General features: G+C 69.4%; 91 protein-coding genes and 10 pseudogenes (1 of these 101 running past the window's edge). 58 read left to right on the forward strand and 43 right to left on the reverse strand.

Features of this window, described 5'->3' with window-relative positions; translation table 11 throughout:
• The 5 genes in view from ABZ893_RS23490 to ABZ893_RS23510 are tightly spaced (at most 47 nt apart) and all read left to right on the forward strand, a layout consistent with a single transcriptional unit that may run on beyond the window.
• On the forward strand, positions 1 to 647 hold the 3' portion of the coding sequence (locus tag ABZ893_RS23490; RefSeq protein WP_361406981.1) for a dihydrodipicolinate synthase family protein. The gene continues 391 nt to the left of window position 1, outside the view; only the last 647 of its 1,038 coding nucleotides appear in the window; the start codon falls outside the window, past its left edge; it ends in the stop codon at positions 645 to 647.
• 4 nt (positions 648 to 651) lie between these two features.
• Complete coding sequence (locus ABZ893_RS23495) at positions 652 to 1,965, forward strand: aromatic ring-hydroxylating dioxygenase subunit alpha (protein WP_361406983.1); 1,314 nt, start codon at positions 652 to 654, stop codon at positions 1,963 to 1,965.
• Positions 1,965 to 2,483, forward strand: coding sequence for a 3-phenylpropionate/cinnamic acid dioxygenase subunit beta (locus tag ABZ893_RS23500; RefSeq protein ID WP_361406984.1), 519 nt, complete (start codon positions 1,965 to 1,967; stop codon positions 2,481 to 2,483). Before ABZ893_RS23495 ends, ABZ893_RS23500 begins: the two co-directional genes overlap by 1 nt.
• A gap of 47 nt (positions 2,484 to 2,530) precedes the next feature.
• Positions 2,531 to 2,809 carry a hypothetical protein gene (locus tag ABZ893_RS23505; protein WP_361406986.1) on the forward strand — a complete coding sequence of 93 codons (279 nt, stop codon included), beginning with the start codon at positions 2,531 to 2,533 and terminating at the stop codon, positions 2,807 to 2,809.
• The gene (locus tag ABZ893_RS23510; RefSeq protein WP_361406988.1) at positions 2,806 to 3,597 is read left to right on the forward strand and encodes an SDR family NAD(P)-dependent oxidoreductase; all 792 of its coding nucleotides are present in this window, start codon (positions 2,806 to 2,808) and stop codon (positions 3,595 to 3,597) included. Before ABZ893_RS23505 ends, ABZ893_RS23510 begins: the two co-directional genes overlap by 4 nt.
• A 64-nt stretch (positions 3,598 to 3,661) precedes the next feature.
• Here the strand turns inward: ABZ893_RS23510 and ABZ893_RS23515 are convergent, their stop codons facing one another.
• The 5 genes from ABZ893_RS23515 to ABZ893_RS23535 all read right to left on the reverse strand — a co-directional run bounded on the left by ABZ893_RS23515 (position 3,662) and on the right by ABZ893_RS23535 (position 10,471).
• The gene (locus ABZ893_RS23515) at positions 3,662 to 4,735 is read right to left on the reverse strand and encodes a LuxR C-terminal-related transcriptional regulator (RefSeq protein ID WP_361406990.1); all 1,074 of its coding nucleotides are present in this window, start codon (positions 4,733 to 4,735) and stop codon (positions 3,662 to 3,664) included.
• Between the two features lie 183 nt (positions 4,736 to 4,918).
• Positions 4,919 to 6,376, reverse strand: coding sequence for an aldehyde dehydrogenase family protein (locus ABZ893_RS23520; protein ID WP_361406992.1), 1,458 nt, complete (start codon positions 6,374 to 6,376; stop codon positions 4,919 to 4,921).
• Between the two features lie 73 nt (positions 6,377 to 6,449).
• A complete protein-coding gene (locus tag ABZ893_RS23525; RefSeq protein ID WP_361406993.1) occupies positions 6,450 to 7,913 on the reverse strand; it encodes an APC family permease in 1,464 nt (487 codons plus the stop codon).
• A 6-nt stretch (positions 7,914 to 7,919) separates the two neighbouring features.
• Positions 7,920 to 9,287 (reverse strand): aspartate aminotransferase family protein, encoded by a 1,368-nt coding sequence (locus ABZ893_RS23530; protein ID WP_361406995.1) that lies wholly within the window; start codon positions 9,285 to 9,287, stop codon positions 7,920 to 7,922.
• Positions 9,288 to 9,463: 176 nt separating this feature from the next.
• A complete protein-coding gene (locus ABZ893_RS23535; RefSeq protein ID WP_361406997.1) occupies positions 9,464 to 10,471 on the reverse strand; it encodes a LuxR C-terminal-related transcriptional regulator in 1,008 nt (335 codons plus the stop codon).
• Between the two features lie 234 nt (positions 10,472 to 10,705).
• On the opposite strand from ABZ893_RS23535, the gene ABZ893_RS23540 reads away from it, so the two are divergent.
• From ABZ893_RS23540 to ABZ893_RS23555, 4 genes are all read left to right on the forward strand, one after another.
• Positions 10,706 to 11,128, forward strand: coding sequence for a hypothetical protein (locus ABZ893_RS23540; RefSeq protein WP_361406999.1), 423 nt, complete (start codon positions 10,706 to 10,708; stop codon positions 11,126 to 11,128).
• Positions 11,129 to 11,232: 104 nt separating this feature from the next.
• The gene (locus ABZ893_RS23545) at positions 11,233 to 12,363 is read left to right on the forward strand and encodes a PLP-dependent cysteine synthase family protein (RefSeq protein ID WP_361407001.1); all 1,131 of its coding nucleotides are present in this window, start codon (positions 11,233 to 11,235) and stop codon (positions 12,361 to 12,363) included.
• Positions 12,360 to 13,598, forward strand: a complete 1,239-nt coding sequence (locus ABZ893_RS23550; RefSeq protein WP_361407003.1) for an MFS transporter — start codon at positions 12,360 to 12,362, stop codon at positions 13,596 to 13,598. The genes ABZ893_RS23545 and ABZ893_RS23550 overlap by 4 nt, the downstream gene beginning before the upstream one ends.
• Positions 13,599 to 13,709: 111 nt before the next feature.
• Positions 13,710 to 15,332, forward strand: a complete 1,623-nt coding sequence (locus ABZ893_RS23555; protein WP_361407005.1) for a phosphodiester glycosidase family protein — start codon at positions 13,710 to 13,712, stop codon at positions 15,330 to 15,332.
• A gap of 99 nt (positions 15,333 to 15,431) precedes the next feature.
• Here the strand turns inward: ABZ893_RS23555 and ABZ893_RS23560 are convergent, their stop codons facing one another.
• Together ABZ893_RS23560 and ABZ893_RS23565 are read right to left on the reverse strand one after the other, a co-directional pair.
• Entirely contained in the window at positions 15,432 to 17,387 is a 1,956-nt protein-coding gene (locus ABZ893_RS23560) for an APC family permease (protein ID WP_361407007.1), read from the reverse strand.
• A gap of 322 nt (positions 17,388 to 17,709) precedes the next feature.
• Positions 17,710 to 19,206, reverse strand: a complete 1,497-nt coding sequence (locus ABZ893_RS23565; RefSeq protein WP_361407009.1) for an NCS1 family nucleobase:cation symporter-1 — start codon at positions 19,204 to 19,206, stop codon at positions 17,710 to 17,712.
• Between the two features lie 455 nt (positions 19,207 to 19,661).
• Between ABZ893_RS23565 and ABZ893_RS23570 the strand changes: the two genes are divergently transcribed.
• From ABZ893_RS23570 to ABZ893_RS23585, 4 genes are all read left to right on the forward strand, one after another.
• Complete coding sequence (locus ABZ893_RS23570; protein ID WP_361407011.1) at positions 19,662 to 20,363, forward strand: GntR family transcriptional regulator; 702 nt, start codon at positions 19,662 to 19,664, stop codon at positions 20,361 to 20,363.
• Positions 20,364 to 20,441: 78 nt separating this feature from the next.
• A complete protein-coding gene (locus ABZ893_RS23575) occupies positions 20,442 to 21,299 on the forward strand; it encodes an SDR family oxidoreductase (RefSeq protein WP_361407013.1) in 858 nt (285 codons plus the stop codon).
• A gap of 1 nt (position 21,300) precedes the next feature.
• Positions 21,301 to 22,392: a winged helix DNA-binding domain-containing protein gene (locus ABZ893_RS23580; protein WP_361407015.1), complete on the forward strand. Its 1,092-nt coding sequence runs from the start codon at positions 21,301 to 21,303 to the stop codon at positions 22,390 to 22,392.
• Positions 22,393 to 22,760: 368 nt separating this feature from the next.
• On the forward strand, positions 22,761 to 24,746 hold the full coding sequence (locus ABZ893_RS23585) for a cellulase family glycosylhydrolase (protein WP_361407017.1): 1,986 nt from the start codon (positions 22,761 to 22,763) through the stop codon (positions 24,744 to 24,746).
• A gap of 69 nt (positions 24,747 to 24,815) precedes the next feature.
• Here the strand turns inward: ABZ893_RS23585 and ABZ893_RS23590 are convergent, their stop codons facing one another.
• Entirely contained in the window at positions 24,816 to 26,285 is a 1,470-nt protein-coding gene (locus tag ABZ893_RS23590; RefSeq protein WP_361407271.1) for an NCS1 family nucleobase:cation symporter-1, read from the reverse strand.
• A gap of 267 nt (positions 26,286 to 26,552) precedes the next feature.
• Positions 26,553 to 28,214, reverse strand: a complete 1,662-nt coding sequence (locus tag ABZ893_RS23595) for an amidase (RefSeq protein ID WP_361407019.1) — start codon at positions 28,212 to 28,214, stop codon at positions 26,553 to 26,555.
• 1,140 nt (positions 28,215 to 29,354) lie between these two features.
• On the opposite strand from ABZ893_RS23595, the gene ABZ893_RS23600 reads away from it, so the two are divergent.
• The 5 genes from ABZ893_RS23600 to ABZ893_RS23620 all read left to right on the forward strand — a co-directional run bounded on the left by ABZ893_RS23600 (position 29,355) and on the right by ABZ893_RS23620 (position 35,703).
• Positions 29,355 to 30,767 carry an APC family permease gene (locus tag ABZ893_RS23600; RefSeq protein ID WP_361407021.1) on the forward strand — a complete coding sequence of 471 codons (1,413 nt, stop codon included), beginning with the start codon at positions 29,355 to 29,357 and terminating at the stop codon, positions 30,765 to 30,767.
• On the forward strand, positions 30,758 to 31,867 hold the full coding sequence (locus tag ABZ893_RS23605) for a sugar phosphate isomerase/epimerase (RefSeq protein ID WP_361407023.1): 1,110 nt from the start codon (positions 30,758 to 30,760) through the stop codon (positions 31,865 to 31,867). The genes ABZ893_RS23600 and ABZ893_RS23605 overlap by 10 nt, the downstream gene beginning before the upstream one ends.
• Positions 31,864 to 32,901 (forward strand): sugar phosphate isomerase/epimerase family protein, encoded by a 1,038-nt coding sequence (locus ABZ893_RS23610; protein ID WP_361407025.1) that lies wholly within the window; start codon positions 31,864 to 31,866, stop codon positions 32,899 to 32,901. The genes ABZ893_RS23605 and ABZ893_RS23610 overlap by 4 nt, the downstream gene beginning before the upstream one ends.
• Before the next feature lie 82 nt (positions 32,902 to 32,983).
• Positions 32,984 to 34,414, forward strand: coding sequence for an FAD-binding oxidoreductase (locus ABZ893_RS23615; RefSeq protein WP_361407027.1), 1,431 nt, complete (start codon positions 32,984 to 32,986; stop codon positions 34,412 to 34,414).
• Positions 34,415 to 34,452: 38 nt separating this feature from the next.
• A complete protein-coding gene (locus ABZ893_RS23620; RefSeq protein WP_361407029.1) occupies positions 34,453 to 35,703 on the forward strand; it encodes a M24 family metallopeptidase in 1,251 nt (416 codons plus the stop codon).
• A 90-nt stretch (positions 35,704 to 35,793) separates the two neighbouring features.
• Here the strand turns inward: ABZ893_RS23620 and ABZ893_RS23625 are convergent, their stop codons facing one another.
• The 6 genes from ABZ893_RS23625 to ABZ893_RS23650 all read right to left on the reverse strand — a co-directional run bounded on the left by ABZ893_RS23625 (position 35,794) and on the right by ABZ893_RS23650 (position 42,060).
• Positions 35,794 to 36,969, reverse strand: a complete 1,176-nt coding sequence (locus ABZ893_RS23625; RefSeq protein WP_361407031.1) for a M20 family metallopeptidase — start codon at positions 36,967 to 36,969, stop codon at positions 35,794 to 35,796.
• The gene (locus ABZ893_RS23630; RefSeq protein WP_361407033.1) at positions 36,969 to 37,637 is read right to left on the reverse strand and encodes a DUF1028 domain-containing protein; all 669 of its coding nucleotides are present in this window, start codon (positions 37,635 to 37,637) and stop codon (positions 36,969 to 36,971) included. Before ABZ893_RS23630 ends, ABZ893_RS23625 begins: the two co-directional genes overlap by 1 nt.
• The gene (locus ABZ893_RS23635; RefSeq protein ID WP_361407035.1) at positions 37,634 to 38,101 is read right to left on the reverse strand and encodes a RidA family protein; all 468 of its coding nucleotides are present in this window, start codon (positions 38,099 to 38,101) and stop codon (positions 37,634 to 37,636) included. Before ABZ893_RS23635 ends, ABZ893_RS23630 begins: the two co-directional genes overlap by 4 nt.
• A gap of 27 nt (positions 38,102 to 38,128) precedes the next feature.
• Positions 38,129 to 39,415 (reverse strand): NAD(P)/FAD-dependent oxidoreductase, encoded by a 1,287-nt coding sequence (locus ABZ893_RS23640; RefSeq protein WP_361407037.1) that lies wholly within the window; start codon positions 39,413 to 39,415, stop codon positions 38,129 to 38,131.
• 223 nt (positions 39,416 to 39,638) lie between these two features.
• On the reverse strand, positions 39,639 to 40,571 hold the full coding sequence (locus tag ABZ893_RS23645; protein ID WP_361407039.1) for a LysR family transcriptional regulator: 933 nt from the start codon (positions 40,569 to 40,571) through the stop codon (positions 39,639 to 39,641).
• 37 nt (positions 40,572 to 40,608) lie between these two features.
• Entirely contained in the window at positions 40,609 to 42,060 is a 1,452-nt protein-coding gene (locus ABZ893_RS23650) for a cytosine permease (protein ID WP_361407041.1), read from the reverse strand.
• A 400-nt stretch (positions 42,061 to 42,460) separates the two neighbouring features.
• Here ABZ893_RS23650 and ABZ893_RS23655 point away from each other — a divergent pair, with 400 nt between their 5' ends.
• The 4 genes from ABZ893_RS23655 (at position 42,461) to ABZ893_RS23670 (ending at position 46,173) form a co-directional block, all read left to right on the forward strand.
• Positions 42,461 to 43,876 (forward strand): aspartate ammonia-lyase, encoded by a 1,416-nt coding sequence (locus tag ABZ893_RS23655; protein ID WP_361407043.1) that lies wholly within the window; start codon positions 42,461 to 42,463, stop codon positions 43,874 to 43,876.
• A 130-nt stretch (positions 43,877 to 44,006) separates the two neighbouring features.
• On the forward strand, positions 44,007 to 44,402 hold the full coding sequence (locus ABZ893_RS23660) for a hypothetical protein (protein ID WP_361407045.1): 396 nt from the start codon (positions 44,007 to 44,009) through the stop codon (positions 44,400 to 44,402).
• Between the two features lie 280 nt (positions 44,403 to 44,682).
• The gene (locus ABZ893_RS23665; protein ID WP_361407047.1) at positions 44,683 to 45,693 is read left to right on the forward strand and encodes an aldo/keto reductase; all 1,011 of its coding nucleotides are present in this window, start codon (positions 44,683 to 44,685) and stop codon (positions 45,691 to 45,693) included.
• A gap of 60 nt (positions 45,694 to 45,753) precedes the next feature.
• Complete coding sequence (locus ABZ893_RS23670) at positions 45,754 to 46,173, forward strand: SRPBCC family protein (RefSeq protein ID WP_361407049.1); 420 nt, start codon at positions 45,754 to 45,756, stop codon at positions 46,171 to 46,173.
• 123 nt (positions 46,174 to 46,296) lie between these two features.
• On the opposite strand, the gene ABZ893_RS23675 is transcribed toward ABZ893_RS23670, so the two are convergent.
• A complete protein-coding gene (locus ABZ893_RS23675; protein WP_361407051.1) occupies positions 46,297 to 47,628 on the reverse strand; it encodes an MFS transporter in 1,332 nt (443 codons plus the stop codon).
• Between the two features lie 48 nt (positions 47,629 to 47,676).
• Positions 47,677 to 48,450 carry an SDR family oxidoreductase gene (locus ABZ893_RS23680; RefSeq protein WP_361407053.1) on the reverse strand — a complete coding sequence of 258 codons (774 nt, stop codon included), beginning with the start codon at positions 48,448 to 48,450 and terminating at the stop codon, positions 47,677 to 47,679.
• A 237-nt stretch (positions 48,451 to 48,687) separates the two neighbouring features.
• On the opposite strand from ABZ893_RS23680, the gene ABZ893_RS23685 reads away from it, so the two are divergent.
• Positions 48,688 to 49,983 (forward strand): alpha-hydroxy acid oxidase, encoded by a 1,296-nt coding sequence (locus ABZ893_RS23685; RefSeq protein ID WP_361407055.1) that lies wholly within the window; start codon positions 48,688 to 48,690, stop codon positions 49,981 to 49,983.
• Positions 49,984 to 50,053: 70 nt separating this feature from the next.
• Here the strand turns inward: ABZ893_RS23685 and ABZ893_RS23690 are convergent, their stop codons facing one another.
• The gene (locus tag ABZ893_RS23690; RefSeq protein ID WP_361407057.1) at positions 50,054 to 51,490 is read right to left on the reverse strand and encodes an aldehyde dehydrogenase (NADP(+)); all 1,437 of its coding nucleotides are present in this window, start codon (positions 51,488 to 51,490) and stop codon (positions 50,054 to 50,056) included.
• Between the two features lie 163 nt (positions 51,491 to 51,653).
• On the opposite strand from ABZ893_RS23690, the gene ABZ893_RS23695 reads away from it, so the two are divergent.
• Positions 51,654 to 52,760, forward strand: coding sequence for an alcohol dehydrogenase catalytic domain-containing protein (locus ABZ893_RS23695; protein WP_361407059.1), 1,107 nt, complete (start codon positions 51,654 to 51,656; stop codon positions 52,758 to 52,760).
• Positions 52,761 to 52,771: 11 nt separating this feature from the next.
• Here ABZ893_RS23695 and ABZ893_RS23700 read toward each other — a convergent pair whose 3' ends face one another.
• Positions 52,772 to 53,545, reverse strand: coding sequence for an IclR family transcriptional regulator (locus tag ABZ893_RS23700; RefSeq protein WP_361407061.1), 774 nt, complete (start codon positions 53,543 to 53,545; stop codon positions 52,772 to 52,774).
• Positions 53,546 to 53,614: 69 nt separating this feature from the next.
• Between ABZ893_RS23700 and ABZ893_RS23705 the strand changes: the two genes are divergently transcribed.
• Positions 53,615 to 54,388, forward strand: a complete 774-nt coding sequence (locus tag ABZ893_RS23705; RefSeq protein ID WP_361407063.1) for a fumarylacetoacetate hydrolase family protein — start codon at positions 53,615 to 53,617, stop codon at positions 54,386 to 54,388.
• A gap of 121 nt (positions 54,389 to 54,509) precedes the next feature.
• On the opposite strand, the gene ABZ893_RS23710 is transcribed toward ABZ893_RS23705, so the two are convergent.
• Complete coding sequence (locus ABZ893_RS23710) at positions 54,510 to 55,976, reverse strand: sialidase family protein (RefSeq protein ID WP_361407065.1); 1,467 nt, start codon at positions 55,974 to 55,976, stop codon at positions 54,510 to 54,512.
• Between the two features lie 298 nt (positions 55,977 to 56,274).
• Positions 56,275 to 56,943: a DNA-binding response regulator gene (locus ABZ893_RS23715; RefSeq protein ID WP_361407067.1), complete on the reverse strand. Its 669-nt coding sequence runs from the start codon at positions 56,941 to 56,943 to the stop codon at positions 56,275 to 56,277.
• Between the two features lie 58 nt (positions 56,944 to 57,001).
• Here ABZ893_RS23715 and ABZ893_RS23720 point away from each other — a divergent pair, with 58 nt between their 5' ends.
• A complete protein-coding gene (locus tag ABZ893_RS23720; protein WP_361407069.1) occupies positions 57,002 to 57,850 on the forward strand; it encodes an oxidoreductase in 849 nt (282 codons plus the stop codon).
• Between the two features lie 32 nt (positions 57,851 to 57,882).
• Here the strand turns inward: ABZ893_RS23720 and ABZ893_RS23725 are convergent, their stop codons facing one another.
• Both ABZ893_RS23725 and ABZ893_RS23730 read right to left on the reverse strand, forming a co-directional pair.
• Positions 57,883 to 58,659 (reverse strand): class I SAM-dependent methyltransferase, encoded by a 777-nt coding sequence (locus ABZ893_RS23725; RefSeq protein WP_361407071.1) that lies wholly within the window; start codon positions 58,657 to 58,659, stop codon positions 57,883 to 57,885.
• Between the two features lie 89 nt (positions 58,660 to 58,748).
• A pseudogene (locus ABZ893_RS23730) lies at positions 58,749 to 59,567 on the reverse strand (alpha/beta fold hydrolase).
• Positions 59,568 to 59,726: 159 nt separating this feature from the next.
• Between ABZ893_RS23730 and ABZ893_RS23735 the strand changes: the two are divergent.
• A complete protein-coding gene (locus tag ABZ893_RS23735) occupies positions 59,727 to 60,272 on the forward strand; it encodes a VOC family protein (protein ID WP_361407073.1) in 546 nt (181 codons plus the stop codon).
• A gap of 121 nt (positions 60,273 to 60,393) precedes the next feature.
• Here the strand turns inward: ABZ893_RS23735 and ABZ893_RS23740 are convergent, their stop codons facing one another.
• The 3 genes and pseudogenes from ABZ893_RS23740 to ABZ893_RS23750 all read right to left on the reverse strand — a co-directional run bounded on the left by ABZ893_RS23740 (position 60,394) and on the right by ABZ893_RS23750 (position 63,006).
• On the reverse strand, positions 60,394 to 60,945 hold the full coding sequence (locus ABZ893_RS23740) for a heme-binding protein (protein ID WP_361407075.1): 552 nt from the start codon (positions 60,943 to 60,945) through the stop codon (positions 60,394 to 60,396).
• Positions 60,946 to 61,627: 682 nt separating this feature from the next.
• A pseudogene (locus ABZ893_RS23745) lies at positions 61,628 to 61,765 on the reverse strand (glycosyltransferase family 2 protein); the annotation flags it as partial.
• 458 nt (positions 61,766 to 62,223) lie between these two features.
• Positions 62,224 to 63,006: an SDR family oxidoreductase gene (locus ABZ893_RS23750; RefSeq protein WP_361407077.1), complete on the reverse strand. Its 783-nt coding sequence runs from the start codon at positions 63,004 to 63,006 to the stop codon at positions 62,224 to 62,226.
• A gap of 1,161 nt (positions 63,007 to 64,167) precedes the next feature.
• On the opposite strand from ABZ893_RS23750, the gene ABZ893_RS23755 reads away from it, so the two are divergent.
• Together ABZ893_RS23755 and ABZ893_RS23760 are read left to right on the forward strand one after the other, a co-directional pair.
• Positions 64,168 to 64,572 carry a hypothetical protein gene (locus ABZ893_RS23755; RefSeq protein ID WP_361407273.1) on the forward strand — a complete coding sequence of 135 codons (405 nt, stop codon included), beginning with the start codon at positions 64,168 to 64,170 and terminating at the stop codon, positions 64,570 to 64,572.
• 130 nt (positions 64,573 to 64,702) lie between these two features.
• On the forward strand, positions 64,703 to 69,085 hold the full coding sequence (locus ABZ893_RS23760) for an AAA family ATPase (protein ID WP_361407078.1): 4,383 nt from the start codon (positions 64,703 to 64,705) through the stop codon (positions 69,083 to 69,085).
• Between the two features lie 138 nt (positions 69,086 to 69,223).
• Here ABZ893_RS23760 and ABZ893_RS23765 read toward each other — a convergent pair.
• Positions 69,224 to 70,036, reverse strand: a pseudogene (locus tag ABZ893_RS23765) (NADP-dependent oxidoreductase); the annotation flags it as partial.
• Between the two features lie 5 nt (positions 70,037 to 70,041).
• Between ABZ893_RS23765 and ABZ893_RS23770 the strand changes: the two are divergent.
• Positions 70,042 to 70,590 (forward strand): annotated as a pseudogene (locus tag ABZ893_RS23770) (helix-turn-helix domain-containing protein); the annotation flags it as partial.
• Positions 70,591 to 71,077: 487 nt separating this feature from the next.
• Here the strand turns inward: ABZ893_RS23770 and ABZ893_RS23775 are convergent.
• The gene (locus ABZ893_RS23775) at positions 71,078 to 71,476 is read right to left on the reverse strand and encodes a cupin (protein WP_361407080.1); all 399 of its coding nucleotides are present in this window, start codon (positions 71,474 to 71,476) and stop codon (positions 71,078 to 71,080) included.
• Positions 71,473 to 72,920 (reverse strand): annotated as a pseudogene (locus ABZ893_RS23780) (MFS transporter). Before ABZ893_RS23780 ends, ABZ893_RS23775 begins: the two are co-directional and overlap by 4 nt.
• A 58-nt stretch (positions 72,921 to 72,978) precedes the next feature.
• Between ABZ893_RS23780 and ABZ893_RS23785 the strand changes: the two are divergent.
• On the forward strand, positions 72,979 to 73,647 hold the full coding sequence (locus tag ABZ893_RS23785) for a TetR/AcrR family transcriptional regulator (RefSeq protein ID WP_361407082.1): 669 nt from the start codon (positions 72,979 to 72,981) through the stop codon (positions 73,645 to 73,647).
• 391 nt (positions 73,648 to 74,038) lie between these two features.
• Here the strand turns inward: ABZ893_RS23785 and ABZ893_RS23790 are convergent, their stop codons facing one another.
• From ABZ893_RS23790 to ABZ893_RS23805, 4 genes are all read right to left on the reverse strand, one after another.
• Positions 74,039 to 74,536: a MarR family transcriptional regulator gene (locus ABZ893_RS23790; protein WP_361407084.1), complete on the reverse strand. Its 498-nt coding sequence runs from the start codon at positions 74,534 to 74,536 to the stop codon at positions 74,039 to 74,041.
• A gap of 136 nt (positions 74,537 to 74,672) precedes the next feature.
• Positions 74,673 to 75,761, reverse strand: a complete 1,089-nt coding sequence (locus ABZ893_RS23795) for an alkene reductase (RefSeq protein ID WP_361407086.1) — start codon at positions 75,759 to 75,761, stop codon at positions 74,673 to 74,675.
• 276 nt (positions 75,762 to 76,037) lie between these two features.
• Positions 76,038 to 77,315, reverse strand: coding sequence for an MFS transporter (locus ABZ893_RS23800; protein ID WP_361407088.1), 1,278 nt, complete (start codon positions 77,313 to 77,315; stop codon positions 76,038 to 76,040).
• Positions 77,316 to 77,487: 172 nt separating this feature from the next.
• Positions 77,488 to 79,815, reverse strand: coding sequence for a LuxR C-terminal-related transcriptional regulator (locus tag ABZ893_RS23805; RefSeq protein WP_361407089.1), 2,328 nt, complete (start codon positions 79,813 to 79,815; stop codon positions 77,488 to 77,490).
• A 280-nt stretch (positions 79,816 to 80,095) separates the two neighbouring features.
• Between ABZ893_RS23805 and ABZ893_RS23810 the strand changes: the two genes are divergently transcribed.
• Positions 80,096 to 80,950, forward strand: a complete 855-nt coding sequence (locus tag ABZ893_RS23810) for a hypothetical protein (RefSeq protein WP_361407091.1) — start codon at positions 80,096 to 80,098, stop codon at positions 80,948 to 80,950.
• 209 nt (positions 80,951 to 81,159) lie between these two features.
• On the opposite strand, the gene ABZ893_RS23815 is transcribed toward ABZ893_RS23810, so the two are convergent.
• The gene (locus ABZ893_RS23815; protein ID WP_361407092.1) at positions 81,160 to 81,915 is read right to left on the reverse strand and encodes an alpha/beta fold hydrolase; all 756 of its coding nucleotides are present in this window, start codon (positions 81,913 to 81,915) and stop codon (positions 81,160 to 81,162) included.
• A 627-nt stretch (positions 81,916 to 82,542) separates the two neighbouring features.
• Here ABZ893_RS23815 and ABZ893_RS23820 point away from each other — a divergent pair.
• The 4 genes and pseudogenes from ABZ893_RS23820 to ABZ893_RS23835 all read left to right on the forward strand — a co-directional run bounded on the left by ABZ893_RS23820 (position 82,543) and on the right by ABZ893_RS23835 (position 86,889).
• Positions 82,543 to 84,090 (forward strand): MAC/perforin domain-containing protein, encoded by a 1,548-nt coding sequence (locus ABZ893_RS23820; protein ID WP_361407094.1) that lies wholly within the window; start codon positions 82,543 to 82,545, stop codon positions 84,088 to 84,090.
• A 19-nt stretch (positions 84,091 to 84,109) separates the two neighbouring features.
• Complete coding sequence (locus ABZ893_RS23825) at positions 84,110 to 85,258, forward strand: glycosyltransferase family 4 protein (RefSeq protein WP_361407096.1); 1,149 nt, start codon at positions 84,110 to 84,112, stop codon at positions 85,256 to 85,258.
• 97 nt (positions 85,259 to 85,355) lie between these two features.
• Positions 85,356 to 86,072: pseudogene (locus tag ABZ893_RS23830) on the forward strand (MFS transporter); the annotation flags it as partial.
• A 178-nt stretch (positions 86,073 to 86,250) separates the two neighbouring features.
• Positions 86,251 to 86,889: a DUF6518 family protein gene (locus ABZ893_RS23835; protein WP_361407098.1), complete on the forward strand. Its 639-nt coding sequence runs from the start codon at positions 86,251 to 86,253 to the stop codon at positions 86,887 to 86,889.
• 34 nt (positions 86,890 to 86,923) lie between these two features.
• Here ABZ893_RS23835 and ABZ893_RS23840 read toward each other — a convergent pair.
• A pseudogene (locus ABZ893_RS23840) lies at positions 86,924 to 87,797 on the reverse strand (IS5 family transposase).
• Here ABZ893_RS23840 and ABZ893_RS23845 point away from each other — a divergent pair.
• Complete coding sequence (locus tag ABZ893_RS23845) at positions 87,768 to 88,115, forward strand: hypothetical protein (protein ID WP_361407281.1); 348 nt, start codon at positions 87,768 to 87,770, stop codon at positions 88,113 to 88,115. The pseudogene ABZ893_RS23840 and the gene ABZ893_RS23845 overlap by 30 nt on opposite strands.
• A 188-nt stretch (positions 88,116 to 88,303) precedes the next feature.
• On the opposite strand, the pseudogene ABZ893_RS23850 reads toward ABZ893_RS23845, so the two are convergent.
• Positions 88,304 to 89,276 (reverse strand): annotated as a pseudogene (locus ABZ893_RS23850) (SDR family NAD(P)-dependent oxidoreductase).
• A gap of 55 nt (positions 89,277 to 89,331) precedes the next feature.
• On the opposite strand from ABZ893_RS23850, the gene ABZ893_RS23855 reads away from it, so the two are divergent.
• The 3 genes and pseudogenes from ABZ893_RS23855 to ABZ893_RS23865 form a co-directional block, all read left to right on the forward strand.
• The gene (locus ABZ893_RS23855) at positions 89,332 to 89,748 is read left to right on the forward strand and encodes a MerR family transcriptional regulator (RefSeq protein WP_361407100.1); all 417 of its coding nucleotides are present in this window, start codon (positions 89,332 to 89,334) and stop codon (positions 89,746 to 89,748) included.
• A gap of 341 nt (positions 89,749 to 90,089) precedes the next feature.
• The gene (locus tag ABZ893_RS23860) at positions 90,090 to 90,941 is read left to right on the forward strand and encodes a putative RNA methyltransferase (RefSeq protein WP_361407101.1); all 852 of its coding nucleotides are present in this window, start codon (positions 90,090 to 90,092) and stop codon (positions 90,939 to 90,941) included.
• A pseudogene (locus tag ABZ893_RS23865) lies at positions 90,938 to 91,294 on the forward strand (transposase); the annotation flags it as partial. The gene ABZ893_RS23860 and the pseudogene ABZ893_RS23865, both read left to right, overlap by 4 nt.
• A 28-nt stretch (positions 91,295 to 91,322) precedes the next feature.
• On the opposite strand, the gene ABZ893_RS23870 reads toward ABZ893_RS23865, so the two are convergent.
• Together ABZ893_RS23870 and ABZ893_RS23875 are read right to left on the reverse strand one after the other, a co-directional pair.
• Entirely contained in the window at positions 91,323 to 92,891 is a 1,569-nt protein-coding gene (locus ABZ893_RS23870; protein ID WP_361407103.1) for an FAD-dependent monooxygenase, read from the reverse strand.
• 89 nt (positions 92,892 to 92,980) lie between these two features.
• Positions 92,981 to 93,442, reverse strand: a complete 462-nt coding sequence (locus ABZ893_RS23875; protein WP_361407105.1) for a hypothetical protein — start codon at positions 93,440 to 93,442, stop codon at positions 92,981 to 92,983.
• Positions 93,443 to 93,890: 448 nt separating this feature from the next.
• On the opposite strand from ABZ893_RS23875, the gene ABZ893_RS23880 reads away from it, so the two are divergent.
• The 3 genes and pseudogenes from ABZ893_RS23880 to ABZ893_RS23890 all read left to right on the forward strand — a co-directional run.
• The gene (locus ABZ893_RS23880) at positions 93,891 to 94,649 is read left to right on the forward strand and encodes an SDR family oxidoreductase (RefSeq protein WP_361407107.1); all 759 of its coding nucleotides are present in this window, start codon (positions 93,891 to 93,893) and stop codon (positions 94,647 to 94,649) included.
• An 81-nt stretch (positions 94,650 to 94,730) separates the two neighbouring features.
• Complete coding sequence (locus tag ABZ893_RS23885) at positions 94,731 to 95,468, forward strand: dienelactone hydrolase family protein (protein WP_361407108.1); 738 nt, start codon at positions 94,731 to 94,733, stop codon at positions 95,466 to 95,468.
• 59 nt (positions 95,469 to 95,527) lie between these two features.
• Positions 95,528 to 95,593, forward strand: a pseudogene (locus ABZ893_RS23890) (helix-turn-helix domain-containing protein); the annotation flags it as partial.
• A gap of 191 nt (positions 95,594 to 95,784) precedes the next feature.
• Here ABZ893_RS23890 and ABZ893_RS23895 read toward each other — a convergent pair.
• Positions 95,785 to 96,135 carry a nuclear transport factor 2 family protein gene (locus ABZ893_RS23895; RefSeq protein ID WP_361407110.1) on the reverse strand — a complete coding sequence of 117 codons (351 nt, stop codon included), beginning with the start codon at positions 96,133 to 96,135 and terminating at the stop codon, positions 95,785 to 95,787.
• Between the two features lie 119 nt (positions 96,136 to 96,254).
• On the opposite strand from ABZ893_RS23895, the gene ABZ893_RS23900 reads away from it, so the two are divergent.
• Complete coding sequence (locus tag ABZ893_RS23900) at positions 96,255 to 97,034, forward strand: helix-turn-helix transcriptional regulator (protein WP_361407112.1); 780 nt, start codon at positions 96,255 to 96,257, stop codon at positions 97,032 to 97,034.
• A 94-nt stretch (positions 97,035 to 97,128) separates the two neighbouring features.
• Here the strand turns inward: ABZ893_RS23900 and ABZ893_RS23905 are convergent, their stop codons facing one another.
• Positions 97,129 to 98,133 (reverse strand): MerR family transcriptional regulator, encoded by a 1,005-nt coding sequence (locus tag ABZ893_RS23905; protein ID WP_361407113.1) that lies wholly within the window; start codon positions 98,131 to 98,133, stop codon positions 97,129 to 97,131.
• Positions 98,134 to 98,138: 5 nt separating this feature from the next.
• Positions 98,139 to 98,810 (reverse strand): HEAT repeat domain-containing protein, encoded by a 672-nt coding sequence (locus ABZ893_RS23910; protein WP_361407115.1) that lies wholly within the window; start codon positions 98,808 to 98,810, stop codon positions 98,139 to 98,141.
• A gap of 818 nt (positions 98,811 to 99,628) precedes the next feature.
• Here ABZ893_RS23910 and ABZ893_RS23915 point away from each other — a divergent pair.
• From ABZ893_RS23915 to hypE, 14 genes are all read left to right on the forward strand, one after another.
• The gene (locus ABZ893_RS23915) at positions 99,629 to 101,425 is read left to right on the forward strand and encodes an enoyl-CoA hydratase-related protein (RefSeq protein WP_361407117.1); all 1,797 of its coding nucleotides are present in this window, start codon (positions 99,629 to 99,631) and stop codon (positions 101,423 to 101,425) included.
• 72 nt (positions 101,426 to 101,497) lie between these two features.
• Entirely contained in the window at positions 101,498 to 102,580 is a 1,083-nt protein-coding gene (locus tag ABZ893_RS23920) for a hydrogenase expression protein HypE (RefSeq protein WP_361407119.1), read from the forward strand.
• 87 nt (positions 102,581 to 102,667) lie between these two features.
• Positions 102,668 to 104,458 carry a nickel-dependent hydrogenase large subunit gene (locus ABZ893_RS23925; RefSeq protein ID WP_361407121.1) on the forward strand — a complete coding sequence of 597 codons (1,791 nt, stop codon included), beginning with the start codon at positions 102,668 to 102,670 and terminating at the stop codon, positions 104,456 to 104,458.
• Entirely contained in the window at positions 104,455 to 105,012 is a 558-nt protein-coding gene (locus ABZ893_RS23930; RefSeq protein ID WP_361407123.1) for a hypothetical protein, read from the forward strand. Before ABZ893_RS23925 ends, ABZ893_RS23930 begins: the two co-directional genes overlap by 4 nt.
• Positions 105,013 to 105,032: 20 nt before the next feature.
• Complete coding sequence (locus ABZ893_RS23935) at positions 105,033 to 105,668, forward strand: DUF5947 family protein (protein ID WP_361407125.1); 636 nt, start codon at positions 105,033 to 105,035, stop codon at positions 105,666 to 105,668.
• Positions 105,665 to 106,303 (forward strand): DUF6084 family protein, encoded by a 639-nt coding sequence (locus ABZ893_RS23940; RefSeq protein WP_361407127.1) that lies wholly within the window; start codon positions 105,665 to 105,667, stop codon positions 106,301 to 106,303. Before ABZ893_RS23935 ends, ABZ893_RS23940 begins: the two co-directional genes overlap by 4 nt.
• A complete protein-coding gene (locus tag ABZ893_RS23945) occupies positions 106,300 to 107,697 on the forward strand; it encodes a hypothetical protein (RefSeq protein WP_361407128.1) in 1,398 nt (465 codons plus the stop codon). Before ABZ893_RS23940 ends, ABZ893_RS23945 begins: the two co-directional genes overlap by 4 nt.
• Positions 107,694 to 108,224, forward strand: a complete 531-nt coding sequence (locus ABZ893_RS23950) for a hydrogenase maturation protease (RefSeq protein WP_361407130.1) — start codon at positions 107,694 to 107,696, stop codon at positions 108,222 to 108,224. The genes ABZ893_RS23945 and ABZ893_RS23950 overlap by 4 nt, the downstream gene beginning before the upstream one ends.
• A 336-nt stretch (positions 108,225 to 108,560) precedes the next feature.
• Entirely contained in the window at positions 108,561 to 108,956 is a 396-nt protein-coding gene (locus ABZ893_RS23955) for a hydrogenase maturation nickel metallochaperone HypA (protein ID WP_361407132.1), read from the forward strand.
• Between the two features lie 2 nt (positions 108,957 to 108,958).
• Positions 108,959 to 109,654 carry a hydrogenase nickel incorporation protein HypB gene (gene hypB / locus ABZ893_RS23960; RefSeq protein ID WP_361407134.1) on the forward strand — a complete coding sequence of 232 codons (696 nt, stop codon included), beginning with the start codon at positions 108,959 to 108,961 and terminating at the stop codon, positions 109,652 to 109,654.
• Positions 109,651 to 112,257 carry a carbamoyltransferase HypF gene (gene hypF / locus ABZ893_RS23965; protein WP_361407136.1) on the forward strand — a complete coding sequence of 869 codons (2,607 nt, stop codon included), beginning with the start codon at positions 109,651 to 109,653 and terminating at the stop codon, positions 112,255 to 112,257. The genes hypB and hypF overlap by 4 nt, the downstream gene beginning before the upstream one ends.
• 9 nt (positions 112,258 to 112,266) lie before the next feature.
• Positions 112,267 to 112,596, forward strand: a complete 330-nt coding sequence (locus tag ABZ893_RS23970; RefSeq protein WP_361407138.1) for a HypC/HybG/HupF family hydrogenase formation chaperone — start codon at positions 112,267 to 112,269, stop codon at positions 112,594 to 112,596.
• Complete coding sequence (gene hypD, locus ABZ893_RS23975) at positions 112,593 to 113,759, forward strand: hydrogenase formation protein HypD (RefSeq protein ID WP_361407140.1); 1,167 nt, start codon at positions 112,593 to 112,595, stop codon at positions 113,757 to 113,759. The genes ABZ893_RS23970 and hypD overlap by 4 nt, the downstream gene beginning before the upstream one ends.
• A gap of 64 nt (positions 113,760 to 113,823) precedes the next feature.
• Positions 113,824 to 114,864, forward strand: a complete 1,041-nt coding sequence (gene hypE, locus ABZ893_RS23980; protein WP_361407275.1) for a hydrogenase expression/formation protein HypE — start codon at positions 113,824 to 113,826, stop codon at positions 114,862 to 114,864.
• A 2-nt stretch (positions 114,865 to 114,866) separates the two neighbouring features.
• Here the strand turns inward: hypE and ABZ893_RS23985 are convergent, their stop codons facing one another.
• Positions 114,867 to 115,097, reverse strand: a complete 231-nt coding sequence (locus ABZ893_RS23985; protein WP_361407142.1) for a hypothetical protein — start codon at positions 115,095 to 115,097, stop codon at positions 114,867 to 114,869.
• Positions 115,081 to 115,338, reverse strand: a complete 258-nt coding sequence (locus ABZ893_RS23990) for a DUF6400 family protein (RefSeq protein WP_361407144.1) — start codon at positions 115,336 to 115,338, stop codon at positions 115,081 to 115,083. The genes ABZ893_RS23985 and ABZ893_RS23990 overlap by 17 nt, the downstream gene beginning before the upstream one ends.
• Positions 115,339 to 115,343 lie beyond the last annotated feature (5 nt).

Below are 115,343 nucleotides of genomic sequence, written 5' to 3' on the forward strand. Positions count from 1 at the left end.
TCGCCCCTGTGATGGAGCGCTTCTACCGCGACGTCGCCGAGGCCGTGCCCGAACTCGCCATCGTCGTCTACGACAACACCGCAGCCTTCCGCGGCATCATCCCGCGCCGCGTCTACAAGACCCTCCTGGAGCTGCCGCAGGTCGTCGCGGTCAAGTACGCGGGCGGTGCCTCCGTCGGCTTCCGCTACCACAACGACATGGCCCACACCGGCACCAGCTTCCCGCTGATGTCCATCGAGACGGACTGGTTCCCGGCCTGGGAGATGTACGGCGAGGAACTCGTCGGCATGGCCTGGTCCTCCACCACCGCCATGGGCCCCGGCCCCGTCCTCGAACTCCGTGACGCGCTCCAGCAGGGCCGTACCGACGACGCCCGCTGGCTCACCGAGCGGCTGCGCTGGGCCCACGAGCCCTTCCTCGTCGGCCAGGACTTCATGGAGTTCGCCAAGTACAACGTCCCGCTCGAGAAGATCCGGGTGAACGGCGCCGGCTACATCAACGTCGGCAAGTGCCGCCCGCCCTACACCGAGGACCTCGTCCCCGAGGAGCACGTCCGCACCACCGGCGAGCACGTCGAGCGCTACGCGCAGATCAAGGCCGAGGTCGAGAAGCGGTTCGGTCCGCGCAAGCCGAAGCACCAGGGATGACGTCATGACAACACAGGCAGAGCAGCCGCTGGATGCCTGGGTTGAGAAGACCCGGGCGGGGATCACCGCAGGCCGGTTCCCCGCCCGCGCCTTCAACGACCAGGCCGTGTACGACCTGGAGCAGGAGCGCCTGTTCTCCAGGACCTGGTGTTTCCTCGCCCACGAGAGCGAGATCCCCGAGCCGGGCGACTACGTCACCCGCGCCATCGGCAACAACAACCTCATCGTCGCCCGCGACGAGCACGGCGAGATCCACGCCAGCCTCAACATGTGCCGGCACCGCGGCAACGTGATGTGCAAGTCGGAGATGGGCAACTCGTCCCACTTCCGCTGCTCCTACCACGGGTGGACGTACAAGAACTCCGGTGAACTGATCGGCGTCCCCTACATGAAGGAGGGCTACGAAGGCCGCCTCAAGCGCAAGGACTGGGGCCTGGTCCGCGTCCGCGTCGACAGTTACGAGGGCCTGGTCTTCGGCACCCTTGACCCGGAGGCCCCCGAACTCGGGGACTACCTGGGCGACTTCCGCTTCTACCTCGACCTCTACCTCAAGCACGGCCTCGGCGGCGTCGAGGTGCACGGGCCGCCGGACCGCTGGCTCGCGGACACGGACTGGAAGATCTGCACCGAGAACTTCACGGGCGACGGCTACCACACACCCGTGGCCCACCAATGGGGCTTCAACCTCGGCTACTTCCCGTCGTCCGGATCCACCCACAGCCAGGGCTGGTCCGTCAGCATCCCCGGCAAGGGACACGGCATCGGCCTCGGCCACAGCCCCAACTTCCCGGCCTTCGGCGGCTTCCCCGACGAACTGGCCGAGGAGATGAAGCAGACGCTGACACCAGAGCAGGTCCAGGTCTTCGCCAAGACCCGCACGGCCGTCGGCTCCGTCTTCCCGAACCTGTCGTTCCTGATGCAGCCGTTCAGCCTCGTCCCGGGCGAACCGGGAGTCCGCTTCGTCACCATGCGGCTCTACCACCCGGTCGGCCCCGGCCGCATGGAGATGTACTCCTGGTGCCTGGTGCCCAAGAACGCCCCGGCCGAGTACAAGGCCGAGGCCTATCGCGCCTACACCCTCGCCTTCGGCCAGGCCGGCACCTTCGAGCAGGACGACTTCGAGAACTGGACCAAGGTCACCCGTGCGGCGGGCTCCACGATGGTCAAGGACCTCGACTTCCCCTACATCATGGGCATGGAGAGCCCCCGCGACCCGGACTTCGCCGGGCCGGGCCACGCCGTCACGCCCTACGTCAACGACACCGCCTTCCGGAACCTCTGGTCCCGCTGGGGCGACTATCTGGCCGGGGAGGCGTGATGGGCGACCCGTCGAAGGTGGACCGCGAAACCGCCCTGGACATACAGGAGTTCATGTACCGCGAGGCGCTCGCCCTCGACGAGCGGCGCTTCCGGGACTGGCTGGGAATGCTCACCGACGACATCGTCTACGAGGTGCCCGTCCGGGTCACCCGTGAGGCCCGGGCCGAATGGGAACTCGCCCCCACCTCACGCATCTTCGACGACGACCGCCAGACCCTGGAAGTGCGCGTACAGCGACTGGAGACGGACTTCTCCTGGGCCGAGCAGCCACCGTCCCGCACCCGGCACTACGTCACCAACGTCCTCGTCGACGCCACGGACGTGCTCGACGAGTACCTGGTGCACTCCAACTGCTTCATCTACCGCAGCCGCGGGGACAACCCCAACCCCAGCCTCTACTCCCTGTCCAGGAAGGACACCGTCCGCAGGGAAGCCGGCGGCTGGCGCCTTGCGCGCAGGTGGGCGGCGTTCGACCAGGCGCTGATCAACGCGCACAACCTGTCGATCTTCGTCTGACCGACGTCCCCCAGCCCGTGTGCAGAACGACAGATCAGGAGGCCAAGGTGGACACGCCGGCCCACGAGCCGTACATCGAGCGCCCGGACATCGGTTCCGAGGCCTGCTACCCAGAGGGGCCGGGCACCGACGGGCCGGTCATCATCGCGAACGAGTTCGCCGATGTGGTCATCCGCAAGGTGGAGACCAGGAACGGAATGCGCCTGGAGATCTGGTCCCCCAGGCGGGGCAGCCGCGTCCTCCTGGACGCCGTCGCCCTGGACTGCCTCAGTTTCCAGGAGCCCGGGTTCATCACCGAGATGCTCGCCAGGAGGCCCGCGCCATGAGCGGACGTATGGAGGGGATGAACGTCCTCGTCGTAGGAGGCGGCGCGGGCATCGGCAAGGGTGCCGCGCTCGCCTACCTCGACGAGGGCGCCTCGGTCACCGTCCTCGAACGCTCGCCCCGGCACGCCGAGGCGCTGACCGAGGAGACCCGGGGCCGGTCCTTGCGGGTGGTAGTCGGTGACGCGACCGCCGAACCCGTGCTGACCGAGGCCCTGGAGCAGGCCGTCGACAGCGCCGGGAAACTCGACCATCTCACGTGCTGCGTAGGGGTGTTCGACCACTACGCGTCGCTCCGCGAACTCACGGTGAAGGAACTCGTGGACGCGGCCGAGGAGATGTGGCGGGTCAACGTCCTGTCCACCCTCGTCGCCGTACGGACGGCCTGGCCGGCGCTCCACGAGGCGGGTGGCTCGGTGACGCTGACCCTGTCGGAGTCGGCGTTCCACCCGGTGGGCGGCGGCGTGCTGTACGGGAGTTCCAAGTGGGCCCTGCGGGGGGTCGTACAGCATCTGGCGGCCGACCTGGCGCCCGGAGTGCGGGTCAACGGCGTGGCTCCTGGCGGCACGACCGACACGGCGTTCTCGGGACTTGCGGCACTCGGGGAGAGCGAGTCGTCCGTCGGTACGGTCAGCGGGCGGGACCAGCGGATCGCCGCGGGCACCATGCTCCGCGTGACGCCCACCCCGGCCGACCACGCCGGCGCCTACGTCTACCTCGCGGACCCGAGGGCCTCGCGGGTGGTGACCGGGCTCGTCATCAACAGCGACGGCGGGCGCGCGCTGCGGTAGCGGGACACATGTGAAGGACGACCGGCGGCACCTGCCGCCGGTCGTCCTTCACATGCGTGTACGTCTATCGGGGCGCCGGCGCGTGGGCGGACGCCCAGATCAGCTGGATCAGCTCGGCGCGGTTGGCCACGTCCGTCTTCGCGTAGATGCGCTTGAGGTGCTGCTTGACCGTGTTCTCGGACACGAAGGCCCGCTCCGCGATCTGCTTCGTCGTCAGACCCTCGCTCACCAGCTGCGCGATGTCCCGCTCCCGGCGCGTCAGCACCTCCCAGTCCGGCAGCCGGTCCGCGGGCTGGTGCCCCGAACGCTCGAACAGCACGGTCGCCGCGGCAGCCGTGGAACCCGCAAGGCGGAACGTCTTGGCGATCACTTCCTTGCCGCCGGGTCCGGACACCGTCCTGGTCACCACCCGCCGGCCCTCACGCGTGAACTCCACGGAGGCGTCGATGATGGCCCTGGCCAGGCCGTCCGAGGTGGGCAGGCTGCCGTCAGGGCCCAGCGGGACGGGCCACTCGCGCCGGGCGGAACGGTTGAAGAACAGCACCCGGCCGCACAGATCCGTGATGATCACCGGGTAGTCGAGGCGGTCGAAGGTGTTCTCGATCAGGGCGGCGCGCTGGGCCGTCGCCTCGAAGCGCCGCGAACGCTCGATGGCGAGACCGACATGCTCGGCGACCGACTGCGCGGCGATCAGATCCGCGTCCGAGAACGGAGCCTGCGACGCGTCACGCGCGAAGTTGACCGTCCCGAAGAACGCCGACGTCGCCACCGGAGCGAGAAGCGAGTGCCGGTAGCTGGCGGCCCCCAGCGCCTGACGGGCACCGCACCTGTCCCACTGCCCACCCGGCACACGCGAAGAATCCAGCGCCGTCCGCCCCTCGATCACCCGGCTCAGGACCGGGTCATCGTCACGGCCGTACGCCTCGTACTCGTCCAGCAGGCCGCCCGAGGCCACTGCGTGCACGTCCAGGACGCGGCCGGAACCCTCTTCGAGCTGATACAGGCCGACGGCGCCGGCAGGGATCACGCTGCGGACATGGGTGAGGTAGGAGTCGACGACTTCGCTTCGGGTCAGCGCCGACTGCAGCGACAGGGCGAACCGCTCCGCGCCGCGTGGACTCTCGCTGATGGTGCTCATGGGGGCTCCCGACGGTTGAAGCACGGATGAGACGACGGGTGTTGGCTCGGCAATGGCCGAAGCCGGGCAGGTGGAGCGGCGCATAGCCACCCCACCTGCCCGGACGGGACCGGTCTGCTTACGGGTACGGATTACGGGTGCGGACTACTGGTGCGGACTACTGGTACGGGTCACCGGCAGGGCTCACTGGTACGGGTAGATCCGCCGCCCGTGGTTGACCGAGATCCACTGCTGGGTGGTGAGTTCGTCGATGGTGGACTGGCCGCCGAGCCGCCCGAGACCGGACTGCTTCTCGCCGCCGAACGGCACGATCGGCTCGTCGGCGATCGTGGAGTCGTTGACGTGCATCATGCCGGTGTCGATGCGCCGGGCGATCCGCACGCCGCGGGTCAGATCCCGGGTGTGGATCGCGCCGCTGAGGCCGAAGTCCGTGTCGTTGGCCATCTCGACCGCCTCGTCCTCGCTGTCGAACTCCAGGACAAGGACCACAGGGCCGAACAGTTCCACGCGGGCGATCTCGTCGGTGACGGAGACGTTGTCGAGGACGACGGGGGCCACGACGTTGCCCTCCGTCTTGCCGCGGACGAGAGCGCGGGCGCCGGCGGCCACCGCGGCGTCAACCCTTTCCTCCAGGCTGACGACCTCCCGGTGGTTGATGAGCGGCCCGACGATCGTCGCCGGGTCGGCCGGGTCACCCGTGGTCAGAGCGGCCACCTTCGCGGTGAACTTCTCCTTGAACTCGGCGGCGACGCTCGAGTGCACCAGGATCCGGTTGGCGGACATGCAGATCTGGCCCTGGTGGGTGAAGCGGCTGAACACCGCCGAGTCCACCGCGTAGTCGAGGTCGGCGTCCTCGCAGACGATGAACGCGCTGTTGCCGCCCAGTTCGAGGATGGCCTTCTTGAAGTGGCGGGCCGCCACCTCGCCCACGTGCCGGCCGACGGCGGTGGAGCCGGTGAACGCGAACGCGCGGGGGACCGGGTGCTCCAGGAAGTAGTCGCCGATCGCGGGGATCTCCGTGACGGTGACGTTGAGCAGCCCCGACGGCAGCCCCGCGTCCTGAAGGATCTTGGCGATGAGGGTGCCGCCGACGATCGGGGTCTCCTCGTGCGGCTTGAGCACCACACCGTTGCCGGTGGCCAGCGCCGGCGCCACGCACTTCATGCCCAGGAAGAACGGGAAGTTGAACGGGCTGATGACACCGACGACGCCGACCGGCTTGCGGTACACGAAGTTCTCCGTGTCTGGCACCGGCGAGGGCAGAATGCTTCCCTGCATCCGCAGCGGCAGCGTGGCCGCTTCCTTGAGTATGTCGATGACCAGGCCGATCTCGAACGCCGCCTTCAGCGCCGTACCACCGACCTCCTCGATGATGAGCGCGGTGATCTCCTCGGCCCGTTCCCCGACCGTGCGGGCGGCGGTTTCGAACACCGTCCGCTTGCCGTAGGCGTTGACCTGCTCCCATGCGCGCTGAGCGGTCTGCGCGGCGCGGTAGGCCTCGTCGATGTCGTCACGGGTGGCGAGCGTGAAGCTGCCGATGTTCCGGCCGTTGAACGGGTTCTGGTCGTGGAGCTCCTTCTCGCCGGAGCCGTCGCGCCACTTGCCCGCGATGTACTGCTTGGTCAGTGCGGCAGTGTTCATCGAAGTCGCCTTCTGTAGGTCGAGTGGAAGTACCTGCGGCCGAGCAGCCCTCGGCCGGGAAGAGGTGGGAGGTTCAGCCGTGGTCGGTGGTGGCCAGCGAAGCGGCCGGGCTAGGAGGGGTGGCGTCCGCCTCCTTGGTGCGCGACGGGAGGAGTACGCCGATGACGACGACGGCGGGCACGATCAACGGCAGATAGTTCGAGAAACCCGTGTCGGCGCCGACGAGCACGCCCCAGTTCTTGAGCGCGAGCACGATCGCCGTGACCATGCCGAGCCCGCCCAGGCCCGGCGCGATCAGCGTGCGCCACAGGCCGAGCCCCGTCTGACGCCGCCGGAAGAACGTGATGATCGCGACGCAGGTCCACGCCTGGAGCACGATCACACCGAGGGTGCCCAGACCGATCGTCCAGGAGAACAGCGCGGTGTACGGGTCGAGCCCCGCCACCGCGAAGAACCCGACGACGACCGCGCCCACGATGCTCTGGAACACGCCCGCGACATGCGGCGACTGGAACTTCGGGTGGGTACGGGCCAGGAGACTCGGGCCCCAGCCACGGCGGCTCAGCGTCAGCAGATAGCGGGCGATCGTGTTGTGGAAGGCCAGCAGCGCCGCGAAGAAGCTCGTGATCAGCAGGTACTGCATGATGTCGGTCCACACCGTGCCGACGTAGTGGGTGGAGAGCGTGAACACGAAGCCGTCGGGGCTCTGCTGCGCCACGCCCTTGACCTTGTCGGCGCCGTGCCCGATGACGAAGCACCAGATGGTGAACACCAGGAACACCGTGATGAGCAGTACGGCCGCGTAGGTCGCCCGGGGGATGGTCCGGTCCGGGTCGCTGGCCTCCTCGCTGTAGATCGCGGTGGCCTCGAACCCGATGAACGACGCGAACGCGAACATCAACGCGATGCCCACCGCGCCCTGCGTCACCGTGGACGGGCTGAAGCTCGTGAACGAGATGCCGTGCGCACCGCCCTGGCCGACGATCGCGAAGTCGACCACGAGAAGGACGATCACCTCGCACACCATCAGTACGCCGAGCACCTTGGCGGACAGGTCGATCTCGACGTACGCCAGCACACCCACCAGCACCATGGCGATGAACGCCCACACCGACCAGGGCAAATTCACCCCGAGCTGCTGGCTGAACACCACGTGGGCGAAGAACCCGAAGATCCCGTAGATGCCCACCTGCATGGCCACGTACGACACACTCGCCAGATACGCGGCACCACGGCCCATCCGGGCGCCCAGCGCCTCCTGGATGTAGGCGGCGAAGCCACCGCCGACGGTCACGTACCGGCTCATGGCCGCGTATCCGACGGAGAACAGCAGCAGTACGGCACCGACCCCCAGGTACGCGGCGGGCGCGCCGGCGCCGTTGCCCGCGCCGATGGCCGCCGGGCTTCCGCCGAGCGCGGCCGACAGCGGTGACGCCGCCGCCACGACGAAGAACACGATGCCGGTCGCACCCACGGCGTTGGCCCGCAGGCTGCCGGATCCGGTGGTGGCGGCGTTCTTTTCCGTGTGAGTGCCCATGGCTTCTCACTTCCTCGCGTTCACGGTGCCGTCGGTGTTGGTCCGCCGGAGCACCTCACCGATTGCGTCGACGCAGACGTCCAGCTCGTCCTCGGTGATGGTCAGCGGCGGCGACAGGATCAGCGCGGACCCGACCGAGGGCCGCACGATGGCGCCGTGCGTGGCACGGATCTCGGCGGCGATCGCGTCGACGGACTCCATGGGGGTCCGCTTCCTGCGGTCGGTCACCACCTCGACCGCCGCCATCAGACCGACGTTTCGCACCTCGCCGACCAGCGGCACGTCCAGCAGGGACTTGAGCCGGGTGGCCAGGAACTCGCCCATCTGCGCCGCCCGGTCCACCAGGCCCTCGCGCTCGATGATGTCCAGGTTGGCCAGGGCGACGGCGGCCCCGGCCGGATGCCCGGCGTACGTGTAGCCGATCGGGAAACCGTGGTCGCCACTGGAGATCCCCTGCGCGACCCGGTCGGTCATCAGCACGGCACCGACCGGGAAGTATCCGCTGGTGATGCCCTTGGCCGACACGATGATGTCGGGGCGCAGACCGTAGCGTTCGGCGGCGAAGTGGTGGCCGGCGCGGCCGTAACCGGTGACGACCTCGTCCAGGATCAGGAGGATGTCGTGCTCCCGCAGGATCGCCTCGACCCGCGGCCAGTAGTCGTCCGGCGGCACCAGCATTCCGCCCACACCCATGATCGGCTCGCCGACGAACGCCGCGATCTTCTCCGGCCCGATGCGCTCGATCGTCTCCAGGAGCTCCGCGATCAGGAAGTCGGTCGGGTCCTGGTCGCCGTACAGCTCCGAGTGGTAGGGCCACGGCGGCGTCAGGTGGGCGAAGCCGGCCGGCTGGGGGCCGAATCCGTGCCGGAGCCAGTCGAAGTCGGTGGCGGCTGTGGAGCCGTAGCCGACACCGTGGTAGCTGCTGCGGCGCGACAGGATCCACTGCTTCTCCGGGTGACCGGACTCGAAGTGGAACAGCCGGGCCATCTTCAGCGCGGACTCGATGCCCTCGGTGCCGCCGGCGGTCAGGTTGACCTTGGCGATGCCCTCGGGCGCCAGCTCGACCAGGCGCTTGGCCAGCCGGATCTGCGCCGGGTTGGAGAACTCCCAGAACGTGCAGAAGAACCCGAGGTCGGCCAGCTCCTTGCGGGCTACGTCGGCGAGTTCCGTACGGCCGTGCCCGACCAGGTTGGCCCACAGACCGCCACCGGTTCCGTCGATGTACTCACGGCCGGTCGAGTCCCAGATCCTGGCGCCCTTGCCCCGGGTGACGATCATCCGCTCGCCGGGGCCGGGGGCGCCGTGCGGATGGATCAGGAATTCGGCGTCGATGGCCGCGAGCTCCTCGGCGGCCCGGACGTCGGCAACAGTCATGGCTCCACTCCCGTACTCGGTGTAGGTCCCGGAGCGGGGCGATCGGCGGACGCGGGACCGATCCTCATCGGTGACCGCCGTCACGTTGCTCGGGTGATCCCGGAGCCTAGGCTCGGGCGAACGCGCCGGTCAGGACTCGTACGGGCGCTCTTGGCACCCCCCTCGAACGAGGGGGGTCAGTGCTCCTGGCCGGAGGCGAGGCGGGTCAGCTCCACGCGGGAGCGGACCTCGAGCTTGCGGTAGATCTCGCGCAGGTGGCCCTTGACGGTGTGCGTGCTCAGCACGAGGTGCTGCGCGATCTCACCGTCCCGGCAGCCGCGGGCGACCAGCGCCGCGACGTCGGCCTCGCGGGGCGTAAGCCGTTGCAGGAGCCATTCCGGCAGCCGCTCGCCGCCCTGCTCCGCGTGCAGGAAGGTGACGAGGGTGTCGCTGTCCTCCAGCGTCACCGATCGCTTGACCAGCGCACTCGCACCCTCGACCCCGCCGGCGCCGCGCGCGCGGTGCAGCGCCAGCTCCTCGTCCAGCGAGGGCTCGGCCGGGGAACGGCCCGCCAGGATCGCCGCCGCCGAGGGATTGACGTGCCGCTCGCCCTCCCGGAGATCGGTCACCACCATCGCCTCGCCGCACAGGTCGAGGGCGGCCGCGTACTGGTCCGCGCGCCGGGCGAGTGCGTCGGCCTTCCGCTGGGCGCGCAGCACGGCGCCGAGAAGATCGGCGAGGGCCTGGGCCTGCTCCAGCTGCTCGGCGTCGAATCCGGCCGACCCGTCCTCCCGGCCGAGGTTGAGGGTCGCGACCACCCGGTCGTCGGCCACCACCGGCGCGTAGACGAGGCTCGTCATCCGGTGCAGGGAGAACACTTCCTGGTAGATCACCAGGGACCGCCACTCGGCGGACGACATCATTGACAGGTTGTGCGTGACCACGCGGTGGTCGATGGCGAAGTTGAGCACGGGGTCGGCCCGCCGCGCGAACCGGTCGTACCGGGCCATGAAGTAGTCACTGACACCGCGCGCCGACGTCCGCCGCACCTCGTGCGTGTCCGGGTCGAGAAGGTCGAACCCGACACACACCGGACCGAAGAGGTCGTCGATGCCGGCATACAGACGACGCACGAGCTCGTCGAACGAACCCGCGCGCACCAGATCCCCCGCCAAGGCGATAGCGCCACGACTGTCGGCCATCATGCTTGTTTTCCCTCGAACCCGGCCACACCACGAGAAAGGGTCCCCTGCCCACTGAGCGTCGAATGTACCCCGGGGGACGAACGTCCGAATAGTGCCGGGATGCGGGTGGAAAGGGTGTGACTTGGTAAAACCTGGTTGCCAGGGGCTGCGGTGAGGGCGGCTGGTCAGCCCATCCTGGCGCCGACATATCGCCGCAGGTGTGACACACAGTCATTGATCGCATACGGTGCGCAGGTGATCGGAGTGCGCGAGGTGGCAGCGGGAGGGCAAAGGTGGGGCCGTGCGGCCCTGCTGCTCGGCCTGGTGCTGCTGGTCCTCGGCCATGTCGCGGGCATGGTGCACGCGAGCCCGGGCACCGGAGCCTCGTACTACGAGGTCACCGTCGCGCACTGCGCACACCACGGCCAAGTCGGTCCCCACCAAGTGGGGGAGTCGGCACCGGAGCACGATCACTCCGCCGACGGGCACGTGGACCACACCGTGGACCGACCGCGTGCCTCCACGGCCGACGCCCCGGTTCTGGTGGCGACCCCGGATCCTCTGGCGCCCACCGGCGCGGTGTTGTCCGATCCCGTTCCGGGCGACAGCACATCCGCTGCCGCTGACCCGCCCCTGCACGACTCGCTCCTCGATCTCCACTGCCTTCGACGGCAGTAGCCGCCCCCGCACACCTCTGCCTCAAGTCCGGCCCGTCCGGACGCAGTTGTGTGCCCGCGCGCCACCGAACCGTCGAAACCAGCGCCCTGAGGAGTCGTACCGTCATGCACGTCTTCCTGCCTGATCCGTCCCTCAAGCTCATCGCCCCGGAGGCGGCCCAGCGCCCGCACCGGCTCGTCGGCAACAGCCCGGTGCTGTGGGTCGACGCCCCCTTCGCCCCGCCGGGCCGGGGCTTCCACGCCAAGCTCGAAGGCGCCAACCCCGGAGGCATCAAGGACCGGCCCGGCCTGCACATGGTCCGGGAGGCTCGGAGGCGCGGCGAACTCGCGCCCGGTGCCCCCGTCGTCGAGTCGTCCAGCGGCACCCTCGGTCTCGGCCTCGCCCTCGCCGGACTGACCTACGGCCATCCGGTGACGATCGTGACCGACCCCGGCATGGAGCCGTCGATGATCCGCTTGCTCACCGCGTACGGCGCCCGTGTGGAGCAGGTCCGCACCCCGCACCCCGAAGGCGGCTGGCAGCAGGCGCGGCGCGACAGGGTCGTCGAAATCCTCGCCCGCACCCCCGGCGCCTACTGCCCGGACCAGTACCACAACCCCGACAACGTCGCTGCCTACCGGCCCCTCGCCACCGAGCTCATCGCTCAACTCGGCCATGTGGACGTGCTGGTGGCGGCCGTCGGCACAGGCGGACACTCGGCCGGCACCGCCCGCGTGCTGAGCCAGGCGTTTCCCGCGATGAGCCTCATCGGCGTCGACTCCACCGGATCCGCGATCTTCGGCCAGCCCGTCAGGCCCCGCCTGATGCGCGGCCTGGGCTCCAGCATCCACCCCTCGAACGTCGACTACGCCGCCTTCGACGAGGTCCACTGGGTCGCGCCCGCCGAAGCGGTGTGGGCCTGCCGCCAACTGGCACGACGGCACTACGCGTGCGGCGGCTGGAGCGTCGGGGCCGTCGCGCTCGTCGCTGGCTGGGCCGCCGGCGCCCACCCGGCAGGGACCCGTATCGCCGCGATCTTTCCCGACGGACCCCACCGCTACCTGGAGACCGTCTACAACGACGCCTGGTGCCGCGACCACGACCTCCTGACGAACGAGCCGCCCGGGCAGCCGGACGAGATCGATGAACCCGACAGCCGGGAGGTGGTCGCGTGGACGAGGTGCCGGGCGGTTCGTGATCCGCTCGGCCGCCCCGCACCGCGTGCTGCTGCACACACCGAGGCGGTGAACCGATGAGCGGACTCCGCGCCCAACTCGCCTCGTTCGACCGGCCCGTACGCCTCCTGATGGTCAATCAATTCGCCATCAATCTCGCCTTCTACATGCTGATGCCCTACCTCGCCGACCACCTCGCGCACGGGCTCGGGCTCGCGGCCTGGACGGTCGGCCTGGTCCTCGGCGTACGCAATCTGTCCCAGCAAGGCATGTTCCTCGTCGGCGGAACGCTCGCCGACCGGTACGGCTGCAAGCCCATGATCCTGGCCGGCTGCGCGCTGCGCACCGCCGCGTTCGGGCTGCTCGGCTTCGCCGACACCCTGCCCGCACTGCTGGCCGCGTCCGCCGCGACCGGGCTCGCCGGCGCCCTGTTCAACCCGGCCGTACGCGCCTACCTCGCCCAGGCAGTGGGTGAGGAGCGCCGGGTGGAGGCGTTCGCCACGTTCAACGTCTTCTACCAGGCGGGCATCCTCATCGGCCCGCTCGCCGGACTCGCCCTGCTGGCCTGGGACTTCGGCGCCGTGTGCGCCGTCGCCGCACTCATCTTCGGAGTGCTTGCCGTCCTCCAGGCCCGCGCACTGCCCGACCGGCCTCCCGTCGACCGAGGGGCCGAGCCCGCCTGGCGCGCGGTCGCCACCGACTGGCGGACCGTCGCGGCCAACCGGCCGTTCCTGTTGTTCGCCGCCGCGATGACCGGCTCGTACGTCCTCGCCTTCCAGGTCTACCTCGCGCTGCCGCTCCGCGCCCGCGAACTCTTCGGCGACCGGACCGGGTTGGTGACGGGCGCGGTCTTCGCGGTGTCGGCGCTCGCCGCACTGTCGGGACAGCTGAAGCTGACGGCCTGGGCGAAACGGACGATGACCGGGCCACGCGCCATCGCATGGGGACTCGCGGTGATGGCGGCGGCATTCCTGCCGCTGCTGCCCGGAACCGATGACGCCGTGGCCGGAGCCGGCGCCCTCATGGCCTGCGCCGCGCTCCTGGCCTGGGGAGGCGCACTGCTCTACCCGTTCGAGATGGACACCGTGGTCCGCCTGTCAGGGGACCGGCTCGTCGCCACGTACTACGGCGCCTACAACACGGCCTCCGGCATCGCGATCTCTCTCGGGAACCTGGCCGTGGGAGCGCTCTTCGACACCGGAGTGCGCTGGCTGCCGTGGGTCTCCCTGGCGGCGACCGGACTGGCGTGCGCGGGCATGGTGGCTTGGCTGCACCGGGCCGGGCATCTGGCACTGAGGCCGGTGGCGGTGTCGTAGGGAGCGCGCCACTCGGGTGGCCCCCCAGACGGATGGCGTACGCACGTCTTGACGGGTGGTCTCGACCACAAGCACCGTTACCGGTCAGGCATTTCGTCCTTTGGGGGGCTCGTGAGACGCAGACTTTCCGGTGCCGGCGCGGTGCTGGCCGTTCTTGCCACGGTGGGGGCCACGCCGGCTCCGGCCTCGTCGGCGCCGCGTACGGAACCGGTGGCCGCCGCCTCGTTGCCGCTCGGTCCCGCCGGGCTGGCCGAGACCCGGACCACCCGGCAGCTCCAGCCCGGTGTCACGCTCACGCGGATCGTGCGCGGAGCCGACGCCCCGGCGCTCGGCTGGACGGTCGAGGTCTCCATCCCGTCCGGTGCAACGTCCCCCGATCCCGACGCGCCACCGTCGGCGCTCAACGACAGCGCGAGTGCTGACCAACTCGTCGCCGACCTGCGCGCGGACGGATTCGAGGCCCGGGCCGAAAAGGTCACGACAGCCAGGACGGCCGACTTCGCGGGCGGCACACTCGGCTGGCGCGTAAGGGTCGGCCAGTACGACGCGCAGTCCGCCGCCAATACGGAGCGCACCCGGCTCCGGGCGGCGGGCTACACGGGTGCAGCTGTGTACCGCGGGTGGGACGGGGACGCCACGGACCAGGGCCCGTGGCGGGTCGACGTCCTCACCATCGACCCGGCGCGTTTCAAGGGCGCGCTGAAAGCGTCGTACGGGCCGGACCTGGAGAACCGGGAGAAGACCAGCGAACTCGCCGCCGCGGCCGGGGCGAACGCGGCCGTCAACGCCGGGTTCTTCGTCCTCGACCCGAAGGCCGGGGCGCCTGGCGATCCCGCCGGGGTCGGTGTCTACGACGGCCGGCTGCTGAGCGAACCGGTGAGCGGACGGCCCTCCCTGCTGGTCCGCGACGACGGCACCGGGACCGATATCACCCGGCTCACCTGGCAGGCCACGGTGAGCGGCCGCAACGCGTCGCTGCCGCTGGACGGGATCAATCGCGTCCCTGGTCTGATCAGGAACTGCGGCGGCACCGCCGACGACAAGCCCACCTCACTTCCGCTGCACGATGTGACCTGCACGGACGATGACGAACTCGTCGTCTTCACCCATGAGTTCGGCAAGGAGACGCCCAGCGGCGAGGGGATCGAGGCCGTGCTCGACCGTCGCGGCCGGGTGCTGTCGGTACGGTCACCACGCGGGGGAGCGCTGCCGGCGGGCGCCACTTCCGTACAGGCGACCGGTGACGAAGTCGCCCGGCTGAGCAAGCTGGCGAGCGTGGGCGCGCCACTGCGGATCCGTACCGTGCTGAAGGACGCGAACGGCGAGACGGTCTCTCCGTCGACCCGCACCAGCGTCCTGAACGGCGGTCCCGAACTCGTCCGGAAGGGGGCCGCGCACGTCACCGTGGCCGCCGACGGCATGGTGCAGCCCGGCAACCCGAGCTTCTACTACGGGTGGGTGCACAAACGGAACCCCCGCACACTGGCCGGTACCGACGCGGCCGGCCGCACCGTCCTCGTCACCGCCGACGGCCGCAGCACCGCCGCGCTCGGCCTGAGCATCCCCGAAAGCGCCGCCGTCGCCAGGGCACTCGGTCTGCGTGACGCGATCAACCTCGACGGCGGCGGATCCACGACGATGGTGACCGACGGCCAAGTGATCAACAGCCCCTCGGACGCCGCGGGTGAACGCCCGGTCGGAGACGCCCTGTTGATCCTCCCGACCCGCCCCTGACCCAGCCTGCCCAGAACTGACGTGACATACGAACGCACGCGGTGGTTGCCCGCCGCGTGCGTTCGTATGTCAGGTGCCTTCAGGCGTCTTGGCCTGGCGTCAGCCGGTGTGGACGCGGGGGCGGCGGTCGCGGTCCGGTTCGGCCTCGCGCAGGACCTCTCGGGTGACCGGGGCTACCTCGCCCTGGCCGAAGAGGAAGAAGCGCAGGAAGTTGGTGAAGGGGTTGCCCTCGGTCCACTCGAAGTAGATGTGGGGCGTGCGGTTCGTCATGTCCCGGACGTGCAGGAGGACGGCTGCCAGGGCGTTCGGGATGGACGCGGACTCGACCGTCAGGACCCGGTAGCGGTTGTGCAGCACTTCGCCCCGTACGGTCAGGCCCGCCTCGAAGTCGGAGGGGTCGGTGACCGTGACCTCGATGAAGACGAAATCCTCCAGCTCGGGCATGTCGTTGTCGGCCCGGATCTGCTCGATCTTGTCGCGGTACTCGGCCTTGTCGCGCGCGTCGGGCTCGTTGGCGATGAACCGGATCTTCCGGCTGGCCATGTCACGGATGAAACGTTCCGCCAGCGGATCGAGCGTCATGCTCGTCACGCGCAGCTCGAAGGCGCGGGCCAGTCGGGAGGCCAGCGAGACCAGGATGATGCCGACGATGAAGCAGGCACCGATCTTCACACCGTCCGGGCGCTCGATGACGTTCACGACGGTCGTGTAGAGGAACACGGCGGCGATGACGCCGAACCCGATGGTCCACTTGCGCTGACGGGCCTTGCGCGCGGCGATGGTCACCGCGATCGCGGCGGAGCTGATCAGGACCAGCACACCGGTCGCGTACGCACCGCCCTGCTTGTTCACGTCGGCGTCGAAGATCCAGGTGACGAGGAAGGCGACGAGGGTGAAGACGATGACCATGGGGCGGACGGCCCGGGCCCAGTGCGGGGCCATGCCGTAGCGGGGCAGGTAGCGCGGCATCAGGTTGAGCAGGCCGGCCATGGCGGAGGCGCCCGCGAACCACAGGATGCAGATGGTCGACACGTCGTAGACCGTGCCGAACGTCCCGCCCAGATACTCGTGGGCGAGGTAGGCGAGCGCACGGCCGTTGGCCTGGCCGCCGTTCTGGAACTCCTTGGCCGGGATCAGCACCGTGGTGATGAAGCTGGTGGTGATCAGGAACGCGCTCATGATGATGGCGGCGGTGGTCAGGAGCTTCTTCGCGTCACGGATACGGCCCGTCGGGCGTTCCTCCGTGTCGGTGGCGTCGCCCTGGACGTGGGGCATGACCGCGACGCCGGTCTCGAAGCCGGACAGGCCGAGCGCGAGCTTCGGGAAGACGAGCAGGGACACGCCGATCATGAGGAACACGTTGCCGTGCTGCGCGGTCAGGGCGCTGGTCCAGTCGGTGACCACGTGCCCGGCGGTGGCGACGTGCCACAGACCGACGATCACGACGACCACGTTGAGCGCGAGGTAGACGCCGACGAGGGCGACGGCGACGCCGATGGCCTCCAGGAAGCCCTTCAGGAACACCGCGCCGAGCAGCGCCAGCAGGAACAGCGTGATCACCATCTGGTGACCGTGGAGCGTGCTGTTCAGATGCGGGTTCTCCACGAGGTGGGTGGAGGCGTCGGCGGCGGAGAGCGTCATGGTGACCAGGAAGTCGGTCGCCGCGAAGCCGAGCAGGGTGAGGACGAAGAGCTTGCCCTTCCAGAAGGAGAGGAGCCGCTCCAGCATGGCGATGGAACCCTCGCCGTGCGGACTTTCCTCGGCGACCCGGCGGTAGACCGGCAGGGCGCCGGCCAGGGTGACTATGACGAGCACGATCGTCGCGATCGGCGACAGCAGGCCGGCGGCCAGGGCGGCGATGCCCGGCTGGTAGCCGAGGGTCGAGAAGTAGTCGACACCCGTCAGACACATCACCCGCCACCAGCGCTGACCCTTGTGCACCGGCTCGGGCGGGGCCTGCGCGGGGGTGCGTTCACCCGCCTTGCCCATGTCGGACAGCCCCTCCAGCATCCACGTCCGCAATCGGCTGGGCGGCGGTTGTTCGGTGGTGGCCATGGACGTGCTCTCCTGAGGTGTGGCTCTGCGAGGGGTTTCGGCCATCACACGGACGGCGGAACAGGATATGCAGAGAGTGACACGCCCGCCCATGGCCGACCTCACTCGGAGCGTCAAGACTCCGTTAAGGACTCGCCGTGAACATGGCGCTACACGCGCCGGTCAGTGGGCGCCCAGGTGTGTACGTCAGCGCAAGATCTGCGTGAGCTGGCTCCGGCCGGGGGTGTGCACGAGCCGGCCTCCGCATGGCCCTGCCCGGCCGCACGTCAGGTTCACGTGTGGCCGGGCAGGGCCGGGGGCGTTACGTCAGCGCCGCACGTGGTCAGTCCTCCACGGCCACCTGACCTGCCGCGTCCGTGGCTGCGGGCACTGCCGCCTCCGCCGCGGCCCGCTCCTTGCCGCACAGTCCGGCGTAGAGGACGGCCGCGGCCGCTGTTCCGATGAACCAGGAGTAGGGGGCCACGGGGCTGAAGAACGGGACGAGGGCCAGCATCGCCGCGCAGGCCGCCGTCGGCAGGAACGCCCACAGTGCCTTGGGGTTGACGCCCTTGCGGTAGTAGTACGGCGAGTTGGTGTCCGCGTTGAACAGCTGCGTGACGTCGACCCGGCCCCGCTTGACCCAGTAGTAGTCGACCATGATCACGCCGAACAGCGGGCCGAGGAACGCGCCGAGACCGCCGAGGAAGTAGTTGACGACGGTCGGGTTCGAGTACAGGTTCCACGGAGTGACCAGCAGGGCCGCCACCGTGCTGATCATGCCGCCGACCTTGAAGTTGATCTTCTGCGGCCACACGTTCGCCAGGTCGTACGCGGGCGACACGAAATTGGCGACGATGTTGACGCCCATCGTGGCGATGGCGAACGTGAGCGCGCCCAGGACGAGGACCCACGTGTTGCCGACCTGGGCGACGAGGAGCGCCGGGTCGGTGATGGCCTTGCCGAAGACCTTGATCGATCCGGCCGTCACGATCACCGACACGATGACGAAGGCGGTCGAGTTGATCGGCAGACCCCAGAAGTTGCCGCGCTGCACGGCCCGGTAGTTCGGCGCGAAGCGCGAGAAGTCGCAGAAGTTGAGCATCAGCGTGCCGTATGTGGCCAGGATCAACCCCATCGCGCCGAACCACTGCCGCACCTGCTCACCCGTGGACACCGGGTGCGGGGTCGTCGTGAGCGAGATGCTCCAGCCGGCCTTGGAGAGGATCCAGATGGCCAGGGCGATCATGACGAGCCAGATCGCCGGACCGCAGAAGTCCTGGAACTTACGGACGGACTCCATGCCCTGATTGATGATCAGCGCCTGGACCACCCACAGGGCGAGGAACGAGACCCAGCCCAGCGCGTCGAGCCCCAGGAACCGGTGCTCCGTCCACGACTTGAGCTCGGGTATGGCCGCGAGCAGCATGACGTTCACGGCGACGGAGGCCAGGTAGGTCTGGATTCCGTACCACATGATGGCGATGATCGCCCTGATGAGAGCCGGGATGTTGGCACCCCACACGCCGAAGCTGATGCGGCTCACGACCGGGAACGGGACGCCGTGGCGCTGGCCGATGCGGCCCATCATGTTCATCCCGATGTAGATGATCACGAAGCCGGCGAGCAGCGACGTGAAGATCTGCCAGGCGTTCAGGCCCAGGACGAGCAGACCCGCGGCGAAGGTGTAGTTGCCGAGGTTGTGGACGTCGGACATCCACATCGCGAAGAGGTCGAAGACCTTCCAGTTTCGCTTCTCGGCGGGCGCGAGGTCTTCGTTGATCAGGCGTGGATCAGGGACGAAGCCTGGCGCGAGGCCCTGCGTGGGCTCGGTGACGGACATCTGGACCTCCATGAGCGAGGGGATGGGGCCTGTAGGGGGATAGGGGGATAGGGGTCGGGGTGTGGGTGCGTATTCGGAAACCGATGCGGGTGCCGTGCTGGGACGGATGCGGGTCCGGGTGCGGATGCCGTACTGGTACGGGTGCTGCCGAGCGGGGACGTGCTGTGAGAGCAGAGGTGCGGGCCGTACGGGCGTGCGGTGACCCTGAAGAGCGGGCCTGATCTGGACAAGCCGTCACAAAAGGGCGTCTTTGGTATACCAAAGCGGCGTTATCGTCCCGCTCCGAGCCGCAGGGGCCAATGTCTGTGCAGGTCACAAGTCAGTAAAACGTCGCGGGAGTCGGGGAAGATGGACCCATGACCGCCGCGGAGTCGTCGCCTCAACTGTCGCCCACGTCGCCCCCATTGCTTCCTTCGCCCACTTCTCGGCCATCGCCCTCTTCGCCGTCGGCATCGTTGTCACCCGAGCCCGAGCCCGAGCCTGCGCGCCACCCGGCCGCCCACCCTCCGTCGTCGCTCGGCGCCGTTCGCGAGCGCGTACTCGCCGAGCTGCGGCAGGAGATCATCGACGGGCGCCTGCGCCCCGGTGACCGTCTCGTCGAGCGTGAACTCGCCGACCGTCTGGGCGTGTCCAGGGCGCCGGTCCGCGAGGCGATCAGAGCGCTGCTCACCGAAGGCTTCGTCACCTTCGAGACACCGCGCAGGGCGGTCGTACGCACCCTCACCCCCGCCGATGTCGCCGAACTCTTCGAGCTGCGCGAGGCGTTGGAGGTCTACGCCACCGGCCTCGCGGCCCAGCGCGCCACGAAGCGTGACCTCGCCGAACTGGAGGAACTGCTGGACCGGGCGGCCGTCGCGACCCGCACCGACGACGCGGTCGCGATCACTGAAGCGAACACCCGCATCCACGACCGCATACTCGCCATGGCGGGCAACGGCCTGCTGATGTCCGTGATGAAACCGGTCGACGGACGACTTCGCTGGCTCACCCGGCTCAACTCCGAATGGCGCCAACTGCTCACCGAACACCGTGAGTTGTACGAGGCAATAGCGTCCCGCGACCCGGAGCGGGCCCGCGCGAGCGCACTCAACCACGTCCGCCGGAACCGCGCTTCCACGCAGCGGCATCTGTTCGGAGAAGCGTTTGACGAAGGGTGACTCGGGTGCGGGCCCCGCACGCGCCTGATAAGCATTGACCAGCAGCAGCGCATCGGGACGTGAACAAGGAGAACCGCGATGGCTCCCGCCGAGCACACCTACGCCGTCACCGGCGCCACCGGCCGCCTCGGCGGACGTATCGCGCGCCGCCTGGCAGCCGCCGGCATCCCGCAGACCCTGCTGGCGCGCACCCCGGCCCGCGCCCCGGAACTGCCCGGAGCCACCGCCGCACAGGGCGCCTACGGCGACCACGACGCCCTCGTGCGCGCGCTCCGCCCCACCGACCGCGTCCTGATGGTCTCGGCCTCGGAATCCGCCGACCGCCGCACACAACACCGCGCGTTCGTCGATGCCGCCGCACACGTCGGCGTGGCCCACCTGGTGTACATCTCGTTCTACGGCGCCGCGCCCGACGCCACCTTCACCCTGGCCCGCGACCACTGGGACACTGAGCAGCACATCCGCGACAGCGGCATCCCCTTCACGTTCCTGCGCGACAACCTGTACGCCGACTTCATGCCCGGCCTCGTCGGCGAGGACGGCGTCATCCGGGGCCCCGCCGGCGACGGCCGGGCCGCCGTCGTAGCCCAGGACGACATCGCCGACGCCGCCGTCGCAGTACTGCGCGACCCGGCCCCGCACACCGGCACGGCCTACGAACTGACCGGCCCGGAAGCGCTCACGCTCACCGAGGTGGCGGCCACGATCACCTCCGTCACCGGGCGCCCGGTGACGTACCTGCCGGAGACGATCGACGAGGCGTACGCCTCCCGGGCGGGTTACGGCGCACCCGACTGGGAGCTCGACGCCTGGGTGTCCACGTATACCGCGATCGCCGACGGCTCACTCGCCGCCGCGACCACGGCGATCGAGGATCTGATGGGGCATGGTGCGACTTCGCTGGAAGATGTCCTGCGGACCCAGGTGGGTACCTGAATTGGAACCCCAACTCTCCAACCGCACCCTGAACCGGACACTTCTCCAGCGCCAGTTCCTGGACGTCCGGACGTCCCGCCCGGCGCTCGAAGTCGTCGAGCACCTGGTCGCCCTGCAGGGGCAGGAGCCCAACTGGCCCTACCTGGGCCTGTGGACGCGGCTTGCCGACTTCAAGCACAACGAACTGACGGCACTGCTCGACGACCGGCGGGTGGTGCGCTCGGCGGTGCTGCGCAGCACGCAGCATCTGACGAGCGGCGACGACTACCGCTGGCTGAGGCCGGTCCTCCAGCCCGTCCTGGACCGCACCTCGCGGGCGCGGTACTTCACCGAACAGACCGCGGGCCTGGACCTCGACGAACTCGTCACCGCTGGGCGGGAACTGATGGCTGGTCAGACCGTGCCACGGCGCGAGCTCGCCTCGTCGCTCGCCGAACGCTTCCCCGGCCGCGACGGCCGCGTGCTCGCGGGGGCGTTCGAGCTACGGGTGCCCATGGTGCACGCCCCCGCGACCGGCGCATGGGGAGGGTGGGGGACTCGCAACGGAATCTCCGTGACGGCCGCGGAGCAGTGGATCGGCCGGCCGATGGAAGCGCCGCAGGCCGAGCGACTGGTCCGCCGCTACCTGGCCGCGTTCGGCCCGGCCGGCGTGAAGGACATCCAGGCCTGGTCAGGACTGACCCGTATGCGCGCGCTGCTCGACGAACTGCGACCGCAGCTACGCGCTTTCCGTGACGAGCAGGGCACGGAGCTGTTTGACCTCCCCGACATGCCTCTCGCCGACCCGGACGGCCCTCTACCGGTACGCTTTCTTCCCGCCTTCGACAACCTCCTTCTCGGCCACGCGGACCGCACCCGAGTCATCAGCGAGGAGGGGCGCAAGCAGGTGATGCCGGGCCAGGCGATGGTCCGGCCCACCTTCCTCGTGGACGGATTCGTCCACGGCACATGGTCGTTGAAGGGGTCTACGCTGCTCATCACTCCGTTCCGACCGCTGTCGAAGGGGGACAGTTCGGCGGTGCTGGAGGAGGCCGAGCCGCTTCTAGCCTTCGCCGCACCGGAGGCCACCGACCGGAGCATCGTTTTCGGCTGAGAACGACGGGGTCCTTCGCGCCGATCAGTGGCATCCAGGGGGAAGTCATGCACGTGTACCGTTCCGTCGCCGCCGTCGCGGCGGCCGTCGCGCTCACTGTCACCCTCACCGCGTGCGGTGGTCCGGGCGGGGGAGGGGCCGATGCCGGGTCCGCCAAGAACACCGGTTGCCAGGGTCATCGACTCGGCAGGGCATGTGAAAGCTGGGTTAGGGGTTGCCCGTAGGTCGGGGTGGCTGAGCCGAGAGGTGACGCCAAGTCACCGTATATCCGGGTCGGTTGGGGGCTGATCGGCTCTGGCGAAGGTTGTTAACCTCCGGTAACTTACCGCCGTGTTCCCCATCACGCGTGGCCCCCGGAGGGTAGCCGTATGAGATCCGCCAGTCCCGCCAGACGGCCCAAGCGCAGCATCCCCACGCTGCTCACCGCCGTCGCCCTGCTGGCCGTAGCCGTCCCCGGAGCCGTCGCCTCCCCGGACATCGCCCACGCCAAAGCATTGGCCTCCGCCACAGCTCCGCTCACCGCCACAGCCCCCACCCCGCTCACCGCCGCCCAACTAGCCGACTCATGGACCGCCCCCCTCAGCACACGCGGCCGGTACATCGTCGACGCCGACGGCAACCGCTTCAAGCTCAAGTCGAGCAACTGGGCGGGCGCCCAAGGGACTTACGTAGGAAGCGGCGACGCCAACGACGTGGCGAACCACCAGGCGCGCCAGAAGTCGAACAACATACCCCTCGGCCTGGACCGCACCCCGATCAGCCGGATCATGGCCGACTTCCACAGCCTCGGCATCAACAGCATCCGGCTGCCGTTCGCCAACGCACTCGTGCACGACAAGACCGTCGTGCCGGACAGTGCGGTCGCGGCCAACCCGCAGCTCAAGGGCAAGACACCCCTTGAGGTGTTCGACGCCGTCATTGCCGCGCTGACCGCCGACGGCTTCGCCGTGATCCTCAACAACCACACCACCACCTACCGCTTCTGCTGCGGCCTCGACGGCAACGAGCGCTGGAACAGCGGACAGTCGACCCAACAATGGATCGACGACTGGGTGTTCATGGCCAAGCGCTACCAGAACAACAAGCGCGTCGTCGGCGCCGACCTGCGCAACGAGGTCCGCCGCGACACCTGGGACGACGCCAACTGGGGCTGGGGCGACGCGCACGACGAGTACACCGCCTTCGAACAGGCCGGGAACAAGATCCTCCAGGCCGACCCCGACCTGCTGATCATCATGGAGGGCATCAACTGGCAGGGCATCCCCGCCGACGGCCTGCCCCACCAGCGCCCCGACCTCAAGCCGGTCCGCACCCTCTCCCACACCCTGATCGACTCGAACAAGCTCGTCTACGCGGTGCACTTCTACGCCTACACGGGCCCGGCCAACACCGGCGCGGGCAGCGGCCCCGGATCGACCAGCGACCCGCGTTACGAGGACTTCACCCCCGACCAGCTCGCCCAGGTCGTGAACAACGAGGGCCTGTTCGTCACCGAGGAGGGCAAGCACTTCACGGCCCCGGTGTGGGTCAGCGAGTTCGGTGCTGCTGGGCGTGGCTCCACCGACACCAAGGAGAAGGCCTGGTTCAAGAACTTCACCGACATCCTGGTGAAGAACGACACCGACTTCGCCCAGTGGCCGCTCGTGGGCTGGAGCGACGACAAGGGCACACCGAACGACAGCTGGGCACTGATCTCGTACGACGCCTCCGGCAAGAAGACCGGCGTCGAGGACGACGGTGACTGGCGGGCCACCGACTGGAACAAGCTGGTCGACGCCCCGGCCAAGAGCGGTCACATCGCCCCGGTCAACCACTGGAACATCGTCGACATCGACCACGGCGACTGGAACCTCTCCCGCACCATGCTCGCCAAGGCGGACTGGAGCCCGGGCAACTCCAAGGGCAACTGCCCCGACTCCGAGCGTCTGATCGGGCTCAGCCGCAGCTACGGCCGCGGGCTGTGCACCGACGTCGCCGAGCCGCGCAAGGCGGCGGGCGCGTGGGAGATGGTCAACGACGAGCGTTACGTCAAGCAGGGCGACTGGGCCGTCGGCTACAACAAGATCCAGTGCCCGGTGAACAGCTTCGCCGTCGGCTACAGCATGAACGGCCCCGCCATGGTCTCCCTGCTCTGCGCACCCTCCGCCACCCCGCTGCCCACCAACGGCCGCAACGTGTGGTTCGACCGGGGCGACAACCGCCCGGCCACTGGCGGTGCCAAGGGCAGTGACTGGGCCGAGAGCGACTACAAGGGCCAGTGCGCCGACAACGAGTACGTCGCCGGCGTCGCCATGACCTGGAAGTCGGCCCAGCAGGGCCGCCCCGACGCCCTGCTGTGCCGTCCCCTCGGCTGATCCGGGCAGCCGACACGGTCGAGCCCTGCGTCCCCCGGTACATCTGGGAGACGCAGGGCTCGCTCCTTGCTATGCGGTCTCGCGCTCTGCGGCACTCAGGTCCGAGGGCCGGTGCCCGCGCATCACTTGCGCGTAGGCCACAGCCGAGAGGATGACTCCGATCGGCCAGGAGAACGCCGCCACCGACGAGAACGCGGGGACGAGCGCGACCACGGCGGAGACGAGTGCGGTCGGGATGAACACCGCCAGGGCCCGCCGGTTGACGCCGTTGGTGTAGTGGTACTCCGCCGCGGCGTCCGCGCGGTAGAGGTGTTCCACCCGCACCTGCTGGCGCTTCACCACGTGCCAGTCGACCATCATGATGCCGAACAGCGGGCCGAGCAGCGCGCCGAGTCCGCCGAGGAAGTAGTTGACGACGACCGGGTTGTCGTACAGCTTCCACGGCAGCACCACCAGGGCGAGCACCGCGCTGATCAGGCCGCCGCGCTTGAAGGTGATGTGCTTCGGCCACACGTTGGCCAGGTCGTACGCGGGGGACACGAAGTTCAGTACGACGTTCACGCCGACCGTCGCGATGATGAACATGATCGCGCCGACGATCAGGACGAACGTGTTCGGGACCTTGGCGATGATCAGGGCCGGGTCGGTGATCGCCTTGCCGAAGACGGTGAGGGAGCCGACCGTGACGCAGATCGAGACAAGCGCGAACAGGATGAAGTTGACGGGGATGCCCCAGAAGTTGCCGCGCACGACGGTGCGCTGGTCACGGGCGAAGCGCGAGAAGTCCGTGTAGTTGAGCAGCATCGTGGCGTACGTCGCCACCAGCAGGAACGCTCCGGAGAGGATCAGCCGGGTGGCGTGGCCGCCGGAGAGCGGGTGGATCGACAGGTTCATGTCGATGTGGCCGTGAGCCTGGATGAACAGCCACAGGGCCATGCCGAGCATGACGACCCAGATGGCCGGGCCCGCCCAGTCCTGGAACTTGCGGACGGCCTCCATGCCCCGGGTGATCACGGTGAGCTGCAGCACCCACAGCAGCAGGAAGCAGGCCCAGCCCAGCAGCGACAGGCCGAGGAACGACTGGCGCTGCCAGTGCTCGAGGCCGGGGTCGAGGCGCAGCAGGAGCACCACGACGGCCAGCGACGCGAGGTACGTCTGGATGCCGTACCAGGCGATCGCGATGACCGCGCGGATCAGGGCGGGGAGGTTCGCGCCCCACACACCGAAGCTCATCCGGGCCACGACGGGGAACGGGACGCCGGTGCGCACACCTATCTGCCCGGCGAGGTTCATGCCGGTGAACAGGACGACGATTCCGATCAGCAGCGAGATCAGCACCTGCCAGCCGGTCAGGCCGAGGACGAACAGGCCCGCCACGAAGGTGTACGTGCCGATGTTGTGGATGGCGGACATCCAGATCGCGAAGAAGTTGTAGCTCCGCCAGCTCTGGTGCTTCGCCGGTGCGAGGTCCTCGTTGTAAAGACGGCCGCTGGGGTCCAGGTCCTCCAGTGTCCGCTGATCCTGATGGTCGGAGACGATGTCGCTCACAGCGCACCTCCGTGGACGTGGGGATCGCGTCCGGATGCGGAGAGCGGTGGCCCGGGGCGAACCGCGGGACGCCGTCTCGGAGCCGCACCTTCAGCCACCCGATTACGGTATACCAAACACTTGGGGGTGAGTGTGCGGTGCGTCACGGCCAGCCGTCAATACCTACTCGGATCGGCATCTACCGGAAAGGCGCCCCCCGGCGCCCTTCCGTGGTGCGGCTCCCTTCAGCGGGTACGGGTCACTCGGGCGAGGCGCGGATTACTTCAGCAGGGACGGGGTGACCTTGCTGGTCCACCGCGTGGCCTGCTCGTACGCGTGGGCCAGCTGCAGGACCGCGAGGTCGGCGTTGTCCTTGCCGATCAGCTGGACGCCCGTGGGCAGCCCGCGCCGGTCGAACCCGACCGGCATTCCGGCGGTCGGCAGATTGGTGAGCGACCAGGGCGCCACCGTTTCCATCCAGCGGTGGTACGTGTCCATCGGCCGGCCGTCGATCTCGTGCGGCCAGTGCGTCTCCTTGTCGAACGGGAAGACCTGCGCGGAGGGCGCGAGGATGTAGTCGTAGGTCTCGAACATCTTCATCACGGCCGCGTACCAGAGGTCGCGGGCCGTGGACGCGGCCGTGATGTCCAGGGCGCTCAGCGGGATGCCGTGCTCGACCTCCCAGACGGCCTCCGGCTTCAGCAGCTTGCGCATGGCAGGGTCCTTGTAGAAGTCGTACAGGTTGAGGTTCGACCACCAGCGCCAGGTAAGGAAGCTCGACCAGATCTTCTCCGGGGCGAAGTCCGGGAGCTTCTCCTCGACGGTGCAGCCGATCGACTCGAAGGCCGCGAAGGAGCCGCGGCACAGGTCGAGCACCTCGGGTTCGGTGGCCAGGTAGCCGTTCCAGTCACCGATCCACGCGATACGTGTGCCGCGGAAGTCGCGGTCGAGGCTCTGGCGGAACACCGCCGGGTCCTCGTCGATGCCGAGCGCCGCGCTCGGGTCCGGTCCGGCCATCACGGACAGCAGGGCGGCGGTGTCGGCGGCGGTGCGCGCCATCGGACCGGTCACGACCGGCTGCGCGATGAATCCGGGGAAGGGTACGCGGCCCCAACTCGGCCGGAATCCCAGCACGTTGTTGAACGCGGCGGGGTTGCGCAGCGAGCCCATGTAGTCGCTGCCGTCCGCGACCGGCAGCATCCGCAGGGCCAGCGCGCTGGCGGCACCGCCGCTGCTGCCACCGGCCGTGCGCGTGGGGTCGTACGCATTGCCGGTGGTGCCCCACACGGGGTTGTAGGTCTGTGAACCCAGGCCCCATTCAGGGGTGTTGGTCTTGCCGATGACGACGGCACCCGCGGACTTGATGCGCTGGACGAACAGTGCGTCGTCGGTCGCGACCCGGTCCTTGAAGATGGGGGACCCCATGGTGAACGGCAGGCCCTTGGAGGCCGCGAGGTCCTTCACAGCGTGAGGGAAACCGTGCATCCACCCCAGGTACTCGCCCCGCTTCAACTGACCGTCCCGCTCGCGTGCCTGGGCCAGCGAGAGCTCCGGGTCCTGCATTCCGACGATGGCGTTGACATGCGGATTTACCTCGTGGATGTGGTCGAGGTAGGCCTGCATGACCTCGGTGCAGGACACCTGACGGTGTTTGATCGCCCGCGACAGGTCCAGTGCGTCCAGGTGCACTATGTCCGACGACTTGACCGGTGAGGTGAGGGGCCGCGTGGCCGGCTCCCCGCCCGGCGCGGTGGGTGCGCCTGAGGTGTTCGCGGGGGTGGCGGCGCCGGCCGGTGTGGCGCTGACTGGGGTGGCGCCGGCCAGACCGCCGAGGGCCAGCCCCGCTCCCAGGGCGCCCGACGCGCCGAGGAAGTGCCGCCGGCCGAGCGTGCCGGGTGCCTGGTCGGTGGTGTGCGGGTGTGAAGCAGAACGGTCGGGCATACGTGGAACCCCTTCGGGGAGGCGCGGTTGAGGTCTGCTGCCGTTGTGCGAGTGGGCATGTGCGACCGGCCCACGTCGGCCCTGGACCGGGCGCGCCGGCGGTCGATGAGCACGTCTGTCGACGCGTGAAGCCGCTGAACGTGGGGGAGGGGACCCGGGGTTGCCGCAGGGTGGCTCAAATGCGTCGCGTTTCCGGGTGACGCAGAATGTATGGGCCCAAACGATTACCGTCAAGGGTGTGTGCGTAACCGTTGGTGTCCACGTCAGGCCGGTTCGGAGATGTCACGCCAGGCTCTTGCGGGCCCAAACGAAGTCGGGGTATACCACTACTGCATCGGCCGGAAGATGCGGATGGCGTCCCGGAATCCACCATGGATCGAGGTTGAGCGTGATGGCACTTTCCTCGCATCACGCCGCCGTCCCCGACGCCCGCTCTCCCCGGCTTCCCGCCCGCCGTCCCGCCGCTCGAAGTGAGGCACTTTCATGCTGAACGTGGGCCGTGTTTCGGGCATCCTGCTGAGCCGCTTGCCGGTACGGGCGTCCGTCCCGCCGAAGCACACACACCGCGCCGGCTGGCCGCGCCTTTAGGTGACACCTCTGCGTCATGCCGGCCGGCGATGACCCGTCGATAGTGCACTTGTCGGCGCTTCGGTAGCGCCGCGGACGACCTGCGTCGTCGGTGTCCGGCGGTCACAAGGTGTGAGCGTGCGCCACAGGTGTCGCCCGCCGTCATAGGGCGTGTCCTGTACGCCTCGGGCAACCTGCCCGCCCGCGCATCGTCGGCCGTGCTCATTCACCGGGACAGGTATTCGGGCGCCCCAACCTGGGGCTCCCCAACCCAGGGCTCCCCGCATTGGGCTCCCCGCATTGGGCCCCCATATGGGGCTCTCCCAATCGGGCTCCCCGTATGGGCTCGCCACCTACCTCGTACCTGCCCCACGTATTCACGCCCCTTCCTTCGCGCCAGAAGGAAGCCGTCTCGGCCGCCGTACCGCCCTGGCCTGCCCTGCGCCGGGCCGGTGCGCGCCGACTCCATCCCTTATCGCCCTCTTCGGGCTGTACCGGCGCGGGAGCGTCCTTCCGCCAGCGAACTGGAGTTACGACATGGAAATTGGTCAGCGGGAAGCCATACCAGGACAGATGTCCCCCGAAGCGGACCCGGCCGGGGGACTGGTGCGCCGCCAAGCGAGCGCGCTGGAGATCTTCTCCCAGGCACTCGCCGCGACCGGCCCCAGTGTCGGGGCGGCCGGAGTGCCCGCCGCCGTCTTCCTCGTGGCCGGCACCGGCACACTCTGGGCCATCCTCATCGCCATGGTGGTCGTGCTCCTCGTGGCCGTGTGCGTCAGTATGCACACGCGGCGGTCGGCCACCGCCGGGTCCCTGTCCACCTTCACACGGCCCGGTCTCGGCCCAGGAGGTGCCTTCGCCTCCGGCTGGGCGCTGCTGATCGGCTACACGATGTTCGCCGCAGCCAGCATCGTCCTGGCCAACCTCTACCTGACCGGCCTGCTCAAGGAGTTGCACGTAGACGGCGCGGGAATCCGCATCGTTCAGGCCCTCATGATCGTCGCCATCTCGATCCCCACGGTCTGGGCACCGCTGCGCGGCCTCAGCATCTCCATGCGGTTCGCCCTCGTCCTCGAACTGGTGTCACTCGCGGTCGTCCTCGTCATCTTCGTCCTCACCCTGATACGCCACGGCGCGCACGTCGACACCTCGCTGCTCACCGCCAAGGGGGCATCGTGGTCCCACATCCTGCTGGGTGTCGTCGTCGGCGTCGGAGCGTTCACGGGCTTCGAGAGCGCCGCGTCCCTGGGCGTCGAGGCACGCGACCCGTACCGCAGCATCCCGCGCGCCATCCTCGGGGTCTCGCTCGGCGTCGGTGTGCTGTTCCTCGTCGCCGCCTACACCGAAATCGTGGGATTCGACGGCAAGTTCAGCGCGAGCTCGGCACCCCTGAACGACCTGGCCGTCAGAACCGGACTCTCCGGCGTCTCACCCATCATCGACATAGCCCTGACCATCGCCATGCTCGGCTGCGCGGCCGCCGTACTGAACGCCGGCGCCCGCTCCCTGTACACCCTCGCGAAGGAACAGGTCATCCCGCCGGTCTTCGGCCGCACCCGCAAGACCGTGCGCACCCCACATGTCGCGGTCCTCACCCTCGCGCCGCTCGCGGTCGTCCCCGCCGTCGTCCTGAGCCTGACGGGCACCCCCGCCATCACGGCCTCCGTCTTCTTCGGAGTGATCGGCGCCTTCGGCTTCATGACCTCCTACTTCCTGGTCTCCGTCGCCACGGTCGTCCAACTGGTGAAGAAGCGCAGCTCGCCGCTGGTCGCCATCGCCGGCACGGTGGCCGCGCTCTCCATCGCATACGTGGCCTTCCGCAACGTGGTACCCGCACCGCCCATGCCGTTCGCGGCCCTGCCCTACGTGTACGCCGGACTGCTGGCCCTCGGACTGATCTGGTTCGGCTACCTGTGGATCACGAGGCCCGAACGTGCCCGCAACGCCGGAAGCCTCGAGGAGACGGAGGACATGCCGTGCGCGTAGGCACCGACACCAGCAAGCTGCCCGGGTCCCAGGCCAACGGAGCGATCTGGACACTGGAACACATTGCCCAACTCGGCCTGGACGGCGCGTTCTTCCGCTCCCCGTTCGAGCTGAGCGCCACGCTCGACCCGGCGGAACTCGCCGACGTCGCAGCAGCTGCACAGTCGCTGGGGTTGTACCTGGAAGTGGGTGTAGCCAAGGTCAACCCCTTCGCCACCCCGGAGACACCTGCCGTGCGGGCGCTCGGCGACGGCGACTTCATGCTCGGCCTGGAGCGCATGATCCGCGCGGTCACCGCGATCGGCATCACCGAGCTGTGGACCGCCACCGCCTCCTACCAGTTCCACCTTCAGGGGCTGCGCGCCTGCGACCGGTTCCGTACGGACGTGGACTGGCCGGCCCAGCTCCGGGCCACCACCAAGGTCCTGCGGCGGATCGCCCCCGTACTCCGCGACACCGGAGCCCACCTCAACGTCGAGACGCACGAGGAGATCACCTCCTTCGAGGCGGTACGACTCGTCGAGGACGCCGGTGGCACGGACTGCTTCGGCATCACCTTCGACATCGCCAACGTCGTCGTACGGGGCGAGGACCCCGTCGCCGCCGCCCGCCGCGTCGCCCCTTACACACGCATGACCCACCTGCGCGACGTGGCCCTGGCGACGACGGAGGAAGGCATCGGACGGTTCATCGTGCCGGTCGGACGCGGAGTCGTGGACTGGCAGCCGGTCATACGGGAACTGCTCACCCACGCGCCCCAGGCCAACCTCTCCGTCGAAGGTGTCGTCGAGGACGCCGCCGAGATGCCGCTCTACGTGGACAACCCGGAGTGGCGCGCCTCGCACACCGACCTCACCGACGCCGAACTGGACGAGGTCCGCCGCCTCACCCGCGCCTACGAAGAGCGCGCCGAGGCGCCGGGACCGGCCGCCCTGCGAGCCCCCGTCGACGAGGAAGGCGGCCTGGCCTTCATCGTCGAGAGCGCCGCCGCCCTCCGCGCCCACCTCGCCGAAGCCCGTACCGCGCTCGCCGCCGAACTCCTGACCCGCAGTCGCACGCCCGAGTACGCGCACGCGCACACCTTCGGGGGGACCCGATGAACCAGATCGGCACCGACCTCAAGTTCGAGACCGGCCGGTCAGCCTGGGGCGACATCGGCCGGACCCTCACCCACGTCGCCGCCCAAGGCCTGGACGGCGTAGCGATCCGCACCCTCGACGAACTCTCGCCCACCCTCGACACCGCCTTCCTGCGCGACGTCGCCCAGACCGCCGACGACCTGGGCCTGTACGTCGAGATGGGTGTGGGCAAGGTCAATCCGTACATGACCGCCGAACTGCCCCGGGTCCGCGCGCTCGGTGACGGAAGCTATGTGCGGGGCATGGAGCGGATGATCGAGGTGTGCGCCGAGTTCGGCTGGACCGAACTGTGGACCGCCACCGGGGGGTTCAAGCTCTACCCCGGTATCCACTTCACCGACCGGTTCCGCACCGACGCCGACTGGGCCGACCAGCTCGCCGCGACCCAGGTACTGCTCAAGCGGCTCGCACCCGTCCTGCGCGCCACCGGGTGTCACCTCAACCTGGAGACCCACGAGGAGATCACCACCTTCGAACTCGTCCGCCTTGTCGAGGCCGTCGGCGACGACGTCCTGGGCATCTGCCTGGACCCCGGCAACGTGGTCGTCCGCGGCGAGCTGCCGTACGACGCCGTCGAGCGCGTCGCCCCCTACGTCCGCTCGACCCAGCTGCGCGACGCCACCCTGTGGGCCACCGAAACGGGCCTGTCCCGGCTACTCGCACCCTGCGGCGAAGGCGTCGTCGACTGGCACCACCTCCTCAAAACGGTCCTGGCCGCCAACCCCGCCCTGCGCCTGACCATCGAAGGCATCGGCGAGGAACGGGCCGAGATGCCACTGCACCTGACCGACCCGGCCTGGCGTGCGGGCCACCCCGACCTCACCGACGAAGACGTGGCCACGTTGCGCCGACTCGCCACGGAGTGCGCACAACGGGCCGCCCGGGGCGAGACCGACACCCTCGAAGACCTGCGCCGCCTCCGCGACGACGTCCCCGCACACGACGAGTTCGTGTCCCGCAGCGCCACCTACCTGCGCGCATTGCTCACTCCTTGACCAGCACCTCCTACCTGCGCGCTCAGCTCACTCCCTGACCCATGCCCACCAGCACCACCCGACACCACCGAACAGGAAGTCCATGACCACGCACCTTGACACCCGGCCGCTGTCCGCACTGCTCGACGCGGTGGAATGCGACGTCCTCCTCCCCGGGGACTCCGGCTACGACCAGGCCCGCCGGGTGTGGAACGCCGACATCGACCGCAGGCCCGCCGCGATCGTCCGCTGCCGCGACGCCGAGGACGCCGCCACCGCGCTGACCTGGTGCATCTCCAACAACATGCCGCTCACCGTGTGCAGCGGCGGTCACAACCTCGCCGGCACCTCCGTCGCCGACGGCGCCGTGATGATCTCCCTGGCTCTCCTCGACTCGGTCGAGTTCGACACCGACGCCGGCACCGTCACCGTGGGCGCCGGCTGCCGCTGGGGCGACGTGGACCGCCCCGCGTCCGAACTCGACGTGGCGGTCCCGGCCGGCGTCGTCTCCCACACCGGCGTAGCGGGCCTCACCCTCGGAGGCGGCTTCGGCTACCTCTCGCGAATGTACGGCGCGACCATCGATCACCTGGTCGAGGCCGAAGTCGTCGTCGCCGACGGACGCATCCTCACCGTCAACACCGATCAACACCCCGATCTTTTCTGGGCGTTGAAGGGAGCCGGCCACAACTACGGCATCGTCACCAAGTTCGTCTTCCGCTACGTGCCCCTGCCCGGCCTCGCCACCGTCCGCCAGGCCCTGTACGCGGCCGACGACCGCAAGAACATCCTGCGGTTCTTCAGGGAGTGGAGCCTGGACGCCCCCGCGAACGTCACCACCTACATCCGGCTCTTCCGCTGCCCGCCCTACTGGTCACAGGTCCCCGCCGCCCACCGCGGGAAGCCCGTCATTTCCGTGGCCACGGTCTTCTACGGCGACGCGGCCACCGAGCCCGAGGTCACCGCCCCGATGTTCGCGCAGGCCGAGCCCGTCTACGAGAGCCTGCGCAGCATCCCGCACGTCACCCTCCAACACTCCACCGACGACGAGTTCCGCTACGGCCTCTCCCACTACTGGAAGCACCAGTACCTGCCCGAACTCCCGGACGAGGTCCTCGACATCGCCCTCGACCGGGCCGACCGCTACCCCGGCCGCCCCCTCAACGCCAGCGCCTCCATCGCCCACCAGGTGATGTGCCCGTTCGAGTTCATCGCCGGCACCCGCGAGCCCCGCGACTCCTCGAACGACGCGCTCGGCGAGGCCGACACCCCCTTCAGCGCCAACATCGGCGCCGACTGGGAGTTCGCCGAGGAGAAGGACGAACTCGTCCGCTGGGCCCGCGACTTCAACGCCGCCCTCGAGCCCTACCAGCAGGGCACCTACATCAACTTCACGTCGGTCCAGGGCGACGAGGAACTTGCACGCGCGGTCTACGGCGACAAGTACGACCGGCTCGTCGCCGTGAAGCGCGCCTACGACCCCGGCAACGCCTTCAAGCGCGGCCTGGTCGACCTCACCGAGCACACTCCCTGACCCCGTCCACGTACCTTCTGAAGTTCCGGGAGCCACACATGTCTCTGCTCAACTCGCTTGCCACTGACCACTTTCCGACCCTGTCCACGGCCGAACGCGACCGCCGGTGGGCGCTGCTGCGCGACTTCCTCACCACCCACGGCCTCGACGCCCTCGTCGTCTTCGGCTGGGGCCGCCACACCTACGACCAGTACCTCACCGGCGAACAGCAGGGCAGCGTCGTCGTCCTCACCCACACCGGGGAACCCGTCTCCATCGCGGGCGACGTCCCCCTGGAGCACTACGACGAGGCGGGTACCCGCTACCCGCGCTGGGTGAACGACATCCGGATCGGCGACCCCGCCGACCGGCTCCCCGAGATCCTCGCCGAGCACTCGCTGACCGCCGGCACCCTGGGCATCGTCGGCCTGACCAGCCGAAGCGTCGACGAGTGGGACGGCGTCATCCCGTACACCACCTGGCAGGCCGTCGCCTCGAAGCTGCCCAAGGCCACGTTCGTCGACGTCGGTGACGCCTTCGAGACGCTGGTCATGGTCAAGTCGCCCGAGGAACTGACGATGGTGCGCAAGGCCGCCGAGATCGGCGAACTGGCCTGTGCCGCCTTCGCCGACGCCGTCCGGCCCGGTGTGCTGGAGAGCGCCGCGCCCGCCGCGGCCCTGCACGCCATCGTCGCGAACGGCGGCTGGACGGCCGAGCCCTGGATCCTCGAACGCGCGGGAAGCAGCCGCTTCGCCTGGGGCCGCCCGGAGTGGATGAGCATGGGCGGCGCACCCCACACACTGCGACGAGGCGACTCCATCGCCGCCGAGATCTTCTCCTTCTACGGCGGATTCGAGTCCCAGCAGCAGATGGACGTCTGTCTCGGCGAGCCCGACCGCCTGCTGCGCGAACTCGAAGAGGTGTGCCTGGAGTCCTACCGGGCCGGCATCGACGCCCTGCGCCCGGGCATCCGCTTCGCCGAACTCTGCGAGATCATGCACGAACCGCTGCACCGCAGCCGCACATGGAACACCGGCCCCCTCGTCCAGACGATCTCGCCCGTCATCTACAACGGAGCCACCCGCGTCAATCCGCAGGTCGACCCGGCCCTCGCCCATCTGCCCTCGCTGCCCGTGGGCGTCGGCCTGGACGGCGACTTCACCGTCACCGAGGGCGTCGTCTTCGCCTTCGAGCCCAACGCCCTGCGCGACGGCAAGCGCGTCTGCATCGGCGGCACGGTGATCATGGGGCCTGACGGTCCGGAGGAGCTGAACACCCTCCCCAACCGCCTCATCGTCGTGGAGGCCTGAGGCACAGGTACTAGTGAGTGCGGAAACGCGTTCGTCCGGCACGGTACGGCAGCCGTCTCAGGCTGCTCGTTCCGTGCCGGACGAAGGCACTCAGCTGACGCCGCTGTCCGCCGCGACGTCGAGAGCCGTCCAGGCCAGCGCGGTGGCCGCGTCCAGGAGAGCCTTCTCCGCGTCACCGCCGACACAGTGGGCGGCGAACTCGGGCTGGTGGTTCAGCGCCGGCAGCGAACCGATGCCCACGTAGGGGTGGATCGCGTTCACGACCTGGGACACGTTGCCCATGTCGGTCGACGCGCGGTTCATGTCACGCGCCGGCGAGTTCCGGTCGAAGACCCGGCCGAGGTGCTCCGCGTTGCGCACGTAGGCGTTCAACGCCGGCTGGTACGTGCGGAATTCGGCGTACGGCTTGCTCTCCGGCTGGATGTCCAGGGAGGTTCCCGTGGCCAGCGCGCCCGCCTCGAAGCAGCGCCAGACCTTCTCCTCGGTCTCGGCCAGCTGCGCCAGGCTCGCGGCCCGCACGTACCAACGTCCCTCGGTACGGGCGGGAATGGCGTTCGGGGCCTCGCCACCGTTCGTCATCACACCGTGCACACGCACCGTCGGCGGCAGCTGCTGACGCAGCAGACCGATCGCCACCTGAGCGACGGTGAACGCGTCGGCCGCGTTGACACCCTGCTCCGGGTAAGCGGCCGCGTGGGCCGCCTTGCCCTGGTACGACACGTGCGAGTGCGACACCGCGAACGGCTCCGCCTCCGCCACGTCGACCGGGGCCGGGTGCGCCATCATCGCCAGGTCGAGCCCGGCGAACGCCCCGCGCTCCATGAGCTCGATCTTGCCGCCGCCACCCTCCTCGGCCGGGGTGCCGTAGACCTCGATCGTGAGCCCGGCGGCGTCGGCCAGCGGAGCCAGGGCCCGAGCCGCGCCGACGGTGATCGCCGAGATCAGATTGTGCCCGCAGGCGTGGCCAAGGCCGGGCAGAGCGTCGTACTCCGCACAGAGCCCGAGCCGGAACGGGCCGCTGCCGATCGTCGCGCGGAACGCGGTGTCGAGCCCGAGGTACGCCGACTCGACGGTGAAGCCCGCCTCGTCCAGGGACTCCGCCACCCAGCGTGCCGAGCGGTGCTCCTCCCACGCCGTCTCCGGGTTGGCGTGGAGCTGTTCCGACAGCTGGATGAGGCGTTCCGCGTCACCGGCGACCGTGCGGGCGGCACGCTCCTTCGACGCGTCGACGGACGCGCCCCGCCCGGTCACGTTGTCGTCGGCCATCACTCGTCCCCGGGGACGCCGTACGACGGCGCGGCGGCCGGGTTCAGGCCGCGGGCCACGTAGTCGTCACGCTGGGGGAGCCACACGTCGAGCAGTGAACGCAGCTCGGCGATGGGCGCCTCGCTCCAGTCGACGCGCAAGTCGGTCTCGCGCCACGGGACTTCACGCACGACGGAGAGCCCGGCGGAGTGCACCGGACCAGCCTCGCCGCCGGCCGCCAGACCGGCTTCGAGGGCGGTCAGCAGCCGCTCCTCCAGCTCGCCCGTCGAACCCTCGAAGGCCTCGACGATCGCGTCGACGACCTCGGGGGACGCCAGCATGTTGCCCGCCGCGACGACGTGCGCGCCGACGCGGTCGCGGTGCACGCCGAGCGACTTGGCGCCGGAGAACGAGGCGCCGTTGCCGTTCAGTTCGAGGACGGTGAGCTGGCGGTACTCGATCAGCTCACGGTCCGACACCACGGCGTCCAGCGCGGCGCGCGCGCCGATGCCGCTCTCAAGACCGTCGAGCAGCTCCGTGCCGAGGCGCGGGTCGGTGATGTTCTGCGAAGACGCACCGCCCACACCCGGGCGCAGGTGGACGCAGCGGGCGGCCACCGCCGGGCTCGACGAGGTCACGGCCATGCCGACGGCGCCCTTGCCGTCGGTGGCCAGCACCGAGAACGTCACTTGTCGCCCTCCGGGATGACGGCGATGGCGTCGACCTCGACCAGCCACTCGGGCCGGGCGAGAGCGGAGACCACGAGGCCGGTGGAGATGGGGTGCACACCCTTGGTCCAGCGGCCGATGGTGCGGTAGACGGTCTCGCGGTAGCGCGGGTCGACGATGTAGATCGTCAGCTTGACCAGGTGCTCCATACGGGCACCGGACTCCTTCAGGAGCATGTCGATGTTGGCCATCGCCTGCTCCGTCTGGGCCTCGACGTCACCGATGCCGACCGACTCGCTGGTGTCGAGGTTCTGCCCGATCTGGCCCCGCACGTAGACGGTGTTCCCCGCGACGACGGCCTGGCACAGGTCGTTGTCGAGGTTCTGCTCGGGGTACGTGACGCTGGTGTTGAACGGCCGGATACGGGTGTGGCCGCCGGCGACGATCGGGGCCGGCACCTCGCGGCCCGTGCTGGTGGAAGTCATCGTCAAATTCCTCAGTTCTTCAGTGCTTCAGCTCTGCGGGGCGGCCGACGCCGAGTCGGTCCCGTCAGGACGGTCGTAGGAGAGGTACGAACGCTGGGTCATGATGTGGTCCGCAACGTACCTCGCGTCGTGCCAGACACCCCAGATGAAGCTCGAACCGCGGCGGGACAGCCACGGCAGGCCCAGGAAGTAGACACCCGGCTCGGTGGAGACACCGCGGCGCTGGACCGGACGGCCCCGCTCGTCGAACGCGTCGGCCTTGAGCCAGCTGTAGTCGGCCGCGAAACCGGTCGCCCAGACGATCGAGTTGACGCCCGCCTCGGCCAGGTCCAGCTCGAGCAGCGGGTCGGTCACGCACTGCGGGTCCGGACCGATGACGTGGGCCTCGGGCTCCTCGGGCAGGTCGAGGCCGTTGCGCTCGATGTACGCGTCGGCCGCCTGCAGCAGCTCCAGGTACTTCTCGTCACCGGCCGCGATGTTCGCGCCGAGGTCCGTGGCGAAGCCAAGGACGCCGTCCTCGTACGAAGCCGTCATGCCGACCAGCTCGACACCCGACTCGGCGAGGGCACGGAAGTCGACCGTGTGGCCGCCGCGCGCACCGCTGACCGCGATGGTCACGTGCTCGGCGCCCTGCGGCGGCGTCTCCGCGTCCCAGCGGCCGAGAACACCGAGCCACCAGCAGAAGTCACGGCCGCGGTACTCCCGCGGCGGGCGGTCGTGGGGACCGACGGACAGGAAGACGCGGCGGCCGGAGCGGCGCAGCTCGTCGGCGATCTGGACACCGGAGGAACCGGCACCGATCACGAGCACGGCGCCCTCGGGCAGCTGCTGCGGGTTCCGGTAGCTGCTGGAGTGGATCTGCACCGGCACGGCGTCGGCGGGCAGGATCGGCGGGATCACCGGCTTCTGGAAGGGACCGGTCGCGGCGACGACGAAGCGCGCGTTGATGACGCCCTCAGAGGTCTCGACCCGGAACCCGGGGCGGTTGGAGTGGCGCTCCACCGACTTGACCTCGACGCCGGTCCGGATCGGGGCACCGATCTTCTCGGCGTACGCCTCGAAGTAGTCGGCCACCTGCTCCTTGGAGGCGAAGGCGTCGGGGGCGACGTCGGAGAACTCGAGGCCGGGGAAGCGGTCGTGCCACGCGGGCCCGTTCGCGACCAGCGAGTCCCAACGCTCCGAACGCCACCGCTCGGCGATCCGGCTCCGCTCAAGGACGATGTGCGGCACACCGGTGGCTCCCAGGTGCTCGCTCATCGCGACGCCGGCCTGGCCTGCGCCGACGACGACCACTTCGGTCTCTTCGCTCGACATTCTCAACCTCCGCTCAGGCGGTGGTCCGACTCGTTGGGGAGTGGACTGCGACCGCAAGAGAAATCCTCCGGTGTGCCGGAAGTTCTGTCCAATAGATGTTGTTGGTCTTCTGGTTCAGTTTTTTCGATATGGCGTGCAGGGGACCAGAAACGGCAGCAGGCCGCCGACCGGACACGGACTGTCCGATCGGCGGCCTTGAGGCACGGAAGAGGGGGCGGAGGGGTCACTGAGAGGCCTCGAACATCGACCGGATCGAACCCTCCCGCTGCAGATCACGTACGAGTCCCTGGACCGCGGCCATGCGCCGCGTCGGGCGCACCGCCGTCGCCTTGATGAGGGCCACGTCGAGGGGCGGCGCGTCGTCGGCGACATCGACCGCGACGACCCGCTGCGCCTCGTCCTTCCCGGCGCCCCGGGGCTTCGCGTTCAGCAACGTGTACGCCAGCCCCTTGGCCACGATCGCCCGGCACGTCTCCGCACTGGTCGACCGGAACCGCACCTTCGGCTGGATGCCGAGCGAGTGGAACATGTCCGCGAAGTAGTCCCGGCTGTGCGGCAGGTCCAGCAACGCCATCGGCTCGTCCTTCAGCTCGGCGAGTGACACCTTGCCGCGCTCGGCCAGCGGGTGATCGTGCGGAAAGAGCGCGTACGGGTTCAGCGAGTGCAGGTGCTCCTTCTCCAGGCGTGGATCCGCCGTGAGGTCGTAGCCGATTGCCAGCTCGAACCGGCCGCCGGCGACCCCCTCGGCCAGCTCGGCGAGATCCACCTCGCTCGTGTTGATCGTCAGCCCGGGCAGCCGCGCGGCGGCCTCCGCGAGAAGGTCCGGAAGGATGTACGGAGCCAGCACCCCGAAGCAGGCCAGGTGCAGCGTGCCCGACACCTCGGAGCCGAGCCCCCGGGCCTCCTCGGCCAACTCCGAGGCCTGCTTCAGCAGTTGCCGGCCCGCCACGAAGATCTGCTCACCGGCCGACGTGAGGGTGACGCCTTTGGCGTGGTGCCGCAGGAACAGCTGGACACCAAGGCCGCGCTCCAGCTCCACGAGCGCGTTCGACAGCGCCGACTGCGACAGGTGGATCTGCTGCGCCGCACCGGTGAGGGTCCCCGCCTCCGCGGCGGCGATGAAGTACTCCAACTGCCGGAGCGTGTACTGCGCCACTGAAATCCTCCCGCGCCCGAGGTGTGAAGCCGGAGCGTCACACGCTGAGGGCCGCTGCTTCCTGGTCGTCGTCTTCGCGGGCGTCGCCGTGACCGGTCGCCTCGTCCGGCACCGGCGCGAAGCCGTGACGGATGGGATAGCGCTTCATCAGGACGTAGAAGACCGCCGAGGCCACGAACAGGCCGATGATCCAGGAAATGTCCGCGCCACCGAGGGACTTCACGAACGGACCGGTGTAGAAAACGGTGCTCACGAACGGGAGCTCGACGAGGACGCCGGCCACATAGGCCGTCATGGCGCGCCAGTCGATTCCGCGGTAACGGCCCTTCGGGTCGTACATCGCGTCGAGGTCGTACTTCTCCTTGCGGATGAAGTAGAAGTCGACGAGGTTGATCGCCGTCCACGGAATGAGGATGACCGACAGCAGCACGATGAAATTCATCAGGTTGTCGAGGAAGTTGCCCCGACCGAGAATGGCGATCAGTGTGCTGAGCGTGGAGATGCCCAGGATGGTGGCGACACGGCCGGTCGGAGAGATCGTACGGGCTTCGCGGAACACTCCGGTGATCGTCACGACGGACATGAATGCGCCGTAGATGGAGATCGCGAGAGCGGGAATGTTGCTCAGCATGATGATCGCGAGGAACAGCCACGGCGCGAAGCCCGCCTGTTCGGTGATGAACTTGACGGAACCCCCGCCGAACGCCTTCGGAGCGGCGGACGCGAGAGCGGCGCCGAACGCGAACATCCACACCGAGCAGACGACGGTGCCGGCATAGGTCCACCAGAAGGAAGCCCGCACCGAGGTGTTCGCCGGCAGGTAGCGGCTGTAGTCCGCGACATAGGGGGCGTACGTCAGCTGCCAGGTCGCGGAGATCGTCACGGCGAGGAGGAAGACTCCCCAGGTGAACTGGCCGTGATGCATCGAGGCGCTCACATCGTGACGGACGAAGAAGCCGACCGTGAGGACGAGAAGAACGACCGCCATGACCCACGAGAGGACATTGATCCACGCCTTGAGAACCTGGTAGCCGAATATCGCGATCAACGCGCCCACGGCGTTCGCCAGGACGATGCACAGGTCGATGTTCCAGCCGGTCAGGTCCGCGAGAGCGTTACCCGTGAGCACGCCACCGCTCGCGATGTAGCCGATGTACATCGCCACGACCAGAACGAGTGGCATCACCGCGCCGAAATAGCCGAACTGCGCCCGGCTCTGGATCATCTGCGGAATACCGAGAATGGGGCCCTGAGCCGAGTGGAGCGCCATGAAGACCGCTCCGATGCAGTGCCCCACGACGGCCGCGACGATCGCCCATACCAGAGGCAGACCCATGGCAACGGCGACCGCACCGGTGGCGATGGTCAGCACATTGGAGTTGACCGTGAACCAGATCAGAAAAAGACCGCTGACCTTACCGTGACGTTCTGAATGCGGAACGAAATCAATTGAGCGCTTCTCAAGCTTCAGCGCATCCTCTGCTGCCATCGCTTCCGGCCTTCTCTCGGGCGGCTGCCAACGTCAATTGCCAGGGGCGCGAGATGCACTGTCCGGAAGGGATTCGCATTCGGAGAGCGGCGCGTTACTGGCTGTAGCAGTACTTGCTGGTGCCGAAACAATAGGTGCACACGCGCCACCCTGAACAGCTCCGACCGGATCGCATTAATCGCGGTACTGCATCGATTCTGGTGATGCCGGAGCCTGAGGCTCCGCGGCGGGACCGGGTGCCGGCCCGGACCCTGGCCTGCGGCCGGGTGGCTGGGCGATTGATTCTGTTGAACCGATGCTGTTCCGCAGAAAGATCTATTGGGCAGATGCGCCCGGGGATGGTGCACTGAGTCGCGCAGATGTCGTTGCAGGTCAGAGTTGAAAGACGCGGTGTGCACACGTGAACACGGACCAGACCCGACTTGAGCGGGACTTCCTCGGAGAGCGCGCGGTTCCGGCGGACGCGCTGTGGGGCGTCCACACCTCGCGGGCCCTGGAGAACTTCCCGATCAGCGGTACGTCGATCGCGAGGCACCGCGAACTGGTCGCCGCGCTCGGCTCGGTGAAGCTGGCCGCCGCGCGCGCCAACGCCGAGCTGGGACTGCTCGACGAGCGCCGCCTCACCGCCATCGAGAGCGCGTGCGGCGAGGCCATCGCCGGTCTGCTCGACGAGCACTTCGTGGTCGACGTGGTCCAGGGCGGCGCAGGCACCTCGACCAACATGAACGCCAACGAGGTCATCGCCAACCGCGCGCTGCAGATCCTCGGCAAGGAGCCCGGCGACCACGCCGAGATCCACCCGAACGACCACGTCAACGCCAGCCAGAGCACCAACGACGTCTACCCGACCGCCGTCAAGATCGCGCTCCTGCACGGCCTCGACGGCCTGGCCGCCGCCGTCCGCACCCTGTCCGAGGCGTTCGCGGCCAAGGGCGAGGAGTTCCGCTCGGTGCCGAAGGTGGGCCGCACCCAGCTCCAGGACGCGGTGCCGATGACGGTCGGGCAGGAGTTCTCGGCCTGGGCGGCGACGCTCGCCGAGGAACAGGCCCGCATCCTGGACTCACGCGCCCTGCTGAGCGAGATCAACCTCGGCGCCACCGCCATCGGCACGGGCATCACGGCCGACCCGCGCTACGCCGCCGTCGTCCTCCGCCACCTCCGGGAGATCACCGGGATGCCGCTCCAGACGGCCGGTGACCTCGTGGAGGCGACCGCCGACACCGGTGTCTTCGTCCAGCTCTCGGGCGTGCTGAAGCGGACCGCGGTGAAGGTCTCGAAGATCTGCAACGACCTGCGGCTCCTGTCCTCGGGTCCGCAGGCCGGCCTTGGGGAGCTGCGACTGCCGCCGCGCCAGGCGGGGTCGAGCATCATGCCGGGCAAGGTCAACCCGGTGATCCCCGAGGTGGTCAACCAGGTCGCGTTCTGGGTCGTCGGCAACGACGTGACGATCACGATGGCCGCGGAGGCGGGGCAGCTCCAGCTCAACGCCTTCGAGCCGATCATGTGTCACGGCCTGTTGCAGAGCATGGACTGGATGGGCCGGGCGTTCGACACGCTGGCCCGGCTGTGCGTCAGCGGCATCGAGGTGAACGAGGCGCACCTGGAGCAGGTGAGCGCACACAGCGTGGGCGTGGTCACCGCCCTGATCCCGCACCTGGGTTACGCCGAGGCGAGCGCGATCGCGAAGGCGGCGCTGTCGGGCGAGGGTGACGTCCGCTCACTGGTCCTGCGCACCGGCGCCCTCGACGAGGCGCGCCTGGACGAACTTCTCGACCCGGAGCGGCTGGCGGGGGTCAAGGTGCGGGCCGCCGACTGACGTGACGGGGGAGCGAAGCGGAGGGCCGGAGTGCCCTCCGCTTCGTCTTTCGGGCCAGTGATCAATGGGCGCAGACGGGTGGGCTAGATTCGCGTTCGCCATCGCAAGCCCATATCCCGAGGATCTGCCTGTGTCTCAAATACCGCCCCTGGGCGGCCCGAACGCCTCGTACACCGCGTCGCAGATACGACGCAACCGCCTGATCTTCCTCGGCCTGGTGGTGGTTGTCGCAGGGATGCTGGCGCTGTGGGCCTTCGGCCCGGAGGAGACGAAGGACCAGTCCGCGTCACTCAAGGCCGGTGACTGCTTCCAGAACATCGGGACGTCCGACAACGCGATGACCAAGAAGCTCGACTGCACCGACCCGCACGCCGACTACAAGGTCCTGAAGATGGACAAGAAGGGCGTCGTCGACACCTTCTCGTGCGCGGACGTCCCCGGCACGACCGGCTCGCTGACCCAGACAGCCGCAGAGGACTTCTTCGTCGTGTGCTTCAAGGCGAACGAGGCGAAGGGCAAGAAGTAGTAGCTGGGGCGTGGACGGCCGTCGCGCTTCTGCCGCGACGGCCTCTCACACGGCCCTCCTCACGCAGTGCCGCATGATCGCAAAATGGCACCGGGTTGAATTAACCCGCGTACACAAGTATTGTCTTTGCATGTAAGGCGCGCTTGCACCTAGTTCCCGTGCTTGCGCGAACAAACAAGTGGGTCACTCCCTCCACCCCGAGCACTGACTCCGACTCCGATTCCATCGACGGAGCCGCCGCGCGCCCGGGCACCCCCCTCACCCCCGCAAAGGCACTGTCATGTCGATCAACGAAATCCTCCCCGGCCGTCTCGGCTTCGGTACCGCCCCGCTCGGCAACATGTTCCGTGCGATCCCCGACGACGAGGCCCGCGCCACCGTCGAAGCCGCCTGGGACCACGGCATCCGCTTCTTCGACACCGCCCCCTTCTACGGCGCCGGCCTGGCCGAGACCCGCCTCGGCGAGGTCCTCTCCACCAAGCCCCGCGACTCCTACGTCCTGTCCACCAAGGTCGGCCGGGTCATCCTCGACGAGCACGAGACGGACGTCCCGGACTTCGGCGAGAAGGGCGGCCTGTTCGAGCACGGCAACCCCAACAAGATCGTCCACGAGTGGACCGCCGAGGCCACCGAGCGTTCCATCGAGGACAGCCTCAAGCGCCTCGGCACCGACCGGCTCGACATCGTCTGGGTCCACGACATCGCCCAGGACTTCCACGGCGACCTGTGGATCCAGAAGTACGAGGAGGCCCGCACCGGCGCCTTCCGCGTCCTGTCCCGCCTGCGCGACGAGGGCGTCATCAAGGCCTGGGGCCTCGGCGTCAACAAGACCGAGCCCATCGAGCTGACCCTCGCCCTCGACGAGCCCCAGCCCGACGGCTACCTGCTCGCCGGCCGCTACACCCTCCTCGACCACGAGCACGCACTGCAGCGCCTGCTGCCGATGTCCCAGGAGCGGAACGTCGAGATGGTCGTCGGCGGCCCCTACAGCTCCGGGATCCTCGCCGGCGGCACCAACTTCGAGTACCAGCAGGCACCGCAGGCGATCATCGACCGCGTCGCCAAGCTGAAGGCGCTCGCCGGGCTGCACGGTGTCAGCATCAAGGCCGCCGCCCTGCAGTTCTCGCTCGCCCACCCGGTGGCCGCCGCCGTCATCCCCGGCGCCACGCGACCGAGCCGTATCGCCGAGGACACTGCCGCGCTGAATGAGGAGATCCCGGCCGCGTTCTGGACCGAGCTCCGCGAGAGCGGCCTCGTCAGCCCGGCCGCCCCGCTCCCGAACGGTGCCTGAGCCCGACGCCGACCTCGCCCCCTCCGAGCCCCCCACGGCACGACCCTCAGGAGAAAGACCATGGCATCCACCTCCGTCAGCCGCGTCCTTCCCGCCTCCCCGCAACAGGTCTGGGACCTCATCGGCGGCTTCGACGCCCTGCCCGACTGGCTCCCGTACATCCCCGAGAGCACCGCGCTTGAAGGCGGCCGGGTTCGCCGGCTGACCAACCCGGACGGTGACGTGATCGTCGAGCGCCTGATCGGCTTCAACGAAGTCGAACGTCACTACACCTACGCCATCCTCGAAGCCCCCTTCCCGGTCACCGGCTACCTCTCCACCCTCCGCGTCCACCCGGTCGCCGGCCGGGACGACGCCGCGGAAGTCCAGTGGTCCGGCCGCTTCACCCCCGACGGCGTGAGCGACACCGAGGCGGAGGGCCTCTTCGCGGGGATCTACCGTGAGGGCCTCGAAGCGCTGGACCAGGCACTGTCGGCCTGACACACCACGGCCACAGCACGGCCGCACCGCGCAGCCCGGGCACGCATCTCGCGTACCCGGGCTTCGGTGTCAGGCAGGTCCCGGGGCAGCAGGAGCCGGCCGCAGCTGTAAAGCTCAGGCCCGTCAGTCGTGCCGCGCCCCCAGGTCGCATCCCCGGGTCTCCCGGACCAGCAGCGCACACACCAGTCCGACCAGGGCCGCCGCCGCCCAGATAGAGGCGATCGGCCAGGAGGCGCCGTCGGCCGAGGCGACCAACGCACCGGCCGCGAGCGGCACACACCCCGCGACCACACCACCGAGCTGGTAGCCGATCGACGTGCCGGTGTACCGGACGTCCGCGCTGAACAGTTCCGCGTACAGGGCCGCCGTCGGTCCGTACATGCCCGCGTGGGCCACCGCGAGGGCGAGCAGCATGACCAGCCAGACAAGTGCGGTCTGCCCGGTCGAGAGCAGCCAGAAGAACGGGAAGGCGAGTACGAGCATGAAGGCCGCTGCGGTCATGAACACCGGCCGCCTGCCCAACCGGTCGGACAGCGCGCCGAACATGGGCACGGTGGCCGCTTCGACGAGGGCGGCCACGAGCATCCCCGTGAGGAGCACGCCGCGCGGCAGACCGAGGGTGGACGAGCCGTACGAGAGCACGAAGACGGAGACGATGTAGAAGGGGACACCGGCCGAGACGTACAGGCCGACGGTCAGGGCGATGGCCTTGCCGTGGTCGCGGAACGCCCTCGTGGCCGGCAGCTTGCGTGCCTTCCCGGTCTCCTTGACCTGGACGAACGCGGGAGTCTCGGTGATGCGCGAACGCAGGAACAGGCCCACCGCGATCAGGGCGATGCTCAGCAGGAACGGGATCCGCCAGCCCCACGCGAGGAGATCCTTGTCGGGCAGCGTGGACACCGCCGCGAACACGGTGGACGACAGGATGAGTCCCAGGGGCACGCCCATCTGCGGGAGGCTCCCGTAGAAGCCGCGCCGGTGCTCCGGGGAGGACTCCACCACCAGCGTCACCGCGCCGCCCCACTCACCGCCGACGGCGAAACCCTGCAGGAAGCGCAGCGTGACCAGCAGGATCGGCGCCCATATTCCGATGTCCTCGTAGCCCGGCAGCAGGCCGACGACCACGGTCGCCCCGCCCATCAGGAAGAGCGTGAGCATGAGTGCCTTTTTGCGGCCCACCCGGTCCCCGAAGTGGCCGAAGATGACTCCGCCGAGTGGACGGGCGATGAAACCCACCGCGAAGGTGCCGAACGCGGCGAGTGTGCCCGCCGCAGGCGAGAAGCTGGGGAAGAACTCCGTGCCGAAGACGAGCGCCGCGGCGAGTCCGTAGATGTAGAAGTCGTACCACTCGATGGTGCTGCCGATCATGCCGGCGAGGGCGGTTCTGCGGATGGCGGAGCGGGGCAGCTCATGGCGTCGGCCGCCTGCCCGGTCGGTGAGGTGAGTGTGCGTCATGCGGGTTCACGGCTCTCGTCGTTGGGAGTGGGGCGGACCGGGTGACGGTCAGAGGGTCGGCACGAGGCCGCCGTCGCAGCGCAGGGCGGTGCCCGTGATGTACGCGGCCTGGGTGCTGCACAGGAACGCGGCGACGGCGCCGAACTCGTCGGGCTCGCCGTAACGCCCGGCCGGGATCGTGGCCTTGGACGCGGCCTCGACGTCGTGCAGCGAGCGGCCGGTGTTCTCGGCGGCGGCCTCGTCGATCTGGCGGGCGCGGGGAGTGGCGATGCGGCCGGGCAGCAGGGAGTTGACCGTCACACCCCGGGCGGCGACCTCGGTGGCGAGGGTCTTGAGGTACCCGGCGAGAGCCGCCCGGCCCAGATTGGACAGCGAGAGGTTCGGCATCGGTGCCTCCACGCTCGTCGAACTGATGCTGAGGATGCGCCCCCACCCCTTGTCGAGCATGGCCGGGAGGACAGCCTGGACCAGGGCGTTCTGCGGGGTGACCAGCGTGGCGACGGCCTGGCCGATGCCGGCCGCGTCGGTCGTGAGGGCCGTTCCCGGAGCGGGGCCGGGCCCGTTCAGTACGAGGATGTCGAGATCGCCGACGGCCTCGCGTGCTGCCGTGAGGAGTTGCTGCGCGCCGCCGTCCGCGACCAGGTCGCAGCCCACGCCGACGGCACCGGGCAGGCTGTCGGCCACTTCCTTGGCGCGGTCACCGGACCGGCCCGTCACCACGACCGTGACGCCTTCCTCCGCCAGCGCTCGGGCGGTTGCCCGTCCCAGGCCGGACGTGGACGCGCACACGAGGGCGGTCTTGCCCGCCAGACCGAAATGCATCTCGACTCCTTGTTTGAAATATCAGACGCTGTCTTACTCGCTGACGGGATCGTGCCTGCGCTGCCTGTGCGCGTCAAGGGTTGACGCGTCGAAAACCCCGATCGATACTCCGATCATTCGGACGTCGTCCAATATCTCGACGCCCTGAGAGTCCCAAAGAGTCCCTGGAGTCGCTGGAGTTCCTGGATTTCACGCCGCGACACCCGGGACGGCACGTGAACCCGTACGACGAGAGGCATGACTGTGACCGTCACCCAGCCCCAAGTCCCCACCACGGCACCGGCCGCGCCCCAAGCCCACGAACGGCTTCGCGTCACGCGGCAGCGCCCACGATGGAGCGAGCTTCGGGAGCTGTTGCAGCTGCGTCGACCCACTCTGAACCCGGTCGAGCGGCGGCTCGGCGCCGCGCTGAGCATCGGCGACCTGCGCACCGTGGCCGCCCGCACGACGCCCCGTGCGGTGTTCGACTATGTCGACGGCGCGGCCGACGCGGAGTTGACCCTGCGGCGCAACAGGGACGCGTTCGCCGCCGTCGATTTCGTACCGGATTACCTCTCGCCGGTCGACGACCCCGACCTCTCCACCAGCGTGTTCGGCCACGAGATAGCGATGCCGCTGATCTTCGCGCCCACCGGATACACGCGGATGATGCATCACGAGGGCGAGGCCGCGGTCGCACGCGTGGCCGCCCGCAACGGACTGCCCTACACCCTTTCCACCGTGGGCACTTCGACCGTCGAGGACGTCGCCGCGGCGGCCCCGGAAGGTGAGAACTGGTTCCAGCTCTACCTGACCCGCGACGAGCGCCTCAACAAAGAACTCCTCGACCGCGCTCTGGCAGCCGGATTCACCACCGTCGTCCTCACCGTCGACACACCTGTGGCCGCCCGGCACCTCAAGGACATTCGCAACGGACTCACGATCCCGCCGTCCCTCACCCCGCGGACGCTGCTCGGCATGGCCCGCTGCCCCTCGTGGACCCTCAACAAGCTGACCACGAGCCCGATCACGTTCGCGTCGCTGAGCGGCACCATGGACGGCGGCGCGATCGACGCCGTACGCGTGGCCGACGTCGTCTTCGAACCGACACTGAACTACGAGCACCTTGCCTGGCTGCGCGCCAACTGGCCGCACCACATCCTCGTCAAGGGCGTCCTCAGCCCGAACAACGCCCGCCGTGCCGTCGAAACCGGAGCGGACGGCGTCGTCGTGTCCAACCACGGAGGGCGCCAACTCGACCGCACACCCGCCACGCTGAGCGTGCTGCCCGCCATCCGTGAGGAACTCGGCCCGGACGCCACCGTGATCCTCGACAGCGGTGTCATGCACGGACAGGACATCATCGCCGCGGTGGCACTCGGCGCCGACGCCGTCATGATCGGCCGGGCTTACCTTTACGGCCTGATGGCCGGCGGCGAACGCGGTGTCGACCGAGCCGTCTCGATCCTCCGCGAGGAGTACGGGCGGAGCCTGCAACTGCTCGGCCTGGGCTCGACCGCCGCCATCGAACGGCAGCACGTACGCGTTCCCTGATCAGCACCGCACGCGGAAGGTGCCCGCACCTCACAGGAGGGCGGGCACCTTCCGCACGACCGGCCGGGACTCAGGAGGCGTGCTGAGGCACCCCGAGCGGGTTCGTGTCACGCAGGGCCGGCGGCAACAGGTGCTGCGGCACGTTCTGGTACGCGACCGGTCGCAGGAAACGGCCGATGGCCTCGGTCCCGACCGAGGTGGTGGCCGGTGCGGTGGTGGCCGGGTAGGGGCCGCCGTGCTGCTGCGCGGGCGTGACGGAGACACCGGTGGGCCACTGGTTCCACAGCACGCGCCCGGCCTTGGCGGCCAGGAGCCGGATCAGCTCCGGGGCGATCGTGTCGTCGTCCTCACCCTGCACGGTCGCGGTCAGCTGCCCGTCGATGGCCCTTGCCACCTCGAGGAGTTCGCTCTCGTGCGTGTACTCGACGACCAGCGAGGCCGGGCCGAACACCTCGCGGACCAGCGTCTCGGGCGAAGCGAGCAGCTCGGCCGACGTCGTGCACAGCAGCGTCGGCGTCGGCCCGGGGAGCGCGTCGCCGCCTTGCACCACCACCCGCACACCGGCGGTCTCGCCCAACTCCCGCACCGCACTCGCGTAAGAGGTACGGATACGGTCGTTGAGCAGAGCCAACGGCGCGTCCGGGACTGTGCCGGGAAACTGATCGAGGAGCTCGGCCGCCGCGGGGACCAGCAGGATTCCGGGCTTCGTGCAGAACTGGCCGGACCCGAGCGTGAACGACCCCACGAACTCCGAGACGATGGCGGACCCTCGGCGCTCGGCGGCGGCCTCCGTCACGAAGACGGGATTGACGCTGCCGAGTTCACCGAAGAACGGGATCGGCTCCGGGCGGCTGCCCGCGAGATCGAACAGCGTCCGCCCCGCCTCGATCGACCCGGTGAACGCCCCTGCCTTCACGCGGTGATCCACGATGGCGGCTCGGCCGGCCTCCGTCCCGTAGACGATGTCGAAGAGTCCCTCGGGAGCGCCGACGGACCGCAAAGCCAGGTCGACGACCTCAGCGGTGGCGGCCGAGAGCCGGGGGTGACCGGAGTGTGCCTTCACCACGACCGGGCAGCCGGACGCGAGCGCCGAGGCGGTGTCACCGCCGGCCACGCTGAACGCGAACGGGAAGTTGCTCGCGGAGAAGACGACCACGGGACCGAGCGGCTCAAGCACGCGTCGCAGGTCGGGCCGGGGACCGGTCGGCCACGCCGGGTCCGCGCGGTCGATCTTCGCCCCGAGGTACTCACCCCGCCTCACCACGTCGGCGAACAGCCGGAGTTGGAACACGGTGCGAGCCAGTTCGCCGTTCAGCCGGGCCTCCCCGAGGGAGGTCTCCTCGTCGGCGATCGCCACCAACTTCGGTGCGGCCTCTTCGAGTGCGGCGGCGATGGCGTCGAGTGCGGGGGCGCGGTCGGCGGGCTGTAGCCAGCTCCACTGTTCGAATGCGGCGGTGGCGGCATCGAGCTTGAGCGCAAGCGCCTCCGGGGGCGTCGCGTCGGTCATCAAAGTACCTCCGTTGTTCCATATTTGAGACGTTGTCTCTTGAGTGAGACACCGTGGCACGCCCGGACGGGGCCGTCAACGCCCTTGACGGCTCGTGGAAACGGTTCGCATACTCAACAGGTCAGACGTCGTCTGAGATTTCACACACTCAAGGGGTGGCTCAATGAGGGCAGCGGTACTGCACCGGCCGGGCACGGCACTGACCGTCGAGGACGTCGACATCGACGACCCGGGGCCGGGCGAGGTCGCCGTCCGCGTGCTCGCGGCCGGGGTGTGCCACAGCGACCTGCACTACATGAACGGCGACCTGAACGTGCGTCTGCCCGCTGTGCTCGGGCACGAAGGGGCCGGCATCGTCGAGCGCGTGGGGGAGGGGGTGACGCGGATCCGCCCCGGCGACACCGTCGTCACCATGTGGCGCCCACGCTGCGGGGACTGCGAGTTCTGCACGACAGGGCGCCCCGCGCTGTGCGCGGTGGGACGCGTGCACGCGACCTCCGGCGGCCTGCTCGACGGCACGTCACGCCTGAATCTGAACGGCGAGAAGGTCCACCACCTCATGGGCGTGTCCTGCTTCGCCGAGCGATGCGTCGTCTCGGAGCGCTCCCTGGTGGCGATCGACCCGACCGTCCCGCCCGAGATTGCGGCGATCACGGGCTGCGCGGTGGTCACGGGAGCCGGTACGGCGCTGAACGTCATGCCGGACGCCGCCGGGGACGGCGTCGTGGTCATCGGTGCCGGAGGCGTCGGGCTGAGCGCGGTGATGGGACTCCGGCTCATCGGGGCCCACCCGATCGTCGCCGTCGACACCGTGGACGCCAAGCTGGACAAGGCACTCGAACTCGGCGCCACCCACACGGTCAACGCGCGCACGCACGACCTCGCGGACGAACTCGCCAGGATCTCGCCCAAGCCGATGAGGTGGTCGGTGGACGCCGTGGGCGCGCCGCACACCCTGGCGCAGGCGATCGAGGTCGTGGGCACGGGCGGAACGACGGTCGCCGTGGGCCTCGGCAAGGCGGGCGCCGTGGTCCCCGTACCCATCAACCCACTGGTGCAGCAGGAGAAGCGGCTCATCGGCAGCCTCTACGGCTCGGCCAACACACCGGTGGACATCCCGAACCTGCTCGACCTGTTCAAGGCCGGGCGCCTCCCGCTCGACCGACTGCTCGGCGAGCGCTACGAGCTGGCGCAGGTCAACGAGGCCTACGAAGCCCTGGCGCAGGGTGCGACCGGCCGCGCGGTGATCACCCCGGGCGGCCGACCGTAACGACCCTCGGGTCAGGGCGTGGCCGGCGCCCCGAGGAGCTGCGACATCTCCCGAGCGCCGCAGAGCACCAGCTCCACGCAACGCTCCTTCTGCTCGTCGTTCCACCGAAGGATGGGCACCGAGATGCTCATCGCCGCCACGCACACACCGAGGCGGTCGTACACCGGGGCGGCGACGCAGGCCACATGCTCGTTGGACTCGCAGAACTCCTCGGCCCAGCCCCGCTCGCGTACGTCGTCCAGATCGGCCAGGAGCCGCTTGCGGGTCGTGATGCTGTTCGGAGTCATGTGCTGCAACGTGGAGTTGTTCGGCACGACCGCGTCGAGTTCGGCGGTCGGCAGAGCGCTCAGGAGCACTTTCCCGCCGGCGGTGCAGGATGCCGGGAGTCGGCTGCCCACCTGTGACACGAGGCGGATCGGGTGCGTGCTGTCGATGCGCACGATGAACACCGCGGACGCGGCGTCGCGCACGACGACCTGGACGGTCTCGCCGCAGGCCGCCGCCACCTCGGCGGCGCACTCGCGGCCGACCCTTGCGAGGTCGAGGCTGCGCTCGTATCCCGCTCCGAGCCGCAGGGCCTTGACTCCCAGGGTGACGCGCCCGGTCTCAGTGGACAGGTCCAGATAGCCGCGATCGACCAGCGTGTTGACGAGTTCGTGTGTGGTGGCTCGCGGCAGGTCCAGGCGCTGCGTGATCTCGGGGACCCGCAGTCCGTCGTCCTCGTCGATGAGCAGTTCGAGGATGTCCAGGCCCCGGCGGAGAGCCGGAGCGGTCAGGCGCGTCATGAAGTTCCTCCCAGCCCCATCATCAGACACTGTCTAAAGTATCGGACATCATGCCATGAGGAGAGACCGGTGAAGAAAGACGTCATCCTGGAACTGGCCCAGCGATTGCGGCAGGCGGGGATCAGCGGCGAGGTGGTCGACCCCGAAGCTGCCGACGGGCTCAGCGATCTCGACGAAGCCTACGCGGTCGAGGGCGCCACCCGGAGTCTCGCCCTAGGGGCCGGCGAGCGACTGATCGGCTACAAGATCGGCCTCACCTCACAGCCCGCGCGGGACGCCTTCGACGCGAAAGAACCGGCGGTCGGCCACCTCCTCGCCGGCCGACAGCTCGAAGAAGGGCGACCGGTCCCGGTGGCCGGACTCTTCCAACCCAAGGTGGAGGTGGAGATCGCCTTCATCCTCGGCGAGGCGCTCCCCGGCCCGCACGTCACCGCGGAAGACGTCCGGCGAGCGACCGTGGCCATCGCGCCGGCCTTCGAGATCGTCGGCAGCAGATGGCGTGGCGGCGCGCGATCCCTGCCGATGCTGGTCGCGGACAACACGAACGCGGCGTGGATCTCTGTGGGCGCCAGAACGGAGGCGCTTCCCAGGGACATGGGCAGCACTGCCGCCACTCTGTCGGTGGGGGAGCGGACCATCGCAGGCAGCGGAACCGCCGTCATGGGCGACCCCGCCGAGGCGGTCGCGTGGCTCGCGGGCCACTTGCTGCGCAGCGGCTCACGCCTGGAAGCGGGGGACGTCGTGATGAGCGGAACGTTGTGTCCTCCGACGGACATCAAGGCGGGCGACCATCTGGTCGCCGAGGTCGGAGGGCTGGGGCGGATCGTCCTGGACGTGGTCTGAGGGGGCGTGGTCGCAGGGGACACGGCACGCGGACAGCCGCCCTAGCGTCTCTCGGGCGGCTGTCCTGGTGCGGTCACTCCATGGCCCGGTCAGTCCACGCCGTGGTCAGCGCATGGTGTGGTCAGCGGACCGTTCGGGAGAAGAGGTCGGTCGGGTTGTCGGGGGTGTCGGCGCGTGTGGCCACGACCTTGAAGGTGTTGCCGGCGCTTTCGAGGCCCTGGTACTCGCCCATGAAGTAGCCGCCCGCGTTCGGGGCGAGGCGCATGTCGAAGGGCTGGGTGGTGAGTTGCTTACGGGGTTCCCAGGTCTTGCCGCCGTCGTGGGAGCGGGTGGACCACATCTGGGTGTCGAGTGACTGCGTATCGGTGCTGTCCGCGCTGAAGTCGTAGTACGTGACGGCGAGGGAGCCGTCGGCGGCGACGTCGAGCGACGGGACGAAGGCCTGGGTGTCGATGTCCGACGAGACGCGCTCGGGGTCGCTCCAGGTTCGGCCCCCGTCGGTCGAGCGGGCGAACGCGATCTGGTTGTGCCGGCCCGGCCCCGAGGTGAACCGGGCGTCCTCCCAGGCCGCGTACAGGGTGTTGCTGCCAGGGCGTTTGTCGGCGCAGATGTCGGTGAAGATGTCACCGGTCCGTACACGTGCGCCGTCACGCGGGTCGGTGACGCCCGCGGTCAGGGTCCGGGTGATCGGGGTGGGCTTGGACCAGGTCTTTCCCTGGTCCTCTGAGCGGATCACCATGACCCGGTCCCGGCGTGGCCATACGTTCTGGGTGTCGACCTCGAACTCGTCGAAGACGTTGACCAGATCGCCGTTCGGCATGACGGTGATCTGGTTGCCGGAGGTCTGGTATCCGGGGCGCGAGGGGTAGATCTCGCGTACCGGCTCCCAGGTCCGTCCGCCGTCGGTGGTGCGGGTGAACACGGTTGGTCCGCCGTACTCCTGACGCGGTGAACGCACGATCCTGTCCCATTCGACGTAAGCCGTGCCGGCGGTCGTGGGGTCGGCGGTGATGGCCGCGCGCTCGTTGGAGACGTTCGGGTCGCTTTCCTGCTTCAGCATCGACGGCTTCGCCCAGGTCCGGCCGCCGTTGGTCGAAGTGGACACCATCGTGCCCCGGTCGGTGTTCGACCGGTTGAACCCGATCCCGGCCTGGTAGGCCTTGCCGTCCGGGCCGAAGCTGATCCAGGGGTCGGCCGCGCGCTCGAAGTCCCCACCGCTGGAGGCGTTTCCGAGCGTGCAGTGGGAGAACGCCGGCTGGTCGGAGAGCGGCAACTGCTTCCAGGTCGCACCGCCGTCGCGCGACACCGACGTCAGCAGACCGTTGGCCCCGCCGTTGGACCAGCGGTCCTGCATGTACACCGCGATGAGATTGTCGGGATCTTTGGGATTGACCGAGACGTACGGTTCGATCTCGGAATTACGGAACACCGTGCCCGACTGCTCGGCACCGTTGCATCCGGCGGCGAACGGGGAGCGACTGCTCACCTGCCCGGGCTGATCGGACTGCCCGGCCGCCGCCGCGGGCACCGCGGCGCTCAGGGCCAGCGCGGCAACGCCCGCCAGCCACATCTTGGATCCTCGCCTCACCGTGATCTCCCTCGCTCAGAACCTGATCTTGGAATCTCCGGGATTGGCCGCAGGGCTGTGCCAGTTGCGACGGTGGGGGCGGCAAGGCGTGACGGTATACCGTCTGCAGTTTTCGGGGTAGGGGGCGTGGGACGGGCGGATGGCGGTCACCGGGGCTGGTGCGGTGGAGAAGGTGCTCTGACCTGGATCTTCCATCGGGTGCAGGCCGAGGTATGCGTCGGGCGGCACCGGTTCACGGCTGGTCATGGAAGAGGTGCTGCAGGCACTGCGCGTCCATCGAGGCGGCAACCGGCCCGAGCTAGCCCTCGTAGCGGATACGTTCGCCGGCCCGCAGCCCGGCCTGGAAGCGGGAGTGGGCTTCGAGCTTGGCCATCAGATCGGCCACGCGCCGCCGGTAGGTACGCAGTGAGAGGCCGAGCCGCCGGGCCGCCGACGCGTCGGTGAGTCCCGAACCGAGGGCTTCGAGGATCACGCGGTCGTCAGCGTCGAGGTGGGGAACATCGCGGCGTAGATAGGTATCGAAGTCCAGGGAGGCGTCCCAGACGGCCTGGAACAGCGACTGGACGCCGTCGACCAAGACCTGAGACGTCGTCACGGTGTACTCGCGGCCCGTGGGGGACTCCTCGCCGGCGAGGATCATCACCCGCCGGTCGATGATGATCGTCTCGTGCGGCAGCGGCGAGCCGCTGATCCGTATCAGAGCGCCCTTGCTCTGCACGAGCCGTAGGTGCGCGCGGGCCTCCTCGTCGGCGAGCGCGAGCGGGCTGAGGAGCTTGCGAGGGGTGAGGCCAGAGGAATCGGTGGCGCGTATTCGTTGCCTGATCGCGGCCCGGGCCTGGGGCTGAGACCAGGTCCTGAGATCCCGGGCGGCGCACAGGAACTCGGTCCGCGCGGACTCGAAGAGGTGACCGGCACGAGCGATCAACTCAGCGTCTCCGTGGACTGAAAACACCTGTTCGCTCCGCATCGCGCCAGTCTGGCAGCAAGCTGCCACGAGCTCGCCGGTATTCCTGGAGGCGGACACCATGAGCCTCATGACGAGGATCAAGACGTTCTCCCTCGGCGGAGATCTGACCATCAACCGGCTCGGCTTCGGCGCGATGCGCCTGGCGACAGGCACCTTCGACGGCCCTGTGCGAGCCCCGGAGCGAGGCATCGAGGTGCTCCGGCGCGCTGTGGAGCTGGGCGTGAACCACATCGACACGGCCGGCTTCTACGGCAGGGGAGGGGTGTGGGCCAACGAGCTGATCCATACGGCGTTGGCCCCTTACCGTGACGACCTGGTGATCGCGACGAAGGTAGGGCCGCTGCCCGGGCCGAACGGCGTGCCGACCGGGCAGGCAACGCCCGATCAGCTCCGTCGCCTGGTCGAGGCGGATCTGCGCTCCCTCGGGCTGGAACGGCTGGACCTGGTCTATCTGCGGGTGGGCGGGGTGACCGGGCCGGGAGGCGAGTCGATCGCCGAACGCTTCGCGGTACTGGCCGAGCTTCGCGCGGAGGGCCTGATCCGGTACTTGGGCGTGAGTAATGTCGACGCCACCCAGCTCGCCGAGGCCCGCGCGATCGCGCCCGTCGCGGCGGTGCAGAACCGGCACACCGGTGACGCGGGGTTGTTGGCGGAGTGCGAGGAAGCGGACATCGCGTACGTGCCGTATTTCCCACTCGGCGGTGGCGGCAGCCCGCTCAACGCCGAACGGCTCGGCAAGGTCGCGGCACGCCTCGGCGCGACGACCGCGCAGGTGGCGATCGCCTCACTGCTCGCGATGTCGCCGACGACGCTGGCGATTCCAGGTACGGGTTCTCTCGCTCACCTGGAGGAGAACCTTGCGGCTGACGATCTCAGCCTCAGTGACGCGGACGTGTCCGACCTGTGAGCTGTGTGACTTGCTGGCTCCGGCCGACCGTCCTACTCCGCCTTCGACGCACGGAGCGAGTAGACCAGTGGGACGCGCAGCCCTGCCGGAAGGCGGAAGTGGCCGTGATCGTGCTCGTGCAGGAACTCCAGGCGGAGGCCCGCGGCGGTGAGGGCGCTGACGACCTCGCCGATGCCGTGCTGCCATTCGACGGTGAGGGTCGCGGCGGTCTGCGCGGTGGGATCGGCGTAGGTCCCAGGCGCATCCACGACGATGGGGTCACGCCGGAAGTAGTCACCTTCGACCGTGCGGCCGTCCTCGTCCAGGACATCGGCGAAGGGGTGGTACTCGGCCAGGTAGAGGAACCCTCCTGGGGCGATGAGCGAGGCCACCGTCTGCGCCCAGCGGGCGAGGTCCGGAAGCCAGCACAGTGCGCCGAAGCCGGTGTAGACGATGTCGAAGGTCTGCTCGTCGAGCGCGTCGAAGGCGTCGTACACATCGGCGGTGACGAAGCGGGCGGTGGTGGCGCCGATCTGCGTGGCGAGGCCGCCGGCCGCGTCCACGGCGGGCGCGGAGAAGTCGAGGCCGGTGACGGTGGCTCCGCGCCGGGACCAGGACAGCGTGTCCAGACCTATGTGGCACTGGAGGTGGAGCAGTGACTTGCCGCTCACGTCGCCGACCTCCGTGAGCTCGAAGTCCCGGAGCGTGTCCTTGCCCGCCACGAAGGAGGGAAGGTCGTAGAAGGAGCCGGCGACGTGGACCGGAACGCGTTCGTCCCAGTTGGCACGGTTGGCCGTGCGCCAGTCGGCGAAGTCTGGAGTCGTCGTCATGGCGGGCAACGTTAGTCAGACGCCCGGATGACGATCAATCGGTTTCTGCACCAGGTCATGTGAGTGGTTCCGGCACGTGGGTGTTTCGGTCACATGGGTGTTTCGGTCACGTGGGTGTTGAGGAAGTCCAGCAGGGCGGCGTTAAAACGTTCGGGTTGTTCGGCCCCGGGGAGGTGTCCGGCGTTCTGGACAACGGCCAGGGTGGCGTGCGGAACGAGGCTGTGGATGGCTTCGGCGTCAGTGATTGGTGTGTAGACGTCGTCGGCGCCGACGACGATCAGTACGGGTTCCTTCACGGCCGGCAACGTGTCCCGGTAGTCGGGCCGTTCGGCTCGCCCGCGCAGAGCGGCCGCGGCGCCGTGGGGGTTGGTGGCACGCATCATGTGGAGGACGCGTTCGGCGACGTCGGGCATCGCAGTGACGTTGTATGCGGCGAGCATCTTGTCGATCACCTCGCCCGCGTATCCGTCCATGCCTTCGGCGAGGAGCCGGTCGGCCAGTCGATTGCGGAACGCTTTGCCGTCTTCGGTTTCGGCGGGCGCGGAGGTGTCGGACAGGACAAGGGCGCTTACGCGCTGTGGGTGTCGGCGGTGGAACTCCATGCTGATCTGGCCGCCCATGGAGACCCCGCCGACCACTGCCCGTTCGATGCCCAGGTGGTCCAGGAGCGCGGCGAGATCGTCGGCGAAGTCGCTGAGGAAGACCTTTCCGGGCGTGACGCTGCTGCGGCCGTACCCGCGCAGATCAGGAGTGATGACCCGTTATCCGGCTTCGGCCAGGGCCGTGACCTGGGGATCCCACAAGGTGTGGTTGAACGGGTGGCCGTGTATGAGGAGCACGGGCAGCCCGGCCGTGGGACCGGCATCGTTGTAGTGAATGGTGGCGCCGTTCAGGGGTGTGCCGTTCATGCCAGGCACCCTAACTTCATGATCAGCATGTGCGCAGGCACGTTTTTGGCCGCGGGCAGGCACCTCTCCGAGAGGCGGTGCGGATCAACAGTCCGATGCCGATGCCGGGTTGTGTGGACGGCATCGGATACTTCTTTCTGTCCGCATACCGATTCGTGAATGGAGCCGTGGGCGATCATGCCGATCCACCGGTTGAACCATGCTGTGCTGTTCGTGTCCGATCTTGCGCGCAGTACGGCTTTCTACTGTGATGTCCTGGGTTTTCGGCCGTTGCCGCAGGCGTTTCCCGGGGCTGCCTTCTTGCAGGCGGAGGCTTCCGCTAATGACCACGATCTGGGCCTGTTCCAGTCCCAGGACAAGTCCTCCGGCGGTCACCGCATGGGTTCCGTGGGCCTGTACCACCTGGCCTGGGAGGTCGACACTCTTGCCGAGCTGCGCCGGGTGCAGGCGCGCCTGGCCGAGGCCGGCGCACTGACCGGGGCGAGCAACCACGCTTCCACGAAGGCGCTGTACGCCCGCGACCCGGACGGTCTGGATTTCGAGGTTTGCTGGCTGGTCCCGGACAGCGCGGTCGTCGCGGAGCTGACGGCCATGACCTCTCCGACGCGTCCTCTCGACCTGGATGCGGAGATCGCCAAGTACGGGGCGGACACTCCTGGCGGGCCGCGTACCGATCCGTCGGTCTGGCAGCACCTGACCGGCTGACCGGCTTACCGGGCCGGTCTGAGCCGGAGAACCGGAACGGGCGGCTTACCTCGGCACGTGTTGCAGAACCACCGAGGCGGCACCCGAAGCGAAGTCGCGGGTGCCGCCTTTGTGTTGGTGCTTACCGCCCGAGCGCGGCTACGCCGGCCTGGGCGAACTTCTCGTCCAGGTCGCCGGAGGGAGCACCGGCGACGCCGACGCCGGCGATCGGAGCGTTCTTGGCGTCGACCGGAGCGCCGCCACCGAGGAACAGGGTGCCCGGGATGTCCTTCAGGTTCGGGGTCTGCTGCAGACGCTTGGCCAGCTCGGAGGTCGGGGCGTTCCAGGAGACGGCGGTGTACGCCTTCTTCACGGCCGACTCGTACGCCTGCGGGCCGGCGCCGTCGCCGCGGAGGGTGACGATGGTGTTGCCGTTGCGGTCGACGACGGCGACGGAGACGCGCTGGTTCTCCTTCTTCGCGGCGTCGAGGGCGGCCTGCGCGGCCTTCGTCGCCGCACTGATGGTGAGGTGGTTCGTCCGGCTCAGGTACTTGCCGGAGGCCTGCGTAACGGCGGCAGGCGCGGTCTCGGACGCGTTGGCGGAGAGCACCCCGGCGGTCCCCGCGGCCACGGCGGCCGCAACGCCCGCGCCGATCAGTACCCGCTTGCGATGGGGCTTCTTCCCGTGCTTCAACGGAGGACTCCTCAATGTGCTGACATGCGGCGGGAAGCCGATCTTCCCGCGCTGCCCTCAGTTTCGGTGGGGAGTTGAGCTTTACCTTCGGCATGTCGGTGGTGATCGGATCGCCGATCGGTGGGGACGAGGTCATCCGTTCGGTTGATGCGGAGCCCTGTCAGGGGTGGTGACCCATCACCACTCCTCGATCGGGTCTGGGTACAGCTGCACCGAGTCTGGCCGGTGCTCCGTGGCCCGAAACCGGCCTGTCCGCGCCACGGAGCGCCAACTCCCTTGCCCACGGCCGGTAATGCGGCGCCATGCTCGACGGCACAGCCTTGTCCGACGGCGAGGTGGGGCCGTGGCTGCTCCTCCGGCCGCGCTGTACCAGGGCGCAGCTCGGGTTCCCCAGACGCAAAATCTCCTCGAACTCCCGAATGCGGCACGCCTGGTACGCGGGTGCGTCTTCCGGCATGGAGTGACAGAAATCCGTGCCGACCTGAAGTCACCGGCGTCGGGCGGCCATGTTGTCCTCGACCATCGCCGGCGCGCGCAACCGGTCACCAAGTTCGCCGGCGAGTCAGCGCGACTCGTAGGAGAGGATTTCGGCGGCTGCCCCAGTCAATGAATTCGAGCGGGCCGGTGACGGAGAAGCGAGGGCCGCGCCTGGCGCGGACAGCCTGGCCGATGTCGGCCGCGCCAGGGGCGTCGCGTTACCCACCAGAACCACCCGCGTTGCAGCCACATTCTGCTTCTCCACCGAAGCGAGCAGAGCCTCCAGCTCCCGCGGGCGAGTTCCCATTGTCACGATGACGACTCCGATACGCGGCAACGACATAGCGGCAAACTCCAGTGGTCGGCAGAGCGCCGATGCTAGCGTCGCGCGACGCGGTCACCGTAGGTAGCCGGGCTGAGTGTTGGAGACGCTTGCTGCGCTGATCACTCGAGGACGATTCGGTGGGTCCGGGAATGACCAGCCGCAATGGCTAGCGCCCATAGCGTCGCTCTCGAGCTGGAGGCTCCGGAGAACTGGCGACAGTTGAATACGCAAGCCCACCAGTAAACCCCCGTAGCCCACGGCATGGGCTCGGGTACGAGGAGGCAGGACCTCGACGACCGTGGCCTTGCCGATGACGGTCTGTCATGCCGTTCTCTGTCATGGCAACTTCGGGCAACTACTTGACGGCCCGCCGAGGGAGTGCGAATGCGTCACCCAGGAGGTGAATCGGCTCCTGGCCAGAGGCGCCGTCTGCCTCCCCGATCAGGTTCGGGGAGACAGAGCGAACAGTGCGGTGTCTAGGCGGTTTTGACGGCGCCGCCGTCAATGAGGTGGTCCGTGCCGGTGGTGGCAGCGGCGCGGGGTGAGGCGAGGTAGGTGACAAGGGCGGCTACCTCGCTGGGTTCGACGAGCCGGTTGATGACCATGCCCATCGCGGTGGGCAGGTTGGCCAGGAGTTCGTCGTGGGGGATGCCCATGGCGGTGGCGAGTTCGGCGCCGTAGCCGGTGGGGCTCTCCCACATGTCGGTGCGGACCGGCCCCGGAGAGACGGTGTTCACCCGTACCCCTTGCGGGCCGAACTCTTCGGCCAGGGCCTTGCCGAACGCAGTGAGGGCTGCTTTGGCGGTGGTGTAGGCGATGGGGCCGCCGTGCGGGACACGGGCTCCGATCGAGGAAACGTTGACCACCGCGCCCCGTGCGGCCGCCAGTGCGGGTAGTGCGGCAAGGGTGACGCGGACGGTGGCGAAGAAGTTCAGGTCCACCACCTGCGCCCACTGCGCGTCGGTCAGTTCGAGGAAGCCGCCGCTGAGGCCGCCGTCGCCGCCTCCGACGTTGTTGACCAGGATGTCGAGGCCGCCGAGTTCGGTGATGGCCTCGGTGACCAGGCGCTCGGCCGCAGCGGGGGCGGACAGGTCGGCCGTCACCGGAATCGCGCCGGCCGCCACCACTTCTGGCGTGGTGGTGCGGGCGGCGGCGACCACGCGCACACCTTCGGCGGCCAAGGCGCGGACAACGGCCAGCCCGATGCCCCGACTCGCCCCTGTGACCAGGGCTGTCTTGCCTTTCAACTGCAGGTCCATGGTGTCCCTCCGTAGCCGATCGCATCGTTAGTGATGCGAAGAAGCTAGAATATGCATCATTGATGTTGCAAGTTCTTGGTGAAATGCTTCATGAACGTACCCTTATGGGGCTGTCGCTCACCTGGAAGGAATCCGCCCCATGGTGCTGCCGGCCTCTGCGAAACCGCTGCGTGCCGATACAGAGCGGACCGTGCGCGCGATCCTGGAAGCTGCCGAGCGAGCGCTGTCCGTCAACCCGGCGGCCACGATGGAGTAGATCGCCGAGGCCGCCGGCGTCGCGCGCACCACCGCCACCGGCGATTCGCCTCCCGGGATGCGCTGATTGCTGCGCTGCCTTTGTGGGTAACACGGCGGTTCCACGAAGCTGTCGAAGTCGCTGGCCGTAGACCGTCCCGCCGGCCGTCGCGCTCTACCAGGTCAACGCGAACGTGCTCCGCGTGAAGATCAGATGGGGCTTCGTCATGGGTGCCCTGCCCACGGACGCCCCCGAGACCGCCCAAGTCCATGCCGAGGTCCTGGATCAGTGCGCCGGGCGCGTCTACTACGCACTCATCCACGAGGCCGTGAGTCAGGCCCGGGAAGCCGATGCCGCCCTGGGCGCCGTAGCCACCCGCGTCGTCGACACCCTGCTGCACGGGCTTGGCGCCCCGGCTGCCGTCCGACCGCCTGCGGCTGCTAGGGCCCGTCGGATGGTGTCCGGAGCGGGAGTGGCGGATAGGCCAGGGTACGTACAGGGGCGACTCCAAGCCGGCCTCGTCGTGAACGGCCCGCGCGGGACGAAAAGGGGTAGCCGTGCCCGGTTCTGTGCATCAGGGGATGCGGCCGCTGGCTGCGACCGTCATCCCAGGCATGTCGCCGGCGGCCGCAGCTTTCCGGCTGATGACAGGCGGTCACAATGGCCCAGGCTGCGCGTTCGTGCCGCATCCCACGGCCTGGCGCACCGGTCACACGGGCTCTTCGCTCACGGCTGCCGTTCGCCCACGGCCCGGCCGACTGGGGAACGGGACCAGGTTCAGGCCAACTCCTTTGCAGCGCATGGTGTTTGTGCTGATCCTGCACGCAATGGGTCCATGGCTGGGAAAATCGCCGCCTGTCGAGAGAGCTTATTTGGACACTCCGGTCCCCGGCGGGGACCGAAAACGGGGGAAGGGAAGCGACGTGATGCTGGACATCGTTACGTTGTCGGTCAGTGGCGGAGCGAAGGACGCCGCCGATCTGGCCGCCTGGCTGGATGAAGAGGATGACCTGCGCGGGCTGGTGCGACGTGAGCCCGGACCTGTCCCCGAGGGAGCGCTCGGTGGAGAGCTCCAGCAGCTGGTCGTCAGCCTGACCTCCGGCGGGGTCGTGACAGCCGTGGCCAGCGTGGTGGTGGCCTGGCTGCGGCGTCGCACCGGAAGCGTCACGGTGCGCGTCACGGGGCGTGACGGCTTCGAGCTCGAAGTGCGAGCGGAGCAGGTCCGGAACATGGATTCCGAGCAACTGCGGGCCCAAGTCGACCAGTTGGTGTCGGCCGCGTGGCCCGATGGTGCCCGTCGGGAACTTGGCGAGGGCGACGGCGGTGAGTGACATCGACGGCGCGTCCGCCGGGGCGTACCTGGGTGCGCTGGCCCGACCGGGATCTCGCGTCCTGCTCGTGGGTACAAGGTCCCACCCGCCCGGATCGCCTTTGCCCTCCGTTCGTGCGGTGGAGCGGTCGGTGAAGGACCTGGCGGCTGTTCTGCAGGAGCAGGGCGGAGTGCCGGACGCGAACATACGTCCCCTGGTGGATCTGGCCAGCCCGCTGGAGTTCGGAGCGGCGGTCGACCGGGCAGCGGCGGAGGCGACGGACGCCTTGCTGGTGTATTTCGTCGGCCATGGTCTGGTGGGGTCCGACAACGGTTTGTACCTGGCGACGTGCGCCACTGACGACCTCGTGGACGGGGTCTCGTACAAGGCGCTGGCCTACCAGGCTCTCCGGCAGGCGGTCCAGCGCAGCAGAGCTCGCGCCGTCGCCGTCATCCTGGACTGCTGCTTCGCCGGCCGGGCCGAGGGGCTGCTGGGGCCGCCCGCACTGGCCGCGGCGCTCGAGCAGACCTTCGTGCGTGGTGGCTTCCTGCTGGCCTCCGCCGCACGCGAGGAACAGGGATTGGCCCGCCCTGGTGAGGACTGCACCGCGTTCACCGGTGCCCTCATCCGGCTGTTGCGCCATGGTGATCCCACCGGGCCGGAGCAGCTGACACTCGATCATGCCTACCGCTACCTCAACCGGGTACTGCCGGCGGAAGGCGCACCGAGGCCACGTCGACACAGCAGCGACCGAGCCGGAGAGCTGGTCCTCGCCCGTAACTCCGCCTACACCCCCCGCCGCCCGGTGCCAACTGCCAAGGAGTCCTCCGCAGCGGAGGCCGGGTCAGCCACGGCAGAGTGTCCGTACCTGGGCCTGCGGTCCTTCGGAGCTGAGGACGCCCAGTACTTCTTCGGCCGGGAGGAGACGGTCGCGGACCTCACTCGCCTCGTCCGCGGCGGTGGTCTGATCGCGGTGGTGGGGGCGTCCGGCAGCGGAAAGACCTCCCTGCTGCGTGCCGGTGTGATCCCAGCGCTGGAGGCGCACAGCGAAGGATGGACCGTAGCCACCATGACACCGGGCGCTGCCGCCCCTGCAGCAGCCCTTTCGCGGTGCTCGGCCGCGCTCGCCGACCATGAACGGTCCATGCTGTTGGTCGACCAGTTCGAGGAACTCTTCACCGCGGACGTGCCGGAGGACGAGAAGGAGCGGTTCGTCGCCGAGCTCGTGGCTCTGGCCGGCGGCCCGACCACCGTCGTGATCGCCGTCCGAGCTGACTTCTACGAAGCCTGCACGCGCTACCCGGGTCTGGTGACCGCCCTGCAGGGCCGTCAGGTGGTCGTCGGCCCCCTGCGTCCAGAGCAGCTGCGAAAGGTGATCGAACAGCCCGCTGAGGCCGCCGGGCTGCTGTTGGAGGAGGGGCTGGCCGACACGCTGCTCCACGACGCCCGTGTGCACCACGCCGGTGAACACACCGCCGTGCTCCCGCTGCTCTCGCACGCCCTGCTCGCCACCTGGCAGCAGAAGTCGGGCGACCTGCTCACTCTGTCCGGGTACCGCGCCACCGGCGGAATCGACGAGGCGATCGCCCGCACCGCGGAGGAGACGTACAAAGCGCTGAACACCGCGGACCGGCCCCATGTACGCGGCCTGCTGCTTCGGTTGGTGCGCCTGGGCGAAGGAGTGGAGGACACCCGCCGCAGACTGCTCCTGGACGACCTGGCCACCCTGGGCCACCTGGAAGCGGCCCGGCGGGTACTGCATGCGCTGGCCGAAGCCCGGCTGGTCACCGTGGACACGGACGGAATCGAAATCACTCACGAGGCGCTGCTGCACGCCTGGCCGCGCCTGCGCGCGTGGATCGAGGAAGACCGCGCCGCCCTGCTCACCATCCAGCAGCTCTCCGACGCCGCACAGGCCTGGGATCAAGCCGGACGGGAGGAGGTGGACCTGTACATCGGGCCTCGCCTGGACGCTGCAGCCCACGCAGTGAGGGGGCAGCAGGCGAACGACGGAACGGACGGCGCCGTCGGCCCGGTCGCACGGGACTTCCTGGACCGCAGTCTGGGGTTCAGGGACAAGCAGCAGCAAGCGGCGAGACGCGCTCGGCGTAACGGCCGTACGGTCATCGCCGTCCTCTGCGCCCTGGCCTTGGTGGCATCCGTGGTGAGCTTCATCTCCGTACGTGAGCACAGACTGGCCGCACAACACGCTGCGGAGCTCGCCTCCGCTGAACTGGCGGCGGAGGCGAGCGCGGTCAGGTCCACCGATCCGGGCCTGGCCGCCCAACTCGCAGTGGCCGCCTACCGTTCGGCGCCCACCGTGGACGCCACCACCCAGCTCTACACGTCGCTCGACGCGCCGTTGGACAGCGTCGTCGGCGACACCGGTCACCAGGTCCTGCGGATCGCGACGCAGCGGGACGGTGCGTTGGCCGCGGCCTCCAGCACGGACGGTTCCGTGCGTATCTGGGACATGTCCGCCGCCTCCGGGCCCGTCCTGGACGCGACGCTCCACACGGCAGGGGCGGCCGCACTCGCTCTCTCGCCGCGCGGGCGTCTGCTGGCGGCCGCCTGTCCTACCCAAAGTGCTCTGTGCCTGTGGGATCTGTCCGTCCCCCGTAAGCCCAGGGCCATCAGGCGCCTGCCACGCCCTGCCGACAGCGCCAGTCTCAAGATCATGTCGTTGGCCATGAACGCGGACGGGACGCTGTTGGCCGCAGCTGCATCGCTTGGCCACACGTTGGTGTGGTCGATTGCCGACCCCACAAATCCTCATCTCGTGGCTGAACTACCGAACCCGACCAGCAGAGAGTCCAGCGGGATGGCTGCGGTGGCCTTCTCTCCGACCCAAGATTTGCTGGCCACCACGGTTCTGGGGGGTAAGACCCGGCTATGGAATTTCGCCCCCCCGTCCAGACCCAGCTCCACAGCCACGATCCCCGAGGGGTACGCCTCGGTGGCCTTCAATCCAGAAGGCACGATGCTGGCCGCAGCGGGAGACGGCGAGTTCGGCCTATGGAGAGCTGACAGCCCGTCTCGTCTCCGGCAGGTCAAGATTGACGACTCCACCTTGCACGTAGACCTGACGCTTATGGCCGTGGCCTTCAGCCCGGACGGGAGCCGGCTCGCGGTCAGTGGTGTGAGGAGCGACCCCAGCGACGGGCAGTTGTGCCGGCTCAGCCTGTCCTCGGCGGCGCTGAAGGAGTCGGCGGTACCCACCTGCACCTCGACCGGATTCGGCACCCTGGCCTTGGCTTACCTGCGCGGCGGCGCTCTCCTGAGCGGAGGCCCCGACGGTGTGGTCCGGTCGTGGCGAACCACTCAACCGAAGGTCGAGGACATTGATGTCTCGTACTTTCCCTCTGCGTGGGGCTTCAGCCGCAACGGGCACTTTATGGTCGGGCCGGCCGGTACAGCTGACACCTCATCCATCGGAGTCTGGGACATCGCCGCCCGACAGCAGCAGCGTGTCGCCACAATCAAGTTGTCCGACATGGTGCAGCAGGCAGAGCTCATCGGCCCGGACGGCAACGTGTTGCTGAGCGTCTCGCACGACGGCAGGGTCCAGTTGTGGGACCTGCACGATCCCCGGCACCCCGTGCGAGGAGCGTCTTTGGGTACGGCGACATTCCGCAGCCGAGGCGATCTCATCGTCAATACCGGCGTTTTCGCGGACGGTGCGGGTGAGCTGGTCACGGTGCCTGCCGGCGACGGCCGTGCGCATCTGTGGCGCGTCACCGACCCGCGTCACGCGGCCAAGACCGGGTCCTTCAGCCTCCCGTCGCCCGAGGACTGGAGCGGCATCACCGGCGACGGCCGTACCGCCTTCGTCGCCACGTCCAAGGGGATTCAGTGGTGGGATGTCAGAGACCCCTGGCATCCGGTCCGAGGCGACACCACACACCTCGCCCACGCGAACAGCGAAGGTCTCGACTTCCAGGGCGATGTGATGGTCGTGCTCATCCCACGGCAGTCGGGCCTGGCGGGCGGTAACACTGTCCGCCTGATTGAAGTCTCTGACGGAACCGTGCGCGCATCGACCAGCCTCGAGGGAGTCATCGGCACGAAGGCCGAACTGAGCGACGACGGCCGACTGCTGGCCGCGACCGGCAGCGGTGACGGCACGGTGCGTCTGTGGGACATCAGCGATCCCCGGCACCCACGTACCGGGGCTACCGTGCGCACCCTGCCGGAGACCCGGGGCATCGAGATCGACAAGCGCAACCACTTCATGGCCGACTGGAGCACGGACGACGGGATTCAGTTGTGGGATATCCACGATCCCGCTCGGCCGGCCCTCAAAGCAACGATTCCGTCCCCGGAGGACGACATGGTCGACCAAGTCAGGTTCCTTCCCTCGGGCAGCGCACTCGCCACTGCCCGACGGAACGGGGTCACCTTCCACAGCACCGACCACGTGGGTCTCGCCAGACGGGTCTGCTCCTACACCGGACCGTCCATGCCCGAGGCACAGTGGCGCAGGATCGCCCCTGGCATCCCTTACCGCGCCCCGTGCCCGAACGCGGAGCGATGAGGCAGACGTCGTCCTCGATCGTCAGGTCGCCGTTGTCCGTCCTGCCCATCTCTGCGCTTGGCCACCAGGTTTCGCAGGGGTGGGCGGTGAGAGGGGCTGTGGGGCCGCTGGAAGGTTCTTCCGGGCTGTGACGCCCAGTCACAAGGCGACGGAGAGGACGGTCTTTCCGGTCGTGCGGCCGGTCTCGCCCAGCGTGTGGGCGTCGGCGGCGTGTTCCAGCGGGTAGACCGAGTCGGCGATCACCCTCAGGTGTCCGTCCTCGACCAGCTCGGTGATCTCGCGCAGACCCTGCTGGTCGGGCTCGACGAGCATGAACCCTGCCTGAACCCCGGCGGCCTCGGCTTCCTTGTGGGGGAAGGTGTCGTCGAGCGGCAGGAGCGAGACCAGCATTCCGCCCGGGCGCAGAGTGCGCAGGGAGTGGGCCCAGTTGGCACCACCGAGGCTGTCCAGGACGGCGTCGACGCCGCGGATGGTCTCGGCGAAGTCCTGGGTGCGGTAGTCGACGAGCTCGTCCGCGCCCAGGGAGCGCAGCAGGTCATGCTTGGCGGTGCTGGCGGTGCCGATCACGTGGGCGCCGCGGGCCTTGGCGATCTGGACGGCCAGGTGGCCGACGCCGCCCGCGACGGCGTGAACGAGGACGCGCTGGCCGGGCCGGACGTCGGCGGTGTCGACGAGGGCCTGCCAGGCGGTGAGTGCTGCCAGCGGCAGGGCGCCCGACTCGATATGGGTCAGGCCCTTCGGGCGGGGAGCGAAGTGGCGTGCCGGGGCGGTGACGTACTCGGCATAGGCGCCGGCCGGGTGCGGGAAACACGGCATCCCGAACACCTCGTCGCCGGGCTGGAACAAGGTCACACCGTCTCCGGTCTCCTCGACCACCCCGGAGACATCGAACCCCAGGGTGAAGGGGAGCGGCGTCCCGTCGGCGAACACTCCCCGCTGCCGGGTCTTCCAGGGTCCGCATCGACCCCGACGTGCTGTTCGTCGACGACGGAGACATCCTCACCTCCGCCGGTGTCGCCGCCGGGATCGACCTGTGCCTGCACCTCGTCCGCCGTGACCACGGCAGCCAGATCGCCAATGACGTCGCCCGTTCCTGCGTGGTGCCGCCCTGGCGCGACGGGGGACAGGCCCAGTACATCCAGCGCCCCGTCCCCGACCGGACTGCCCCCGGCACCGCCGCCACCCAGGCATGGGCCATGGAGCGTCTCACCGAACCCCTCACGCTGGCGGACATGGCCGCCCACGCGAACATGAGCGTGCGCACCTTCACGCGCCGCTTCCGCGACGAGACCGGTACGACCCCCGGTCAGTGGCTGATCCGCCAGCGTGTCGACCTGGCACGCCACTATTTGGAGACGACCGACTGGCCCGTCGAACTCCTCGCCCACCGCACCGGGTTCGGGACCGGGGTCTCCATGCGTCAGCACCTCCGCGCCGCCATCGGCGTCACGCCTCAGGAATATCGCCGGACCTTCGGCTCTGCCGCCGCTGCTGCCTCGGCGTGAATGGCGGGTGGCGAGTCAGGCAGCTACTGGGTCAGTGGCCTGCCTTGCTGTCACGTGGGCAGGGCGATGCTCTCCAGGCGTGCGGCACTTGCGCATCACCGTGTCCGAGATGAAGCGCATTCAGAGGGATCGCTCGACGTGATCCCGCTTGTGCGGCTGGGCTGGATCGGGTCAGAGGGGTGGCAGATGCGCCCCCACGTAAATCTGTCGGGGCACATGCCGGCTTTCCCGACTCCGGTGTCTACGGGCTGCCGGGAGTTGGCTTGGGGGAAGGGCCAAATGGCGGGCGGCTGGGACCAGTTTGTCGGGTCTGGTCGGGCGAGCCATCGGCCCGCAACGGTGCCGTCCTGGACGTTCGTCACCTTGTGGGGCCGGCTGCGTACGCGACGCCCCCGGCAAGAGGGTGCCGGCGGGGCTGCCGGAGCCGCCAAGCCCTCGGGCGAGATTCGTGGTGGCCCGGCAGGCGAAGTTGCCGGGCCACCACCGATCAGGGGGTGCCAGCGCGCCTTTCGAGGCGGGTGCCATGGCGGAGGGTGATCGACATCAGGTCGCTGGGGGCGTCCAGTTCCAGGCGGTGCCATCGGCCGCGGGGGACGATCACGGCGGCGCCTGCCTGCAGTCGCACCATGTCCTCGGTCCCGCCGGGCGCGTCGGGACGGAAGTAGAGGCGAATGCCGCCGGTCAGGCAGCACACCGCTTCCTCTGCCTCCGGGTGCATCTCCCAGTGGTCGGCGTGAACGTCGGCATTGGTCTCGACGTGGAACGTGGCGATCTGCCACGTGCCGGAGCTGCTGCTCGTCATCTGGCGTTCGACGGCTCGGACGTCGCCGCCGGGGTGGAAATGCAGCGCCGCGGCGAACAGGTCGACGGCGGTGGTGGTCGTCATGACGGAGTTCCTTCCAACTGGTTCTCTGCGGGGTCTGTGGATCGCGGGACAGAGGTGACGGCTCGGCTGCGCGGTAGTACACCGATGGCCACGACTGCCGCGAGTACGAAGATGGCGGCGGCGATGGCCAGGCCCAGGGCGTAGCCGTCGTTGAGTGCGGCGGGGGTGGCGGTCGTGCCCGTGTGGTGCGCTGCGATGGTGGCCAGGGCGGCCAGGCCGATGCAGCCACCGAGTTGGCGGGAGCTGTTCATGAGGCCGCCGGCCATGCCGGCCTCACGCGGAGCGACGCCGGTGGTAGCGGCGGCGGCAACCGGAGCCAGGACCAGCCCGGCGCCGACGCTGGTGATGAGGGACGGGCCGAGCACGTCGGCGAGAAAGCTGCCGTCGGGGCTGATGAGGGCGAACCAGGCCAGGCCCGCGGCGGCCAGCAGGGCGCCGGGCACCAGTGATGCACGGGGGCCGCGGGATGCGGTGACGCGGGTGGCGACGATGGTTCCCGCGACCAGGCCCACGGAGAAGGGCAGGCATGGGTGCCGGTCGCTGCGGCACCCATGCCCAGGACCTGCTGCATGTACAGGGATACGAAGTAGAACGCCGTGAACTGCCCAGCTGCGGCCAGGAACACCAGCGCGTTCGCACCGGCGACCCAGCGGCTGCGTAACAGGCCGAGGCGCAGCAGCGGTGCGGTGACCTTCGCCTCGGCGAAGGCGAAGGCGCCCAGCATCAGGGCTGCGGCGGAGAGGGTCGCCCACGTGGTCGGGGAGCCCCAGCCCAGGGTGTCGGTTCGGACGACACCGAGCACCAGCAGCCCGATTCCGCCTGTCGCCAGGAGGGCGCCCAGTGCGTCCAGCCTCTCGCGCCGGGCGGGTGCTGCTCCGGCCGGTACCCCTGCGGGCATGAGCGCGAGAGCCGCCGCGACGATGGGCAGGTTGATCAGCATGATCCAGCGCCAGCCCGCGTACTCGGTCAGCAGTCCACCCGCCAGCACGCCCAGCGCGCCGCCCGCGGCGTTCACCGCGCTCCACACCCCAAGTGCCCGGACGCGCCGGGGGCCTTCGGGGAAGGTGGTGGTGAGCATCGCCAGCGCGGCCGGCGCGGCTGCGGCGGCGCCCAGGCCCTGTCCGGCGCGTGCGGCGATCAGTTGCCAGGGGGCCTGGGCCAGCCCGCCGGCCAGCGAGCACAGCCCGAAGACGGTCAGCCCCAGCACGAACATTCGACGCCGGCCGTACAGGTCGCAAGCGCGTCCCCCCAACAGCAGGAACCCGCCGAACGTGAGCGCGTATACGTGCACGACCCACGACAGGTCGAGCGGTGCGAATCCCAGCGCCGTGCGGATCGCGGGTAAGGCGACGTTGACCACGGCCATGTCCAGGGCGATGACGAACTGGGCGACGGCGGCTGCCGCCAGCACCACTCCGGGTCTCCCGTTAGAGTTTCTATACATGTAAGAAAACGTAGCGCGAGGGTTCGCCGTTGTCGACAGCTGGGGAATGATGGGCGCCATGCCGAACCCCTCCGCACCGCGCAAAACCCCGGGCCGACCTCCTCGCATCTCTCGCGAGGAGATCATCGAGACAGCCCGCCGGATCGTGGATGAGGGAGGCGTGGACCGGCTGACCATGCGGCGGCTGGCCACAGAAGTCGGCAGTACGCCGATGGCGCTCTACCACCACGTCCGCGACAAGGAGGAACTGCTCGTCCTTCTGCTGGACGACTACGCCACCCGGACCCTGCGCCGCCCGGAACTGCCCGCCGACCCTCGCGAGCGGATCATCGTGGCCGCCACCGCCATCCACGAGGCGCTCGCCGCCTGCTCCTGGATCGTCGAGGTACTGACGGCCGACGACCTGATGTCCACGAGCGCGCTGTGGTTCGTCGAGCAGATCGTCGACGGCCTGGTCGAATGCGGCCTCCCCCTCGACCGGGCCGTGCACGGCTACCGTGCGATCTGGTACTACACCGCCGGAGAGATCGTGGTCAGGAGAACAGCGGCCCGACGGCGCGCAGACGATGACCGTGCGACCTACCGGGAGCAGGTTTTCGCCGATCTCGACCCGAGCGAGCTACCCCGCTTGGCCCAGGTCGCAGACCGCTGGGCCCCGCTGACAGCGGAGGACACTTACCAGGCCGGGCTCCGAGCCCTGGTGAACGGCCTTCTCGTCATCCGCTGACAGACTCGCCGCCGGTGATGTGCCTGGCCGCTGGCACCACGACTCTCAAGTGTCGGCAAACGATCGATTGTTGGACGCCGCTTCTTGGTGTCGGCCGAACTCCGGAGCGAAGGCAGTCAACCCCGACGCGGTCATGGAGAGGCAGGGCGGATGGGTCGCCCCCGGCTTCAAGGTCATGCGCCGCTACTGCGAAGGGGACGAGGCCTTCAAGAGAACACCCTGCACGGCGTGCTGGAAGAGCAAGCATGGCCACCGGCGGTGAGACGGTCGACGGTAGCCGCGCAGAGGCGGGGGACGGCGCGGTGTGCGAGCTTCCTGGTGGTTCCCGCTCAGCCCCGCCACGGTCCGCCCCGCTCGCCGCGCCCCGTCAGGCGTCCGGCGCACCGGGCCGCTACGACGGACCGGGGCAGCCGGCATGGGTGGCGAGGTTGGTTTCGAGGCGTTCGAGGACGGCGAGGGTCTTGCTGAGTTCGGCGTCGGTGAAGTCACCGGCGGCGTAGTCCTCGAGGCGGGCCCAGAGGTCTTCGACCTGCTTGCGCAGGGCGTGGCCCGCGGCGGTGGATTCGACGAGTACGGAGCGTTTGTCGCTGGTGGAGCGGGTACGGCGGACGAAGCCGGCTTTCTCCAGGCGTTGGATCGTGCGGGTCATGGTGGCGGCGTCGGTGCCGAGGCGGCGGGCCAGGTCGGTCTGGCGCATCTGCCCGCGGTCCCACAGCTGCATCATGACCAGTTCCTGGGCAGGGTGCAGGCCGACCTCGCGCAGGATCTGGCACGCGAGCGCGCGGTGCAGCCGGGCCACCCGCAAGATCGCGTGACTGATCGGACCGCGGCGCGCGGCCTCGGAGAACTCTTCGCTCTCCGGGACCTGGGGCATGGCCTCGAGTTCCATGACGCTTCTTCCTTCCGCTCTCGCCGGTGCGACCGTCCCTCGCGGGACCTGCGCCGCGGCGGCCGGGACCGGGTCCCGGCCGCCCGCGGGCCTGCCGTCAGGTCCGTCCGCATCCTGATTGCAGGTTATGCGCTGCTCACGCGCCGGCTTCTGCCAGCGTGGGGTAATCGGTGAAGCCCTTCTCGTCGCCGCCGAAGAAGGTGGACGGGTCGGGCGTGTTGTACGGGCCGTCCTGCGCGAGGCGGGCCGGCAGGTCGGGGTTGGCGAGGAACATCGCGCCGTAGGCGATCAGGTCGGCGGTGCCGTCCTCGATCAGCGCGAGTGCGTCCGGCCCGGTGGGCTGCTTGCCCGTGAACGGGTTGAGGATGTACGTGCCCGGCCAGGTCTTGCGCATCTTGGCGGTCAGCTCCTCCTGTCCGGCGGCCCCGACCTGGTGCAGGTAGGCGAGGTTCATCGGGGCGAGGGCTTCGACCAGGGCGGTGTAGGTGGCCTCGGTCTCGGCGGCGTCGGACTCGTCGACGTCGTTGAAGGGGTGTCCGGGCGAGATGCGGAAGCCGACCTTGTCCGCGCCGATGGCCTCGGCGACAGCGCGGGCGGTCTCGACGGCGAAGCGGGTGCGCTTGGCGGGGCTGCCGCCCCAGGCGTCGGTGCGCTGATTGCTGTTCGGGGCGAAGAACTGGTGGATCAGGTACCCGTTGGCTCCGTGCAGCTCGACGCCGTCGAAGCCGGCCTTGATGGCGTTCTGGGCGGCGGCGGCGAAGTCGGCGATCGTGGAGCGGATCTCGTCCTCGGTCAGCTCACGCGGGATGACGCGGTCCTTGAGGCCGTCGTGGGTGTAGACCTTGCCCGCGGCCGCGATGGCGGAGGGGCCGACGGGCTGCTGGTCGCCGATCACGGAGGGGTGCCCGGCGCGCCCGGTGTGCATGAGCTGCAGAAAGATCACGCCGCCCTTCGCGTGCACCGCGTCGGTCACCTGACGCCAGGCTTCGACCTGCTCGGCGCTGTGGATGCCTGCGCTGTCGGGGTAGCCCTGGCCGATCACGGAGGGCTGGGTGGCCTCGGTGACGATCAGCCCGGCGGAGGCGCGCTGCGCGTAGTACTCCGCCATGAGCGGGGTCGGCGTCTTGCCCTGGCCGTAGGCGCGGGCGCGGGTCATCGGCGCCATCACCAGACGGTTGGCCAGACGCTTGCCACCCAGCTCGTAGGGCTCAAATGCCTTCGACATGCTCGTTGCTCCTCATAGGGAAAGGGGACTGGCTATAAGACTGCGCGGTGATCGCGCCGTCGTTACTTGTTCGAACAGGTAAAACCGCTCTGGCCTTCCCGGAAGGCTCGTGACCTGCGCCACTTCAAACTTTTCGTCTACGGCGCGCACGCAAACGTCGGCCGATTAGATGACTGGACAGGAACGTGTACCTTGCGGCTACTCAGGCACGTCCACCACCCGCTGCCCCCTCGACGCCGCCGCCACGGCGCAAGCCCCGGGCGCCCGGCGAAACCACTACGAAGCCGAGGGGGCGTCCGGAGACGGAACCACTTCCGCCGCAGCTGCCGGAACACCCCCGGCACCGGCACGCCCCTCCCGCCAAGGCAGAAGCACCGCACTCGCCATACACAGCACACCGGCGATGAGCAGCGCCCAGCGCACGCCGGCCGCGTCGGCGATGACGCCACCGGCGATCATGAACGCGGCCTGGCTCGTCTTCGAGCCGACCGACCAGGAGGTGCCGACGCGGGACATGAACGCGTCCGGCGTGGCCTCCATCCGATACGTGGTGAACGACGGATTGAAGACGCCGGCGGAGAAGAGCAGGCCGAAATCAGCGGCCACGACGGTGCACACGCCGAGTGCACCTGAAGGCGCCAGCGCCGGCAGAACCGTCCACAGGGTGCGCGCGACACCGGACACGAGCAGAATCCGGCGTTGTCCGAACCGGCGGGTGAGCAGCGGGGTCAGGCGTGAACCCAGCACGCCGCCCAGGCACGGCAGTCCCAGGGCGAGTCCGTACTGCCACGGCGCCAGGCCGAGGTCGTCCAGCATGAGGACGGCCATCAGCGGGGACGCCATCATGACGGAGCCGCCGAAGAGCAGGGCGTTGAAGAACAGCGGGCGCAGCCCTGGGTGCCGCAGGAGGTACTGCCAGCCGGCGGCGATGTCGCGGCCCAGATGAGAGGTGGCGGCGCGTACCGGAGGCGCGGGTTCGGGCCGCCGGATGCGGCGGATACCCAGGGCCGAGCCGAGGAACGACACGGCGTCGACCACGATCGTGGCGGCCGCCCCCAGCACCCCGATCAGGAGCCCGCCCACGGGCGGTCCGGCGCTGACGCTGATCCAGTTCGTCGTTTCGAACAGGCTGTTGGCACGAAGGCGGAGTTCGGGCAGGACGAGTGCCTTGAGGTGCGCGCCGCTCGCCGCGTCGAACGCGACGGAGGCGGCCGTCTGCAGAATGCCGACGACACACAGCTGGGTGAAGGTGAGAGCGTCGAAAGCCATGGCGACCGGAACGCTCGCCAGCACCGCGCAGCGGGCCAGATCGGCGGTGATCATGACGGGCCGCTTGTACTGGTGCTCGATACGGACACCGAGCGGCAGGGCGATCACCGCGCTGGCCACAGCGGACATCGCCGCGAGCAGGGAGACCTGGAACGCCGAGGAATGCAGCACCAGAAGGGAAACCAGCGGCAACGCCCCCATGCCGACGGCACTCCCTGCCGCACTGACCGCGTAGGCGCCCCACAACCGCCTGAAGTCCTGCCCGAGCGCACTCCGCCGCACCAAACCGAACCCCCCGAGGTGTGAAGCCGCTCAGCGTAGTGACGCCCACCGCTCACCACCCACTACCCGTGATCCGAGGACTCCGTGGCTGCCGCTGATGTCCGTCCGGATACCCGCCGGGCGACAGCTCAATGCACGAACTCACCAGTACCGGAAGCCAGTTCGCTCCGGCCCGTCAACGCCCGGCGGGCTCGTCGTCGCGCTGCTCGTACGTCCACACCGCCAGCTGCGTACGCGACGTGAACCCCAGCTTGCCGAGGATGCGCTCGACATGGTTCTCCGCGGTGCGCTGGGCGATCGTCAGGCGCTGCGCGATGTCCTTGTTCGTGAGCCCGGCGGCGACCAGTTCCGCGACCTGGCTCTCGCGCCGCGTCAGCCCCGGCGCTGCGACCGGGTCTTCCAGTACGTAGGCCATCGCCTCGTCGACCGTCGCGCGCGCCCCGCGCCGGAACTCCCGCTCGAAGACCGCGCCGGACAGCGCGTCCCGTACCGCCGCCTCGAAGCGCACATGCTGGCCGCGCATGAACGGCGCCGAGCCGAGCCGCCCGCCCAGCGACTCCCACAGCAGGTGCAGTACGCCGAGCAGCCGGGCCGCGCGCCGCGGCGCGTCCTGCGTGCTCCACGCGATCACCTCCACGCACATCGCCACGTCCCACCAGTCCTGGAACGGCCGGAGCAGGCCGATGGCCGCCCTGGCGTGCGCGATCGCCTCGCCGGGCACGCCCGCGCGCCGGGCCAGCAAGGCGCGGGCGAGCAGCGCCATCCCGTACAACCACGACTCACCGTGCGTACGCGCGGCGTCCTCGACCTCGTCGCACGCCGCGCCGGCCTCCTCGTCATCGCCCCCGTAGGCGTGCGCGATGGCGGACTTGACCCGGCACTCCAGCGCAGCGTCGAGGCAGCCCTGCGTGCGGAACTCGGCGTACGCCCGCGCGAACAGGCCGACGGCGCCCGTGAAGTCCTCGCGCCAGACGGCGAGGATCCCGTGGTGGTGCCACACCCACGCCGACTCCCGCCGATGACCGCCCTGGCGCGCAGCCGCCTCGCACGCGGCGAGCGCGCCGGCCACCTCGTCATCCGGGGCGCCCTGCAGCATGGCCAGGTACGTGTCGGTGACCAGCGCCTGCACGCGCACACTCATGTCCGGGCCGCCCTGTGTGCGGTCGGCGGCCAGCAGCAGGGACAGCCAGCGGCGCCCCTCCGGCAGCAGGCCCGCCGTGATCCAGTAGTGCCGGGGCGAGACGGCCAGTGCCAGACCGGCCCGCGCCTGTCCGGGCTGTTCCAGGCAGAACTCCAGCGCCGCCCGCAGGTTCGGGTGGTCCAGGCGCAGCCGCGTGAACCAGTCGACCTGCCGAGCCCCGAACCACTCCTGCCCGGCCCGCGCGGTCAGCTGCGCGTAGTGGTCCCGGTGGCGGGCGCGCAGCAGGTGCAGCGAGCCCGACGCGGCCAGCCGGTCATGCCCGTATTCCCGGACCGTCTCCAGCATGTGGTATCGCGAACGACCGTGTCCCTGGCGGCAGTTGACGATCGACTTGGCCACCAGGGCGTCAAGTGTGTCGAGCATTTGGCCGGGTGGCAGGGCGGCGTCGGTGCAGACCCGCTCCAGCCCTTCGAGGTCGAACGTGCCGCGGAACACGGAGGCCCGCGCCCACAGCAGCCGCTCGCGTTCCGCGCACAGCTCGTGGCTCCAGTCGATCAGGGCGCGCAGGGTGCGTTGCCGGTCGGTGGCGGCGCGGCTGCCTCCGGTCAGCAGCGCGAACCGGTCGGTGAGCCGTTCCAGGATCTCCCGTGGTGTCAGAGCGCGTACGCGGGCCGCGGCCAGTTCGATCGCGAAGGGCAGCCCGTCCAGGCGGCGTACGAGCTCGGCGACGTCCGCGGCCTCGGACTCGGTCACGGCGAAACCCGGCAGTGCGGCGGCTGCCCGCTCGACGAACAGCGCCACCGCCGGATTGCCGTTCAGGGCCCGCACCCGGCGCCCCGCGTCCGCCACCTCGCCCTCCTCCGGCACGGGCAGAGGCTCCACCGGAAAGACGTGTTCACCCGTGATCCCGAGCGGCTGCCGGCTGGTCGCGAGTACGTGCAGATGGGGCGCCGCCCGTAACAGGGTGTCGGTGAGCCGGGCGCACGCGTCGATGAGGTGCTCGCAGTTGTCCAGGACGAGGAGGACGCGCCGCCCGCGCAGCCTGGCTATGAGGGCGGCGCTCGCGTCGGTCCCAGGGTGCCCTGGGCCCGCCGCGTCGAGGGTGCCCAGCACGCTCGGGGCGAGAAGTTCGGGGTCTCTGAGGTCGGCCAGCTCGGCGACGTACACGCCGTCGGGGAACGACGCTGTCGACCCGGTCGAACCCGCCACCTCCGCGGCCACCCGCAGCGCCAGCCGGGTCTTGCCCACACCGCCGACCCCGCTGAGCGTCACGAGGCGGGCACGGGAGAGTAGACCCGTGATCCGCGCCGTCTCGGCCCGCCGCCCGATCAGCGACGTCAGCTCGCCTGCCCCCGTATCCATGGCCGGTCATCTTAACGACGCACGGGCGGCCCGTTAACGACGCACGGGCGGCCCGGATCGGGCGGTCAGCAGGCGTAATTGAGTAGTTCTCCCGTATCCCTGCGCGCCCTGCGGTCCGACACTCGACGACGTGGATCGAGGCGATCATGCGAGGTGTGCGTTGACGGCAGAGGCGGGGGCGGGGCGCGGCGGGCGGCCCGATGGGCTGGGGGAGCGGCCTGACGGAACAGCGGAGGGGCCGGGTGGGCTGGGCGAGCGTGTGTGGACCTACCAGGGGGCGGTGGCCAGGCGCCCCCTGACATTGCTGGTCCCGCTCGTCATCGTGTTCATCGTCATGTGCACGATCGCCGGTGACCACTACGACGAGGAGACCTCCTTCCGCCTCGCGTTCTGGGTGATCCCGGCGGCGGCCGCCGTCTGCCTCGCGCTCAGCGTCCGGCACACGCGCATCCGGATCCACGAGTACGAGCACGGCTTCGAGCTGCGTCGCCCCGGGCGCCCCACACGTCGCCTGGCCTGGAGCGACATCGCCTCCGTCGAGACGAACAAGGTGTCCGTCCACATCAACTTCAGCCACTCCCACGACGTGTTCAAGACCGTCATCCGCCTCTACGAGGGCGGACGGATCCGTCTGCGGGGCCTGGACTACATAAAGGTCCGCCAGGAGTCCGGTTTCTGGCGCCTGGCCGCCGTGGCGCCCCTGGGCAACGGCCAGTCCTTCAGTACCCGCGCCGCCCAGGGCGCGGCCGAGGCCCTGGCGGCGCGACACCTGGCGGAGCTGTCGGCCGGCGGCCAACTGCGCTGGGGCGCCTTGACGTTCACCCGCGAGGGCCTGACCCTCGCCCCGTTCCCCGGCCTGCTCGACTGGTCCCGCATCACCCATGTGTCCGCGAACCCGAACACCGGCGTCCGCCTCGACGTACGTGGCCTGAGCGCCCACGTCGGCACCCGGACCCTCAAACCCCGCGCCACCAAGGCCGGCTACAGCACCGAAGGCGACCGCCTGGAGGTCTTCATCCCCACACGCCGTCCCGGATCGGACTACGCGGCACTGACTCTTGTCCTGGCCCAGGGCGCGGCCCTGACCGATGGCTCCGCCCTGGCCGAGGAGCGGCCCACGAGCCCGGAGCAGTGACCGGGACGGCGGCAACGCGTCGCCCGTCTTCGGTCTGGCGACCGCTGGGCGCCGCCGCGCGGCATTGAGGCCTGCCGCCCCCGGCCCCCGGGGGAAGAGGGGTTGTCAGTTCTGCCGCGTAGCCACAGGGCCGGGGCAGGCAGCCGCACGTGCCGGGGCGGGGCGGCAAGCACCGCCCCCTGCACATGCACCCGTCTCGCGGCCGTCGCTCAGGGCCGCGGCTCACCGAGGTACTGATCGGCCCAGGCACTGATGATGTGCGCGGCCCGCTGCGCCTGCCCCCGCGCGGTCAGCAGGTGGTCCGCCCCTTCGAGCGAGATGAAACTGCGCGGGTGCCGGGCCTCCTGGAAGATCTCCGCGGCATTGGCGATGCCGACGGTGGAGTCGGTGGGGGAGTGCGCGACGAGGAGCGGAAGGTTCAGCTCGCCGATCCGGTCGCGCAGGTGTGCCTTGCGGACGTCCTCGACGAAGGCGCGCTTGAGGACGAGGGTCCGCCCGCCGACGAACCACTCGTGCGCCCCCTCGCTGATCACGCGGTCCAGGACCGAGTCGTACTGCCGCTCGACGTGGCTGGGGTCGACGGGTGCGGCGATCGTGGCCAGCGCGCGCAGGCCAGGGATCTCGTGGGCGGCGGCGAGCGCGGCGGCGCCTCCCCAGGAGTGCCCCACCAGCAGATCCACGGGTGTCCCGCGCTCGGCCATGAAGGCCGCGGCACGGATCGTGTCCTCCACCTTGACCGTGAAGGAGCCGTCGCCCCAGTCACCGTCCGAGTCTCCGATGCCGAGATTGTCGAAGCGCAACATGCCGATGCCCTCGCGGGCCAGCTGCTTGCTGACGCGTGAGGCGGCCGGCGAGTCCTTGCCGAGGGTGAAGCCGTGCGCGAAGAGCCCCCAGCCGCGGACCTCGCCCTCCGGCGGGTCGATCACCCCGGCCAGTTCAGGGCCGACGACGCTCGGGAATCTCACTTTTTCTTTCATCTGTAGTGCTCACCTAGGCAGAAACTGATCAGCGGGACAAGGGGACACTAGCGACACCTGCCGGCGCCACCGCGAACCGACGAGCAGCATGACACGCGCGATCACCACTCTCGACAGACCGGACGTCAACAGCTCCGACGAGGACCACGGCGTCAATTCTCCCTCGCCTCTTCAACAGCGAACCCGGCAGAAGTCCCGCACCGACAGCTCACCCGGATGACGCCCAGGAAGCGCCTCGCGCTTTCACCATGGCTACTGTCCGTATATGAAACGCGGCGGACGCGAGCCGAACGCCCCGGATTGAGGCGTTCACGAAGTCCCCGAATGCGCCGCTCTCACGGCGCTCCGCGAGGAAATCGTCCCGCCGGCCATTCGCCCAGCTCAACGACCTGAGACGGTCTTGCTGCTGGATGCGCTTGACGCGCTCGCCCCGTCGGTTGCCGCAGCGGACCACGCACCACACACCGGATTGCGGTCACTCGCAAGGCATCGCGCAGCCAGGCTCGCAGATCACTGACAGTTACGCGCTTTCAGCTACACGCTGACAGTTACATGCGCAGCCGGCCCGATGTCCCGCCCATGTCCACGCGCCAAGGAACGAAGGAGCAGATCGCAGTGAGCAAAGCAGTGGAAACCGAAACACCCCTCTCCCAGGCCAAAGCCGTCGGACAAGGCTTCAACGTGTACGGGGCCTACAGCTCCTCGAGCCTGGTACGCCCACTGGTCAACCCGGCCAAAGCCGGCACGACCGTCTTCAACTTCCAGGGCGTGGACTACACGATCCCCGACTACGTGGTCGGAGTGGAGGACACGCGCAGTTACGTGATCAGGAACGTCTCCGAGACCCGCGAAGGGGCGCAGAGCGCGCTGTCCGCGCACGCCGGCGTCGGCGGATCGTACGGCGCGTTCTCCGGAGAGATCGATGCGGACTTCAACCTCGAGCACAACACCTCGTCGAACAGCTACTTCTGCTATTGGCGCTCGATCACCTCGCTCGCCGTCCTGGAGACGAACCCCGACCTGGCGAAGAAGGCGATCAGTGACGACTTCGCCGCCGCGGTCGCCAACCTGCCGCTGCCGCTGAGCCAGGAGAACCAGACGGCGTACTTCGACTTCTTCGCGACGTTCGGACCCTTCTACACCCGGCACGTGTCGCTCGGCGGAGACCTGATGTTCCTCAACCAGGTCACCCGACGCGAGTCCCTGACCAAGTCGAGCGTCGAGCTTTCGGTGAAGGCGCAGTACGAGGGGCTCTTCGCCACCGGCAAGCTCGACCTGTCCGGGATCACCAAGCAGCAGTGGACGTCCTACCAGGACGACTCGAAGGCCACCGTCGAGGGCATCGGCGGCGACCCGTCGCTGCTGGCCCAACTCGCCGGCGTGGACCCCTGGAACTTCTCCAAGGCGTCGGTCGACCTGGCCACCCAGTGGACCCGGACCCTGGGCACCAAGCCCGGCATCGTGGACTTCGACCTGGCCGGGGTGTGGGAACTGATCTCCGACCCCCAGCGCGCTGCCGCAGTACAGGAAGCCTGGCAGCTGTACTCGGAAGTCATGCACCCCAAGATCAACATTCAGAGCTGGTCGACGGCGCTGCCCTGGCCCTGCAAGGTGCCGCCCCGCCCGCCGATCGTGATCTCCGACAAGATCATCAAGCCGGACACCCCGCCCCAGTCCCCGATCGGCGCGCAGGTCACCGTACTGGACGGCAAGGATGCCGTCGGTTCCCACGCGGTCCTCTTCGACCGCTACTACAGCCTTCCGATGGACCGGTCGTGGCCCAAGAACTATCAGGCCATGTGGAACCAGATGGCCGCCGACCTCGACGGCTACGACCAGCGCGGCAACATCCTGCTCATGGTGACATTCGGCGAGTTCCTGAACATGCCGCCGACCGACAGCGCGGTCGCGATGTTCGAGACGGCCGGCGCCTCCTCGACGCTGCAGTACTGGCTCACACACTGCGACCCCGGCAGCGCGACAGGCGATCCGGGTGTCTGGACCGCCATGCCGCGGGTCTACGCCCTGGCGGGTGTCTTCGGGCACGGAACCGGCACCGGCATCGAGGCCTTCGCCGGTGACAGCTACAAGGCCAGCCTGGACATGACGGTGTACCTGTACCGGCAGGCCTACGGCGGCCAGTACGCCATTGCCTTCGGCTAGCGTCCATGGGCCTGCTGACATGCGTCTGCTGATCGTCGGCGAGGGTTCGCAGCACACCGGGTACGCCCGCGTCCTGCGGACCCTCGCCGTGCTGCTGGCCCACGAGTTCGAGGTCTCCTTCTTCTGCCTGATGTCCTCGGCGGGCCCCACCCTCGCGGGGGTCAGATGCAGCGCGCCGGTGCTGCGCGGCGATCCGTACGGCCTGGAGGAACTCCCCGCCGTACTCAGCCGGGTCCGGCCCGACGTAGTGCTCGCCTGCCACGATCCCGCGATACTGGCGGCCCAGACCGAGGTCATCCGCGCACACGGCGGCACGCGCATCGTGCTGTACCTGCCCCTGGAATGGCGAGACCAGGACCCTTCGACGCTGCGCGACCTCGCGTCCGCCGACCGCCTGGTGTGCTGCACGGACACCGCGAGACGCTGGATCCGCGCGCAGACCGGCCTCAGCGCGCCGATCGTCGCGGAGCCGATTCCGCACGGCGTCGACCGACAGGTCTTCGGCCCCGTCGACGCCGAGGGTTTCCCCGACCCTCGGGCCGAGCGCACGGTCGCCCGGGTGACGGCCCGTCGCCTCCTCGGCCTCAACGCCGCCCGTGACACGATCATCTTGAACGCGAACCGGGACACGCCACGCAAACGCCTCGACGTAACCCTCCAGGCATTCGCCCAGGTCGCCGACGAGACGCCTCACACCCGTCTCATCCTCACCCACGGCCAACGGCTACGCGACGACGCACGCCACCCGTCCCTACGCGACCGAGTCTTCATCCCAGACCTGCCGCCTGATACCGACTCAGCCCTGAACCACTACTACAACAGCGCCGACATAGGCCTGAACACCTGCACGGCCGAAGGCTGGGGCATGGTCGCCTTCGAACACGCCGCCACAGGCGCCGCCCAGATCATGCCCGGCCACCCCGCCCTATGCGAGATCTGGGGACCGGCGGCGACGTTCGTGCCCTTCGCGCCATCTGAGGTCGACGGATACGGCCTGGTCGCTCCTGCCGATGTCGCCGACGCACTGCTCTCACTGTGCCGGGACAGGGAACGAGCCGACCGGCTGGGCGAGCAGGCTCGGGCCCGGGCCTGCTCGGCCGGGTTCAACTGGGCGGGTATCGCGCGGCGTTGGAGCGCGCTGTTGGGGGAGGCCGTGGCAGGGCGCTGACTGCGCGGGCGGAGGCGGCGGGCTCTGGGGCCGCGTGTAAGGCCCGGGAAGCCGTCTCCTCCTGTACCGCAGTGCCTGAATGGATAGGGCCCTGCGGATGGACATCACAGACCTGACGCCTCTGGGTCGTCGCATCTGGCAGGCGTTCCCGCGTGGTGTAGCGATCGATGTTCGCCGAGACGAGTCTGAGGACCCCGCGGCTGTTTCAGGGCGCGCACGGACTGCGCGGGCGGAGGTCATCCGGACCCTCGTCCTGGGTGGTTCAGCCGAATCCGGCGAGGCACCCGCTCTTGGAGTACGACGGGGCCAGAGCCGACGACTCGACCTCGCCTCGTTGTTCATCGTGCCGGAGAGCTTGCCGGCTGCTAGTCGCCACACCGACGGCATCGGCGGCACTCTCAAAGCCGCTGTCTCGGTGCTGACCGACCGCTCCTACCTCGGCTACACCCTCGCCTTCTGCTTCGCCGGCGCCACCTTGTTCTGCTACATCTCGGCTTCCCCTTTCCTGCTGCAGAACGTTCTGAACTTCTCCGTCGGCGAGGCATCCGTCGCCTTCTCCATCGGAGCCCTCACCGCAACCTTGTCGAGCGCGGCGGCTGCTCGCCTTGTGGGCCGCTACTCACTCCGGTTCCTCCTGCGCGTGGGGCTGGTCCTGCTTCTGGTGTCCAGTGCCCTGGCCTTGCTCATCACCATCGCCGGGCAGCTCAGCCGCGTATGGGCTCTAGGGCATGTATCGAAAATGGACCTTGGGCGGGGTTCGGGTCTCGTGGCATGGGGAAGTGCTGGTGCCGCGATGGAAACCTTCCCAACGAGGCGGCAAGCATCCAGAACGCGTCTTTCCCCGTACATGTTCGCGCCCCTGGCCGATGGTGTTTCCAGGGCACCCCGAGCGGACGGTGGCGAGGGTGAGCGTCACGCAGGGACGGGGTGCCGACGCGGCCCCCTCAGCGACTATGCATCGAGCGAATACATTGCATATATGGTTCCGGAGCATGGCTCCTCTGACCGCATTCCGCCGCGACACCCCCGGCACCGTGCTCACCGCGACCGCCGTCTTCGGACTGCTGCTCGGCTGGGCAACGTACGGCCTGCACGGAATATCACCCCTGTTGGACCGGGCGACCAACTCGTCGTCTACCTGGATCATCTGGACTGCCGCAGCCGGTGCGCTGATCCGTGACCGGTGGCTCGCCGTCTGGAGCGGGGCGTTGATGATGCTCGCCACCTGCTGCGGCTACTACACGGCGTCCGCTCTTGGAGGCACCTTCGGGAGCGGAGGGCTTGGAACCGCCGCTGTGTGGTCGGTGGCTGGACTGACCGGAGGACCCCTGCTGGGTTGGGCAGGGTGGACCGTACGACGCGCGCGGGGCGACCTGCGAGCGGTTGCCGGGGCCGTTATCGCCATGGTGGTGCTGGGTGAGGGGCTCTGGCTGGGGCTCGAGCTCCGTTACTGGGGAACAGCGGTCGTCTTCCTGACCGCTGGCATGCTGCTCGCCGCCCTCCTGACCGTCTACCTGGCGCGCACCGGGGCGCACCGCTACTGGCTGTGCGCCATGCTCGCTCCCGTGGGCGGTCTCGTCTTCTACCTCGCCGAGAAGGGCATCCTCAACGGTCTGATCGGATCGGTATGACTTCGTCCAGCCCCTCACTCGTCGAATGCGCTGGTCACAGCCGTTCGTTGATGGCCGCTACGAGGACGGTCGCCTCGTAGCGGACCGCGAGCTTGTCGTACCTCGTAGCCACGGACCGGTGTCTTTTGAGACGGTTGATGCCGCACTCGACCGCATGGCGGGCCTTGTAGTCCTCGGGATCGAATTTCGGCGGACGGCCGCCGCGCGAGCCGAGTTTCTTGCGGTTGCGTGCCTGGTCGGCCTTGTCCGGGATGGTGCAGCGGATGCCGCGCCGCCGCAGGTAAGCGCGGTTCTTCCGGGAGGCGTATGCCTTGTCGGCGCGCACGCGATCTGGCCGGGTGCGCGGCCTGCCCGGGCCAAGACGCAGGACGCGGAGCTTGTTCAAGACCGGCTCGAACTGCGGGGAGTCGCCCCGCTGTCCGGCCGTGATCACGAGGGACATGGGCTTCTGGCCTGTTCGACGGCCAGGTGCAGCTTGGTGGTCAGGCCGCCACGCGAGCGCCCGAGCCCGTGGTCATCGGGCTCGACGGCGACGCCGCCGGGTGGCTCCTTCTGCAGTTCCCCTTTTCCTTCGCCCCGGCGGCGTGCTGGTGGGCCCGAACGATGGTGGAGTCGATGTTGATGTCCAAGGTGATCAGCTCTCTCGCGTCAGCCCGCGCCTGGAGCGCGGTGAAGATCCGATGCGAGGTGCCGTCCGGCTGCCACCGACGAAATAAGTCGTACGCCCGGCCCCAAGGCCCGTACTTGGCGGGCAGGTCCCGCCGCGGGACGCCGGTACGGACCCGGAACCGTATGCCGTCGATAAGCTGCCTCCTGGCCCGCGTCGGCGGCCGTCCGGGCTTCTTTCCCTTCGGCAACAGCGGTTCCAGCACCGCCCATTGCGCATCCGTCAGATCTCCACGTGCCACGAAGCAAGGTCATCTCACGTTAAAGATCCACTTTCGATACACGCCCTAGGTCTGGTCGCCATCGGTTTCCTCGGCCTCGGCCAGGTTTTCACCACCGCCACAGCACTCGCCCTCGAACGCGTGCCGTACGCGGCAGGCACCGGCTCAGCCGTGCTAGGTACGGTCCAGAGCGCTTTCGGCGCGGCCGTCGCACCGTTGATGGGCATCACCGGCGGGCACACTGTGGTGCCGCTCTTCCTCGGCATGACTGCCTGCGCGTTGATCGCCGTACTCGCCCTGTTGCTGACCAGGCACCGTGGCGCAGCCACCGCTTCCTGAATCGAGCCGGGTCATGGAGCCCTCCAACTGCGTTGCCCAGGCCTGCCGTTGCGGCAGTCCCGGGCGCACGTGACGCGCGGACGCGGCGAGATCATCGGCCGCCCCGCACACTCACCCCCCGCTGGCTCAGAACCGGGGCCGTCTTCGCCGCCTTCGACGGTCAGTGGGGGAGTTGCGGTGCGGTGACGTCATCGGGTGATCGGCGTGGTGCCGGTCGCGGTAAGGGACAGCTCCCACAGTCGTGCGGCCGCATCGGGGTCGATGGCGTAGGCGCGGACGCCGCCGTCGTCCATGGGGGCATCGGGGGCGGAGATGCCGGCGATGTCGCAGTCCTCCAGGTAGAGACCGCCACGATCGGCGAGGAGAGGGGAGGTGGCGGCCCACAAGCCGGTGGCGGCGCCTTGAGAGGGGGTCTTGAAGTCGGCGGCGATCACGGTGCCGTGTGCGTCCACCCACCCGCGGTCGACTTGCTCCTGGAGCGTCATCTCCCGCTGCAGCCCGGTGATGATCTTGCCGGGGTGGACTGAGAAGGCATGGACGCCGTCTTCTCGTCCGAGGGCGTCGAGGTGTACGGCGAAGAGGGCGTTGGCAGTCTTGGCCTGGCCGTAGGAGAGCCACTTGTCGTAGCCGGTACGGAAGTGCGGGTCGTGCCAGCGGATGTCGGCAAGGGCGTGGCCGGCGGAGCTGTTGACCACGACGCGCGCACCGTCGGCGGCGGCCAGGAGCGGGTAGAGCTCGCAGGCGAGGGTGAAGTGTCCGAAGTGGTTGGCGGCGAGCTGGCTCTCCCAGCCGGGTCCGACCCGCCGTTCGGGGACGGCCATGACTCCGGCGACGGCCATGAGCAGGTCGAGAGTGGCCAGTGAGTGGCGGATGTGTGCGGCGGCGACACGCACGCTGTCGAGGTCGGTCAGGTCCATGGGGATGACCTCGCAGCCCTTCATGTCCGCAAGTGCGGCACGCGCGATGTCAGTTCGGCGTGCCGGGACGATGACGCGGGCTCCGGCGGCTGTGAGGGCACGGGTGGTTTCCAGACCGAGTCCCGGAGTAACCCCCGGTCACGACGGCGCTGGTGCCGGACAGGTCGAGGGCGGCGGTGATGTCCTGGGCGGTGCTGACGGCGGAGAAGGGCGAGCCGAGCGGCCGCTGATCAATGATGGTCATGCCGTCGAAGCTACGATCTAGAGTGAGGTCTAGATCAAGTCCTAGGCTGTGGAGCATGGCCACCACCGGGACTTCTGCACAGCCACTGAGCATCGGCGACGTGGCCGAGCAAACCGGTCTCAGCGTCCACGCGTTGCGCTTCTACGAGCGCGAGGGCCTGCTCGTCGGCCCGGTTCAGCGCACCTCCGGGCGACGGTACAGCGCCATCGACGTCGACTGGCTGTTGATCTGCGTCAAGCTGAGGGAATCCGGAATGCCACTGGCCGACCTTAAGCGGTTCGCCGAGCTCGTACGGCATGGTCCCGGCAACGAGGCGGAACGACTGCAGCTCCTCGAAGCCCATCGGCAGCGCGTGGACGCCCAGATCCAGGCGCTGGAGGAGTGCCGGTCCGTCATCACCTGGAAGGTCGGCGTCTACGCCGACCACCTCGCCCGCGGCAAGGCCGACGGACTCTGGGACCCCACGGCCTGAGACCTCACCGGAGCGTCATCAACTTCTCGCCCCGCAACATCAAGGGGCGAGGAACAACGGAACGAAAACTGGCGCCAGGTCGTGTCTCTCAACTCTTGGGTGCAGAGAGAGGGATGAAGGGCTACGCCGTGCTCGTAGACTTATGACGTGGCATTCATGAGCACCCCGCACTGCTGCTTCCTGTGATCGGAAAGCGCTGAGGGCGACGCCAAGTCGGCGTCGCCCTCCTTGGTGTGCCTGCTGCGTAAATCACGTTCCTGTGCTGCCCGTTCCTTTCTGAGGCAGTGACGCTCTGATCGCGCAGGCACGATCCCTCCCTTCACCCTTGCCAGGAGTGCCTTGTGCCTGTGTCGCTTCCCCCTGCCCTCGATCTGTCCCTCGACCTTCTGCGCTGCCCGACGTGCCGTACGCGTCGCCTGCACCCCGGCCAGGGCGCATTGCGTTGCCCGGTGGGTCACACCTTCGACATCGCCCGCCGCGGCTATGCCGGCCTCCTGACGGGTACCCGCGCCACCAGCGGTGACGATGCGGCCATGGTCCAGGCCCGGGACCGGTTCCTGTCCACCGGCGCCTACTCGCCCATCCGCGAAATCGGGGCCCGCCTGGCGGCCGACGCCGTGTCTGAGCAGGGCACGGTGGTGGACGTGGGGTGCGGCACGGGCTACTACCTGGCCGGCGTGCTCGACCAGATGCCCGGTGCCCGTGGTCTGGGGCTGGACACATCGGTGCGCGCGCTGCGCTCGGCAGCCCGTGTTCACGACCGAGCCGCTGCAGTGGCCTGGGACGTCTTCCGTCCCTTCCCGCTGGCCGGTGGGGCGGCCGATGTCGTACTGGACGTGTTCGCCCCACGCAACCCGGCCGAGTTCCACCGCGTACTGCTCCCGACCGGCCGGCTGATCGTGGTCCGGCCCACCGGGCGGCACTTGGCCGAGCTGCGTGGCCAGGTGCCTGCGATGGTCACGATCGACCCGGCCAAGGAACAGCGCCTGCGCCAGGCGCTCAACCCCTACTTCGAGGCCGTCGTCACTGAACAGGTGGAATACTCCGCGCCCCTGACCAGGCCCGATGTCCTGGACCTCGTAGCGATGACGCCGAGTGCACGCCACGTGAGCCGTGCAGAACTGGACGACGGTGGCGTCCTGCCCGATCAGGTCACTGTCTCTGTGCTGGCCACCGCCTACCGGCCTCGGTGACCCCGAGCGGGCACACGCGCCTGTTGACCGACGAGCAACGGGCAGGCCTGGCGCCCTGTCTTCGCCGCAGCGCGGGAAAGGCAGGGCGTCCGGTCGCCGACCACCGTCGCAACATCGAAGGGATCATCTATCGGTACCGCACGGGCATCCCCTGGAGAGATCTGCCCCGCGAAGCATTCGGTCCGTGGCAGACGGTGTGAAATCGCCATCGCAGGTGGGCGGCTGACGGCACCTGGGGCACGGCTCTGGCCCGGGTGACCGCCCAGGCGGACTCGATCAACGGGATCGACTGGACGGTCTCGGTCGACTCGACGATCAACCCGGCCCACCAGCACGCCACGAACACGGCTCGTGGTTCGAGTCAGTCAGCAGAGCGGCGGATCAGCCCGGCGTCACCGCACCCTCTGGCACTCCGAACCACTCCTCCAGCGCCTCCGCCAGCCCGGCCGTCGACGTCAGCGCGTGCGCCCTCGCGTCGGCCGCCCAGGCCGTGAAGCCGTCCGGACGGACGAGGACCGCCGCCAGGTCCGGGCGAGACGGGCAGCCGGCCGTCAGGGTGTCGACGCGGCCGGCATATCCCGCAGCGAGCGCCCGGAGTTCCGGGTCGTCGGTGAGGTCGAGCAGGAGCGCCCGGCCGCCGTGGAGGTGGTCCGCGAGGCGGCCGCCGTCGGTGAGTTCGAGGTCAGGGGTGCTGCGGCCGGTCAGCGGGTGCTCGCCCGGCAGCTCGTACCGCACCCCTGCGCTGTTGAGCCGCGCGGTGAGGTACGTGGTGCCCACGACCGTCCCCGCCAGGTCGCTGACGATCTCGCGCAGGGCCCGGGACTGCGGGTCCGGGCGCATGGCCGCGACCTGGGACCGGGTCCAGTCCAGGACCCCGGCACCGACCGGGTGCCGCTCGGAGGTGTACGTGTCCAGCAGCCCTTCCGGCGCCCGGCCGCCGATCACCGCGGCGAGCTTCCAGCCGAGGTTCATCGCGTCCCCGATCCCCAGGCTCAGCCCCTGGCTCCCGAACGCGGAGTGCACATGCGCCGCGTCGCCCGCCAGCAGCACCCGGCCCTTGCGGTACTCGGTGACCTGGCGGGCGTGGTCGGTGAAGCGGGTCGCGGTCCGCACCCCAGTGATCGTGACGTCCACGCCGGATACGCGGCGCAGCCGAGCCTGGAGGTCCTCGGCGGTGACCGGCGCGTCCCGGTCGGCCGGCGGGCCGTCGAACTCCACGGTGACGACGCGGCCCGGCATCGGCCCGTGGGCATACACCCCGGTGTCCGTGGCGGTCCAGCCGACCTTCAGGTCCTCGGCGCCGGTCACCTCCACGACCGCCTGGTGACACGTGATCTCCGGGTCCGTACCGGGAAATTCGAACCCTGCGAGCTTGCGGACCGCGCTGCGGCCGCCGTCGCAGCCCACGAGCCAGCCGGCGCGTATGGTCCCGTGGCTGGTCCGCACGGTGACGGCCCCGTCGTCCGCGTCGAAGCCGGTCAGCTCCACTCCCCGGCGCACGTCGACGCCGAGTTCGTCCGCCCGCCCGCCGAGCAGCCGCTCGATGTCCTGCTGCGCCACGAAAGCGATCTCGGCGGCGGGTCCGGCGTCGCCGAGGCCCGGTTCCGTACGGTCGACGAGGTCGGCGCGCAGCATGATTCCGGCGAAGTGCCCGACGATCCCGAGCCCTTGGCCCGCGGCCCCGCCTCCGTCGCCGCCGTTCCGCTCGCGCAGGAATGACTGGAAGCGGTCCATCGTCTGCCGCTGCACCTCGGCCAGCGCCGGCAACATGCCTCGGCGGTAGAGCGCCTCGGCGCTGGGCGTAGTGATCGCCCCGCCCTTGATCGTCGGGTCCACTTCGGTGAGACGCTCCAGGACGGCCACCCGCGCGCCTCCGAGCCGGAGCTCGCAGGCCAGCATCAGTCCGACCGGGCCGCCTCCGGCCACCACTACGTCTACGTCATAGTCCATGGCGCCGACTATGACCGAGGGCCAGAGGAGCCAAAAAGCCGACGAGGTGTCAAGGGACCAGCCCCGGGAGGGGAATGGGGCCGGCACGGTCAGCGCTGAGAGCAATTTGCTTTACAGGACCATGCCGCCCTCTGGAGTATGGGAGAAATCCGCGCCGGCGATGTCGTCAATGCCGCCTGTGATGCGCTGGTCGCCGGACTGACAGCCCCGGTCTGCGGATCCTCGCCGCTCGCACGCGCGCCGAGGCGGACTACGACGTCCACGACCTGCTTCCCGCAGCACTCGCCGAACTCGGCCTCACCTTCTGTCCGGTCGGCAGCGAGGCCGGTCAGGAAGCCGCCGCCCGAGCCCTCGCACGCCGTATGGTCGCCGGAGAGCTCACGCCTCGGGAGTTCACCTTCCGGATACACCAGCGCCACGGACATGAGCTGCCCCTGACCGAGCGGCTCGCCGAACTCGACGATGAGTACGACGTCCTCGAATACGGCGACAGAACCGTGGACCAGGTCGATGCCGAGGTCACGGCCGAAGCCTGCCGTATCGCAGCCCACCCCACGGTTCCCGATGAACCCACAGATACGCCCAGTTGATGCATACAGAAAGACTCGCGAGTTCCCGCTTAACAGGCTTCGGTTTCCCTGAACCCACGCGGGCCTCTAGGGGGTTGATACCGGTGGGCTCGCGTATTCAACTGTCACGAGTTCTCCGGATTGCCGGCTCCTCCGGCTGCAGAGAGTGACGTTTGTTCTGGCGGCGAATGCACCTGTTCTTGGGCGGCGAATGCACCGGCGATGGTTGAGCGCGAACTCACCGGTGTCAGGCCCCTCATCGTGGCCTCGTCGACCTGGCACCCAGCCTGCCGCCCGGGGGTGACCAGGCGAAACGCGAGGTCCGATACCCGCCAGACTCGGCTGCCGCCGTACTGCAGTCTGACGGAGGTGGTCGTGCTCCGGGCCCGGCCGACCCCACTGATATCACCTCTCCGAGAAAGGTCTCTCCATGTCTTCCCGTCTGGACTCCAAGGTCTTCGTCGTCACCGGCGGCTCCTCCGGCATCGGCCTCGCCGTCGCGCGGCGACTCGCGTCGGAAGGTGCCGCCGTCGTCATCGGCGCCCGTCGCAAGGACATCGGTGAAGGAGCTGCCGGGAGCATCCGGGCCACGGGTGGCAGGGCCCTCTTCGTTCCCGCCGATGTCTCCGTCGAGGCCGACGCCGCTGCGCTGGTCACGGCGGCGCTCTCCGAATTCGGCAGCCTGGACGGGGCGTTCAACAACGCCGGCTCCATCAACGCCTCCGGCCCGGTGTCCAGTATCGACGGCGCCGACTGGAACGCCGAGATCGCACAGAACGTCACCAGCGTCTTCAACTGCCTCAAGCACCAGATACCGGAGGTGCTCAAGACCCGCGGGGCGATCGTCAACAATGCCTCCAACATGGGGGTCGTCGCGCTGCCTGGCGTCGCCCCGTACGTCGCCGCAAAGCACGCGGTCGTGGGCCTGACCCGGGCCACCGCGCTCGAAGTTGCCGAACAGGGCGTGCGTGTCAACGCCATCACCACCGGTGGCGTCGACACGCCGCTGGCCCGCACCTCGATGCTGACCAGCGACGAGGCCGTCGAGCAGATCTCGGCAATGCACCCGGTGAACCGCATCGCCCGGCCCGAGGAGATCGCCCCGTTCGTGGCATTCCTGCTGAGCGACGATGCCTCGTTCATCACCGGCGCAGCGCTCGCGATCGACGGCGGATTCACAACCCGCTGACCGCCTACCGGTGGGCTCTCTGTTCTGCCAGCGGCAGAACACCGGCCGGGCCGGGCTCGACGATCACTACAGTCCAGTCTCATGACGACGATCACGAGGCGCACGGTCGAGTACCCGGCCGACGGTTTGACGATGATCGGGCACCTCGCGCTCCCGGCCGGTGTCGACCGCCGGCCCGCGGTGCTCCTCGGACCAGAGGGCATGGGGCTCAGCGACGTCGAGCGCCGTCGGGCCGATGCTCTCGCCGAGCTGGGATATGTCGCGCTGGCCTTCGACCTTCACGGCGGGCGCTACTTGGGCGACCCCGAGGAGATGCTGGCCCGTTGCGTGCCACTGCTCGCTGATCCCGACCGGATGCGGGGCATCGGCCATGCGGCGCTCGACGTGTTGCGCACCGAACCGCGGACCGACCCCGACCGGATCGCCGCCGTCGGTTACGGCACCGGGGGCGCCATCGGGCTGGAACTCGGGCGTGATGGCGTCAGCCTGCGCGCGATCGGGACAGTCAACGCACTGACCACGGGCCGACCGGGCGAGGCGGAGCGCATCCGCTGCCCGGTGTGGGCCGGGGTCGGGTCGGAAGACCCGATCATGCCGCCCGCGCAACGGAACGCGTTCACGGCTGAGATGCAGGCCGGGGGCATCGACTGGCGCCTCACGGTCTACGGCGGCGCCTTGCACGCCTTCCACCACCCGCCGGTCGTCCACCCCGCCGTCCCCGGCGTCGGCTACCACCCATGGCACGCACAGCGAGCCTGGCGCGACGTCGTCGACCTGCTCGCCGAGTGCCTGCCCGTGACGGAGGACCTGGGGGCATGACCCAGGTAAGGATGCCGGCGCCGGACCTGGTCGGCGTCGGACACTGACAGTGCAGCAGCCTCGGCGAGATCGCCGAGAAGACCGGCACCCCAAAGACCTCCCTGCACCGCTACCTCCAGGGATAGTCGTTCAGGAATCGGCGATGCCGCCTGCCTGTGTCGCCGAACGCCCGACATGTCCGACGAGCTGTCCGCCGTGCACCAGAAGCGACCGCCGTACGGTGCCATCGTGGCCTCGATCCGCTCGATGTGCTCGGCTGTCTCCGGGCCGACCTAGACATCCTCCAGGTAGCCGATCACGTACGCGTGCGGCGCCGTCATGTCGGCACCTTGTCCAGGAAACCGCGTACGTCGTGGATCCGACCTGACTCGTCCAGCACCAGGACGTCGAATCCGATCACCAGCGGCTCGGCTCCCTCCGGGCCCAGGCCCCAGCGGAAGCGCACCTGGCGATGGTGGGCGTCGATCTCGCCGAGCTGGGTGAACACGTATCCCGGAAACTGCGCCTGGACGCCATCGACGACCGCCGCGATCCCCTCGTGGCCGCAGACCTCGGCCATCGGATCGGTGTAGGTGACGTCGGGCGACCAGTGCGCGGATATCAACGTCGCACGCTCGCCACCGGTCGCGTTCCAGCTGGCCAGGTATTTCTGGACGATGTCCTTCATGGTCGATTTCTCCTGTTCGTTTCGATCGGCTGGTGTCCGGCATCCTGGCCCGGGCCGGCCGTCCGAGCCATGACCTCACAGGTCATGGCTGCCAGGACACGGCTCCGTAGACTCATGGCATGAGCCTTGCAGCCGAAGTCCCGCCGGTAGGTGCGCTGTTGCGGACCTGGCGCGAGCGACGCCGGCTGAGCCAGCAGGAACTGTCCAACCGATCGCGGGTCTCCACCCGGCATCTCAGCCGGGTGGAGACCGGCAAGGCGCACCCGACCCCGGAGATGCTCATGCGCCTCTCCGACAACCTGGATGTGCCGCTGCGGGATCGCAACCGGATCCTGTTGGCCGCCGGCTACGCACCGCGCTATCCGGATCGCCAATTGGACGACGCGTCGATCGCGGTAGTGATGGACGGTCTGCGCCGACTCCTCGACGCGCACCTGCCCTACCCCGCACTGCTGCTTGACGACCAGTGGGACATCGTCGACACCAACGCTGCCGTTGATCAGCTGCTGACCGGTTGCGCACCGGAGTTGCTGGAGCCGCCGATCAATGTGGTCCGGGTATGTCTCCATCCCGACGGGCTGGCCGACCGGATCAGCAATCTCACGGAGTGGGGCAGCCATCTACTGAAGCAAGTGAGCCACCGTGCCGAGCGCACCCATGACCAGCGCCACCACGAGCTGGTCACGGAGATCGCCGGATACCTCGACAGACCCGATGCCGCCACCCCCCTCGCAGGGCCAGTGATCACCCTCGAAATCGATGTCGACGGCAACCCGCTCCGGTTCTTCAGCACCTCCGCCACCCTCAGCACCGCCACGGATACAGCCTTGGAAGGGCTGCATCTGGAGACGTTTCTGCCGGCCGACGACGCGACCCGACGCCGGTTCGATCGGCCGTAGACCATGCCAGCAGGGTCCCGCCGCAGACCCGGCTGACGGCGTCGGCAGGACGTTCATCGTTGTCATCGTTGATCCGGCGCCTGAAAAGATTCAGTCACCCCACGTCGCGGAGCCGAAGAAGGTATGCGGCAGTCAGCGCAACGGCACGGTCCTCGTCATGTGACAGCTCCACGAGGGCACGTGACGCCGTCGTCCCCGGAATGTCCGCCAGCGCTTGGGTCAGCCGCCCGCGCGCAGGTGCCGGGGCGGTGTCGTCGGCAAGGCGATCGACGAGCCCGGTCGCGATCTGATCTGCCGTCACGGTGTCGCCCGCCAGCACGCTCAGCGCATCGGCCGCATCGGTGTCGTTCCTTCCCTCCACGATCATGTCGATGAGCACCGGAACCGCATCAGCCACACCCCGTGTACCGAGCGCCAGAGCCGCATACCCGCGGACCACGGCGTCGGGGTTCGCAAGGGCATCCCGCAGCTGCGCGGTCGCTTCATCGCAAGGCATCTCGACGAGGGCCTGAACGGCACGCTCCCGCACCGCGGCCACCGGTGAGCTGAGGCCCTCTGCCAGCAGTGCCAGGGCGTCGTCGTCCGATCGCGCCAACGCCCATCGCAGGGCCCCCGCGACGTTCGGATCCGTCTCGCCGAGCGCCGCCTCGACCAGGGCCTCCACCGGCACCGGAACCTCGTCGCCCGAGGAGAGAACCGCGCGCTGGCGCGCGTCGGCGCTCTTCGACCCCAGTGCTTGGAGGAGCGCAACGACCTGAAGCACGTCCTGCCAGCCGGCCGGGTCCGCGGCATGGATCCGGCGGAGCCGCGTGAGCAGCTCGGTCTCCGCCGCGATGCGATCGCGCGTCTGACGGGTGAGGTCGCCGACGAGCGCCGAAGGCGTGAAACCGGGATCGTCGAGGGCGCGCCCGATCTCACGCAGCGACAGGCCCAACGAGCGCAGGCTCTCGATGTGGAAGATCCGCCGGATGTCCTGTGCGGAGTACTCCCGATAACCGGATCCCGTACGGCCCGAAGGCCGCACGAGGCCCAGTGATTCGTAATGCCGGAGCATCCGGGCACTGACCCCGGACCGTCTCGCCACCTCACCGATCAACACAGTTCTTATCGTCCGTCCTGAGGGACCCCGGCGAGGGCCAGGACGCGCTTGGCCTCCTCGATCGCCAGCTCGAATCCGGCGTCGGGGTCCCGCAGCAGCCGTTGTGTGGCGAGCGCGTGCGCACGCACACCCGGGTCATCAGCCGTCGTCGCGTCGTGCAGGGCCGGCCCGGCCACTTCACCCAGCGCCACCAGCGCCTGACTGAGACTCAGCTGCGTCTCCCGCTCACCGCGCCCGAGCTGCGTCGCCAGGACCGTGGCCAGGGCGGGCTCCTCGCCTTCCGGCACGAGCAGGACCGCGGCCCGCCAGGCGCTGCGCGCCACCTCGTCGTCAGCGTCGGACAACAGTGCCCGGGTGATCGCCGGCCACGCCTGCCGGTCCCCGATCTTGGACAGGGTGTGCAACGCCTGGCTGCGTGCCTGCGCACGCTCGGAACGGACCTCGTGGAGCAGCTCGGGGAGCGTCAGGGACACCGGGTGACGGGTGAGCGCCCAGGTCAGCATGTCGCGGACGAAGAACTCGGGCTCGATCGCGCATCGTTCGATGAGCTTGTCGACGAAGCACGGGTCGGGCGCCGAGCCGACCGCCAGAGCAGCCCGCAGTCGTACGGACGAACGACTGTCCTCTAGCGCCTGGAGCGCTCGTGTTGCATCCGCGTCCCCACTTGTCATGGTCATCGGGACCACCTCCTTGGGAAGCAGTCAAGACCTTGTCACCGTGTCAAGGTCAATCGGGTCGGCTGCCCGATCACGAGTCATTGAGAGGACGCCCCCGGGTGTGCGCCAGATGGCCCGGCTCCAGGTGCTCGATAATCGCGGCGCGGTTGGGTGCGGCGTAGGCGCGCGGCAGGTCGGGCACCCGCCATGCGGCCTTGTTCAGTCGGTGAGCTCCGGGAAGTCCTTCATCGCATCTCTGGGCTCGATCGGTCGGCGGCCTCGGCTTGGGTGCGGGGGCGACGTACGGCGGGCGCACTCACCAGGTCGAGGCGCTTGTTCATGTCCAAGCGGAAGGTGCCGTAACAGTACGGTTTGACGTCGGATCAGAACAGCGCGGTCAGGCCGCGCCGGTCGCTCAGCTTCTCGGCGTGCACCTTGTCCGGGCCGTTCAGGGCGCCGTCCTTGCCGTAGTGGAGCACGGTGTTCGCACTGTTTCATGAGCCGACCTGCGCGTCCGTGCGACCGACAGGCATCCGCATACCTGCCGGACTCTGCATCTTCCACGGCACACATGGCGCGGCGTCGCCCGGCCCGCGCACTCGGGCGATCAGCCCCGCCAATCGGTCGGGGCGTATGTCTCGGAAGGGTGAGGTGCGGGCTCCGCCACCCCGCTGCGCGGCTCGCGCTGGTCGATGATCGCAGGCGGTTGACGAACCGCGGTTCCCAGGGCCGCACCGTCCACCGGAGCCCGGAAAGACCACCGGGGCCCGGAAAGACCGCCGCACCCCGGAAAGACCACCGCAGCCCCCAAAGGCCACCGCCACCCGGAAAGGCCGCCCATGCGCATCCTGCTCGTTGCCGGCAGCTTCAACAGCCTCACCCAGCGCGTCCTGGTCGAGTTGCGCGACCGCGGGCACACCGTTCCCGTAGAGGTCACCCCCGACGGGGCCGCCGTGCGCGAGGCCGTGGCGCGCCATGCACCCGATCTGGTCGTCGCCCCCATGCTGAAGACCGTCGTGCCCCGCGACGTGTGGACGGCGCACCGTTGCCTGATCGTCCACCCGGGGCCCGTGGGCGACCGGGGACCGTCCTCGCTGGACCACGCGATCCGCGACGGAGTCGAGGAGTGGGGCGTCACCGTCCTCCAGGCCGACGAGGAGATGGACGCCGGCGACGTCTGGGCGTCCGCGAGCTTCCGCGTTTCGGAGGTCGGCAAGAGCGATCTGTACCGCAATGAGCTGTCCGACGCCGCGGTGGCCGCCGTGCTCCTCGCCGTCGAGAGGGTCGCCGGCGGGGCGACACCGCGTCCGCAGACCGGCGAGATCCGCGTCCGGCCCGCTGTCCGCCAGGCGGAGCGTCGGATCGCGTGGGACGAGGACACCACCGAGACCGTTCTGCGCACGCTGCGGGCCGCCGACTCGCAACCCGGTGTACGGGACCGGCTGCTCGGCGCCGAGTGGTTCCTGCACGGCGGTCACGCGGAAGACGGGCTGAGCGGGCGGCCCGGTTCGCTGCTGGCCACCCGCGCGGGCGCGATCTGCCGAGCCACCGTGGACGGCGCCGTGTGGATCCCCGAACTGCGCGCCCGCACCGGCCCCGGCAGACCGCGTGCCTGCAAGCTCCCCGCCACCCTGGCTCTCGCGGGCCGGTTGCCCGAGCTCCCCGAACTGCCGGCACCCGCCGACCCGGCGCCAGGCCGGCGGACCTGGTCCGACATCCGGTACCGCGAGCAGGGACCCGTCGGCTTTCTGTCCTTCGCGTTCCCCGGCGGGGCCATGAGCACCGACCAGTGCCGCCGCCTGCTGGACGCCTATACGGAAGCCCGCACGCGCCCCACCTCCGTGCTCGTGCTCGGCGGGCAGCGCGACTTCTTCTCCAACGGCATCCATCTGAACGTCATCGAGGCGGCCGCCGACCCCGCCGCCGAGTCCTGGGCCAACATCAACGCCATGAACGACCTGGTCGAGGCGGTCCTGACCACGAACGACCGGCTCGTCGTGAGCGCGATCGGCGGCAACGCCGCCGCGGGCGGAGCGATGCTCGCCCTCGCCGCCGACGAGGTCTGGTGCCGGTCGGGAACGGTGCTCAACCCGCACTACCGACGGATGGGCCTGTACGGATCGGAGTACTGGACCCGCACGCTCCCGGGGAGGGTGGGCGCACCCCTCGCCGCGCGGCTGACCCAGGAGGCCCGGCCGGTCTCCGCCGCGGCCTCGTACGACATGGGTCTCGTCGACCGGGTCGTCGACTGCGGACCCGGGGAGTTCGGCGGCGAGATCACCCGGCTCGCCCTCCACCTGGCATCCCGTGACGGGATCCAGGCGCGGATCGCGGCGAAGAAGGCCGCGTACGAGCGCCGTGAGGCCATTGCGCCTCTTGCCGCCCACCGAAAGCAGGAGCTCTCCCGGATGCGGCGGATCTTCGACGACCCCGCCGCGAGCTACCACGCACTGCGCCGGGCCTTCGTCCGTAAGGAAACCCCGGGCGCGCCCCGGCCGGACGGCCCCGGGGCGCCCCCACCCGATGGCCCAGGTACGGCCCCTCCAAATGGCCCCGGCGCACTCCCTCCGAACGGCCCCGGCGCACCCCCGCCGAACGGCCCCGGTGCGGGCGCGACGCGATCCACGGGCTGTTAAGCAGGACGTAGGCCCGGTATGAGGCCTTTGCCCCCACCCCTCCTCAGGAGGCGACACAGCAGGAGGCGACACATGAGCCCAGTAAAACCGGCCCCGGTCGAGGACCAGGGTGCCGCACCCGGCAGCGAAGAGAAGCCGATCCACATCCTCTGGATCAACGCGGGTCTGAGCTGCGACGGCGACTCGGTCGCCCTGACCGCCGCCATGCAGCCCAGCATCGAGGAGATCGCCCTCGCGGGGCTGCCAGGGCTGCCCAGGATCGCGGTCCACTGGCCACTGATCGACTTCGAATGCGGCCCGGTGGGCGGCGCCGACACGTTCATCGAGTGGTTCTTCAAGGGCGAGCGGGGCGAGATCGACCCGTTCGTACTGGTCGTCGAGGGGTCGATCCCGAACGAGGCCATCAAGCAGGAGGGCTACTGGTGCGGCTTCGGCGACGACCCGGAGACCGGCCAGCCCATCACCACCAGCGAGTGGATCGACCGCCTTGCCCCCAAGGCCCTCGCGGTGGTCGCGATCGGCACCTGCGCCACGTACGGCGGCATCCACGCCATGGAGGGGAACCCGACCGGCGCGATGGGAGTCCCGGACTATCTCGGCTGGGACTGGAAGTCCCACGCCGGCATCCCCATCGTGAACGTGCCCGGCTGCCCCATCCAGCCGGACAACTTCGCGGAGACGCTGACCTACCTGCTCTATCAGGCGGTCGGCTCCGCGCCCATGATCCCGCTGGACGACAAGCTCCGTCCGACCTGGCTGTTCGGGGCGACCGTGCACGAGGGCTGCGACCGGGCCGGCTACTACGAGCAGGGCCAGTTCGCCTCGACGTACGACTCGCCCGAGTGCCTGGTGAAACTCGGCTGCTGGGGCCCCGTCGTCAAGTGCAACGTCCCCAAGCGCGGCTGGATGAACGGTGTCGGCGGGTGCCCGAACGTCGGCGGCATCTGCATCGCGTGCACGATGCCCGGATTCCCGGACAAGTTCATGCCGTTCATGGACGAACCTCCCGGCGCGAAGGTCTCCAGCGGAGCCAGCGGCGTGTACGGCTCCGTCATCCGCCGACTGCGGACCATCACGGCCAGGACCGTGGACAAGGAGCCGAAGTGGCGGCACACCGGCGAGCGCGTCACCACCGGCTACCGGCCGCCCTGGTGACGTGACGTCATCGCACCACCCCGCAGGCCCACCGACCAACCCACTGTTCGCGAAGTCGAAGAGTTGACGAAGGGCAGCACAGCGACCATGGCACCTCCGACGAAGACGAAGACGAAGGCTGACGGCTCCGGACTGGTGGAGATGGCTTGGGACCCCATCACTCGGATCGTCGGCAGCCTCGGCATCCACACGAAGATCGATTTCAAGCAGAAGCGCGTCGCGGAGTGCTACAGCACGTCCTCCGTGTTCCGCGGCTACAGCGTCTTCATGAGGGGCAAGGACCCCCGCGACGCGCACTTCATCACCAGCCGTATCTGCGGTATCTGCGGTGACAACCACGCGACCTGCTCCGTGTACGCGCAGAACATGGCGTACGGCGTGAAGCCCCCGAACCTCGGTGAGTGGATCATCAACCTCGGCGAGTCCGCGGAGTACATGTTCGACCACAACATCTTCCAGGAGAACCTGGTCGGGGTCGACTACTGCGAGAAGATGGTCCGCGAGACCAACCCCGGCGTCCTGGAGCTGGCCGAGCGCACCGAGGCACCGCACGCCGCCGAGCACGGCTACCGCACGATCGCGGACATCATGCGCTCCCTCAACCCCCTCGAGGGCGAGTTCTACCGCGAGGCGCTTCAAGTCAGCCGCTACACCCGGGAGATGTTCTGCCTCATGGAAGGGCGGCACGTCCACCCCTCCACCCTCTACCCCGGCGGTGTCGGCACGGTCGCGTCCGTGCAGCTCTTCACCGACTACATGAGCCGCCTCATGCGCTACGTGGAGTTCATGAAGCGCGTCGTACCGCTCCACGACGACCTCTTCGACTTCTTCTACGAGGCGCTGCCCGGTTACGAGGAGGTCGGCCGCCGCCGTGTGCTGCTCGGCTGCTGGGGCGCACTCAACGACCCCGAGCACTGCGACTTCACCTACGCCAACATGACCGACTGGGGCCGGCGGATGTTCGTCACCCCCGGCGTCATCGTCGACGGCAAGCTGGTGACCAACGACCTCACCGAGATCAACCTCGGCATCCGCATCCTGCTCGGCAGCTCGTACTACGACGACTGGGAGGGCCAGGAGCAGTTCGTCACCCACGATCCGCTGGGCAACCGGGTCGACCCGCGCCACCCGTGGAACCAGCACACCATCCCGGCCCCGCAGAAGCGGAACTTCGACGACAAGTACAGCTGGGTCATGTCCCCGCGCTGGTTCGACGGCAAGGACCACCTGCCCCTGGACACCGGCGGCGGCCCCCTCGCACGCCTGTGGTCCACCGCGCTCTCCGGCCTCGTCGACATCGGCTACGTCAAGGCCACCGGGCACAGCGTCGTCATCAACCTCCCCCGCACGATGACCAAGCCCGAAACCACCTTCGAGTGGCGGATCCCGAAGTGGAGCAACGCCCTGGAGCGCAACCGCGCCCGGACCTACTTCCAGGCGTACGCGGCCGCCGTCGCCCTGCACTGCGCCGAGAAGGGCCTGGAGGAGGTCCGCGCCGGACGCACGCAGACGTGGGAGAAGTTCGAAGTACCGGACGAAGCCATCGGCGTCGGCTTCACCGAGGCCGTACGCGGCGTTCTCTCGCACCACATGGTCATCAGGGACGGCAAGATCGCCAACTACCACCCCTATCCGCCGACGCCCTGGAACGCCTCCACCCGGGACACGTTCGGAACCCCCGGCCCGTACGAGGACGCGGTGCAGAACACCCCGATCTTCGAGGAGAACACGCCCGAGAACTTCAAGGGCATCGACATCATGCGCGCCGTGCGCAGCTTCGACCCCTGCCTGCCGTGCGGCGTCCACATGTACACCGGCAGCGGCAGGACCGTGAAGCAGATGCACGTGCCCACCGGCCTGAGCGGCCTGGCCGGATGAGCGCGACCACCGCCGAACAGGCGGGCCGCCGGGTAGAGGAAGTCCTGGACCGGCTGGCCGAGAACGGCGACACAGAGGCCTGCGCGGCCGCGGAGGAAGTCGTACGCGTCCTCATGGAGTTCTACGGCAGCGGCATCGCCCGCGTCGTCGACCTCCTCGGGCGCCCCGCCGCCCGTCCGCCCGCCGACCCGATGGGCCCGCTGCTCGCGGACGAACTCGTCGCCAGCCTCCTCAACCTGCACGGACTGCACCCCGAGGACGCGCCGACCCGTATCGACCGCGCCCTGTCCGCCCTGCCGCAGCCCGTGGAGAACGCCGGATTCGACGCGGCGACGGGCGTGCTGCGGCTGAGGGCCACCGCCTCGACCGGCTGCGGTTGTTCCAGCACCCAGGACTCCGTCCGGCAGGCGGCCGTGGACGCCCTCGCCTGCTTCGCGCCCGAGGTCACCGGCGTCGAGCTGGAGAGCGCAGCCCCACGCGAACCGGCGCTGCTCCAGATCGGTCCCCGTCCGTCCCTCGTGGGCGCGGACGGCCGCACGTCGGCGGCCCTGTGAACGGGCCGCCGGACAGTGCCGTGCGGCCCCCTCGGCCCACCGGCCTGCGCCGCTTCACCACCCCCCGTCCGCCCCGCGAGGAGCGCTGCGAACTGTGCGGCGCCAGGCTCGCGGCCGAGGAACGTCACCCGCACCTCGTCGACATCGACAAACGGGCCCTGGTCTGCGCCTGCGGCCCGTGCGCACAGCTCATGGACCGCTCCGCCGCCTCCCCGGGGCGGTTCCGGGCGGTCCCCGGCCGCTACCTCAGCGACCCCGACCACCAGATCGACGACCAGGCCTGGGACTCGCTGCGGATCCCGGTCTCGGTCGCGTTCTTCTTCCGCAACTCCACCCTCGACCGGCCGGTGGTGCTCTACCCGAGCCCCGCCGGCGCCACCGAGAGCGAACCGGACGAAGAGACCTGGCGCTCCGTCCTCGCCGCCACCCGCCTCGCCGACCGGCTCGAACCCGACGTCGAGGCCCTGCTCCTGCGCCGCCACGAGGGCCGCACCGAATGCTTCCTCGTGCCGATCGACCTCTGCTACGAACTGGTGGGCCGCATGAGACTGCGCTGGCAGGGCTTCGACGGAGGCGCGGAGGCGCGGGCGGACCTCGACGACCTCTTCACCCAAATCTGCGGCCGGGCCCGCGAGTTGGAGGGGAGCCGGCCGTGACCGACTTCTCCTTCGCCTGCACCGACGTCCGCGCCGACGCCTACGCCGCCGGACCCACGCTCGTGTTCCGGCTGCGGATCACCGCCACCGGCGGCACCCGGGTCCACGCCATGGCTCTGCGCTGCCAGATCCGTATCGAACCCGCCCGGCGCGGCTACGACGACCAAGAGGCCGCGGCCCTCGGCGACCTCTTCGGCGAGCGCTCCCGGTGGGGCAGCAGCCTCAACCCGGTCCAGTTCGCCAACGCCTCCGTCATGGTGCCCGGCTTCACCGGCGAGATCGAGACCGACCTCGTCGTGCCCTGCACCTACGACACCGACATCGCCGCGTCCCGCTACCTCCGGGCGCTCTCCGACGGCGAGGTCCCGCTGCTCCTGCTCTTCTCCGGCACCGCCTTCACCGGCGCCGGCGGCTTCCACGTCGAGCCCGTTCCCTGGGACAAGGAGGTCTCCCACCGAATGCCCGTGAAGGTCTGGCGGGAGATGATCGACCAGCACTTCCCCGGCTGCGGATGGATCCGGCTCCCGGGCGACGCGATGGACGCCCTGCTCGCCTACCGCTCGCGCCTCGCCCTCCCGTCCTGGGAAGCCACCGTCGACTCCCTGCTCGAAGCGGCCGGGGAGACGACACGATGACCACCGTCGCCTTCACCCCCGGCACCGAGGCACGGTTCGCCGTCGCCCGGCACGTCGCCGACGCCGTCCTCTTCGAGGGGTACGTGCTCTACCCGTACCGCGCTTCCGCCGCGAAGAACCGGCTCCGCTGGCAGTTCGGCGTACTGGTGCCACCGTCCTGGAGCGCCGCCGCCGAGGAGCACGACTTCCAGCTCACCGAGTGCCTCATGGAGCCCAGGACCGGCGCCGAACTCGCCGTGGAGGTCCGCTTCCTGCGCGCCCAGCGGCGTACCGTCGAGGAACTGTGCGCGGACGGGAGCTTCGCTCCGACCGCCGAACTCTCCCTGGCCGACCGGGTTCTGGTGGCCTGGGATGAGGGCGTCGAGGAACGCGTCACCCTCGTCGTCCCCGTCGGCGACCTCAGGGGCGACGGCACCACCCTGCCCTTCACCCGGTGCGCCGCCGAGGAAGTGGAAGAGGTCACCGACACCGACGGACGCGTCCTAGGCCGGCTCGTACGCCGACGCGAGGAGATCAGCGGCACCGTCAGGATCTCGGCGGCCGAACTCGACGGCCCGTACCGCGTCGAGCGCCTCTCGGTGACCGTCGAGAACACCAGCGCCTGGACCGCCGAGCCGGACACCGACCGCCACGCGGCCCTTCCGTACTCCCTCGTGGCCACCCACACGCTGCTCCGGCTCGACGGCGGCTCGTTCCTGTCGATGACCGACCCGCCGGAATGGGCCAAGGGCCCCGTCAACGCCTGCCGCAACCTGCACACGTGGCCCGTCCTGGCCGGCGAACCCGGCCGGGACGACCTGATGCTCTCCTCACCGATCATCCTGGAGGACCATCCGGCCATCGCGCCCGAGAGCCCCGGCGCCCTCTACGACGCGACCGAGATCGACGAGATCCTCGCCCTGCGCACCGCTGCCCTCACCGACGAGGAGAAACGCGAGGCCAGAGGCACCGACCCCCGCGCGGCGGCGGTGATCGACCTCGCGGACACCATGCCGCCCGAGGTCCTGGAACGTCTGCACGGAGCGGTACGCAGCCTCCAGAGCGTCACCGGCCCCCCGAAGCAGGCCTCGAACATCCTCGAACCGGACACCCCCTGGTGGGACCCCGGTGGCGACACCGGCGTCGACCCGGGCAGCGACCACGTCCTCGTCGACGGACGCGCGGTCCGCGCGGGCAGCCGGGTCGTCCTGCGTCCACGGCTGCGCCGCACGGACGCCCAGGACCTCTTCCTCGACGGACACACAGCCCTGGTCGAGGCCGTCCTCCACGACGTCGACGGCGGAGTCCACATCGCGGTGACCGTCGAGGACGACCCGGGCGCCGACATCCGCCGCGAACAGGGCCGGTTCCTCTACTTCCAGGCCGACGAGGTCGAAGCCCTGGAGGACGTGTGAACGGCCAAGCGCCCGAGGTCCGGACGACCGGCACGAACCGCACCCTCGTGGCCGGGGTGGGCAACATCTTCCTCGGTGACGACGGCTTCGGCGTGGAGACCCTGCGACGGCTCAGCCGCGAGGAACTCCCGGCCTCCGTCGAACTGTCCGACGTCGGGGTCCGGGGCGTCCACCTCGCCTATGAACTCCTCGACGGCTGGGACACCCTCGTCCTCGTCGACGTCACCGCCCGCGGCGGCGAACCGGGGACGCTCTATCTGATCGAGCCCTCGGCCGACGGTGACCGTGCCCGCGCCGCCGAGCCCGCGCCGCTCGACGGCCACCGGATGACGCCGGACGCCGTACTCGCCTTGCTCGACACCCTGTGCGCGGGAACCGGGGCCGCGCCGCCACGGCGGATCCTCGTCGTCGGCTGCGAACCGGCCTGCCTCGACGAGGGCATCGGGCTCAGCCCACAGGTCGCGGCGGCCGTGCCCGAGGCGGTGCGCATGGTGACCGAACTGGTCCACCAGGAAGCCGTCGTATGAAGAGCGAAGAAGCCGTCGTATGAAGACCGAAGCCCTCGTATGAAGACCGAAACGGAGAGCACCATGCACAGGAACGTCCTCGGCGCCGCCTTCGCCGCCACCGCTGCCCTCGCCGCCGTGGCCGTCGGCATCGCAGTCCTCCCCGACGTCCGGCGCTATCTGCGCATCAGCAGGATGTGACACCGCCGCGGGCCCGACGGTGGCGGCTGCACCGTTGGGACGACGCTGCCGTCCGGTCCTGGCGCGCCGGGCGGGCCTGAGCCGCCACCCGTTGTTCGCTGATGACGGTTCGCTGATGACGCCCGAGACCCGCCGCCGCGCACAGGACGGAGACCGATGCACGAGATGTCCCTCGCGGTCGCCGTCGTCGACCAGGTCGAGACCGCGGCGGAGTCCCGCGGGGCCGTCGGAGTCAGCAGCATCGTGCTGGACGTGGGCGAGCTGGCCGGCGTCGTCGCCGACGCCCTCGCCTTCTGCTTCGAACTCGCCTGCGCCGGAACCATTGTTGAGGGCGCCGAGCTGATCACCCGTACCGTCCCGGGCACCGCGCGCTGCGAACCGTGCGCCGAGGACTGGGCGGTCGGAATGCCGCCCCGGCTGCTCTGTCCCGGGTGCGGCGCCGCAGCCGGCGACCTGGTCTCCGGCCGTGAACTCCAGATCCGGGAGGTTCGCTGGGCCTGTCCCGAGACGACGCACCAACGACACCGCCGACCGATCACCGAGGAGAGCTGAGCATGTGCCGAGCCGTCGATCTCCAGCGCGCCGTCCTCGCCAAGAACGAGGCCGCGGCTCACATCCTGCGCACCGAGCTGAACGCCCGCGGGACCACCGTGATCAACCTGCTCTCCAGCCCCGGAAGCGGGAAGACCGCCCTGCTGGAACGCGAACTGCGCCTCGCCGGCGAACGGGGCGTCGTCGCCGCCGCGCTCACCGCCGACCTCGCCACCGAGAACGACGCCCGCCGCCTGGCCCGCTCGGGCGCCCCCGTCAAGCAGGTGCACACCGACGGCCTCTGCCACCTGGAGGCCGACATGGTCGCCCGGCACCTGCACGACTGGCTGCCCGAGTCCGCCCGGCTGCTGTTCGTCGAGAACGTCGGCAACCTCGTCTGCCCCGCCGGCTATGACCTGGGGGAGTCCCTCCGCGTCGTGCTCGCTTCGGTGACCGAGGGCGAGGACAAGCCGCTCAAGTACCCCACCGCGTTCGGCCTCGCCCAGCTGGTGATCGTCACCAAGAACGACATGGCCGAGGCCGCTCAGTTCGACGAGACGGCCTTCCGCGCCAACGTGCAGCAGGTCAACCCCGGCGTCGAGGTCGTCCTCAGCTCGGTGCGTGACGGCCAGGGAGCGGGCACGCTCCTTGACCGGGCCCTCGCGGTGGCAGAGGGGAACAGCGTCCACACCCCGGCGATGGCCCGGGTCGGCGCATGACCACGGCGCGGCCCGGACCCGCCCCCGCCACGGCGCCGCGGCGCAGCCGTGTGGTCGTCCGCGGTGTCGTGCAGGGCGTGGGCTTCCGGCCCTTCGTCTACGCCCTCGCCACCGGGCTGCGCCTGTCCGGCCACGTCACCAACACGGCGGACGGCGTCGTCGCGGAGGTCGAGGGAGACCCCGTGGACGTCGCGTCCTTCTGCGCCCGCCTCGCGCCCGACGCCCCGCCCCTGGCCCGGGTGGAGTCCGTCGAGGCGGCCGAGGTGAGTGCGAGCGGCGGCATCGGTTTCACGATCGTGCCCTCCCGCCACGGCGGCGCCGTCCGCACGCTCGTCCCGCCGGACACCGCCACCTGTGACGACTGCCTCGCGGAACTCGCGGACCCGGCCGACCGGCGCTATCTGCACCCGTTCATCACGTGCACCAACTGCGGCCCGCGCTTCACGATCGTCACGGGACTGCCCTACGACCGAGCCCACACCACCATGGCCGGCTTCCCGATGTGCCCCGACTGCGCCCGCGAATACGCGGACCCGGCCGACCGGCGCTTCCACGCGCAACCTGTGGCCTGCCCTCACTGCGGGCCCCGGCTGCGGCTGGTCAGGGGGCCAGTGGCCTCCGGCCTTTCCGGTACGGCTCCAACTCTCGGCCCCTCCAGTACGGCTGAGGTGCCCGGACACTCTGGTACGGCTCCGGTGCCCGGCCCCTCTGGTACGGCTTCGGTGCCCGGCCACTCTGGTACGGCTCCGGCGCCCGCTCCCTCCGATGCTGCTCCGGCCCCCAGCCCCGACCGGAACCCTCCGGCCCCCAGCCCCGACCGCGCCGACCTCGGCCCCGACCCCGCTGCCGACCCGATCGCCGCCGCCCGCAGGCTCCTCGCCTCCGGTGCGATCCTCGCCGTCAAAGGCCTCGGCGGCTACCACCTGGCCTGCGACGCGACGAACCCCGACGCGGTGGCCGAACTGCGCCGCCGCAAGGCGCGCGGTGACAAACCGTTCGCGATGATGGCCGCCGACCTCGCCGACATCGAACCCCTCGTGCACCTCGGCCCGCTCGAACGCGAACTCCTCACCGGCAGTGTCAGGCCCGTCGTCCTGCTGCGCCGCCGCGATGACGCCCGCCCGCGCCAGGGGGCCGCGCCGGCGAGTGAGGTGGCGCCGGGCAGCCCGGACCTCGGCTTCATGCTCCCGTACACCCCGGTTCACCACCTCCTTCTCGGCCTCGGCGCGGAGGACCGTGAAGGGCCCCGGCTCCTGGTGATGACCAGCGGCAACCTTGCGGGCGAACCCATCGTCACGGACGACGCGGAGGCACTGACCAGGCTCGCCGGTCTGGCGGACGCCTGGCTGCTGCACGACCGGCCCATCCACGTGCCCTGCGACGACTCCGTCGTCCGCGTCTGCGACGGCGAACAGCTGACGCTGCGCCGCTCCCGGGGCTATGCGCCGCTGCCGGTCGCGCTGCCCGTCGAGGTCGCCCCCGCGCTCGCCGTCGGAGGGGACCTGAAGAACACCTTCTGCCTCGGCGACGGACGCCAGGCCTGGCTCTCCGCCCACATCGGCGACATGGACGACCTCGCCACCCAGCTCGCCCTCGCCTCCGCCGAGCGGCAGTTGGAGTCCGTCACGGGCGTACGGCCCGAACTGCTCGCCGCCGACCGCCACCCCGCCTACCGGTCCACCCGCTGGGCCCGCGAACACGCGGCGGAACGGCCCGTCGTCCCCGTACAGCACCACCACGCGCACGTCGCGGCGGCGATGGCCGAGAACGGGCTGGACGGCACGTGTCCCGTGATCGGGGTGGCCTTCGACGGCACCGGCTACGGTCTCGACGGCGCGGTGTGGGGCGGTGAATTCCTTCTCGCGGACTACGCCGGGTTCCGCCGGTTCGCGCACCTGGCCTGCGTACCCCTGCCGGGTGGCGATGCGGCCGTACGACGGCCGTACCGCATGGCTGTGTCCCACCTGCGGGCCGCAGGCCTCGCCGTCGACCGCGCTCTACCCTGCACGCGAGCCTGCGCCACCGAAGAACTGGCCCTGCTGGAAAGGCAGTTGGAGCGCGAGCTGAACTGCGTGCCCACGTCCAGCATGGGGCGCCTCTTCGACGCCGTCTCCTCCCTCGCGGGGGTCTGCCAGCACGCGGGATACGAGGCGCAGGCCGCGATCGAGCTGGAGGCCGCGGCCCTGCGGGCACCCGACGTGGCGGAGGACGGACGCTACGCCTTCCGGCTCCGCACCGGTGGCCCGATCACCGCCGACCCCGCACCCCTGCTGACGGCGGTGGTCGCCGACGTACTGGACGGGACCCCGGCAGCCGTCGTCGCGGCGCGGTTCCACCACGCCGTGGCCCGGCTGGTGCGGGTGGTCTGCGCCGCCGCGCGCGACGAGACCGGCGTGGAGACCGTCGCCCTGACCGGGGGAGTGTTCGCCAACACGGTGCTCTCCTCGGCCTGCGCCGAAGGACTGCGAAAGGACGGCTTCACCGTCCTGCGCCACCGCCTGATCCCGCCGAACGACGGCGGCCTGGCCCTCGGCCAGCTCGTCGTGGCCGCCCGGATCACGGACGGGGCGGCCCCCGGCACACCACGACGAGAGCGAAAGTGAGGAGACACCATGTGCCTGGCGGTACCCGGAAAAGTGCTGGACGTCGAGGACCGGGACGGCACCCGGATGGCCACGGTCGACTTCGGCGGCGTGGTCAAGGAGGTGTGCCTCGAGTACCTGCCGGACCTCGAGCCCGGTGAGTACGCCATCGTGCACGTCGGCTTCGCCCTCCAGAAGCTCGACGAGGAGTCGGCCCGGCGGACGCTTGAGCTGTTCGAGACCCTCGGCCTGCTCCAGGAGGAGTTCGGAGACCCGTGGGAGGCCGCCGAGGCCGCGGGAAGCGAGTGGCAGGCACAGGACGACATCCACAAAGAGGTCCACGGAGAGGTACGGCCGTGAAGTACATCGACGAGTTCCAGAACCCGGACCTGGCACGCCGGCTGCTCGACGAGATCCGCGCGACGGTGACGCGCCCGTGGGCCCTGATGGAAGTCTGCGGGGGCCAGACCCACAGCATCATCCGGCACGGCATCGACCAACTCCTGCCGCCCGAGATCGAGTTGATCCACGGTCCGGGCTGTCCGGTCTGCGTCACTCCGCTGGAGACGATCGACAAGGCCCTGGAGATCGCTTCCCGGCCGGGGGTGATCTTCTGCTCCTTCGGCGACATGCTCCGCGTGCCCGGCACGGGCCGTGACCTGTTCCAGGTCCGCGGGCAGGGAGGAGACGTCAGGGTGGTCTACTCCCCGCTGGACGCGCTGCGGATCGCCGAGCAGAACCCGGACCGGGAGGTGGTCTTCTTCGGCATCGGCTTCGAGACCACGGCGCCGCCCAACGCGATGACGGTCCATCAGGCACGCAAGCGGAACATCCGTAACTTCAGCCTGCTCGTTTCCCACGTCCGCGTCCCGCCGGCGATCGACGCGATCATGCGGTCCCCGGACTGCCGCGTCCAGGGATTCCTCGCCGCCGGCCACGTCTGCAGCGTGATGGGCACGGCCGAGTACCCGGAGCTCGCGCGACGCCACCAAGTGCCGATCGTGGTCACCGGATTCGAACCGCTGGACATCCTGGAAGGCGTACGCAGGACCGTGCTTCAGCTGGAGCAGGGCGAGCACACGGTCGAGAACGCCTACCAGCGCGCCGTGCCGGCCGACGGCAATCCGGCGGCACAGGCGATGCTGAGCGACGTCTTCGAGATCACCGACCGGGCCTGGCGAGGCATCGGCGTCATCCCGAAGAGCGGCTGGCGCCTGTCCGAACGCTACCGGGACCACGATGCCGAACACCGCTTCTCCGTCGAGGGAATCGACACCCGCGAGCCCGCCGAGTGCCGCAGCGGCGAAGTCCTCCAGGGCCTGCTGAAACCGAACGAGTGCGAGGCGTTCGGCACCACCTGCACGCCCCGCTCCCCGCTCGGCGCCACGATGGTGTCCAGCGAGGGCGCCTGCGCCGCGTACTACCTCTACCGGCGGCTCGACGCGCCTCTCGCGCCGGCCCCCACGGCTTCCCGCACCCCGTCCCAGGTCACCGCTTCTCTGGAGGGCAGCTCCCTTGCCTGACACCGTCTTGCCCGACACCGTCAGCACCACCCCGGCGGCCGACGCCGCGCAGCCGGCACCCGACATGCTCGCCTGGACCTGCCCGGCGCCACTGCGCGACCGGCCACGCATCGTCATGGGCCACGGCGGCGGAGGAACCCTGTCCGCCGAGCTGATCGAGCACGTCTTCGCGCCCGCCTACGGCGGACCGGCCCTCGCCCACACCGCCGACGCGGCCGCGATCCGGATCGGCGGCGCCCGCCTGGCGTTCTCGACGGACTCCTTCGTGGTGCGCCCGCTGTTCTTCCCCGGCGGCAGCATCGGTGACCTTGCCGTCAACGGCACCGTGAACGACCTCGCCATGAGCGGCGCCCGGGCGAGCCACCTCTCCTGCGGGTTCATCCTGGAGGAAGGCGTCGAGACCGACGTGGTCGCCCGCGTCGCGCAGGCCCTCGGTGCGGCGGCGAGCGTGGCCGGCGTTCAGGTCGTCACCGGTGACACCAAGGTCGTGGAGGCCGGTCACGGCGACGGCATCTACATCAACACCTCGGGGGTCGGGCTGATCCCCGACGGAGTCGACCTGCGCCCGCAACGGGTGGTGCCCGGAGACGTGGTGATCGTCAGCGGCCCGATCGGTATGCACGGCGTGGCGATCATGAGCGTGCGGGAGGGCCTCGAATTCGGAGTCGAGATCACCAGCGACTGCGCACCGCTCGGCGGCCTTGTCGAGGCGATGCTCGCCGTCACGCCGGACCTGCACGTGCTGCGCGACCCCACACGCGGGGGCCTGGCCGCCTCCCTGAACGAGATCGCGGCGGCATCGGGCACGGGCGTCGTCATCCAGGAGCGCGCCGTCCCGGTCCCCGAAGCGGTCGGCAACGCCTGTGCGGTGCTCGGACTCGACCCCATGTACGTGGCGAACGAGGGCAAGCTCGTGGCCTTCGTCCCGCGTGAACATGCCGACGCCGTACTGGCCGCGATGCGCGCCCACCCCCTGGGCGCCGAAGCGGCGGTGATCGGCGAGGCGGTCGAGGCGCACCCGGGCATGGTGGTGGCCCGTACCGGACTCGGCGGCACCCGCGTCGTGGACATGCCGCTCGGAGAGCAGCTACCGCGGATCTGCTGAGCTCAGGCCGGGCGGGTGCGTCGCTCACGGGAGGTGTCGAGGGTCCACATGTGAGTGCAGTTCGGGCACTGCAGGTGGACCCGGGGCCCGTTGTTCCCGATCAGATAGCGCCAGTGATCCCGGCAGTTCCGGCGGTCCAGGCAGGTCCCGCAGTCGCGGGCGTCGTCGCAGCCGGGGCACGCGACCCAGGCCCGCCGAGCCGGGTCGGCGTGGGGATCAAGCGGAAGACGCACGGCCCGGCCCCTCTCCGGGCAGCACACCGGCCGCGACCAGCATCGCGTGAACCCTCTGCTGCTCCGCGTCCAAGCCCGAGTACAGCAGGGCGTGCGCCTTCTCCTCCTCACGCAGAACGGCCACGGGGTCCCAGTCGGGCCCAAGGGCGGCCACGACTTCGGCACGCCGACGTGCCTCCTCGACGGTGAGGTCGATGCTGAATCCGACCAGGTCGGAACGGGGTTCCGGTTCTTGGTTCATGGGGG

The sequence above is a fragment of the Streptomyces sp. NPDC046821 genome (assembly GCF_040645335.1).
Taxonomy (GTDB): Bacteria; Actinomycetota; Actinomycetes; order Streptomycetales; family Streptomycetaceae; genus Streptomyces.

Bases quoted from the DNA above. Each gene is read 5' to 3' on its own strand.
- ABZ893_RS23495 (WP_361406983.1), top strand. From the start codon at position 652: ATGACAACACAGGCAGAGCAGCCGCTGGATGCCTGGGTTGAGAAGACC.
- ABZ893_RS23500 (WP_361406984.1), top strand. From the start codon at position 1,965: ATGGGCGACCCGTCGAAGGTGGACCGCGAAACCGCCCTGGACATACAG.
- ABZ893_RS23510 (WP_361406988.1), top strand. From the start codon at position 2,806: ATGAGCGGACGTATGGAGGGGATGAACGTCCTCGTCGTAGGAGGCGGC.
- ABZ893_RS23515 (WP_361406990.1), bottom strand. From the start codon at position 4,735: ATGAGCACCATCAGCGAGAGTCCACGCGGCGCGGAGCGGTTCGCCCTG.
- ABZ893_RS23520 (WP_361406992.1), bottom strand. From the start codon at position 6,376: ATGAACACTGCCGCACTGACCAAGCAGTACATCGCGGGCAAGTGGCGC.
- ABZ893_RS23525 (WP_361406993.1), bottom strand. From the start codon at position 7,913: ATGGGCACTCACACGGAAAAGAACGCCGCCACCACCGGATCCGGCAGC.
- ABZ893_RS23530 (WP_361406995.1), bottom strand. From the start codon at position 9,287: ATGACTGTTGCCGACGTCCGGGCCGCCGAGGAGCTCGCGGCCATCGAC.
- ABZ893_RS23535 (WP_361406997.1), bottom strand. From the start codon at position 10,471: ATGATGGCCGACAGTCGTGGCGCTATCGCCTTGGCGGGGGATCTGGTG.
- ABZ893_RS23545 (WP_361407001.1), top strand. From the start codon at position 11,233: ATGCACGTCTTCCTGCCTGATCCGTCCCTCAAGCTCATCGCCCCGGAG.
- ABZ893_RS23550 (WP_361407003.1), top strand. From the start codon at position 12,360: ATGAGCGGACTCCGCGCCCAACTCGCCTCGTTCGACCGGCCCGTACGC.
- ABZ893_RS23560 (WP_361407007.1), bottom strand. From the start codon at position 17,387: ATGGCCACCACCGAACAACCGCCGCCCAGCCGATTGCGGACGTGGATG.
- ABZ893_RS23565 (WP_361407009.1), bottom strand. From the start codon at position 19,206: ATGTCCGTCACCGAGCCCACGCAGGGCCTCGCGCCAGGCTTCGTCCCT.
- ABZ893_RS23575 (WP_361407013.1), top strand. From the start codon at position 20,442: ATGGCTCCCGCCGAGCACACCTACGCCGTCACCGGCGCCACCGGCCGC.
- ABZ893_RS23585 (WP_361407017.1), top strand. From the start codon at position 22,761: ATGAGATCCGCCAGTCCCGCCAGACGGCCCAAGCGCAGCATCCCCACG.
- ABZ893_RS23595 (WP_361407019.1), bottom strand. From the start codon at position 28,214: ATGCCCGACCGTTCTGCTTCACACCCGCACACCACCGACCAGGCACCC.
- ABZ893_RS23600 (WP_361407021.1), top strand. From the start codon at position 29,355: ATGTCCCCCGAAGCGGACCCGGCCGGGGGACTGGTGCGCCGCCAAGCG.
- ABZ893_RS23610 (WP_361407025.1), top strand. From the start codon at position 31,864: ATGAACCAGATCGGCACCGACCTCAAGTTCGAGACCGGCCGGTCAGCC.
- ABZ893_RS23615 (WP_361407027.1), top strand. From the start codon at position 32,984: ATGACCACGCACCTTGACACCCGGCCGCTGTCCGCACTGCTCGACGCG.
- ABZ893_RS23620 (WP_361407029.1), top strand. From the start codon at position 34,453: ATGTCTCTGCTCAACTCGCTTGCCACTGACCACTTTCCGACCCTGTCC.
- ABZ893_RS23625 (WP_361407031.1), bottom strand. From the start codon at position 36,969: ATGGCCGACGACAACGTGACCGGGCGGGGCGCGTCCGTCGACGCGTCG.
- ABZ893_RS23635 (WP_361407035.1), bottom strand. From the start codon at position 38,101: ATGACTTCCACCAGCACGGGCCGCGAGGTGCCGGCCCCGATCGTCGCC.
- ABZ893_RS23640 (WP_361407037.1), bottom strand. From the start codon at position 39,415: ATGTCGAGCGAAGAGACCGAAGTGGTCGTCGTCGGCGCAGGCCAGGCC.
- ABZ893_RS23650 (WP_361407041.1), bottom strand. From the start codon at position 42,060: ATGGCAGCAGAGGATGCGCTGAAGCTTGAGAAGCGCTCAATTGATTTC.
- ABZ893_RS23665 (WP_361407047.1), top strand. From the start codon at position 44,683: ATGTCGATCAACGAAATCCTCCCCGGCCGTCTCGGCTTCGGTACCGCC.
- ABZ893_RS23670 (WP_361407049.1), top strand. From the start codon at position 45,754: ATGGCATCCACCTCCGTCAGCCGCGTCCTTCCCGCCTCCCCGCAACAG.
- ABZ893_RS23675 (WP_361407051.1), bottom strand. From the start codon at position 47,628: ATGACGCACACTCACCTCACCGACCGGGCAGGCGGCCGACGCCATGAG.
- ABZ893_RS23680 (WP_361407053.1), bottom strand. From the start codon at position 48,450: ATGCATTTCGGTCTGGCGGGCAAGACCGCCCTCGTGTGCGCGTCCACG.
- ABZ893_RS23685 (WP_361407055.1), top strand. From the start codon at position 48,688: ATGACTGTGACCGTCACCCAGCCCCAAGTCCCCACCACGGCACCGGCC.
- ABZ893_RS23690 (WP_361407057.1), bottom strand. From the start codon at position 51,490: ATGACCGACGCGACGCCCCCGGAGGCGCTTGCGCTCAAGCTCGATGCC.
- ABZ893_RS23695 (WP_361407059.1), top strand. From the start codon at position 51,654: ATGAGGGCAGCGGTACTGCACCGGCCGGGCACGGCACTGACCGTCGAG.
- ABZ893_RS23700 (WP_361407061.1), bottom strand. From the start codon at position 53,545: ATGACGCGCCTGACCGCTCCGGCTCTCCGCCGGGGCCTGGACATCCTC.
- ABZ893_RS23715 (WP_361407067.1), bottom strand. From the start codon at position 56,943: ATGCGGAGCGAACAGGTGTTTTCAGTCCACGGAGACGCTGAGTTGATC.
- ABZ893_RS23720 (WP_361407069.1), top strand. From the start codon at position 57,002: ATGAGCCTCATGACGAGGATCAAGACGTTCTCCCTCGGCGGAGATCTG.
- ABZ893_RS23725 (WP_361407071.1), bottom strand. From the start codon at position 58,659: ATGACGACGACTCCAGACTTCGCCGACTGGCGCACGGCCAACCGTGCC.
- ABZ893_RS23735 (WP_361407073.1), top strand. From the start codon at position 59,727: ATGGAGCCGTGGGCGATCATGCCGATCCACCGGTTGAACCATGCTGTG.
- ABZ893_RS23750 (WP_361407077.1), bottom strand. From the start codon at position 63,006: ATGGACCTGCAGTTGAAAGGCAAGACAGCCCTGGTCACAGGGGCGAGT.
- ABZ893_RS23755 (WP_361407273.1), top strand. From the start codon at position 64,168: ATGCTGGACATCGTTACGTTGTCGGTCAGTGGCGGAGCGAAGGACGCC.
- ABZ893_RS23775 (WP_361407080.1), bottom strand. From the start codon at position 71,476: ATGACGACCACCACCGCCGTCGACCTGTTCGCCGCGGCGCTGCATTTC.
- ABZ893_RS23785 (WP_361407082.1), top strand. From the start codon at position 72,979: ATGCCGAACCCCTCCGCACCGCGCAAAACCCCGGGCCGACCTCCTCGC.
- ABZ893_RS23790 (WP_361407084.1), bottom strand. From the start codon at position 74,536: ATGGAACTCGAGGCCATGCCCCAGGTCCCGGAGAGCGAAGAGTTCTCC.
- ABZ893_RS23795 (WP_361407086.1), bottom strand. From the start codon at position 75,761: ATGTCGAAGGCATTTGAGCCCTACGAGCTGGGTGGCAAGCGTCTGGCC.
- ABZ893_RS23805 (WP_361407089.1), bottom strand. From the start codon at position 79,815: ATGGATACGGGGGCAGGCGAGCTGACGTCGCTGATCGGGCGGCGGGCC.
- ABZ893_RS23825 (WP_361407096.1), top strand. From the start codon at position 84,110: ATGCGTCTGCTGATCGTCGGCGAGGGTTCGCAGCACACCGGGTACGCC.
- ABZ893_RS23835 (WP_361407098.1), top strand. From the start codon at position 86,251: ATGGCTCCTCTGACCGCATTCCGCCGCGACACCCCCGGCACCGTGCTC.
- ABZ893_RS23855 (WP_361407100.1), top strand. From the start codon at position 89,332: ATGGCCACCACCGGGACTTCTGCACAGCCACTGAGCATCGGCGACGTG.
- ABZ893_RS23870 (WP_361407103.1), bottom strand. From the start codon at position 92,891: ATGGACTATGACGTAGACGTAGTGGTGGCCGGAGGCGGCCCGGTCGGA.
- ABZ893_RS23880 (WP_361407107.1), top strand. From the start codon at position 93,891: ATGTCTTCCCGTCTGGACTCCAAGGTCTTCGTCGTCACCGGCGGCTCC.
- ABZ893_RS23885 (WP_361407108.1), top strand. From the start codon at position 94,731: ATGACGACGATCACGAGGCGCACGGTCGAGTACCCGGCCGACGGTTTG.
- ABZ893_RS23895 (WP_361407110.1), bottom strand. From the start codon at position 96,135: ATGAAGGACATCGTCCAGAAATACCTGGCCAGCTGGAACGCGACCGGT.
- ABZ893_RS23900 (WP_361407112.1), top strand. From the start codon at position 96,255: ATGAGCCTTGCAGCCGAAGTCCCGCCGGTAGGTGCGCTGTTGCGGACC.
- ABZ893_RS23910 (WP_361407115.1), bottom strand. From the start codon at position 98,810: ATGACCATGACAAGTGGGGACGCGGATGCAACACGAGCGCTCCAGGCG.
- ABZ893_RS23915 (WP_361407117.1), top strand. From the start codon at position 99,629: ATGCGCATCCTGCTCGTTGCCGGCAGCTTCAACAGCCTCACCCAGCGC.
- ABZ893_RS23920 (WP_361407119.1), top strand. From the start codon at position 101,498: ATGAGCCCAGTAAAACCGGCCCCGGTCGAGGACCAGGGTGCCGCACCC.
- ABZ893_RS23925 (WP_361407121.1), top strand. From the start codon at position 102,668: ATGGCACCTCCGACGAAGACGAAGACGAAGGCTGACGGCTCCGGACTG.
- ABZ893_RS23930 (WP_361407123.1), top strand. From the start codon at position 104,455: ATGAGCGCGACCACCGCCGAACAGGCGGGCCGCCGGGTAGAGGAAGTC.
- ABZ893_RS23945 (WP_361407128.1), top strand. From the start codon at position 106,300: ATGACCACCGTCGCCTTCACCCCCGGCACCGAGGCACGGTTCGCCGTC.
- ABZ893_RS23955 (WP_361407132.1), top strand. From the start codon at position 108,561: ATGCACGAGATGTCCCTCGCGGTCGCCGTCGTCGACCAGGTCGAGACC.
- hypB (WP_361407134.1), top strand. From the start codon at position 108,959: ATGTGCCGAGCCGTCGATCTCCAGCGCGCCGTCCTCGCCAAGAACGAG.
- hypF (WP_361407136.1), top strand. From the start codon at position 109,651: ATGACCACGGCGCGGCCCGGACCCGCCCCCGCCACGGCGCCGCGGCGC.
- ABZ893_RS23970 (WP_361407138.1), top strand. From the start codon at position 112,267: ATGTGCCTGGCGGTACCCGGAAAAGTGCTGGACGTCGAGGACCGGGAC.
- hypE (WP_361407275.1), top strand. From the start codon at position 113,824: ATGCTCGCCTGGACCTGCCCGGCGCCACTGCGCGACCGGCCACGCATC.
- ABZ893_RS23990 (WP_361407144.1), bottom strand. From the start codon at position 115,338: ATGAACCAAGAACCGGAACCCCGTTCCGACCTGGTCGGATTCAGCATC.